General features: G+C 63.1%; 105 protein-coding genes, 1 pseudogene and 1 riboswitch (2 of these 107 cut by a window edge). Of the genes and pseudogenes, 56 read left to right on the top strand and 50 right to left on the bottom strand.

Features of this window, described 5'->3' with window-relative positions; genetic code table 11:
* Positions 1 to 510: the 3' portion of a DUF2797 domain-containing protein gene (locus ABX74_RS15325; RefSeq protein WP_053062035.1), read on the top strand. It extends 414 nt beyond the left edge of the window; 510 of the gene's 924 nt are visible here — the last part of the coding sequence; its start codon lies beyond the left edge, outside the window; it ends in the stop codon at positions 508 to 510.
* Between the two features lie 7 nt (positions 511 to 517).
* On the opposite strand, the gene ABX74_RS15320 is transcribed toward ABX74_RS15325, so the two are convergent.
* Positions 518 to 988 carry a hypothetical protein gene (locus ABX74_RS15320; RefSeq protein WP_019747175.1) on the bottom strand — a complete coding sequence of 157 codons (471 nt, stop codon included), beginning with the start codon at positions 986 to 988 and terminating at the stop codon, positions 518 to 520.
* A gap of 704 nt (positions 989 to 1,692) precedes the next feature.
* On the opposite strand from ABX74_RS15320, the gene ABX74_RS30630 reads away from it, so the two are divergent.
* The 3 genes from ABX74_RS30630 to ABX74_RS15305 all read left to right on the top strand — a co-directional run bounded on the left by ABX74_RS30630 (position 1,693) and on the right by ABX74_RS15305 (position 3,364).
* Entirely contained in the window at positions 1,693 to 2,061 is a 369-nt protein-coding gene (locus ABX74_RS30630; RefSeq protein WP_020906454.1) for a hypothetical protein, read from the top strand.
* 22 nt (positions 2,062 to 2,083) lie between these two features.
* Entirely contained in the window at positions 2,084 to 2,539 is a 456-nt protein-coding gene (locus tag ABX74_RS15310; protein ID WP_019747173.1) for a pyridoxamine 5'-phosphate oxidase family protein, read from the top strand.
* 78 nt (positions 2,540 to 2,617) lie between these two features.
* A complete protein-coding gene (locus tag ABX74_RS15305) occupies positions 2,618 to 3,364 on the top strand; it encodes an HNH endonuclease family protein (RefSeq protein ID WP_047889149.1) in 747 nt (248 codons plus the stop codon).
* 13 nt (positions 3,365 to 3,377) lie between these two features.
* On the opposite strand, the gene ABX74_RS30405 is transcribed toward ABX74_RS15305, so the two are convergent.
* The 4 genes from ABX74_RS30405 to ABX74_RS15290 all read right to left on the bottom strand — a co-directional run bounded on the left by ABX74_RS30405 (position 3,378) and on the right by ABX74_RS15290 (position 6,948).
* Entirely contained in the window at positions 3,378 to 3,548 is a 171-nt protein-coding gene (locus ABX74_RS30405) for a hypothetical protein (protein ID WP_020906453.1), read from the bottom strand.
* A gap of 354 nt (positions 3,549 to 3,902) precedes the next feature.
* Positions 3,903 to 4,271, bottom strand: coding sequence for a hypothetical protein (locus ABX74_RS15300; protein ID WP_029537646.1), 369 nt, complete (start codon positions 4,269 to 4,271; stop codon positions 3,903 to 3,905).
* A gap of 288 nt (positions 4,272 to 4,559) precedes the next feature.
* On the bottom strand, positions 4,560 to 5,678 hold the full coding sequence (locus tag ABX74_RS15295; RefSeq protein WP_047889148.1) for an Ig-like domain-containing protein: 1,119 nt from the start codon (positions 5,676 to 5,678) through the stop codon (positions 4,560 to 4,562).
* A 55-nt stretch (positions 5,679 to 5,733) separates the two neighbouring features.
* Entirely contained in the window at positions 5,734 to 6,948 is a 1,215-nt protein-coding gene (locus tag ABX74_RS15290) for an Ig-like domain-containing protein (RefSeq protein WP_020968624.1), read from the bottom strand.
* 297 nt (positions 6,949 to 7,245) lie between these two features.
* Between ABX74_RS15290 and ABX74_RS15285 the strand changes: the two genes are divergently transcribed.
* From ABX74_RS15285 to ABX74_RS15275, 3 genes are read left to right on the top strand one after another with little or no spacing between them, the layout of a single operon-like run.
* Entirely contained in the window at positions 7,246 to 8,745 is a 1,500-nt protein-coding gene (locus ABX74_RS15285; RefSeq protein WP_189637338.1) for a SulP family inorganic anion transporter, read from the top strand.
* Between the two features lie 35 nt (positions 8,746 to 8,780).
* Positions 8,781 to 9,206, top strand: coding sequence for a MerR family transcriptional regulator (locus ABX74_RS15280; RefSeq protein WP_019747166.1), 426 nt, complete (start codon positions 8,781 to 8,783; stop codon positions 9,204 to 9,206).
* Positions 9,207 to 9,232: 26 nt separating this feature from the next.
* Positions 9,233 to 9,853: an L-threonylcarbamoyladenylate synthase gene (locus ABX74_RS15275; protein WP_019747165.1), complete on the top strand. Its 621-nt coding sequence runs from the start codon at positions 9,233 to 9,235 to the stop codon at positions 9,851 to 9,853.
* Positions 9,854 to 9,889: 36 nt separating this feature from the next.
* Here ABX74_RS15275 and ABX74_RS15270 read toward each other — a convergent pair whose 3' ends face one another.
* From ABX74_RS15270 to ABX74_RS15260, 3 genes are all read right to left on the bottom strand, one after another.
* A complete protein-coding gene (locus ABX74_RS15270) occupies positions 9,890 to 11,803 on the bottom strand; it encodes an alkyl/aryl-sulfatase (protein WP_029254603.1) in 1,914 nt (637 codons plus the stop codon).
* 99 nt (positions 11,804 to 11,902) lie between these two features.
* On the bottom strand, positions 11,903 to 12,466 hold the full coding sequence (locus ABX74_RS15265) for a TetR/AcrR family transcriptional regulator (RefSeq protein WP_019747163.1): 564 nt from the start codon (positions 12,464 to 12,466) through the stop codon (positions 11,903 to 11,905).
* Positions 12,463 to 13,698: a cytochrome P450 gene (locus ABX74_RS15260; RefSeq protein ID WP_047889146.1), complete on the bottom strand. Its 1,236-nt coding sequence runs from the start codon at positions 13,696 to 13,698 to the stop codon at positions 12,463 to 12,465. The genes ABX74_RS15265 and ABX74_RS15260 overlap by 4 nt, the downstream gene beginning before the upstream one ends.
* Positions 13,699 to 13,805: 107 nt before the next feature.
* On the opposite strand from ABX74_RS15260, the gene ABX74_RS15255 reads away from it, so the two are divergent.
* On the top strand, positions 13,806 to 14,651 hold the full coding sequence (locus tag ABX74_RS15255; protein WP_030534626.1) for a glycosyltransferase family 92 protein: 846 nt from the start codon (positions 13,806 to 13,808) through the stop codon (positions 14,649 to 14,651).
* A 105-nt stretch (positions 14,652 to 14,756) separates the two neighbouring features.
* Here the strand turns inward: ABX74_RS15255 and ABX74_RS30760 are convergent, their stop codons facing one another.
* The gene (locus ABX74_RS30760) at positions 14,757 to 14,885 is read right to left on the bottom strand and encodes a hypothetical protein (protein WP_007734598.1); all 129 of its coding nucleotides are present in this window, start codon (positions 14,883 to 14,885) and stop codon (positions 14,757 to 14,759) included.
* Between the two features lie 207 nt (positions 14,886 to 15,092).
* Here ABX74_RS30760 and ABX74_RS15245 point away from each other — a divergent pair, with 207 nt between their 5' ends.
* The gene (locus ABX74_RS15245; RefSeq protein WP_020723638.1) at positions 15,093 to 15,854 is read left to right on the top strand and encodes an SDR family NAD(P)-dependent oxidoreductase; all 762 of its coding nucleotides are present in this window, start codon (positions 15,093 to 15,095) and stop codon (positions 15,852 to 15,854) included.
* On the opposite strand, the gene ABX74_RS15240 is transcribed toward ABX74_RS15245, so the two are convergent.
* Entirely contained in the window at positions 15,836 to 16,048 is a 213-nt protein-coding gene (locus ABX74_RS15240) for a hypothetical protein (RefSeq protein ID WP_223257931.1), read from the bottom strand. The two genes, ABX74_RS15245 and ABX74_RS15240, sit on opposite strands and share 19 nt — an antisense overlap.
* Before the next feature lie 144 nt (positions 16,049 to 16,192).
* Between ABX74_RS15240 and ABX74_RS15235 the strand changes: the two genes are divergently transcribed.
* The 3 genes from ABX74_RS15235 (at position 16,193) to ABX74_RS15225 (ending at position 19,462) form a co-directional block, all read left to right on the top strand.
* Positions 16,193 to 17,137, top strand: a complete 945-nt coding sequence (locus tag ABX74_RS15235; protein WP_047889145.1) for an alpha/beta fold hydrolase — start codon at positions 16,193 to 16,195, stop codon at positions 17,135 to 17,137.
* Between the two features lie 261 nt (positions 17,138 to 17,398).
* Positions 17,399 to 18,172 (top strand): VOC family protein, encoded by a 774-nt coding sequence (locus ABX74_RS15230; RefSeq protein ID WP_019747156.1) that lies wholly within the window; start codon positions 17,399 to 17,401, stop codon positions 18,170 to 18,172.
* 135 nt (positions 18,173 to 18,307) lie between these two features.
* Complete coding sequence (locus ABX74_RS15225; RefSeq protein WP_019747155.1) at positions 18,308 to 19,462, top strand: alkaline phosphatase family protein; 1,155 nt, start codon at positions 18,308 to 18,310, stop codon at positions 19,460 to 19,462.
* Here the strand turns inward: ABX74_RS15225 and murJ are convergent.
* The 4 genes from murJ to ABX74_RS15205 form a co-directional block, all read right to left on the bottom strand.
* Positions 19,448 to 21,064: a murein biosynthesis integral membrane protein MurJ gene (gene murJ, locus ABX74_RS15220; protein ID WP_223257930.1), complete on the bottom strand. Its 1,617-nt coding sequence runs from the start codon at positions 21,062 to 21,064 to the stop codon at positions 19,448 to 19,450. The two genes, ABX74_RS15225 and murJ, sit on opposite strands and share 15 nt — an antisense overlap.
* A gap of 96 nt (positions 21,065 to 21,160) precedes the next feature.
* Positions 21,161 to 22,189: a beta-ketoacyl-ACP synthase III gene (locus tag ABX74_RS15215; RefSeq protein WP_003945837.1), complete on the bottom strand. Its 1,029-nt coding sequence runs from the start codon at positions 22,187 to 22,189 to the stop codon at positions 21,161 to 21,163.
* 161 nt (positions 22,190 to 22,350) lie between these two features.
* Positions 22,351 to 22,992 (bottom strand): response regulator transcription factor, encoded by a 642-nt coding sequence (locus tag ABX74_RS15210; RefSeq protein ID WP_047889143.1) that lies wholly within the window; start codon positions 22,990 to 22,992, stop codon positions 22,351 to 22,353.
* The gene (locus tag ABX74_RS15205) at positions 22,980 to 24,218 is read right to left on the bottom strand and encodes a sensor histidine kinase (protein WP_223257929.1); all 1,239 of its coding nucleotides are present in this window, start codon (positions 24,216 to 24,218) and stop codon (positions 22,980 to 22,982) included. The genes ABX74_RS15210 and ABX74_RS15205 overlap by 13 nt, the downstream gene beginning before the upstream one ends.
* A 109-nt stretch (positions 24,219 to 24,327) precedes the next feature.
* On the opposite strand from ABX74_RS15205, the gene ABX74_RS15200 reads away from it, so the two are divergent.
* The 4 genes from ABX74_RS15200 to ABX74_RS15185 all read left to right on the top strand — a co-directional run bounded on the left by ABX74_RS15200 (position 24,328) and on the right by ABX74_RS15185 (position 30,163).
* On the top strand, positions 24,328 to 25,110 hold the full coding sequence (locus tag ABX74_RS15200) for an ABC transporter ATP-binding protein (RefSeq protein WP_019747152.1): 783 nt from the start codon (positions 24,328 to 24,330) through the stop codon (positions 25,108 to 25,110).
* Positions 25,110 to 27,584, top strand: a complete 2,475-nt coding sequence (locus ABX74_RS15195) for an FtsX-like permease family protein (RefSeq protein ID WP_047889142.1) — start codon at positions 25,110 to 25,112, stop codon at positions 27,582 to 27,584. The genes ABX74_RS15200 and ABX74_RS15195 overlap by 1 nt, the downstream gene beginning before the upstream one ends.
* A 21-nt stretch (positions 27,585 to 27,605) precedes the next feature.
* On the top strand, positions 27,606 to 28,238 hold the full coding sequence (locus tag ABX74_RS15190; RefSeq protein ID WP_020906439.1) for a class I SAM-dependent methyltransferase: 633 nt from the start codon (positions 27,606 to 27,608) through the stop codon (positions 28,236 to 28,238).
* Between the two features lie 89 nt (positions 28,239 to 28,327).
* Positions 28,328 to 30,163 (top strand): acyl-CoA dehydrogenase, encoded by a 1,836-nt coding sequence (locus ABX74_RS15185; protein ID WP_020906438.1) that lies wholly within the window; start codon positions 28,328 to 28,330, stop codon positions 30,161 to 30,163.
* Positions 30,164 to 30,248: 85 nt separating this feature from the next.
* Here ABX74_RS15185 and ABX74_RS15180 read toward each other — a convergent pair whose 3' ends face one another.
* Positions 30,249 to 30,878 (bottom strand): hypothetical protein, encoded by a 630-nt coding sequence (locus tag ABX74_RS15180; RefSeq protein ID WP_223257928.1) that lies wholly within the window; start codon positions 30,876 to 30,878, stop codon positions 30,249 to 30,251.
* A gap of 179 nt (positions 30,879 to 31,057) precedes the next feature.
* On the opposite strand from ABX74_RS15180, the gene ABX74_RS15175 reads away from it, so the two are divergent.
* On the top strand, positions 31,058 to 31,780 hold the full coding sequence (locus tag ABX74_RS15175) for an ATP-binding cassette domain-containing protein (RefSeq protein ID WP_019747147.1): 723 nt from the start codon (positions 31,058 to 31,060) through the stop codon (positions 31,778 to 31,780).
* Between the two features lie 5 nt (positions 31,781 to 31,785).
* Positions 31,786 to 33,798, top strand: coding sequence for a YhgE/Pip domain-containing protein (locus ABX74_RS15170; RefSeq protein ID WP_020906436.1), 2,013 nt, complete (start codon positions 31,786 to 31,788; stop codon positions 33,796 to 33,798).
* Here the strand turns inward: ABX74_RS15170 and ABX74_RS15165 are convergent.
* The gene (locus ABX74_RS15165; protein WP_020906435.1) at positions 33,795 to 34,373 is read right to left on the bottom strand and encodes a nucleotidyltransferase family protein; all 579 of its coding nucleotides are present in this window, start codon (positions 34,371 to 34,373) and stop codon (positions 33,795 to 33,797) included. The two genes, ABX74_RS15170 and ABX74_RS15165, sit on opposite strands and share 4 nt — an antisense overlap.
* A 65-nt stretch (positions 34,374 to 34,438) precedes the next feature.
* Here ABX74_RS15165 and ABX74_RS15160 point away from each other — a divergent pair, with 65 nt between their 5' ends.
* From ABX74_RS15160 to ABX74_RS15150, 3 genes are all read left to right on the top strand, one after another.
* Positions 34,439 to 34,684 (top strand): helix-turn-helix transcriptional regulator, encoded by a 246-nt coding sequence (locus ABX74_RS15160; protein ID WP_019747144.1) that lies wholly within the window; start codon positions 34,439 to 34,441, stop codon positions 34,682 to 34,684.
* A complete protein-coding gene (locus ABX74_RS15155; RefSeq protein WP_019747143.1) occupies positions 34,681 to 35,169 on the top strand; it encodes a hypothetical protein in 489 nt (162 codons plus the stop codon). The genes ABX74_RS15160 and ABX74_RS15155 overlap by 4 nt, the downstream gene beginning before the upstream one ends.
* An 85-nt stretch (positions 35,170 to 35,254) precedes the next feature.
* A complete protein-coding gene (locus tag ABX74_RS15150; RefSeq protein ID WP_189637337.1) occupies positions 35,255 to 36,238 on the top strand; it encodes an LLM class F420-dependent oxidoreductase in 984 nt (327 codons plus the stop codon).
* 4 nt (positions 36,239 to 36,242) lie between these two features.
* On the opposite strand, the gene ABX74_RS15145 is transcribed toward ABX74_RS15150, so the two are convergent.
* Positions 36,243 to 38,507: a VanW family protein gene (locus tag ABX74_RS15145; RefSeq protein WP_047889141.1), complete on the bottom strand. Its 2,265-nt coding sequence runs from the start codon at positions 38,505 to 38,507 to the stop codon at positions 36,243 to 36,245.
* A gap of 294 nt (positions 38,508 to 38,801) precedes the next feature.
* Complete coding sequence (locus ABX74_RS15140; RefSeq protein WP_019747140.1) at positions 38,802 to 40,157, bottom strand: acetyl-CoA C-acetyltransferase; 1,356 nt, start codon at positions 40,155 to 40,157, stop codon at positions 38,802 to 38,804.
* 130 nt (positions 40,158 to 40,287) lie between these two features.
* Here ABX74_RS15140 and ABX74_RS15135 point away from each other — a divergent pair, with 130 nt between their 5' ends.
* Both ABX74_RS15135 and ABX74_RS15130 read left to right on the top strand, forming a co-directional pair.
* Complete coding sequence (locus ABX74_RS15135; protein WP_003945596.1) at positions 40,288 to 41,634, top strand: 3-oxoacyl-ACP reductase; 1,347 nt, start codon at positions 40,288 to 40,290, stop codon at positions 41,632 to 41,634.
* The gene (locus tag ABX74_RS15130; protein ID WP_042950937.1) at positions 41,634 to 42,497 is read left to right on the top strand and encodes a MaoC/PaaZ C-terminal domain-containing protein; all 864 of its coding nucleotides are present in this window, start codon (positions 41,634 to 41,636) and stop codon (positions 42,495 to 42,497) included. The genes ABX74_RS15135 and ABX74_RS15130 overlap by 1 nt, the downstream gene beginning before the upstream one ends.
* Positions 42,498 to 42,597: 100 nt before the next feature.
* Here the strand turns inward: ABX74_RS15130 and ABX74_RS15125 are convergent, their stop codons facing one another.
* Positions 42,598 to 43,197 (bottom strand): TetR/AcrR family transcriptional regulator, encoded by a 600-nt coding sequence (locus tag ABX74_RS15125; protein WP_003945885.1) that lies wholly within the window; start codon positions 43,195 to 43,197, stop codon positions 42,598 to 42,600.
* Between the two features lie 72 nt (positions 43,198 to 43,269).
* A complete protein-coding gene (locus tag ABX74_RS15120) occupies positions 43,270 to 44,448 on the bottom strand; it encodes a glycoside hydrolase family 3 N-terminal domain-containing protein (protein WP_019747138.1) in 1,179 nt (392 codons plus the stop codon).
* Positions 44,449 to 44,549: 101 nt separating this feature from the next.
* Here ABX74_RS15120 and ABX74_RS15115 point away from each other — a divergent pair, with 101 nt between their 5' ends.
* The 4 genes from ABX74_RS15115 (at position 44,550) to ABX74_RS30840 (ending at position 50,832) form a co-directional block, all read left to right on the top strand.
* Positions 44,550 to 45,017 (top strand): universal stress protein, encoded by a 468-nt coding sequence (locus tag ABX74_RS15115; protein WP_003945900.1) that lies wholly within the window; start codon positions 44,550 to 44,552, stop codon positions 45,015 to 45,017.
* Positions 45,018 to 45,062: 45 nt separating this feature from the next.
* Positions 45,063 to 46,151, top strand: a complete 1,089-nt coding sequence (locus ABX74_RS15110) for an isochorismate synthase MenF (RefSeq protein ID WP_047889140.1) — start codon at positions 45,063 to 45,065, stop codon at positions 46,149 to 46,151.
* A 129-nt stretch (positions 46,152 to 46,280) separates the two neighbouring features.
* On the top strand, positions 46,281 to 46,454 hold the full coding sequence (locus ABX74_RS29925) for a DUF2613 domain-containing protein (RefSeq protein ID WP_003945488.1): 174 nt from the start codon (positions 46,281 to 46,283) through the stop codon (positions 46,452 to 46,454).
* A gap of 43 nt (positions 46,455 to 46,497) precedes the next feature.
* Positions 46,498 to 50,832 carry an alpha-(1->3)-arabinofuranosyltransferase gene (locus ABX74_RS30840; protein WP_047889139.1) on the top strand — a complete coding sequence of 1,445 codons (4,335 nt, stop codon included), beginning with the start codon at positions 46,498 to 46,500 and terminating at the stop codon, positions 50,830 to 50,832.
* A gap of 23 nt (positions 50,833 to 50,855) precedes the next feature.
* Here ABX74_RS30840 and ABX74_RS29920 read toward each other — a convergent pair.
* Positions 50,856 to 51,905 (bottom strand): annotated as a pseudogene (locus tag ABX74_RS29920) (acyltransferase family protein); the annotation flags it as partial.
* A 216-nt stretch (positions 51,906 to 52,121) separates the two neighbouring features.
* On the opposite strand from ABX74_RS29920, the gene ABX74_RS15100 reads away from it, so the two are divergent.
* Positions 52,122 to 53,255, top strand: a complete 1,134-nt coding sequence (locus ABX74_RS15100; RefSeq protein ID WP_019747133.1) for a DUF3068 domain-containing protein — start codon at positions 52,122 to 52,124, stop codon at positions 53,253 to 53,255.
* Positions 53,256 to 53,424: 169 nt separating this feature from the next.
* Positions 53,425 to 54,381: an ABC transporter substrate-binding protein gene (locus ABX74_RS15095; RefSeq protein ID WP_047889138.1), complete on the top strand. Its 957-nt coding sequence runs from the start codon at positions 53,425 to 53,427 to the stop codon at positions 54,379 to 54,381.
* Here the strand turns inward: ABX74_RS15095 and ABX74_RS15090 are convergent.
* Positions 54,362 to 55,588 (bottom strand): lipopolysaccharide biosynthesis protein, encoded by a 1,227-nt coding sequence (locus tag ABX74_RS15090; RefSeq protein WP_031331334.1) that lies wholly within the window; start codon positions 55,586 to 55,588, stop codon positions 54,362 to 54,364. The two genes, ABX74_RS15095 and ABX74_RS15090, sit on opposite strands and share 20 nt — an antisense overlap.
* 33 nt (positions 55,589 to 55,621) lie before the next feature.
* On the opposite strand from ABX74_RS15090, the gene ABX74_RS15085 reads away from it, so the two are divergent.
* The gene (locus ABX74_RS15085; RefSeq protein ID WP_047889137.1) at positions 55,622 to 57,361 is read left to right on the top strand and encodes a hypothetical protein; all 1,740 of its coding nucleotides are present in this window, start codon (positions 55,622 to 55,624) and stop codon (positions 57,359 to 57,361) included.
* Here the strand turns inward: ABX74_RS15085 and ABX74_RS15080 are convergent.
* The gene (locus ABX74_RS15080) at positions 57,308 to 58,522 is read right to left on the bottom strand and encodes a glycosyltransferase family 4 protein (RefSeq protein WP_019747129.1); all 1,215 of its coding nucleotides are present in this window, start codon (positions 58,520 to 58,522) and stop codon (positions 57,308 to 57,310) included. The genes ABX74_RS15085 and ABX74_RS15080 overlap by 54 nt on opposite strands.
* Positions 58,523 to 58,695: 173 nt before the next feature.
* On the opposite strand from ABX74_RS15080, the gene ABX74_RS15075 reads away from it, so the two are divergent.
* The 5 genes from ABX74_RS15075 to ABX74_RS15055 all read left to right on the top strand — a co-directional run bounded on the left by ABX74_RS15075 (position 58,696) and on the right by ABX74_RS15055 (position 64,306).
* Positions 58,696 to 59,466: a class I SAM-dependent methyltransferase gene (locus ABX74_RS15075; protein ID WP_003945692.1), complete on the top strand. Its 771-nt coding sequence runs from the start codon at positions 58,696 to 58,698 to the stop codon at positions 59,464 to 59,466.
* Between the two features lie 4 nt (positions 59,467 to 59,470).
* Positions 59,471 to 60,358 carry an ROK family protein gene (locus tag ABX74_RS15070; protein WP_021343053.1) on the top strand — a complete coding sequence of 296 codons (888 nt, stop codon included), beginning with the start codon at positions 59,471 to 59,473 and terminating at the stop codon, positions 60,356 to 60,358.
* 139 nt (positions 60,359 to 60,497) lie between these two features.
* On the top strand, positions 60,498 to 61,685 hold the full coding sequence (locus ABX74_RS15065) for a phosphotransferase family protein (protein ID WP_029537623.1): 1,188 nt from the start codon (positions 60,498 to 60,500) through the stop codon (positions 61,683 to 61,685).
* A gap of 1 nt (position 61,686) precedes the next feature.
* Positions 61,687 to 62,856, top strand: coding sequence for a hypothetical protein (locus tag ABX74_RS15060; protein ID WP_047889136.1), 1,170 nt, complete (start codon positions 61,687 to 61,689; stop codon positions 62,854 to 62,856).
* Between the two features lie 4 nt (positions 62,857 to 62,860).
* A complete protein-coding gene (locus ABX74_RS15055) occupies positions 62,861 to 64,306 on the top strand; it encodes an aldehyde dehydrogenase (protein WP_003945530.1) in 1,446 nt (481 codons plus the stop codon).
* 1,144 nt (positions 64,307 to 65,450) lie between these two features.
* Here ABX74_RS15055 and ABX74_RS15050 read toward each other — a convergent pair.
* The 5 genes from ABX74_RS15050 to ABX74_RS15030 all read right to left on the bottom strand — a co-directional run bounded on the left by ABX74_RS15050 (position 65,451) and on the right by ABX74_RS15030 (position 69,907).
* The gene (locus ABX74_RS15050; protein ID WP_019747124.1) at positions 65,451 to 66,152 is read right to left on the bottom strand and encodes a (2Fe-2S) ferredoxin domain-containing protein; all 702 of its coding nucleotides are present in this window, start codon (positions 66,150 to 66,152) and stop codon (positions 65,451 to 65,453) included.
* A complete protein-coding gene (locus tag ABX74_RS15045; protein ID WP_223257926.1) occupies positions 66,149 to 67,120 on the bottom strand; it encodes an ABC transporter substrate-binding protein in 972 nt (323 codons plus the stop codon). The genes ABX74_RS15050 and ABX74_RS15045 overlap by 4 nt, the downstream gene beginning before the upstream one ends.
* Before the next feature lie 86 nt (positions 67,121 to 67,206).
* The gene (locus ABX74_RS15040) at positions 67,207 to 68,025 is read right to left on the bottom strand and encodes an ABC transporter ATP-binding protein (RefSeq protein ID WP_047889134.1); all 819 of its coding nucleotides are present in this window, start codon (positions 68,023 to 68,025) and stop codon (positions 67,207 to 67,209) included.
* On the bottom strand, positions 68,022 to 69,029 hold the full coding sequence (locus tag ABX74_RS15035) for a FecCD family ABC transporter permease (protein ID WP_003945625.1): 1,008 nt from the start codon (positions 69,027 to 69,029) through the stop codon (positions 68,022 to 68,024). Before ABX74_RS15035 ends, ABX74_RS15040 begins: the two co-directional genes overlap by 4 nt.
* A gap of 115 nt (positions 69,030 to 69,144) precedes the next feature.
* Positions 69,145 to 69,282, bottom strand: a riboswitch (cobalamin riboswitch).
* Positions 69,283 to 69,298: 16 nt separating this feature from the next.
* Positions 69,299 to 69,907, bottom strand: coding sequence for a TetR/AcrR family transcriptional regulator (locus ABX74_RS15030; protein WP_082148506.1), 609 nt, complete (start codon positions 69,905 to 69,907; stop codon positions 69,299 to 69,301).
* 52 nt (positions 69,908 to 69,959) lie between these two features.
* Here ABX74_RS15030 and ABX74_RS15025 point away from each other — a divergent pair, with 52 nt between their 5' ends.
* From ABX74_RS15025 to ABX74_RS15015, 3 genes are read left to right on the top strand one after another with little or no spacing between them, the layout of a single operon-like run.
* Positions 69,960 to 70,898 carry an alpha/beta hydrolase gene (locus tag ABX74_RS15025; protein ID WP_082148505.1) on the top strand — a complete coding sequence of 313 codons (939 nt, stop codon included), beginning with the start codon at positions 69,960 to 69,962 and terminating at the stop codon, positions 70,896 to 70,898.
* A gap of 10 nt (positions 70,899 to 70,908) precedes the next feature.
* The gene (locus tag ABX74_RS15020) at positions 70,909 to 71,868 is read left to right on the top strand and encodes a cation diffusion facilitator family transporter (protein ID WP_019747118.1); all 960 of its coding nucleotides are present in this window, start codon (positions 70,909 to 70,911) and stop codon (positions 71,866 to 71,868) included.
* A 28-nt stretch (positions 71,869 to 71,896) separates the two neighbouring features.
* Positions 71,897 to 72,202, top strand: a complete 306-nt coding sequence (locus ABX74_RS15015; protein WP_047889131.1) for a hypothetical protein — start codon at positions 71,897 to 71,899, stop codon at positions 72,200 to 72,202.
* A gap of 58 nt (positions 72,203 to 72,260) precedes the next feature.
* Here ABX74_RS15015 and epsC read toward each other — a convergent pair whose 3' ends face one another.
* The 6 genes from epsC to ABX74_RS14985 form a co-directional block, all read right to left on the bottom strand.
* Entirely contained in the window at positions 72,261 to 72,839 is a 579-nt protein-coding gene (gene epsC, locus ABX74_RS15010; protein ID WP_019747116.1) for a serine O-acetyltransferase EpsC, read from the bottom strand.
* Between the two features lie 5 nt (positions 72,840 to 72,844).
* Positions 72,845 to 73,780: a cysteine synthase A gene (cysK, locus tag ABX74_RS15005; protein ID WP_003945916.1), complete on the bottom strand. Its 936-nt coding sequence runs from the start codon at positions 73,778 to 73,780 to the stop codon at positions 72,845 to 72,847.
* Positions 73,781 to 73,950: 170 nt separating this feature from the next.
* Positions 73,951 to 75,780, bottom strand: a complete 1,830-nt coding sequence (locus tag ABX74_RS15000; RefSeq protein ID WP_029254577.1) for a phosphoenolpyruvate carboxykinase (GTP) — start codon at positions 75,778 to 75,780, stop codon at positions 73,951 to 73,953.
* A 277-nt stretch (positions 75,781 to 76,057) separates the two neighbouring features.
* Entirely contained in the window at positions 76,058 to 76,396 is a 339-nt protein-coding gene (locus ABX74_RS14995) for a DUF6802 family protein (protein ID WP_021333139.1), read from the bottom strand.
* 133 nt (positions 76,397 to 76,529) lie between these two features.
* Entirely contained in the window at positions 76,530 to 77,681 is a 1,152-nt protein-coding gene (locus ABX74_RS14990; protein WP_223257925.1) for a hypothetical protein, read from the bottom strand.
* Between the two features lie 181 nt (positions 77,682 to 77,862).
* Positions 77,863 to 78,759: a GTPase domain-containing protein gene (locus ABX74_RS14985; protein ID WP_047889129.1), complete on the bottom strand. Its 897-nt coding sequence runs from the start codon at positions 78,757 to 78,759 to the stop codon at positions 77,863 to 77,865.
* Between the two features lie 199 nt (positions 78,760 to 78,958).
* Between ABX74_RS14985 and trmB the strand changes: the two genes are divergently transcribed.
* From trmB to ABX74_RS14970, 3 genes are read left to right on the top strand one after another with little or no spacing between them, the layout of a single operon-like run.
* Complete coding sequence (gene trmB / locus ABX74_RS14980) at positions 78,959 to 79,717, top strand: tRNA (guanosine(46)-N7)-methyltransferase TrmB (RefSeq protein ID WP_019747110.1); 759 nt, start codon at positions 78,959 to 78,961, stop codon at positions 79,715 to 79,717.
* Positions 79,714 to 80,421, top strand: coding sequence for an NYN domain-containing protein (locus ABX74_RS14975; RefSeq protein ID WP_003945733.1), 708 nt, complete (start codon positions 79,714 to 79,716; stop codon positions 80,419 to 80,421). The genes trmB and ABX74_RS14975 overlap by 4 nt, the downstream gene beginning before the upstream one ends.
* Positions 80,422 to 80,431: 10 nt before the next feature.
* A complete protein-coding gene (locus ABX74_RS14970; RefSeq protein ID WP_047889128.1) occupies positions 80,432 to 83,338 on the top strand; it encodes an MMPL family transporter in 2,907 nt (968 codons plus the stop codon).
* Here the strand turns inward: ABX74_RS14970 and ABX74_RS14965 are convergent.
* A complete protein-coding gene (locus ABX74_RS14965; protein WP_047889127.1) occupies positions 83,313 to 85,160 on the bottom strand; it encodes a DUF2339 domain-containing protein in 1,848 nt (615 codons plus the stop codon). The two genes, ABX74_RS14970 and ABX74_RS14965, sit on opposite strands and share 26 nt — an antisense overlap.
* A gap of 121 nt (positions 85,161 to 85,281) precedes the next feature.
* The gene (locus ABX74_RS14960) at positions 85,282 to 85,854 is read right to left on the bottom strand and encodes a TetR/AcrR family transcriptional regulator (protein WP_047889126.1); all 573 of its coding nucleotides are present in this window, start codon (positions 85,852 to 85,854) and stop codon (positions 85,282 to 85,284) included.
* Between the two features lie 150 nt (positions 85,855 to 86,004).
* Between ABX74_RS14960 and ABX74_RS14955 the strand changes: the two genes are divergently transcribed.
* Together ABX74_RS14955 and ABX74_RS14950 are read left to right on the top strand one after the other, a co-directional pair.
* Positions 86,005 to 86,532 (top strand): cupin domain-containing protein, encoded by a 528-nt coding sequence (locus ABX74_RS14955; RefSeq protein WP_047889125.1) that lies wholly within the window; start codon positions 86,005 to 86,007, stop codon positions 86,530 to 86,532.
* Between the two features lie 35 nt (positions 86,533 to 86,567).
* Positions 86,568 to 87,020 carry a MaoC family dehydratase gene (locus ABX74_RS14950; protein ID WP_019747104.1) on the top strand — a complete coding sequence of 151 codons (453 nt, stop codon included), beginning with the start codon at positions 86,568 to 86,570 and terminating at the stop codon, positions 87,018 to 87,020.
* Between the two features lie 4 nt (positions 87,021 to 87,024).
* On the opposite strand, the gene ABX74_RS14945 is transcribed toward ABX74_RS14950, so the two are convergent.
* Genes ABX74_RS14945 through ABX74_RS14930 form a run of 4 tightly spaced genes read right to left on the bottom strand, consistent with a single transcriptional unit; the run spans position 87,025 to position 90,817 of the window.
* Complete coding sequence (locus ABX74_RS14945; protein WP_047889124.1) at positions 87,025 to 87,744, bottom strand: DUF1707 domain-containing protein; 720 nt, start codon at positions 87,742 to 87,744, stop codon at positions 87,025 to 87,027.
* A gap of 17 nt (positions 87,745 to 87,761) precedes the next feature.
* Positions 87,762 to 88,394: a response regulator gene (locus ABX74_RS14940; RefSeq protein ID WP_047269712.1), complete on the bottom strand. Its 633-nt coding sequence runs from the start codon at positions 88,392 to 88,394 to the stop codon at positions 87,762 to 87,764.
* Positions 88,395 to 88,422: 28 nt separating this feature from the next.
* Complete coding sequence (macS, locus tag ABX74_RS14935) at positions 88,423 to 89,646, bottom strand: MacS family sensor histidine kinase (RefSeq protein ID WP_020906401.1); 1,224 nt, start codon at positions 89,644 to 89,646, stop codon at positions 88,423 to 88,425.
* Entirely contained in the window at positions 89,639 to 90,817 is a 1,179-nt protein-coding gene (locus tag ABX74_RS14930; RefSeq protein ID WP_019747101.1) for an AI-2E family transporter, read from the bottom strand. The genes macS and ABX74_RS14930 overlap by 8 nt, the downstream gene beginning before the upstream one ends.
* Positions 90,818 to 91,009: 192 nt before the next feature.
* On the opposite strand from ABX74_RS14930, the gene ABX74_RS14925 reads away from it, so the two are divergent.
* Together ABX74_RS14925 and ABX74_RS14920 are read left to right on the top strand one after the other, a co-directional pair.
* Positions 91,010 to 92,488, top strand: a complete 1,479-nt coding sequence (locus ABX74_RS14925) for an adenylate/guanylate cyclase domain-containing protein (protein ID WP_021343017.1) — start codon at positions 91,010 to 91,012, stop codon at positions 92,486 to 92,488.
* Between the two features lie 9 nt (positions 92,489 to 92,497).
* Positions 92,498 to 93,604, top strand: a complete 1,107-nt coding sequence (locus tag ABX74_RS14920; RefSeq protein ID WP_020906399.1) for a YbhN family protein — start codon at positions 92,498 to 92,500, stop codon at positions 93,602 to 93,604.
* Here the strand turns inward: ABX74_RS14920 and ABX74_RS14915 are convergent.
* Positions 93,601 to 94,281, bottom strand: coding sequence for a FadR/GntR family transcriptional regulator (locus ABX74_RS14915; RefSeq protein ID WP_007734477.1), 681 nt, complete (start codon positions 94,279 to 94,281; stop codon positions 93,601 to 93,603). The two genes, ABX74_RS14920 and ABX74_RS14915, sit on opposite strands and share 4 nt — an antisense overlap.
* A 163-nt stretch (positions 94,282 to 94,444) precedes the next feature.
* Here ABX74_RS14915 and ABX74_RS14910 point away from each other — a divergent pair, with 163 nt between their 5' ends.
* From ABX74_RS14910 to ABX74_RS14895, 4 genes are all read left to right on the top strand, one after another.
* Positions 94,445 to 96,181, top strand: a complete 1,737-nt coding sequence (locus tag ABX74_RS14910; RefSeq protein ID WP_030534654.1) for a 2-isopropylmalate synthase — start codon at positions 94,445 to 94,447, stop codon at positions 96,179 to 96,181.
* A gap of 78 nt (positions 96,182 to 96,259) precedes the next feature.
* Entirely contained in the window at positions 96,260 to 96,808 is a 549-nt protein-coding gene (locus ABX74_RS14905; protein ID WP_019747097.1) for a YceI family protein, read from the top strand.
* A gap of 64 nt (positions 96,809 to 96,872) precedes the next feature.
* Positions 96,873 to 97,250 (top strand): DUF3054 domain-containing protein, encoded by a 378-nt coding sequence (locus ABX74_RS14900; RefSeq protein WP_047889123.1) that lies wholly within the window; start codon positions 96,873 to 96,875, stop codon positions 97,248 to 97,250.
* A gap of 57 nt (positions 97,251 to 97,307) precedes the next feature.
* Positions 97,308 to 98,780 (top strand): peptide MFS transporter, encoded by a 1,473-nt coding sequence (locus tag ABX74_RS14895; RefSeq protein ID WP_047889122.1) that lies wholly within the window; start codon positions 97,308 to 97,310, stop codon positions 98,778 to 98,780.
* 6 nt (positions 98,781 to 98,786) lie between these two features.
* On the opposite strand, the gene ABX74_RS14890 is transcribed toward ABX74_RS14895, so the two are convergent.
* From ABX74_RS14890 to ABX74_RS14880, 3 genes are all read right to left on the bottom strand, one after another.
* A complete protein-coding gene (locus ABX74_RS14890; RefSeq protein WP_047889121.1) occupies positions 98,787 to 99,524 on the bottom strand; it encodes a sulfite exporter TauE/SafE family protein in 738 nt (245 codons plus the stop codon).
* Positions 99,525 to 99,554: 30 nt separating this feature from the next.
* Positions 99,555 to 101,234, bottom strand: a complete 1,680-nt coding sequence (locus ABX74_RS14885) for an NTF2-like N-terminal transpeptidase domain-containing protein (RefSeq protein ID WP_047889120.1) — start codon at positions 101,232 to 101,234, stop codon at positions 99,555 to 99,557.
* 107 nt (positions 101,235 to 101,341) lie between these two features.
* Entirely contained in the window at positions 101,342 to 103,159 is a 1,818-nt protein-coding gene (locus ABX74_RS14880) for a penicillin-binding transpeptidase domain-containing protein (protein ID WP_047889119.1), read from the bottom strand.
* A gap of 96 nt (positions 103,160 to 103,255) precedes the next feature.
* On the opposite strand from ABX74_RS14880, the gene ABX74_RS14875 reads away from it, so the two are divergent.
* Positions 103,256 to 103,810, top strand: a complete 555-nt coding sequence (locus tag ABX74_RS14875; protein ID WP_047889173.1) for a hypothetical protein — start codon at positions 103,256 to 103,258, stop codon at positions 103,808 to 103,810.
* A gap of 14 nt (positions 103,811 to 103,824) precedes the next feature.
* Here the strand turns inward: ABX74_RS14875 and ABX74_RS14870 are convergent, their stop codons facing one another.
* The gene (locus ABX74_RS14870; protein WP_020906392.1) at positions 103,825 to 104,625 is read right to left on the bottom strand and encodes an HpcH/HpaI aldolase family protein; all 801 of its coding nucleotides are present in this window, start codon (positions 104,623 to 104,625) and stop codon (positions 103,825 to 103,827) included.
* Positions 104,622 to 105,446 carry a 2-oxo-hept-4-ene-1,7-dioate hydratase gene (gene hpaH, locus ABX74_RS14865; RefSeq protein WP_047889118.1) on the bottom strand — a complete coding sequence of 275 codons (825 nt, stop codon included), beginning with the start codon at positions 105,444 to 105,446 and terminating at the stop codon, positions 104,622 to 104,624. Before hpaH ends, ABX74_RS14870 begins: the two co-directional genes overlap by 4 nt.
* Positions 105,447 to 105,553: 107 nt before the next feature.
* Between hpaH and ABX74_RS14860 the strand changes: the two genes are divergently transcribed.
* Positions 105,554 to 106,150: a MarR family winged helix-turn-helix transcriptional regulator gene (locus ABX74_RS14860; RefSeq protein WP_019747090.1), complete on the top strand. Its 597-nt coding sequence runs from the start codon at positions 105,554 to 105,556 to the stop codon at positions 106,148 to 106,150.
* Here the strand turns inward: ABX74_RS14860 and ABX74_RS14855 are convergent.
* Together ABX74_RS14855 and ABX74_RS14850 are read right to left on the bottom strand one after the other, a co-directional pair.
* Positions 106,117 to 106,752: a flavin reductase family protein gene (locus tag ABX74_RS14855; RefSeq protein ID WP_047889117.1), complete on the bottom strand. Its 636-nt coding sequence runs from the start codon at positions 106,750 to 106,752 to the stop codon at positions 106,117 to 106,119. The two genes, ABX74_RS14860 and ABX74_RS14855, sit on opposite strands and share 34 nt — an antisense overlap.
* Positions 106,749 to 107,204 carry a VOC family protein gene (locus ABX74_RS14850; RefSeq protein WP_019747088.1) on the bottom strand — a complete coding sequence of 152 codons (456 nt, stop codon included), beginning with the start codon at positions 107,202 to 107,204 and terminating at the stop codon, positions 106,749 to 106,751. The genes ABX74_RS14855 and ABX74_RS14850 overlap by 4 nt, the downstream gene beginning before the upstream one ends.
* A gap of 281 nt (positions 107,205 to 107,485) precedes the next feature.
* On the opposite strand from ABX74_RS14850, the gene ABX74_RS14845 reads away from it, so the two are divergent.
* From ABX74_RS14845 to ABX74_RS14835, 3 genes are all read left to right on the top strand, one after another.
* Positions 107,486 to 109,087 carry an ABC-F family ATP-binding cassette domain-containing protein gene (locus ABX74_RS14845; RefSeq protein ID WP_047889116.1) on the top strand — a complete coding sequence of 534 codons (1,602 nt, stop codon included), beginning with the start codon at positions 107,486 to 107,488 and terminating at the stop codon, positions 109,085 to 109,087.
* Positions 109,088 to 109,138: 51 nt separating this feature from the next.
* The gene (locus ABX74_RS14840; RefSeq protein WP_021343034.1) at positions 109,139 to 109,678 is read left to right on the top strand and encodes a hypothetical protein; all 540 of its coding nucleotides are present in this window, start codon (positions 109,139 to 109,141) and stop codon (positions 109,676 to 109,678) included.
* Between the two features lie 143 nt (positions 109,679 to 109,821).
* Positions 109,822 to 110,592 carry an alpha/beta fold hydrolase gene (locus tag ABX74_RS14835; protein WP_047889172.1) on the top strand — a complete coding sequence of 257 codons (771 nt, stop codon included), beginning with the start codon at positions 109,822 to 109,824 and terminating at the stop codon, positions 110,590 to 110,592.
* Positions 110,593 to 110,610: 18 nt separating this feature from the next.
* Here ABX74_RS14835 and ABX74_RS14830 read toward each other — a convergent pair whose 3' ends face one another.
* Positions 110,611 to 112,689 carry a heavy metal translocating P-type ATPase gene (locus tag ABX74_RS14830; RefSeq protein WP_047889115.1) on the bottom strand — a complete coding sequence of 693 codons (2,079 nt, stop codon included), beginning with the start codon at positions 112,687 to 112,689 and terminating at the stop codon, positions 110,611 to 110,613.
* Between the two features lie 112 nt (positions 112,690 to 112,801).
* Positions 112,802 to 113,452: a DUF305 domain-containing protein gene (locus ABX74_RS14825; RefSeq protein WP_047889114.1), complete on the bottom strand. Its 651-nt coding sequence runs from the start codon at positions 113,450 to 113,452 to the stop codon at positions 112,802 to 112,804.
* Between the two features lie 215 nt (positions 113,453 to 113,667).
* Between ABX74_RS14825 and ABX74_RS14820 the strand changes: the two genes are divergently transcribed.
* A complete protein-coding gene (locus ABX74_RS14820; protein WP_047889113.1) occupies positions 113,668 to 114,381 on the top strand; it encodes a response regulator transcription factor in 714 nt (237 codons plus the stop codon).
* A protein-coding gene (locus ABX74_RS14815; RefSeq protein WP_223257923.1) for a sensor histidine kinase crosses the window boundary here: on the top strand, positions 114,378 to 115,343 show its 5' portion. It continues 171 nt past the right edge of the window; 966 of the gene's 1,137 nt are visible here — the first part of the coding sequence; its start codon is at positions 114,378 to 114,380; its stop codon lies beyond the right edge, outside the window. The genes ABX74_RS14820 and ABX74_RS14815 overlap by 4 nt, the downstream gene beginning before the upstream one ends.

Below are 115,343 nucleotides of genomic sequence, written 5' to 3'. Positions count from 1 at the left end.
GAACAGGGAGCGGTCTGCGCATTGTTCGTAGCGCGGTCGACGGACGGTTACAGCATTCGTTCCCTCGAAGCCCGAGTTTCGGAGCACTTCCACTTGAGCCAGGCCATACGTACGTCTCGGAAGATCGAAGCGCTGACAGGACCCTTGGATCGCGAGAAACTGCGAAAGTCGTTGCACCACTTCGTATCGTCGATCAAAGACGAGCTGAATGACCTCGGATCGGACATCGACGGAATCGAGATCCTGGAGGCTCCCGAAGAATGGATGGCGCCGGCGTGCGCCGACGTTGTCTTCGATGCGGCACCGTTGATCGCGTATCCGCACAGTTTCGAGTCCGGGGAACATTCCTTGTACTTGGAGGGCCTTGCCGGTTCGATCGCCTCGCTGCGGATCGACCCCGATCCTGAATCGCCACGCTTCGTCGCGGATGTGTCCGGACTGGTCGGTCGAACCATCACCGTCGGCGAGTTCGAGTCCCCTGGCGTGGCGATTCAGGAATCGTTGTTCTGAAAGTAGGTCAGCAACTTCCCGCGGTCGCTGCGGCGAATCCGCGAGTGACCTCAGCCTGCTCGTCGGCAGACAAGCTCGACCATTCGGGATAAGCCTGGATGGAGGTCAGCATGTCGTTTGCCAATGATTCACGCGTCATGCCCATTTCCTCGCCCGACTCGTCAATTGCCGGCTGGTATGCGTCGAGGTACCGGAGAACGTCGGAGCACGCCTGCGCGTAGGTCCGTGGCAGTGCCGAACTCACATTCGGGTCCGACGGGACCTCAGCCGGGACGCTCGCGTCGACCGACGGTGCCTCGGTAGTCGATTCCGACGATGTCGCCGGAGCCTCGGATGACGTCGTCGGTGACGCAGTGGTGGTCGCCGAAACGGAGGAAGTGAGTGTTCCGACCTCGGTCGGCTTGTCTCCGTCAGAACCGCAGGCAACCAGCGCCACCAGCGAGCAGGCACCGATGAACCCGGTGATCGTTTTCTTCATCCTTCAAGGATGCCAGAGGGCGTCTGGCGCTCGAACGGACCGGCATCGTCGACCGGCGAGAATCGTCCGGGCAGCCTGTCGATTCCGAGTGCCTCGTCGGCCCGCCTACAGGATTGGACCATATGCCCCGTCTGCGAACCCATGCTACGGTGACTTAACTGCAAAGTAACTATGGGTGGGATTGTCCGGTCTGCCGCGTTCATCCGGAACGCTCTGATCGGAAATAGTTCGTCTTTAAGGGGCTGGAACGAGTGGGACTTTTTCGTCGACGAGGCTCCCGGGAGGAAGACGACGATCGCGGGCAAAACCTCGATCGCAGCGACCCCGGGTATGCCGCCTGGTTCGCGAACGTCTCCGACGCGGGCGGTCAGCCGGTTCCGTACAAGCGGCCGCTTACCGCGCCGGTGTATCCGCAACTTCAGACGCCGGTGCCGGACTTCGAGACGGAGACGAGATGGCCGCTCAGCGCACCCGCCGGGGACGGCTGGCTGCCCGCAGACCGCATCGACGAATTCGAGTCGTCGAATGGCCGCTCATCTGCACCGAACGGAACGAGCCCACAAATCTCACAAGCTGAACAGTTGCCGCCCAGCCCACTCCCGACACCGCAACCAACGATTCCACCTCGAAATGTACCGATGACTTCATCACCGAAGCATCACCTGGAGTCGCCCCGCGCGACTCTGCCCTACCAAGGAGAAGCAATGAGCAACATCGACAAGATCCTCGGCGAATTGATGCGCATCGACGGTGCCAGCGGTGCAGCCGTAGTCGACGCCGACAGCGGGATGGTTCTCGGTATGAGCGGCAACCCGTCATTCAGCCTCGAGTACGCCGGCGCCGGCAACTCCGAGGTTGTGCGAGCAAAGCTCCGCACGATGAGTAACTTGGGGATTACCGACACCCTCGAAGACATTCTGATCACCCTGAGTAACCAGTACCACCTCATTCGCGTCCTCGAGACGCCCGGACTGTCAACGCTGTTCGTGTACCTGGTTTTGGACCGCGCACGTGCGAACCTGGCACTGGCCCGCCACAAGCTGGGCGAACAGACACCCAAGATCGAAATCTGACGCTTCCACTCCCTTCCCGACAATGCCCGGTCCTCGCCAACGGCGAGGACCGGGCATTGTTCGTTCCGCACCGTCGATTGGTGAACGTCGCGCCGGCACCGATACTGAGACAGTGACTATCGCGGATACTCCTTGCGTGTGGTTGACCACCCTTCGAAGCGACGGCTCGCCGCACACGACTCCGGTTTGGTTCTTACTGCGTCAGAACACATTCTGGATACCGAGCGCCGAGCAGAATCGGAAGGTTCGGAACCTGCTGGACGATCCTCGGGTCTCGTTGGCAGTCGACGGATCCTCTCGCGACCCATGGGTCGCACAGGGGTTCGGGACAATTCATCACGATGTCGGCGAGTTCGGCGATCTCCTGAGACTTTTCGGCGAGAAGTACGACGGCTGGGATGCCGCAGACGAAACTCGTGAAGGTCCGCGAGTTCTCGTGTCGGTTCCGGTGACGCGATGGCTACTTCGACCGGACTGACAGACAGTGCCGGTTCAGCCCGAAATGTCGTGAATGACATACTTGTAGTTCATCTCTCGCAGAAATGGACTCTCACACATGGCACGCACGGCACATCACAGGCGCGGCATCACCGGCGTCACCATCGGCATTGCTGCCGTGATCGTGCTGGGAGGTTGCGCCAGTTCCAACGCCGACGCACCCGAAACATCTTCTCTCGGTTCGGGAATCGGATCCGGCGTCACGACGACGGTATCGGCCGGAACTTCGGCTCCCTCGTCCGCCGCAATTGAACTGCTGGCACAGATCCCCATCAAGGGACGCGCACCCAAGACCGGATACGACCGCGCACTGTTCGGTACCGCCTGGACCGACGACGTCACCGTCGAGTTCGGCCACAACGGCTGCGATACCCGAAACGACATCCTGCGGCGCGACCTCACCGACCTGACATTCAAAGACGGCTCCAAAAGCTGCTCGGTCCAAACCGGTACGCTCCGTGACCCGTACACGAACAAGACCATCGCCTTCACCCGCGGCCAGGACACGTCTTCTGCAGTCCAGATCGACCATGTTGTCGCACTCTCGGACGCCTGGCAGAAGGGCGCACAGCAACTCGACACGCAAACGCGAACCAATCTGGCCAACGACCCTCGAAACCTGCGCGCTGTCGACGGGCCCACCAACCAGAAGAAGTCGGATTCCGACGCGGCGTCGTGGCTGCCACCCAACAAGGCATACCGCTGCCAGTACGTGACTGCTCAAGTGGAAGTAAAAGCGGCATACGGTTTGTGGGTTACCCAAGCCGAACACGACACCATCGCAGACATTCTCGCGACCTGCTGAACTCTTGCGGTGATCAGCGACCTTTGATCAGATACCGCACAATCGCCATCCCGAGCGCGAGGCCCAACACGGTGGCCAGCGCTGCAACCAGACCGTGGCCGGTCAGTGCGACGAACACACCGGTTATGACTGCGACGACGGCAATGATCCCCGCGTCCACTCTGCTTTGACCACGTTCAGGCATGGCACTCTCTCGTGCTGTCAGGTCCGTCCGCTCCCCTCGTAGCGGACGGACCCAGCGGCAATCTGTCGAAATGCGCGAACTCTGGTGGCCTCACCGGGCTGACTTTGCGGGCGGTCCTGCGAGGCCGGCACGTCCCCCGGAGCCAACTCACATCGGTTCACGAAGTCCGTACCTTCGCAGAATATACCGATTGGTAGGTAATTACTGAGGGCTAAAGTCCCTGGTCATGGACTCATGCGACGAGTGGTCGAAAACTCGAGACGAACGAGCGCATCCGCGAGCCGAGCGTTCAATCGAGATGGCAGAGGGCCGTGGTCACGTCCAGAGGTCCATCTCGACATAGAGCGGAGACGTCTAGGACCCGAAAAGCGATCCGAGATCCAACGATCCGACTGACGACACTCTCTTCCAATCAGCGCAATACGCGGTGGTGAAGCGAGAATCCGTCAAGAGAATGGTGACTGTCGCCGGTTCGAGGGTGCTTTCGAACTCGAGGACATTCAATTCACCGTCGCCGTCGACTTTTGCCCGACCGTATATGCACGGCATATCAGCTGATACGGGCCCAGACGTCGTGTAGGTTCCCGGCAACACCTCCCACGGCACGTCGAACAGCCCATGACCGGGAATCGTTCCCGGCGCTGCTGAGGCCGCAGACGTCCCGATCATTGCCACACCGACAGCTACTGCTGCAGCGGACGCGAGCAAACTAACCTTGCGCATTTTCCCTACCTTGTTCATACCTGAACCGCAGCGGCGAGTTCGAAGGCTTGTTGATGTAAGAACCCGCGGTTCGCGCAGTTCTTCAACTAACGGTAGTAAAAGGGCACGAGTTTTGGTGAGCTACCTTTTGTAGTTCTGGCCCGATTTCCGTGACGGAGACTCCCATTGAGAAAAATAGGGAACGCCGGCGTTGCGGCTCTCGGCATGATTCGAACCTGTCATTCCAGTATTCGATCACACAACCGTATTCGAGCCGAAACGTCGACGCTCCCCTGCCGTTTGGGTGACTCAGCCTCCAAGTGAGCCCGTCGGCAGCTTCGAGAAGATGTCCCCGAGGCTTCCGGTTCCACCAGGAGTTTCCGGTTCCGTCGGATCCACCGGCTCGACGACGATGACGCCGGGCACGGTGACGGTCACGGTCTTGTCCGCAGATTCCGAAGAACTGAACTTCTTGGTACCCAAGAACTTTGCGGTGATGCGATGCTCGCCCTGGTCGCGGAACGGCCAGACCAGTTCTGCATGGCCATTGGAATCGACTGTGGCGCTACCGATCTTCGTATCGCCGTCGAAGAACTCGACCGTGCCCTCACCCGGGTTCGGGTCGATACTCGCCGCAATCTTGACGTCTTCGCCCGTCAGTGCCTCCAGTGCGACAGCGACCGTCGTCTCGGTCTGGTTGGTCGCGAATACCTCGGTAGTCGAGAGGGCGCTGCGTCCCTCGCCCGAAGCAACACAATACCCAGCGGCATTGACCCACCGGGACTCACCGAAACTCATGCTCGTGTCTTTGATCTTGATACTCGGGCTCGTCGCCCCGGCGCGCAGGTGCGTCGTCGCATTTCCCTCGTCGGACCGAGCTTCGAGTTTCAATTCGACTGCCGGTAAACGAAAGTCCGTGTTGGCCTTGACTTGCAGCCCTTCCTTGGGCTTGTTGTCGTTCGCGCTCGGACCGTCGTTGACTGTCTTGTTGCCGGTACCGGTAATTCGCAGGTACTCACCCGCCGGGTTCGCGTTTCCGTCTGCGCCCACCCGGAGCAGCACCGCAGTCTCGCCGGTCAAGTTGGACGACGAATCACCGACGAGGGAGTACGAAACCAGGGTTGCCCCTTGCGGTAGTGCGATGTCGTACTTGATACGACCGGTGTCCGAATCCGAACTACGCATGGTGCCCGGATGCAGTTTCACTGTGAACTGTTCGCCGGGACGCACGGACGTGGGCGCCGTGACCTCCAGGTTGTCGGAGAACGACGAATCCCAATCGGTGGCGCCGTCGACCCGGCACTTGTGTTCGAAGGAAACTGTTCGCGTCACGGTATCGGAAGCCGCTGCTGCCGGAGCGGACACAGCGAGGAGTCCGGCCGCAACAGCTGGTACGACTGCGCAAACAGCCAGAGAACGGGAGTTCATATGTTGCCTTTCAAAAAGACTCGGTCATCGAGTGTTCGGTGAATTAGGACCGTGATCACTTGCCACCGAGCGAACCTGTGGGCAGCTGCGGCAGAACGGACTCGAGGCTGCCGAGACCACCCGGAGTGCCCGGATCGGTCGGGTCGGGATCGACCGGGCCTGTTGAATCCCCGGTCACCGTGAGCATGTGTGCCGCCGACGTGTACTTCGCCTCGTCGCCGGTAGCTGTGAAGACTGCGGTCACGGACTTGGTACCCGCCTTACCGAAGGTCAGATCCAGGCGGGCAATACCGCGAACCACCGGCCGCGGGTCACCGACGGGCTTGCCGTCGACCATGAACTGTACTGTTCCCGTTGCGTTTTCCGGATCGACGTGAGAAGCAAAAGACACTTTGGTGCCGGTAGCGGCTGTCGTCGGCCCTTCGAGCGTCGTCACGATGTCTGCTCCAGGCTCGGGATCAACAGGTCCGAGGTCTCCGTCGATTTTCGTGGAGGCCAATGCGCCGGCACCGGCGTTGAGGGGACCCGTCTCACCGTCGCGAGGAGAACAGGATGTGGGCGCCCAGATGGTTCCCGCGAGCCAGTGACTTACCTGAGGGAGGAAGGTCAAAAATGACTCCGGCCCGCCGAAAGTACCTGCAGCACCCGAAGTCCGGACATTGGTCTCGACTGCGCCGGACGGCCCGGCCTTTACGGTGATTCTGATCTTCGGAAAGACGATGTTGGTCTCGGCTCCGGACTGGGCGTTGATCGCAAGCCCGCCGTGCGCACCCGACGACGATGACGGACTGTTGCCGATCGCTTCGTTTGCGCCGGACAACCGGAGTATCGGACCGTCCGCTGCGGGAGTGCCGTCTTCGTTGACACGAATCACCGAAGCAGGTTTCCCGGCAACAACATTGCCCGGATCGGTGACCGTCGCCGAAACGAACTCCGCGTTGGTCGGAATCGGCAGATCGATCTTCAGACGCGAAATCTTCTTGACACTTGCGCCGCTCACATCGTTCGGGATCTGGACGCTACCCGGATCCACCTCGATGTCGAAGACTTGACCTGGCGCCACGACCGAAGGAGCCGAAACTCGCACCGTAGCAGGCTTTCCGTCTGACGAAGGACCGGAGAACGCACTCGGAACTGCGCGGCACGTGACCTGAAACGTTGTCGACGTGGTTTCTGCAACGGGCGCCGCGGTCGCCGGAATCACGGCCACAGCGGTTCCACCGGCAAGGAGACCGGTAAGGAGCGCAGCATTCAGTAGGCGTTTTGACATGATGTCCTCTCGGAACAACCTGATTGACGTTTGCCGCCGAACTGTAACGGAGCCAACGCCCGAGTTGACCCGTTTTCAATAAACAAAAACCACACAGTAGGTAAATAATTGGTAAGGGTTACTGGTCGTCACATCTGACCGCCACCGCGAGCCTTGCCTCTCTCGATCAATCTCGCGGTTCGAGATTCACTGCGGGGAAACATAATTCGACAGGAATTCGCGCCGTAGTGAGAACTCCGTTCATACTCTACCCTTACGGGAGGGTAGAGTATGAGAACCTCGTCAGGACGGAATCTCATGGCAGTAACCATCGCTTCATCCACCAACGACAATTCGGTTCGGGCCGCGCTCCGGTCACCTCGCCGTCTCAAAACGGAAGTTTTGGCCGGACTGGTCGTGGCGTTGGCACTGATTCCCGAGGCGATCTCGTTCTCGATCATCGCCGGCGTCGATCCGCGGGTAGGACTGTTCGCGTCGTTCACGATGGCAGTGACCATCGCCGTCGTCGGCGGACGACCCGCAATGATCTCCGCAGCTACCGGCGCCGTCGCACTGGTCGTCGCTCCACTGACGCGCGAGTACGGAATCGACTACCTGATTGCGACAGTCCTTCTGGCCGGCCTGCTCCAGATCGTGTTGAGCCTCCTCGGCGTCGCCAAGCTGATGCGCTTCATCCCGCGCAGCGTCATGGTGGGATTCGTCAATGCACTGGCCATCTTGATCTTCATTGCCCAACTCCCCCACCTGATCGATGTTCCGTGGCTCGTCTACCCACTTCTGGCCGTCGCCCTCCTGATACTCGTATTCCTGCCGAAACTGACCAGCGCGGTCCCGGCTCCACTGGTGGCGATCGTGCTACTGACCACCGCCACAGTCGTTTTCGCGTTCAACGTCCCCAATGTCGGCGACGAGGGCGAGCTTCCGTCGAGCCTGCCGACGCTACTGTTCCCCGACGTCCCTCTGGACATGCACACACTGTCGATCATTGCTCCGTATGCATTGGCCATGGCGCTCGTCGGCCTCCTCGAATCGTTGATGACGGCCAAGCTCGTCGACGACGTCACGGATACTCACTCGAACAAGACCCGAGAGGGGTGGGGCCAAGGCGTCGCGAACATCGTCACCGGCTTCTTCGGAGGCATGGGAGGGTGCGCGATGATCGGCCAGACCATGATCAACGTCAAGGTCTCCGGCGCTCGCACTCGAATCTCGACTTTCCTGGCGGGCGTGTTCTTGCTGATACTCGTGGTCGGCCTCGGCGATGTCGTGGCGTTGATTCCCATGGCCGCATTGGTAGCCGTCATGATCATGGTCTCGGTCGGCACTTTCGACTGGCACAGCGTCAATCCGAAGACCCTGCGCCGCATGCCGATCGGCGAGACAGTGGTCATGCTGGTCACCGTGGCGGTCACCGGCGCGACCCACAATCTTGCCTACGGCGTGATCGTCGGAGTGATCACCGCGATGGTCATCTTCGCCCGCCGCGTCGCGCATCTCACCGAAGTAATCGACGTCGCGCATCCGGACGAGGACACCCGTGTCTATGCGGTTCGAGGCGAGCTGTTCTTCGCATCCAGCAACGATCTGATCTACCAGTTCGACTATGTCGACGACCCGAAGAACATTGTCATCGATCTGTCCGAGTCTCATGTCTGGGATGCGTCGACCGTGGCGACACTGGACGCGATCACCACCAAGTACGCGGCCAGAGGCAAGAATGTCGAGATCGTGGGGCTCGACGACGCATCGGCCGAGCGCCATCTGCGCCTGTCCGGACGCCTGGGTGACGGTCACTGAGAGTATGGAAGCCCAGCGCGACGAAAGTAGGAGTGATGTCTGAGCCGGAACATGCGGTCCAGGGACAGAACATGCAGATCGGGCAGGTTGCCGAACGCACCGAACTGTCGATCAAGACGATCCGTCATTACGACGAGGTCGGTCTGGTCACTCCATCGGAGCGGACCGCCGGAGGATTCCGCTTGTACACCGAGGCGGACGTCCAACGGCTACTGGTAATCCGACGAATGAAGCCGCTCGGATTCAGTCTCGAAGAAATGAAACAACTCCTCAATTCCCTGGCAGTGCTCGGCGACGAAGCTTCGGACGCATCAACACGAACCGCCGCAACCGAATTCGTCACCGCCTGCCATACCCGGGCGGAAGAAAGCTGCACACACTTACGTAAGCAACTCGCCTACGCCGAAGAGCTGACGGGATTGCTCGCCGACCACAGTCTGAACGGTGAACGGCATTCGTGATCTGCAAGCTGAACTAAGCTGGGTTGATGGCCCGATATTTCGACGTTCACCCGGAAAACCCGCAGCCGCGCGCGATCAGCCAGATCGTCGAAATGCTGCGCAACGACGCGGTCATCGCCTACCCCACCGACTCCTGCTACGCCCTGGGTGCCCGAATGGACAATCACTCGGGCACCGATCGGATCCGCGAGATCCGTCACCTGCGGTCGGATCACCACTTCACGCTGGTCTGTGCCGACTTCGCGCAGCTCGGGCACTTCGTCCACGTCACCAACTCGGCGTTCCGGGCGGTCAAAGCGGCTACGCCTGGGCAGTACACGTTCATCCTTCCCGCCACGAAGGAAGTTCCGCGTCGACTGGCACACGCCAAGAAGAAGACCGTCGGAGTGCGTATCCCCAGCCACCCGGTAGTGCGGGCGCTCTTGCAAGAGTTGGGTGAACCGATCCTCTCCAGCACCCTTCTCCTGCCCGGCGCCGAGGAGCCGATGACGGACGGCTGGCAGATCAAGGAAGAACTCGACCACCAACTCGACGCCGTCATCGACTCGGGTGACTGCGGCACCGAGCCCACCACGGTGGTCGACTATTCGTCCGGTGCCCCCGAGATCGTGCGCGTCGGCGCGGGAGATCCTTCCCGTTTCGAATGATCCCCCCGCCCGTGCCACATCACGGATGGCAACGTGTCACGGCGTCACGATGTCGAACCACAGATCGAAGTCCTCCAGCAGCGAGATGAACGTCTCCAGTTCAGACTGATCTCCCACAGCTTTTGCCGTTCCGGCCTTGATGGATTCGGTGAGCGAGGTCGTTCCCAGATACACCTCGTTGAACACGGCACGGGTCAAGGTCAGAGTCAGGGCAGCCGAAGCATCTGCCTTGTCCGTGTCGTAATTCAGCACGCCGTTGCGCACTGTGACCAGGACGTTGTCCGCAGTGTCCGACAACACGAATCGCAACGACAGGTCGACGTCGGCAGCTTTGGGACCGTCGAGGCGAACTGCCCAGAAGTCCAGCATCTGCTCGAGAGGCATCACGGCGACAACCGCCGGGCCGGTGGGGTTGTTGGACGGCATCGGTGCCAGCGGATGCCGCAATTCCATCGCTCCGACCAGGTAGAAGTTGCGCCACGTACCGTTCTCGGCTTGGTAGCCGAGTTGTTCGTACGTGTCCGCCAACAACTCTCGCGCTTTCTGGTTACTCGGATCGGCGAACACCAGATGGTTCACCAGCTCGGCCGCCCAGCGGTAGTCGCCGTCGTCGAACGCCTGCTTGCCCTTGGTCAGAAGCGCGTCCGGTCCGCCGACGGCTTCGACGTAGCGCTTGCCGTTCTCCACCGGCGGATGAGGATTGAGGTGAGCGGGAACGCCGTCGAACCAACCGAGATAGAAGGTGTAGATCGCTTTGACGTTGTGACTGAGCGAGCCGTAGTACCCGCGGTTGTACCACTGCTTTCCGATGGCGTCGGGTACCTCGATCTGGTCGGCAATCTCTACCGGTGTCAGTCCCTTGTTGGCAAGACGCAACGTCTGATCGTGCAGATACTTGTACAGGTCTGCCTGATCCGACATCAGCTTCAAGATCTTGTCGTTGCCCCACGTGGGCCAATGATGCTGCGCGAAAATGATTTCGACGTCGGGGAAAAGTTCCATCGCCAGACGAACGTAGTGCGACCAGGCCTTGGCGTCGCGAGTTTTGGCGCCGCGCAACGTGTACAGGTTGTGCATTGTGTGCGTGACGTCCTCCGCTGACCCGAGCGCCTTGAAATCGGGTAGATAGAACAACATTTCGGACGGCGCTTCGGTGCCCGGCGCGAGCATGAACGTCACTCGCACGCCGTCGATGACTTCTTCGTGTACCGGTTCGGTGATGACGTCGGTCGGCACCGCGAACGTCGACGTGCCGTGCGACGTGGACAGTCCGAGACCACCGGAAACCTGCCCCTGCGGGCCTGGACGCAGGAATGATCCGTACATGTACATTCCGCGACGCGTCATCGCCGTTCCGGCGAGCACGTTCTCGGAGATCGCCTCCTCCGTGAAACTGTCTGGTGCATAGACTTTTACGGCACCGGACTCGATCTCTTCGTCGGTGACAAATCCTTTGACTCCGCCGAAGTGATCGCCGTGGGAGTGTGTGAAGATGATCGCCTTGACCGGGACCTTGGGGCGGTGCTGGTAGTACAACTCCAGCGCAAGAGCGGCTGTTTCCGCGGACATCAGAGTGTCACCGATGATCAACCCGGTATCGCCCTCGATGATCGTCGTGTTCGACAAGTCCTGGCCGATCACCTGGTAGAGGCGATCGGCAAGCTTGAAGAGCCCGCCGCCCTTTCCCATCAAAGTGGCTTGGCGCCAGAGACTCGGGTTGACGGTGTCCGGCGCTTCGCCGTCGGCGAACCCGTAGGCGTCGTAGGAGAAGATGAACTGTCCTTTGTCACCCTTGACCAACCCTCCGTCGATGAGCGGCGCTACCAGACCTCGAGAAATCAGTTCGAAGTCGAATGTGTCATCGAACGGAAGATCACGGAGGACCTGGGCATTCGCAAGGCGAGTCGCTTCGGTAGCGGGCTTGGGGTCGAGTTCGGATGGTGTAGTCATCTTCTCTTACGCTCCTCGGGAACTCGCGGTGTCCTGTGTCTGGATACCGGTTCATCCTCGATCCCCACGCAGTCCTCGCACATCACCCGGAAGGGATGATCACGTGGTTCGTCCAGCGTTCAACAGCGCAGCAACGAACTCACGCACCAACGTCCGCTCGTCGTTCTCGTCCGCACCCGGCACCATGAGCAGCGAGAGGATCACTCGCACGATCCAGCGGGCTCGTGACGCTGTGCCTGCTCCGATTTCACCGAGCATCGCGACGCCCAGTCCGTTGATGACGTCGGATGAATTGGCAAGTTCACCTGCAAGACTCGCATCACCCGGAGTGAACCATGCAGCCAACGTCGGAGTGCTGCGCACCGCGGACACTGCGGTGAGCATCGCCGTTTCTAGACGCTCGCTCGGATCATCGATGGTCGCTACCGATTCCGCGATCGCAGTTCCCAGTCTGCGCGCTTCGCGGTGAACGAATGCAATGTGAAGGGCCTGCCGATTCTCGAAGTACCGATACAGGGTGGCCCGGGAACATCCTGCAGCAGAGGCTATCTCCGCCATACCGACGGCGTTGACACCTTTCTCGACGAACAGTTGCGCCGCACTGTCGAGGATCTTCTCGGCTGCCGCCAAGGCGCGCCCCTCACCGAGCCAGTCGTTGCTCACGGCCGGGCCACCGACATGGGCGCTGTGAGTGGACGGCGCACGTAGTTGCCCGGCGCGTATTGCATCGCTTCGATGTCGATATGGAAATCTGGAATCCGGGAGAGTAACTCTTCCAACGCAACTCGAGCCTGCATCCGAGCTGCCGACGCCCCCAGACAGTGGTGGGCGCCATGACTGAAGGTGAGAATCTTCTGCGGTCGACGCAAGACGTCCAACTCCGCCGCGTCGGGTCCGTACTTTTCGGGATCACGATTGGCCGCACCGTACATCAGCAGAACCTTACGTCCTGCCGGAATCACTTTGCCACCCAAGGTCACATCTCGCGTCGTGGTGCGTGCCAGTCCTTGGACCGGTGAGGTGAGTCGAAGCAACTCGTCGACCGCGTCGGTGATCAATGCGGGATCGTCCAGCAGGATCTGACGCTGGTCGAGGCGTTCGGTCAGCATCGCCACCGAACCACCCAGCATTCCTGTCGTGGTGTCGTTTCCACCGGCCACCATGGTGAAGGCGAAGCCCAGAATCGACAGCAGGCCGGACATGTCGCCGTCTTCACCGAGTCCAGCGGCGAGTAGGTGCGAAATCGTGTCGTCACCCGGTTCGACCTTGCGGCGTTCGATCAGCGAAGCGAAGTACATCATCAACTCACCGGTGGCGGCCTGCGCCGTCGTCGCTGCCGCGGCCACGCCACCTGCCGAATTGGCAGCGACAATGGCCTCGGTCCAGCCGTCGAACTGGTCACGGTCCGATTCCGGCACACCCAGATAGTGTGCGACAACCATCGACGGCAACGGTTTGAAGAGCTCGACGACGATATCGCCACTGCCACGCGCTTTCAACGCTTCGATACGCTCGACGACGAATTCGCGGACCATCGGCTCGACCGCCGATACCTGACGCGGAGTGAATCCCTTCGACACCATGCGCCGGAACTCCGACTGCACGGGCGGGTCCTGCATCACGAACGGCGGATTGTCCTGCATCCCGATCTGCTCGAGCTCACCATAGACGGTGGTCAATCCCTTTGCCGACGAGTACGTCTCGTAATCACGAGCGGCGTTGTAGACGTCTTCGTGACGGGTGAGCACCCAGTAGTCGTCCTGCGGCGAGGCTTCCGGCACCACGTTGTGCACCGGGTCGTTCTCTCGCAATGCGTCGTACATGGCCCAGGGCGAACGCCAGGACTCCCCGGTGGAAGGAACAAACCGTGGCGAATGTGACACAGATGTTGTCATGACTCGACTATGAGACAAATTGATAGATGTGTCAACGTTTGACGACTGAAATTTCTGCGATCAATATCGAGTAACCCGCTTCCACGCAGAGCACTATCGTGTGTCGGGTGATCACGGATCCGAAGAACCACCCGAACAGCTCTGACACCGGACGCCGCGCCGTGGTTGCGGTCCTGCTCCCCCGCGAACATCTCCCCTTCATCAGAGACTGGTGCCTGCACCACATCGAGCAGGGCTGGGAGGTTGTTCTCTACGACAACACCGGTTCCGTCGGGTCCACCCGCAAGACAAGCGCATTCAGCCTCAACCGTTGGCACGGCCGCAGCGAGGACAAGAGAGGCAACTCTTACGGCGCCTTCACCCGATCGATGTCGGACAGTGAAGTTCAGGTCGCATTCCGCAAAGAACTGCACGACCTTCCGGTGACGATCGTCGACTGGCAACCGCGCGACGCGGACGGTCGGATCGTGCACGGACAGGTAGAGGCCTACGTCGATTACGTGAGCCGGTACCGCGACACCGTCGCGTGGGCAGCATTCGTCGACGCCGACGAATACCTCGAGCACGCACCAGGATTGGACTGGGAGGTTCTACTTGCCGGAGTTACTCAAGCGGGTTCGCACCGCGTCGTTCTCGATGCTCTGGTCTACGAATCCAGGTGGACGCGCGACGGGCAACTGCGAGACGTCGAGGAATTGAAATGCCTTGGACTGCAAAGCCACGGCTGCAAGAACATCGTGAGGCTGTCGGAGATTCTGCGAGCGGACGTCCACTGGGGATGGAAGACAAGCGAACCGGACAGCCTGGTGCGGCCCGACCGATCCCTCTTCTACTTCCGCCATTACCGCGGTTCGGAGGCGGCACTCGACTTCACTCCGCTGCCGAACTTCGGACCCCAAGTCCACGAAGAAGGTGTGGATGTTCCGGCGACAATCGACTTATCACAAAAATGAATGTGCCTGCAAGCCACAGGTATTCAGATGCAGATAAACCTCCGGCCCGCGTCCACGAAGGCAATGCCTTCAGGCCACGGGCCGGAGGATCAGCTCAGCGAAAAATCAGCTGAAGGACTGCAGGGCAACGCCCAGTCCGACGATTGCGCCGATGCCCGAGATCAGGCCAGCAACACCCGTGATAACCGGCTGGATCTGCTTGATCAATGCCAGGTCTGCGTCCGAAGAACCCATGTCTAACTCCTCATCATGGAATGTGTGTACGCGTTCCGCGCGTCCGGTGTGTAACGGCGCTCACAATATACGTAAGACGGCCGAAATTTGAAGCGGCACCACCGAGTGGGACGTAACTCACATCTCATCCAGCGGGAACCCACGAGTAACAATGCGCGATTCGGACAACGCTTCGGGAACCGTTGAATGACGAGCAGGAGAACAGCAGTGGGCAAGTTGGATGGAAAAGTGGCCCTGATCACTGGCGCAGGGCAAGGCGTCGGCCAGGGTGTTGCGTTTGCGCTTGCCAAGGAAGGTGCTTCCGTCGCGGTGGCGGGCCGCACTGAGTCGAAACTCGTCGTCACATGTAACGAGATCACCGAACGCGGAGGCCGTGCCGAACCGGTGCTCGTGGATATCGCCGACGCGGGTTCCATCACCGCTGCCGTGGCGCGAACCGTGGAACTGTTCGGCGGCGTCGACATCCTGATCAACAACGCCAGCCTCAACCCGCTCGGCAACGTCCTCGACCTCACTCCGGAGCGCCTTGCCGACGGATTGACTTCCGGTCCCGTCGCGACGCTGCGAACAATGCAAGCCTGCTACCCGTTCATGAAGGAACGCGGCGGCGGGGCGATCATCAACATGGTCAGTTCCGTGGCCGTCCGTTGGGACGCCGCCGGCTACGGCGGATACGCGGCTGTGAAGGAATCCGTCCGAGCCCTCAGTCGCGCAGCAGCGTGCGAATGGGGCGTCGACGGGATCCGAGTCAACGCGGTTGCTCCTCACGCATCCTCGCCCGGGCTACAGCGTTGGGCAGATGCACGCCCGGAAGAGGCTGCCGCTTTTGTTGCCGGGATTCCGCTACGGAGGATCGGGGACTGCGAAACGGACATCGGCACCGCGGTGGCTTTCCTGGTCGGCCCGGATGCCGCGTATCTGACTGGAGCAACAATTCCGCTCGACGGTGGTCAGTCGCGCTGGGGCTGAGAGCTGGCGTCGTCGAAGGCAAGCACCGCCGACTTGGCTTCGGCGATCGGGCGGCGGAAAACGAAACCGACCAGAACGGATGCCAAAACCAGCGCGGCCAGAACAATGAGCCCGACCATCCACCACATGGTTTTCAGTATGCCCGAACCGACCTCCGCCGGACGCGCGCCACGGCCGTCGGAAAGCGATGACAACCGCGAAAAGTGCTTGACACCAGTCAAATTCCGTTTTGCCCGTTTCCCGAGCTTCCCGATAGTCCGTGATCGAGGACACAGTTTCGGATCCCGAGCCGGGACGAGAGCGTGACTGGAACCGCGCCTCGGTGCATCCTGTCAGGTATGGAATCCGCTGTTTCGGCCGAACTCGCCGACGGAAGCACCCTCACACACCCGTGGGGCGGGACAAGCAACATCACCGATCTCGGCGGTGATGTTCACTGGATCGACTTCGGCGGTCCCAGCGGAGCGCCGCCCATCGTGCTCGTTCACGGACTGGGCGGCTCGCACCTGAACTGGGTGCGGGTGGCACCGACGCTGGCGGCGCGCACGCGTGTGTACGCACTGGACCTCGCCGGATTCGGACTCACCTCTGCCCGTGGGCGGCACACCGGCGTCGACGCCAACGCAGCACTCCTGAATCGCTTTCTCGAGACAGTAGTAGGTGAACCTGCCGTCCTGTTCGGCAATTCGATGGGGGGAATGGTCTCGGCAATCTCGACCCATGCCAATCCCGAATCAGTTGCCGGCCTGGTGCTGGTGGATCCGGCGCTCCCACTGCCCGTCCAACTTCCCGATCTGACCGTCGCCGCCCAATTCGCGCTCTACTCGATGCCGTACGTCGGTGAGCAGGTTCTCGGCTTCGGACGCCGGAAGATGTCCGACCGGCAGTTGGCCGCTCAGATGACCAGATTGTGTTTTGCCGATCCGACGCGAGCCGATCCCGCAGTCCTCGACGCTGGCGCCGCCTTGACGGCGATTCGCCGCAACGAACCCACCCAGGATGCAGAATTCCTCCAGGCAGCACGGTCATTGCTGATGACTCTCGCCCGTCCGGCTTCGTATCGAAAGACCCTGCGAGAGATCACGACTCCGACACTCCTGATGCACGGCGATCGCGATCGTCTTGTCCCGGTCGAGGCTGCACGGGCAGCTGCTACCGCACATCCACACTGGACCACCATCATTCTCGGCGACACCGGCCACACCCCACAGTTGGAGATTCCGGACGAGTTCACCCGTCATGCGCTCGCGTGGCTCGATCGCACGGGGCTGATCACGAGCTGACACGTACCGGCACCACACCCGTTGAACGGCCTTGTCGATCGAGCAAGTGCCCCATCAACTTCGGCGTATCAAGGACGATTCGGCGATCGACTACGTCGGCAGGTCGGGCCCACCGGTAAGCGCGAACGGTCAAATACTCCAAAGCTCTCGAGCCCTGGGAATGTGTCGGGGTACGCGCGTAGCGTGAGATTCGCGCCTTCCTCGGCCAAGCATTTGCGCGACCCGTACTTGTGTATCCGTTTCGGTAAAGGAGAGTTTCAGATGCCCGCACGCACAGCGCTCGACGGAACACCCTGTTGGATCGACCTCACCAGCTCCGATACCGAGGTCGCCAAATCCTTCTACACCAACGTGTTCGGTTGGCAGACTGACACAAACGACGACCCGCAGTACGGCGGCTACGCGATCTTCAGCAAAGACGGGCAGCCCATCGCCGGGCTCGGACCTCAGCAGGAGGGAAACCCGTACGGCAACGTCTGGACCACCTACATCTCCTCGACTGATGCGGCAACGTCGGCGTCCAAGGCCGAAGCCGCGGGCGGAATGATCATGATGCCGTCGATGCAGGTCGGTCCCCAGGGCAGCATGGCGATCGTGGGCGATCCTGCCGGTGCAGTCGTCGGTATCTGGCAGGCAGATCAGCACCACGGCTTCGGTCTGGTCGGCGAGGCCGGAGCGCCGGTGTGGCACGAGACTTTGTCCAAGAACTACGCCGCGGTCCTGCCGTTCTACACCGACGTGTTCGGCTGGACTTACGAGTCCATCGGCGACAGCGACGAGTTCCGGTACTCACAGGCCAAGCAGGGCGACACCGTCGTCGCCGGTTTGATGGATGCCAGCTCGTTCCTCCCGGCAGAGGTGCCGTCGTTCTGGCAGGTGTACTTCGGGGCGGACGACACCGATGCGGCCGTCGCCAAGGTCGTCGAATTCGGCGGCAGCGTCTTGCGCGATCCCGAGGACACGCCCTTCGGCCGTCTCGCATCGGTGGCCGATCCACTCGGTGCCAAGTTCCAGATCTCCACGATCATGGAGTGAATCTCCGCGCAGAGGCCGCACCGGCCCGCGGTCTCTGCGCGCTGATCATCTGGAAAGTCCCGATTTGACCGCACGGATTTGAACACTCGCCCAGAAGGTATGCAGTTTTCTGCGTCCAACGCCTAATCTCATGGGATGCCCGCCCCCGCCCCTCTCCTCGATGTGTACTCGCAGCCGACTCTGTCGACGCTTGCGCCGTCGGTACTCGCTTCTCTCGGAGTGAGCGGCGAAGCGAACCGTCTCGATCTACAGCCCAGCAAGAAGACTGTAATTCTGCTGGTAGACGGGATGGGCGCGAACTTGCTCGCCCGCAACGCCGAACACGCACCATTCCTGAACTCACTCATCGGAACGCCCATACGGGCAGGATTCCCCACGACGACGGCCACCAGCATCGTCTCGTTGGGGACCGGGCTGCCCTCGGGGGCGCACGGAATCACCGGTTACCAGTCTTACGTCGAAGAAGCCGATTCGGTGTTCAATTGGCTGGGTTGGCACAGCGCGGGCAAGAAGGAATCTCAGACCGACTCCATCGTCCCGGAGACCCTGCAGCCGCAGGCCACGACCTTCGATCGTGCCGCGGCCGCCGGCATCACCGTCACTACCGTCGTTCCGTCCAAATTCGACGGCAGCGGCCTCACCCGGGCGGGAATGCGCGGCGCCCAGTTCGCCGGAATCCAGGCATACGGAGACCTCCTCGCTCGCACCGTGGCCGCGTCGAAATCTGCCGACCGTACGTTCACGTACTGCTACATCAGTGAGATCGATGCGCTGGGCCACGTCTACGGACCCGAGTCGGAGCCGTGGATTTTCCAACTGATGCTTGTCGATCGACTGGTCGAGCAACTCGCCGCCGCTCTCGGTCCGGACGTGAGATTGCTGGTGACGGCTGATCACGGAATGGTCGATGTGTTGGACGAGAACAAGATCGACTTCGACAACACTCCGATTCTGTCCAAAGATGTACTCGCTCTTGCCGGTGAACCTAGATGTCGTCACATCCACACCCGAGAAGGCGCTGCGCAAGATGTTGCGGACCGCTGGCGCGCCGAACTGGGTGACCGCATGTGGATCGGGACGAGATCCGAGGGCATAGTCGCAGGATTGTTCGGGCCTGCAGTGCATTCCGAGTATCACGGCCGGATCGGTGATGTCATCGCCATTGCGTCCGGGGACGTGGCCGTCGTACGTCGATCTGTCGAATCGGGACTGTCCGGCCTCCGTGGACAGCACGGCGCCCTCACTCCGGACGAACTGCTGGTACCGCTCTTGTCCTCAGGACAGCAGTAGGGCCCGAGCCCGGCGAATCTCGGGAACACCGACGACCTTGCATGCGCCCAACAGGACGACTGCCCCGACGGCCGCACCCGCCGACAATGAAATAACAGCAGCAAGCCTGGGCTCGGGAACTCGGTTCTGAACCGCCACCACCAAAGCGAGCGCACAACCACCTGCCAGAATTGCCGCCGCCGAAATCCTTCCGACGGTGGCCTGCACGCGACGGAATCCCAACAGCCCGTATCGCTTTCGAAGCAGGATGTGGCCGAGCGCCGCTCCGCACACGTAGGAGAACGAGCCCGCCGCACAGACGGCCAGGACCAGCGTTTCGTCACTCGCCGACAGAGACGCAAGTAGAACGAGCGCCGTCTTGGCTACCACCATCACCAGCGCGATCACCGCGGGAGTTCGGGTGTTGTTGTCGGCGTAGAACACTCGAAGCTGAAGCATGACCATCGCAAAGGGCACCAGCCCGAATGCACTGACCGCAACGGCCGTCCCGATCAACCGGGCACTGCTGCCGTCGACCCGGCCGAAGAAGATCAGGGTGGTCAACGAGGGGCCGAAGACCATGAGCGCCACCGTGACCGGAATCAGCGCCACCACCGAATACCGGGCTCCCCGGCCGAGATCGGATACGACGCCGACGTCGTCACCCGCAGCAACCGACCTGGCGATCCGCGGCATCAGCACCGTCAACAACGACACACCGAGAATGCCGTACGCCACTTGAAACAGCAGATCCGCGTGCGTGTACATCGAGTAGACGTGACGGGAGAGAGTGACCTTCATCGTCACCCACACACCGATCTGACCGGCAACGACGTACACAAGTACCCAACCGAGCAACGGCGCCCCGACGCGCACCGGGCGCCAGGTGTGCGGTACGACCCGCACGCGAAGGCGCCACCGAAACCCGTTGCGGTGCAGCGCTCGAGCAACGACGGCGGTTTGCGCCACGATCCCGAGCAGAGTGCCGATACCGATCACCAGAACCTGCGCGGTGGTCATCGACTCGGGAGTCAGAGTCACCGGCCCCGGGATGCACAGGAAGACCGCGACCGTCACCAGAAGGACGACGTTGTTGATCACCGGCGCCCAGGCCGGCGCGCCGAACACTGATCGAACACTGAGTACTGCCGTCATCATCGCCGTGACGCCGTAGAAGAAGATCTCCGGCAGAAGCAAGTACGCGAAGAGCGTCGTCAACTCTCGTTGAGCCGGATCATCGATCACGGCCGAGACCAGAGGCGGCGCGCACACCACCGCCACTACCGTCACGAGCGCAAGAGCAAGCGCTCCGACGGTGAGAACGCGCTGCGTCTGCTCTCGTTCGAGCGTCCGCCCACGACTTCGCTGCCGTGTCAGATACGGAAGCAGAACGCTGGCGAGAATCCCGCCGAGGAGGAGCTGATAGACCATGTTCGGGAAGCTGTTGGCCGCGTTGTACGCATCACTGACCAGGGCGATGCCGAGGACCGCGGCAAGGGCAAGGGTGCGGACGAAGCCGGTGATCCGGCTGACCGTGCTGGCGAGCGCCACTTGCCCGCCCATCTTCGCCAAGCTGCCGCCCGTCACACCAGTACGTTCGGACTCCCCCGCACTTTCGACCATCTGGCCAGGGTGCCACATCGCGAGGTTCGACGAGCCAGACAGAAACGGAAGAGCGCCCCGAACCGTGGGGTTCGAGGCGCTCGTCACGAGAGAAGATCAGGCTGATTCCGCTCCAGCCAACGGCGGCATGACGACAACCTGGCCGGCGAAGGACAGACCCGCACCGAAGGCGAGAAGCAATGCCTTGTCGCCCGGCTTGCACTGGCCGTCGCGCAGCATCTGCTCCATGGCGAGCGGGATCGAGGCCGCGGACGTGTTGCCCGTCTCGGCGATGTCGTTGGAGACGGGGAAGCCCTCGGGCAGCTTCATGCTGCGAGCGATGACCTCGTTGATGCGCTGGTTTGCCTGGTGCGGCACAAAAGCGTCGATGTCCTCGATACCCAGCCCCGACTTCTCCAGGGTGCGAGTGGCGACCTTGCCCATCTCGAAGGCAGCCCAGCGGAACACCGCGGTACCGGCCATCTTGATCCACGGCCGAGGTCCGGTCGGGTTCTTGGTGTAGTCGAGCCAGCTCGGCTCCTGAACGATGGCGTCGGACTGGCTGCCGTCCGAACCCCACTCGACCGGGCCGATTCCGACGGTATCGCTCGGGCCGACGACAACTGCGCCTGCGCCGTCACCGAAGATGAAGCGAACGCTGCGATCGGTGGGCTCGGTGGCCTCGCTCATCAACTCGACGCCGACGACGAGTACGTGATCAACCGTGCCGCCGCGAACGAGGTCGCTGGCCACGGCAAGGGCGGTACAGAAACCGGCGCAGCCTGCCGCGACGTCGAATGCAGCCGGACCCTTGATGCCGAGCTCGTGGGCGACGATGGACGCAGCCTGAGGAGTCTGCAGGTCCCACGTCGACGTCGCGATGATCACGGCGCCGATCTGCTCGGGAGCAATGCCGCTGACGTCCAGTGCTTTACGGGCCGCGCTGATCGACATCGCGAGGATGCCTTCACCTTCGCCGGAGAACCGGCGCGACTTGATACCCGATCGCGTCTGGATCCACTCGTCGGTGGAATCGATCAGCTCGCAGATCTCGTCGTTGGTCACGACTCGCTCCGGGCGGTGAACGCCGAGCCCGAGAAGGACGGACTGCCGACCTCCGGCCACACTGGCAATCGGCTTACCCATTGATCGATCTCCTCGTTGGTTTCTGGTGATGACGCGCATTCGACATCACACGTTACGTACAGGACATAAGCCCCTGCCTCTCAGGTCACCGTTCGATCACGGCAACAACATGAGGCTGGCTCACATTACGCTTCGGTCAGGTATGTAGTCCAGATCCACGATCAGGCGCGTAAATGAGCTAGAACTGCCAAAACACGACGATGCCCGCTTTCGGAAGCCGACAGGCCGAGTTTTGCGAAGATATTTCCTATGTGCTTGCTCACAGCAGTGTCGCTGACGACCAGTTTCCTGGCGATTCCCTGATTTCCCAGCCCCTCCGCCATCAGTCCGAGAACCTCGGACTCGCGTGGGGTCAGTGATCTGATCGGATCGTCGGCGCGTCGACGGCTCATCAGTTGGGATACGACCTCGGGATCCATCACGGTTCCGCCGTCGACGACCCGGTTCAATGCGTCGACGAACTCGGCTACCTTGCCGACCCGTTCCTTGAGCAGGTACCCGACCCCGCCGGCGCCTCCTGCCAACAATTCACCGGCGTAGCGATCCTCGACGTACGCGGAAAGGACCAGGACGGGAAAGCCCGGGCGAAGCTTGCGCACCTCGATCGCCGCTCGAAGCCCCTCGTTGGTGAAAGTAGGAGGCATCCGGACGTCGAGCACCGCGGCGTCGGGGGCGGTCTCCTCGAACACCGTGAGGAACTGTGCGGCGTCGGAGACGGCAGACACCTCGAAGCCCTCTCCGCGGAGCAGCAGTGCCAGCCCCTCTCGCAGGAGAGCGTCGTCCTCGGCAATCAGAATCCGCACGGTAGTTCCACCCTCATCGTTGTCGGTCCACCCTCCGGGCTCTCCAATACTGCGGTTCCTTCGAAAGCCTCGACCCGGCGTCGGATACCCGCCACGCCGCCGCCCGGGCGTTCGTTCGCGCCGCCCTGACCATCGTCGATCACGTCGATGAGCATCGTCTCACCCAACGAGTCGTCCGACGCCTCCGTCCGTGCCGTGACGGTGACACTGCGCGCTCCGCTGTGTTTTGCGACGTTGGTCAAGGCCTCGGCGACGACGAAGTACGCAGCAGCCTCGACGGCAGCCGGGGCACGGCGGAGTTCGTCGATCTCGAGTACGCAGGGCACGGCGGAGCGCCCGGCGAGCGCGGAGATCGCGCCCTCCAGACCCAACTCGTCGAGGATCGGCGGGTAGATGTCGTGCACCAACGTCCGGAGTTCGCTCAACGCCTCGGTGGCCGCATCCTGGGCCCGATGCAGTTGTGGCAGAGCCTGGTCCGGATTGTTCTGCAACGACCGCTCGGCCATCCCCAACATCATCACCACCGCGACCAGACGGTTCTGCGCGCCGTCGTGCAGATCCCGCTCGATGCGCTTGAGTTCGGCCGAATGTGCGTCGAGCGCCGCAGCGCGGCTGGCCGTCAGGGCGGTGACGCGCTTCGAGAGGTCCGAACGCGTGTCCGGCGCAAGCAAAGTCGTGGTCGACCAGCTGATCCACTTCGCCATCGCGGGGACCAACCACCACGCGATCAGGAGGTACAGGATGCCGATCAACGGCATTCCGGCAGCGCCCAACCACGACGTCACGGGGTACGGATTGTTGACGGGTTCACCGGCGGGCATCTGCTGCCAGTACAGCGGGACGGCAATCGAATTGAGTGCACCGAGTGGCAGAGCAATGGTCAGCATCGCCGCGACGAAAGCCCCCAGACCATGAATCGACAGCCAGGCCGCGTCGCGCCTGGTCGACTGATCGGTGAGGAACCGGCGCCAATCCCCGAAGGTCGGATTGCTTGGCATCGGTGGGTATCGCTGCAGAACAGGGCGTCCGGTGTACGCAGCCGTTCTCTTGCGGGCCAGACCCGCCCACCACCGGAGCACCCGCACGTACGACGGCAACAGCAACCAGCCGACGATCAGAATCGAGAGCGACAGCAGAATGAGACCGACCATCAGCAAGAACAGGGAGACCACGGCTGCCGCACCCTCGACGAGCACGTACACCGCAGCCCTGGTTCTCTTCTTCACTGCCCCAGCATGCCGCACCTGATGCCGCGATCCACTACAGCTGGCTACACCATTGATTCGGGACCCTGCTGGATGTCGACGAATGCCGAATCTCCATAGCGTTCATCCCATGAAGAATCGACACTCGGTCCTCGCCCCGCCGGCCCCTGGTGCCACGGCCGCCCGAACATCCGCCGTGCGACTCGAAGGCGTCAGCAAGATCTACGGCAACGGCCGCGGCGCCGTGACCGCCCTCGACAACATCAGCCTCACCTTGCCGCGCAGCACCTTCACCGCCGTGATGGGCCCGTCCGGATCGGGCAAGAGCACTTTCCTGCACTGCGCCGCAGGGCTCGATCGACCGAGCAGCGGATCGGTGTGGCTGGGCGACACCGAGATCTCACAGCTGAAGCCGAAGGCCCGCAGCATCTTCCGTCGCGATCACATCGGTTTCGTCTTCCAGGCCTACAACCTGCTCGGCGCTCTCGACGTCGAGCAGAACGTCACGCTCCCCCTACTCCTCGCCGGACGACGAGCCGACAAGCAGTACCTGACCTTCGTCCTCGAATCCGTCGGACTCGGATCGCACCGCAAGCGCAAACCCTCCGAACTGTCCGGCGGTCAGCAGCAACGCGTCGCCATCGCGCGCGCCCTCGTCACTCACCCCGACGCACTCTTTGCCGACGAGCCGACCGGCGCCCTCGACTCCCGCAGCGCCAAGCAGGTTCTGGAGTTGTTGCGCCGGACAGCCGCCGAGTTCGATCAGACCATCGTCATGGTCACGCACGACCCGGTGGCCGCGTCGTACGCCGATCGTGTGCTGTTCCTCGCCGACGGAAAACTTGTCGGGCACATCGACCGCCCGACGCCGCAGCAGATCGCCGAGCGCATGACACACCTCGGGGACTGGTGATGATGAAAGCGCACACCTTTGCGCACCTGAAAGCGCATCGCTCCGGTTTCGTCGCCGTGTTCGTCTCCGTATTCTGCGCAGCGCTCCTCACCTGCGGTCTGGGTGTGCTGCTGGAATCGGGAGTGCGAGGCGGCGTCTCACCACATCTCTACGCCGGTGCCGACGCCGTCGTGAGTGCACCACAGGCGCTCGAGGTCAAGGAAGACGCCGATCAGCCTTTTGCCGAGCGAGTTCTCCTCGACGGCGATACCGTCCGCAAGCTCGATGCCCTCGATGTCACGGTGATTCCCGACATCTCCGTCCCCGTCAGCACCGCCGAGGGCGTCGTACTCGACGCACATCCTTGGAACACAGCACAATTGGCGCCGTATTCGCTCACCGAAGGTCGCGCTCCGCAGAGCCGAGACGAGGTGGTCTCGACCACGGGCGCCGCTCTCGGCGAGCAAATCACGCTGGCTCACGGCGCGATAGACGACGAGTACACCGTCGTCGGCACAGCTGATTCGGCTTCGGTGCCGTCACCCGACCGTCCGGCACTCGTCTTCCTCGACGACGCAGAGGCCGAACGGTTGTGGCCGCACCAGAACGCTGTCACCGCAGTCGGATTGATCGCTCCCGCAGGCGTGGATGCTGCCGCTCTCGCCCGCGATGCACTCGCCGGAACCGGCGCGGAGGTCTCGACCGGCACTGCGCGCGGAGGCATCGAATTCCTCGACGCCGGTGCTGCGCGGACCCAGTTGATCGTGCTCTGCGCGTCGTTTGCCGGTCTCGCGTTGATGGTCAGTATGTTCGTCGTTTCCAGCACGCTGTCGCTCTCGATCAACGCAAGACGCCGAGAGTTCGCTCTGTTGCGGGCAATCGGGGCCACCACGCGACAAGTCCACGTCATGATCGGACGTGAAGTGCTGCTCGTCGCGGCGGCTGCGGCGGCTCTCGGCGCGGTGCCCGGATACCTGCTCGCCCGATTCCTGGGTGCACAGTTTGCCGACGCCGGGGTCATGCCCACCGATTTCGCGTTGGCGTACAGCCCGCTTCCGGCGATCGCGGCATTCCTGATCTGCGTACTCACTGCCCGCGCGGCAGCGGCGATCGCGGCACGACGACCGGCGAAGCTCGACCCCGTCGAAGCGCTTCGCGAATCCGAAAGCGGCCCGGCGAAACTGAGCCGCGGACGCATCGTCACCGGGCTGATCTTCGGCGCCGCCGGCCTCAGCGCGTGCGTGCTCCCCGCTTTCCTGCCCGGCAGCGTGGCAGCCGCTGGAGCCGGTTCGAGCGCACTGTTGTTGATCTTCTCGGTCGCGCTGCTCGGCCCCTTGTTGGTGCGCGGCATCATCAAGGTGATCGGCGGTCCACTGCGCCGTAGTGGGTCGGCGTCCAAAGTTCTCGCTGCCGCCAACGCCGAATCCAATTCGAGACGGCTCTCGTCGGCGGTTGTTCCCTTGGCTCTCGCAATCGCACTGGGCTCGGTGCAGTTCTTCAGCCAGAGCACCGTCGCCGCCGAGGCGAGCAACCAGTCGATCAAGGGCGTCACCGCCGACCTGATCGTCGGCGCGCCGGCCGGCATCGCTCCCTCGCTCCTCGACTCGATCGCATCGGTGCCCGGAGTGAGTGCGGCAAACCCGGTGGTCCGCAGTCAAGTCCTGCCGGTACCCAGCGGTGAGGAAGGCGGCTCAGCCGACAGCGCGATCGCTGCCCAGGGCATCGACGCCGCCAGCGCCGACGCGACCCTCGATCTCGCGGTGACCGAGGGCGACCTGAGCGCTCTGACCGGCGATACCGTTGCCGTGAGCGAAGACGGCGCCTTCACACTCGGAGCCAAGGTAGGTCAGCGCGTCGACCTCTATCTAGGGGACGGCACACTGGTGCATCCGATGGTCGTCGCAAAATATGGTCGCGGCCTCGGATTCGGGGACGTGACCATGCCGATCGAGACTTTGCGTCAGCACTCCACCGACGCTCTGATCGACACCGTTCTGGTTGCTGCCGAACCCGGACGGTCGGCCGAAGTCCAGCAGTCGTTGCGCTCGTTCCCCTCGATGAACCAGGACCAGTTCGGGGCCGCGGGCGAAGATCAGCGTCGTATGCAGTCGTGGGTCAGCATCCTCGCCGTACTCGTCCTGCTCGGCTATCTCGCAGTCGCCGTCGTGAACACCCTGGTCGCCGCCACTGCCGAGCGTTCCCGCGAGTTCGCGCTCCTTCAACTGGTGGGCTCGCGGACGAGGCAGGTCCGAGCGATGATGCGCATCGAGTCGTTGATGGTGGTGGGAATCGCCGTCGTGGTCGGATCACTGATCGCCCTGCCGCCTCTGATGGGTATCGCCGTAGCGGTGTCCGGGCAGCCGATCCCGGCGATTTCACCGGCGATCTACGGTTCCATCGTCGCGGTGACCGCTGTTCTGGGATTTGTCTCCATCGCGATCCCGACGCGCGCCGCCCTACGCAAGAACCCGATGGACGGAGTGCGTAACCACTGAGTGGCACTACCGTCGTCATCTATGGATGCGGCGGCCTGGGACAAGAAGTACGAAGAAGCCGAGCTCGTCTGGGGCGCTCCTCCCAACGAACTGCTGGTGGAATACGCGACGGCCCTCCCCCACGGCCAGGCACTGGACCTGGCGTGTGGCGAGGGCCGTAACGCGTTGTGGCTCGCGACCCGCGGTTGGGAGGTCACCGGCATCGACTACTCGGCCGTCGCGATCGAGAAAGCCTGCACGATCGCGGCCCGCTCGCCCCGATCGGTTCTCGACCGGCTCGACTACCGATGCGGCGACGTCACCGTCGCGGATTACGCCTCCAGGAACGGGCAGGGATACGACTTGGCCCTGCTTCTTTACCTTCATCTGCCCGCACCACAACGCACCCTGGTTGTGAACCGTGCCATAAATTCTCTGAAACCTGATGGAATCCTCATGATTTTGGGTCACGACCGAAGCAACATCGACTACGGCGTCGGCGGACCGAAAGATCCCGAAATCCTTTACACACCAGAAGAATTGATGCAGGAGTTCCAAGGAAGGCTCGAGTTCGAGATCGCCGGAAATCCGCACAGACACACCGAAACGGGAATCGCGGTCGACGCACTTGTCATCGGACGCAAATCCGGTGTTGGCAATGCAAAGAACGGCTAGTAACATGTATTAAGTTACCGACGAGTAATAAACTTCGGGCGGTACTAGGAGTGCTGGACCGCACCACCTCACTGGGAGAAGCAGAAGACATGGGCCATTACAAGAGCAACGTTCGGGACCTGGAGTTCAACCTCTTCGAGGTTCTCGGACTGGAGAAGCCACTGAGCGAAGGCGCTTGGGGCGACCTGGATGCCGACACTGTCCGCAACATGCTGGCAGAGGTCGCACGCCTGGCCGAGGGACCGCTTGGCGAATCTTTCGCCGACGCGGACCGCAACCCCCCTGTCTTCGATCCCGAGACGCACACCGTTGCACTTCCGGAATCCTTCAAGAAGTCGTTCAAGGCTCTGTGGGATGCCGAGTGGTACCGCATGGGACTGAGCGAAGAGGTCGGCGGCGTGCCGGTTCCCCGCTCCGTCGTGTGGGCCATCGGTGAGCTGATCCTGGGCGCACAGCCTGCAGCGCACATGTACCAGGCCGGACCCGCTTTCGCGGACGTGCTGTTCAACAACGGCACCGAAGAGCAGAAGAAGTGGGCAGCCACCATCGTCGAACGCGGATGGGGCGCCACCATGGTCCTCACCGAGCCCGACGCCGGCTCCGACGTCGGTGCCGGACGCACCAAGGCGATCAAGCAGGACGACGGCTCCTGGCACATCGAGGGCGTCAAGCGCTTCATCACCTCGGCCGACTCGGACGACCTGTTCGAGAACATCTTCCACCTCGTTCTCGCTCGCCCCGAAGGTGCCGGACCCGGCACCAAGGGCCTGAGCCTGTTCTTCGTCCCGAAGACGCACTTCAACTTCGAGACCGAAGAGTTCGGCGAGCGCAACGGCGTCTTCGTCACCAACGTCGAACACAAGATGGGCCTGAAGGTCTCCGCCACATGTGAGGTCACCTTCGGTGGCCACGGCATCCCCGCACAGGGCTGGCTGGTCGGCGAGGTCCACAACGGCATCGCCCAGATGTTCGACGTCATCGAGCACGCTCGAATGATGGTCGGCACCAAGGCAATCGCCACCCTCTCCACCGGTTACCTCAACGCTCTCGATTACGCCAAGCAGCGTGTTCAGGGCGCTGACCTGACCCAGATGACCAACAAGGCAGCGCCGCGCGTGACCATCACGCACCACCCCGACGTGCGTCGCAGCCTGGCAATGCAGAAGGCATACGCCGAAGGCCTGCGCGCGGTGTACCTCTACACCGCAGCACACCAGGACGAGGTTGTCGCCCAGCTCGTCTCGGGCGCAGACAAGGACACCGCGTTCCGCGTCAACGACCTGCTGCTCCCGATCGTCAAGGGCGTCGGCTCCGAGCGTGCGTACCAGTACCTGACGGACAGCCTGCAGACCCTCGGTGGCTCCGGCTTCCTGCAGGACTACCCGATCGAGCAGTACATCCGCGACTCCAAGATCGACTCGCTGTACGAAGGCACCACGGCCATCCAGGCTCAGGACTTCTTCTTCCGCAAGATCGCTCGTGACCGCGGCGTCGCGCTCGCTCACGTTGCCGGACAGATCAAGACCTTCATCGACAGCGAAGCCGGCAACGGTCGTCTGAAGGCGGAGCGCGCACTGCTCGCCACCGCACTCGAAGACGTCCAGGCCATGGCTGCCACGCTCACCGGCTTCCTCATGGGAGCTCAGGAGCAGCCCACCGAGCTCTACAAGGTCGGCCTCGGTTCCGTCCGCTTCCTGATGTCCGTCGGCGACCTGCTCATCGGCTGGCAGCTCCTCCGCCAGTCCGAGATCGCTCTCGCGGCACTCGACAACGGCGCTTCCGACAAGGACAAGGGCTTCTACGAGGGCAAGGTCGCCATCGCGTCCTTCTTCACCAAGAACGTCCTGCCCGAGCTCACCGCTTCACGCGAGATCATCGCGAACACCGAGAACGACATCATGGAGATCGACGAAGCAGCATTCTGATTCGTTCCTGATTCATGAAAAGTGCCGGTCCCGAGAATATTTCGGGACCGGCATTTTCATGCTCGGCAGTCAATGGAATCTGTGGTCATCTGCGCTCGACGGTCGGGCAACTGATCTGTGCGGACAGTACGGACGTCGTCGGTTGTTCGCCGGGCCGTGCCGCCGTTCCTACCAGGGAAAGCGCCACGCGCCTGCGGTCCGGAGAACTGACTATTTCGATGGAATTGTCGACGCCGCCGCCGAAGGACACGAACTGTCCGCTCTGATCCGAGAACATCATCGTCGCCCCGGACTGACCTGGTTCCGGGTTTTCGTTCACGTAGACCTGCAACTGGAAATCACGCCCCGGATATTCACCGCCGCCGTCGTACTCGTAGAAGGAACTGGTGTGCACCTCGTAGGCCCACTGGCGGTGACCGGCAGGCAGCGAATCCGCCCAGTTGTGCTCGAAACACGTGACGGATCCGGGCAGCGAGACATTGGCTGCGCCGCTCCACCCACCGGACAGGGTGATGGCTCCGTATGGCGCTGCTTCGGACTCGTGCCGATCGGAAGGCAAGGGCGGAACGGTCACGGGTCCGACATTGCGACCGGTGAACTCGAAAAGCCTCTCGCTCGACACGAACGGGGGCGACTCGCGCTCACCGGCACAGGAGACAACTGACAGGGCGGCCATGACCAGTAACGCGCACATACCGCGTCTACGAACCGGCACCTCGACACCCCCTGTCCGTTTCCAACAGAATACATACCGTTCGGTCTCCAAGTTACCGATCGTGTCCGACACATCCCATTCGTGGGACCGCTCACCCGCTACCGATGTGATTGGGTGAGCACGAACGTCCACTGAACCAGCACTCGGTTCTTTCGAAGGCCGAGTAGATCAACAGACAGGTGATCATCGTGGTCGCACCAGAGCACGCACAACTCGATTACGCCCCTGAACTGGCATTGACCGCCACGGACTTGGCGCTCGACGGCCCATGGGGGCCGGTGTTCGGACCCGTCAATCTCGAGATTCGTGCAGGCGGTGTGACCATCCTCGAAGGCTCCGCCGGTTCAGGACGTACGTCCTTACTTCTGACACTCAGCGGACGAATGAAAGCCAGTTCCGGATCACTGTCCGTCTTCGGTCGAACGCGTCCCCGAGAGATCTTCGAGATCGCCGGGGTCGCCGGGTTCGAGGACATCGACGAGCTTGCCGAGTCCGTCACCGTCCGAGATCTGATCACCGAACAAATTCGCTGGGATGCGCCCTGGTACAAGCTCATCGGACGTGCCGGAGACCGCGAACTCGAAGCGGTGTGCGCTCCCGTCTTCGGCGATCATCCCTTACCTGCGCTCGGCCGGTACGTCAGCGATCTCGGGGAACTCGAGGCGACCCTGCTGCGTATCGCCGTCGCGAACACGAAGAAGCCGGCCCTGCTCGTCGTCGACGATCTCGAACAGGTGCGGCGCGACTCCGAACGCGCGTACCTCGTCGAGCGACTCGTCGAGATGGGGAGCTACCAGACCATCATCGCGTCGACCGTCAACCCGCTGCCCGACGGATCACCCATCGATGCCGTCGCCCTGCTCCAAGAAGTCACCAATCCCGACCAAGAAGGGGCGAGGTAACCGCGATGCTCGCTGGAATGTCTCTCGGAACCGAACTCAAGCGGTTCTCCCGCGGCGCGATGCCCAGGATCGCACTCGTCACCATCATCTTGATGCCACTGCTGTACGGCGCAATGTACCTGTGGGCCTTCTGGAATCCGTTCGGTGAGGTCAACAAGGTCCCCGTCGCACTGGTCAACACCGACCGCGGTGCGATGGTGCAGGGTCAAGAGCTCAAGGCGGGCGACGAAGTCAGCAAAGCACTTCTCGATTCCGGTGAGCTCGATCTCCACCTGGTCTCGCAGCAGGAAGCCGAACAGGGAGTCTCGGACGGCACGTACTACTTCTCTCTCACTCTCCCCGAGAATTTCAGCGAGGCCGTTGCCTCCCCGACGTCCAAGGACCCCCACAAAGCTCAGTTGCAGTTCACCTTCAACGACGTCAACAACTACCTCGGCACCATCATCGGCCAAAACGCCGCCCAGCAGGTCCTCAGTCAAGTCAGCGACAAGATCGGCGCGCAGTCCGTCGAGACGGTCCTGGTCGGATTGACCGACGCGGGTGCAGGTTTGAAGCAGGCCGCCGACGGAGCACTCCAGCTCTCGGCCGGAGTGAACACTGCCAATGCCGGAGCCGGCGAATTGGCGTCGGGCTCGAAAACTCTGGCAGACAACATGGTTACCGCACGTGACGGTGCAGCCACTCTTGCCGGCGGTACAGCGCAACTCTCGACCGGAATCAACACCGCCACGGACGGTGTCCTCGCACTGACCGACGGTTTGGGGCAACTCGATCTCGGAGCCGTCCAACTGGGCGACGGCGCAAGCCAACTCAGTGGTGGCGTCACCCAGGTCGTCGACCAACTGAGCGTCCTCGGGAACACACAGGCAGACGTTGCACAACTGGTCGGGCAGGCGGTGGCCAGCCTTCGGCTGAACCCGGATCCTGTCAGCCAACAGATCGCCAATGCCCTCGCGCCTGCCCAGGACATGCTGCGCACTCAGGGTTTCGGTGAAGCGACCATGGGCCAACTGGGCGAACTCAAGAGCGGTGCACAACAACTCGCTTACCAACTCGACGATCCGTCGAGCACCTTCCGAGCCGGGCTGAATGCCGCGGCCAACGGCGGCGGTGAACTCCGCAACGGCCTGGTGCAGCTGCGTGACGGCGGTCAGCAAGTCAACGACGGCGCGCAAACCCTCAGCAGTGGACTGGTTCAACTCACCGACGGCAGCGTCCAACTCTCCGATGGTGCAGCCAAACTCGCCGACGGCACCGAGCAACTCCGTGCCGGGTCTGCCGAACTCGCGACCAAACTCACCGAGGGCGCCGGTCAGATTCCCAGTTGGACCGATCAGCAGCGAACCGCAACCGCTCAAACCCTCTCCAGCCCGGTCGAACTACAGGAGACCTACGAGAACCGGGCAAGCACCTTCGGTACCGGTTTTGCTCCGTTCTTCCTGCCCCTCGCGCTGTTCGTGGGCGGCATCATCACCTGGATGCTGCTCAAGCCGCTCCAGAACCGGCCCATCGCAAACGGACTCGGCGCGCTGCGAGTGGTCCTCGCCTCGTACTGGCCGGCATTGCTCATCGGCATCTGCCAGGTGATCGTGATGTACCTGGTCGTGCACTTCGCCGTCGGCCTGCACCCCACACACGCCCTCGGCACCGTCGGATTCCTGATGCTCATCACTGCCACGTATATGGCGTTGATCCAGGCATTCAACGCCATCTTCGGAGTATCCGTCGGACGCGTCATCACCCTGGCGTTCCTGATGCTGCAACTGGTTTCGGCCGGCGGCATCTATCCCGTCGAAACCACCGCGAAACCGTTCCAGATCATCCACCCCTTCGACCCGATGACCTACGCGGTGAACGGGCTACGACAACTCACCGTCGGCGGTATCGACTCGAGACTGTGGGTCTCGATCGCCGTCCTCGGCGGCCTTCTCGTCGCCTCACTCGGCGCCAGTTCACTTGCTGCACGCCGAAATCGGCAATGGACCATGGACAGGCTGCATCCGCCGATCGAAGTCTAGGTCAGGGTCTCCGGCCAAGGCTCCACGGTCAGCGCAGGCCATTCCCTGCGCCACCGTGCCGCCTTGGCCTCGTAAACCTCTCTCGGTGCAAGCACCGGGTTGGGGCGGACGATCATGTCGAAAAGATCGTCGTATCCATGCGGGGCATACACGTCCACAGTGCCGCCCGCAGACTTGGTGATCCCGAAACAGCAAGTTGTGGAAGCGAAGTGGTCGATAGCGTCGCGGCAACTGGTGAACGGAACGCCGGGAATCCCGAAATGCTGCTCGTACCACAGGTGCACGCGGGCTTCGTTGCGTACTTCGACATCGGCATCCACATCGGCGAACAGTTCTGCCGCCGAACGAATCACACGGTCCTCCGCGTCGTAGCTCAGATGGCCGGCGTCGAAATAGAAGAGGTCGTAGTCCTTGATTCCGGCGCCGAGGTCACGGCCGTCGATGTGATTCCAGACGGTTTGGAAGAGCCCACCCGCCGTCAAGTACCACTCCGGCAATCCCAGCTTCGGCGCCCGATCCACGATCGTTGCGACCACTGGATTGGCCAGGGCGATCTCGAGAAATCGTTCACGCATGCTCTTCAGCCTCTCATATGACAAGTAAACTTGACATCATGTGACAAGTATTCTTTACTTTTCCTATGACTGGAAAGGCCGGCGACAACAACGTGCGGGAGCACCGACGCCTCGCCGGCCTCACCCAGGCGCAACTGGCCACGGCAGGTCAGGTGAGCAGACAGAGCATCGTCTCCGTCGAACGCGGCGACTACGCACCGAGTGTCTACCTGGCACTTCGCCTGGCACTGGCACTGGGGACCACCGTCGAAGCGCTCTTCCCCTTACCCGAATCGGCACTCACCGCAGAAATTCCAGAGGAGACGGCATGAGCACCATGATGAAGGCAATGCGGTTCGTCGGAGATCTGGACGACGACTTCTACAAGGACGAGCGTCAGCGCGACGTCTGGAACGAAGCCTCGGCGGTGGGATTGCAGAGTGTCTTCTGGGCAGTCTTCGTCAGCTCGGCGATTCTGCCCTGGGTCGCCGGCCGAACAGGGGCGTGGATCTCGCTCGCGCTGCTGATCGTCGCGCTGTTCGGCTCGGTGGTCACGATTGTCTATGCACTTCGGCGCGACGTCGATGTCTACGTGTTGTCCAACTACAACCGTCCCCGGGTCGTGATCAGCATCGCGCTGTACCTCGTCGCCGCAGTCGGCATCATGGCGCGCCTCAAATTCGATTCGTACGAAGAATCGTCCACGTGGGTCGGCGCTCTCGTCGGCGGAATCGTCGGTGGCGGCGTCGCAATCGCGGCAGTCAAGCTTCACCAGCAGCGCGCCAAGCGACGCGAAGCGGCCGAAGAACTTCTCTGAATTCCGGAAGTCTGCCCGGCACAACGGAATCCATAGAGTTGGTAAAATCGTGCCAGGTCAACCGATCGCGAGTAACGTCGAAACGGTGAGCACTCGCCTCGGATACCAGATGCCCAACTTCAGCTACGGCGGTCCGGTCAAGGACCTCTTCCCCACCGTCATAGCGCAGGCCCGCGAAGCCGAAGCCGCAGGCTTCGACACTGCATTCGTGATGGATCACTTCTACCAACTCCCCGGAATCGGAGCGCCGGACGCCCCGATGCTCGAGGCCTACTCCGCGCTCTCCGCGCTGGCGACGGCCACCGAGACCATCCAGTTGTCTGCACTGGTCACGGGAAACACCTACCGCAATCCGCCCATGCTCGCCAAGACCGTCACCACCCTCGACGTGGTGAGCGGCGGTCGGGCCATCCTGGGAATCGGCGCCGGTTGGTTCGAGCTCGAACACAATTCGTTCGGATACGAGTTCGGAACGTTCACCGAGCGCTTCCAGAAGCTCGACGAAGCACTGCAGATCATCGCGCCGATGCTCCGCGGTGAGCGCCCCACCTTCGACGGCAAGTGGTACCACGTCAAGGACGCCATCAACGAGCCTCGCGTCCGCGACGACCTGCCGATTCTGCTCGGCGGCGGCGGTGAGAAGAAGACGTTCGGCCTCGCCGCTCGCTTCGCGGATCACCTCAACATCATCTGCGACCCCTCGGAACTGCCGCGCAAGATGGAAGCACTTGCGGCACGCTGCGACGAAGCCGGTCGCGATCCCGCAACCCTCGAGACCAGCTTCCTCACGTTCATGATGATCGACGAGGACGGCGACAAGGCTCGCGCGCATCAGCGAACGTTTCTCGCGGAGCGTGGCCTCGACATCGCCACGGCGCCGGAAGACGTGGTCGCCAAGGCCACCGAACGCCATTTCGTCGGCAGCCCGGACGACGTCGCCGAGCAGGTTCAGACGCGCATCCTCGACCACGGCATCGACGGCGTCGTGATCAACCTGATCACCAACGGCGAAGAGCCAGGCATCGTCGACCTCGCGGGCCGCACCCTCGGCCCACTCGTCGGCAAGTAGGTCCCTACTCGCACTTCACGATCGGCACCGGGTCGTACTTGACGGTCCGGGTGTTCGAGGAAATCTCGGCGCCACTCGCGTGGTCGGTGATCACGCGGGTGTCGCTGACCGTGAATCCGGGCGCACCGCTCGAAGCCACACAACCAGGCCCCTCCGGCAACGTCACGGTGTTCGGCGATGTCGGCGACGTACGCGGGCCGGTCGTCGAAGCGACATCGACGGTTTTGGTTCCCCAGATCCGAACGGTGATGTTCGACGACGTCGCAATCGTCTCGATCATCACGCCGGTCTTCGCCGGATTACGGAACTGCAAGTCGATCGCTCCATCGAAGATGGTCGCCTCACGCGCTTCGGGGTACCGCGAGATGTAGTAACTGTGCTCGGTGTGCGCGACGTCGTCCATGCCTGCGAAATACGTCGCGTTGTAGAGCGTCGTCGCGAGCTGGCTGATACCGCCGCCGACAGCCTTGTCCGGGCGACCATTGTTGATGATCCCCGACTCGACGTATCCCTGAGCCGCACCGCGCGGGCCCGTGTACTCGTTGAGCGAGAACGTATCCCCTGGCTTGATCACGGCCCCGTCGATCTCCGACGCGGCCAGGCCGATATTCACTCCAGACGCGTATTCGAAACCACCGGTGGTGAATTCGCCGATCACCTCGTTGATGCCGAGGGCATCCGCGGCTTCGGTGGTCAACGCCGGCGGGACCGGTCCGTACACGGCGGGTGTTGCCCGAGACGCCGTGCTGCCCAGCAGAACCGGAAGTTCCTTGACCGTGTCCGGCCAGTTGATCAGATCACCGACAACACCCGGCACAACCGACGGCTTACCACCGGCGAAGGTGAACGACGCGTCCTTGGGTTGTACTTCAGTCGATACCAACTGCGGAGTCAGAATCTTGATCGCAGCATCCGTGTTGTACTGCGGAGTCAGCCCACCCGAGCCGTCAGGGGTGAAGGTCAGAACCTCACCGATCTGGTCGACGCCGAGCGTCGCAACCTTGCCGTCACGGCCGTTGACCACGACATCACCCGAGGCAGCCGGAATGGCAATCTCCTGCAGTGCGCGATCGACACCGGCCTGAGTGACCGTCACCGGCACCTCGTCGACCGGAAGATCGACGACGCCACCGTCAGACCACTCCGCGGCGAACGTTGCGCCCGCCTGCTGCGTTTCGAGAGCCTGGCCGGCGGCAGGTGAAACACCCGTCGCCTTCCCACTCTCGAACACGACTGCGCCTTCGACGGGCGCACGATCGCTGTTCGCCGCAAGTTGCGACATCGAGGCATCCAACGCACCCTGGTCGACCGTCGACACCACGGGCACCTCGCGGGAGCCGAAGAACGACGTGATGCGGGTGATCGGGTTGATCGGCTGAGCGTTCACGCCCGAGAGCGTCGCCGACCAGTCGACGTCCACACCCGCAGATGCTGGAACGATCTCGGAATCGACGCCGCCGGCATGTACCGCTACCGGTTCGACGAGCCTTGGGCCGAGTTCGGCGCGCAGCGTGGCCTCTGCGTCGGCAGGCGTGAGATCACCGATGTCCACCCCGGCGACCTGGGTGCCGCGTGGTGTCTTCCCCGACGACGTGAAGATGTCCACTCCGTAGGCAATCACTGCGACCGCAAAGATGGCGCCGACTGCTATCGCCGGTTTGACCCACTTACGGGAAGACTCCGGAGCGGGCGCTTCTGGCTGTTGTTGCGGTGCTGGTGGTGCAACTGCCTCTGGTTCGCGGACAACAGGCTCGTACTGCTGCTGGATGGGTTCGAATTGCTGGGTGTCGTACTGCTGCACGAACTCGGGACGCGGCGGCTTCGGGGGAACCACCACTGCCGGGGGCTCGAACTGCTCTGTCTGCTCGTCGATGGTTTCTGTCGCCGGAGCCGAGTCGACTACTTCCGTCGGCGGTGCGTCCTCCGCTGGGACGACGGGGATGACGGTGGTGACCTCGTTTGCCGATTCGTCGATGGCCGGTTCGACGATTGTGGGCTCGACGATTGTCGGCTCGTCTACTGCTTCGTCGACTGTCGCTTCTGTGGAATCGATTGCTTCTTCGTCGACAGGCCTTGGTGCTTCGGCTGGTTCAGGTTCTACTGATTCAGCCTCGACAACCGCCTCGGTGTCCTCAGGGGTCTTGGGGTCCTCGACCGACTCGGTCTCGTCGACCGCCTGAGGTTCCTCGACCGACTCGAGTTCCTGTTCCGGGAGGGACGAGTCCTCGCTGTTCGTCTTCTCGACGGACGGACCCTCTTCGTCACTCACCTGTTGGCTCCTCGCTGCATCAACCGTCGCTGCGGCGCTCACCGACAACTCAATACAGGATATCCGGACATACGAGAGCCCCGCGCTGCTGCCAGGTCGGGGGTCAGGCAGCAACACGGGGCTGTCATGAATATCGGTAGCTATTCTGCAGCGTTACACGCCTGCGCGAAAAAGTTTGCAAAGAGTTCGGGGATCCGGCCACCCCTCGTGGCCGGATCCCCGATTACGCATCCCCTCGCGACGATCACTGCAGGTGAGCGCAGTTTTCAGTCGCGTGGGGAGATTGTGGAGCGGTTACCGCTCGATGATCGCCGTGACACCCTGGCCACCGGCCGCACAGATCGAGATCAGACCGCGGCCCGAACCCTTCTCCGCGAGCATCTTTGCGAGGGAAGCCACAATACGTCCGCCGGTTGCCGCGAACGGGTGACCTGCAGCCAAGGACGATCCGTTGACATTGAGCTTGCTTCGGTCGATCGATCCCAACGCGCCGTCGAGGCCGAGGCGTTCCTTGCAGTACTCGTCGGACTCGAAGGCCTGCAGGGTTGCCAGAACCACCGAAGCGAAGGCTTCGTGGATCTCGTAGTAATCGAAGTCCTGCAAGGTCAGACCGTTGCGGGCCAGCAAACGCGGAATCGCGTACGTGGGAGCCATGAGCAAACCGTCTTTGCCGTGGACGTAGTCGACGGCAGCGGTTTCGGAATCGACGAGGTGCGCCAGAACCGGAAGATTGCGCTCGGCTGCCCACTCGTCGGTGGAGAGGAGGACTGCAGAAGCGCCGTCGGTGAGCGGCGTCGAGTTGCCTGCCGTCATCGTCGCGTCGCCGAGCTTGGTACCGAAGACAGGCTTGAGCGTCGACAGCTTCTCGACGGTCGAACCGGGACGGAGGTTGTCGTCGCGGGTCAGGCCGAGGAACGGGGTGACGAGGTCGTCGAAGAAACCGCGGTCGTAGGCAGCCGCCATGTTCTTGTGGCTGGCAGCGGCAAGTTCGTCCTGGTCCTCGCGCTTGATGCCGAATTCCTTGGCGGTGATCGCAGCGTGGTCACCCATCGACTTGCCGGTGCGAGGCTCGCCGTTGCGTGGAATTTCGAGGCCGAGCATGCCCGCACGCACGTTGCCGAGCAGCTTGATGCGGTCGCCCGTGGACTTCGCACGGTTTAGGGAAAGCAGGAACTCGCGCGCCTGATCGTTGACGCCGATCGGGGCGTCGGACGTGGTGTCCGTGCCGCCGCCGATGCCCGAATCGATGCGGCCGGCCGAAATGGCGTCGCCGACGGCGATGATCGACTGCAGTCCCGTGCCACACGCCTGCTGAAGGTCGTACGCCGACGTGTACGGGCTCAGCGCGCTGCCGAGAACGGACTCGCGAATGAGATTGAAATCACGGCTGTGCTTGAGCACCGCACCGCCGACGACCATGCCGAGCTTCTCGCCCTGCAGATTGAATCGGCTCACCAGACCGTCGAGCGTCGCAGTGAACATGTCCTGGTTGGACGCCTGTGCGTACGCCTTGTCCGAGCGTGCGAACGGAATGCGATTTCCGCCGACGATCGCAACCGGACGGCGCTGACCTGCGGACTTCGCAGCGGCTGCGGCCGGTGCGGTGCGCGGTGCGGCGGGCTTTGCGTTTGAACGGGCTTTGCTTGTCACTTGCGTCTCCAAGGATGGTGCGATTACCTGTTGAAGACTATTCTTACTCAGTAGTAAGTTACTTGTCTATCGCCGCATTCTTCCGATTGCCCGGTGAGAGACAACCCGAAACACAACAGAAGGTAGGACCGTGGCAGCCAGCAAGGGAGCTCCCGACCTCTATTCACAGTTCCTCTCGTCCGCCCCCGGCGCATTCATCGCGTCGAAGGCCGGCCTGCCCAGGCCCGAGAACCTGCGTCGCTACAAAGCAGGGGAACCCGCACTCGCCGGACCTGTCCTCATCGGCGGCAAGGGTCGGCTCGCAGAACCACTTCGCGTACTGCTCTCCGACTACCCGGCCGCTCAGGCACACGACAGCAGCTTCGGCGGACTCGTGTTCGACGCCACCGGAATCACTCAGGTCAGCGAGCTCGAGCAGCTGTTCGAGTTCTTCCAGCCCGTGATCCGCAACCTCGCACCGTCGGCTCGCGTCGTCGTTCTCGGCACGACGCCGGAAGAAACGTCGAGCGTCGACGAGCATGTCGCGCAGCGCGCGCTCGAAGGCTTCACCCGCAGCGTCGGCAAGGAGATCAAGCGCGGCTCCACCGCTCAGCTGGTCTACGTCTCCCCCAAGGCGTCCACCGGACTGTCCGGCGTGGAATCGACTCTGCGCTTTCTCCTTTCGGCAAAGTCCGCCTTCGTCGACGGCCAGGTCATCGTCGTCGGCGCTGAAGATTCCGTCGCGCCCGCAAGCTGGGACAAGCCGCTCGAAGGCAAGGTTGCCGTCGTCACCGGCGCAGCCCGCGGTATCGGCGCCACCATCGCCGAGGTCCTGGCACGCGACGGCGCACACGTGGTCTGCGCTGACATCCCGGCCGCCGGCGAAGCACTGTCCGAGACCGCAAACAAGGTCGGCGGCACGTCCCTCGCCCTCGACGTCACGGCGGCCGACGCAGCCGAGGTCCTCGCAGCTCACCTCCTCGAGCGTCACGGCGGAGCCGACATCATCGTCCACAACGCCGGCATCACCCGCGACAAGACCCTCGCCAACATGGACGAGGGCCGCTGGAACATGGTCATGAACGTCAATCTTCTTGCACCGCAGAAGATCACCGAGCACCTCGTCGAGAAGGGCGCCCTCAAGGAAGGCGGCCGCGTCGTCGACGTCTCCTCCATCGCCGGCATCGCGGGCAACCGCGGCCAGACCAACTACGGCACCTCCAAGGCCGGCGTCATCGGCCTCGTACACGCCGAAGCTCCCGTCCTGGCGAAGAAGAACATCACCATCAACGCCGTCGCACCGGGCTTCATCGAGACCGCCATGACCGCAGCCATCCCCTTCGCCACCCGAGAAGCCGGCCGCCGCATGAGCTCGCTCCTGCAGGGCGGCGAGACCGTCGACGTCGCCGAGACCGTCGCATACTTCGCGAGCCCGGCCTCCAATGCCGTTACGGGACAGGTCGTTCGCGTCTGCGGCCAGAGCCTCCTGGGCGCATGATGGCAACAAAGACCGTCGCGCTCACCGAGCAGCCGAAGACCATCGACATCTACTCCCGGGCGGTACTGGGATTGTTGCCGTGGAACAAGTCCAACTCGCGCTCGGTGCCACAGCAGACCTTCACCCTCACCGGACTGAAGGTCGACACCGACAATCTGGCGGCGTACTGCCGCGTGACCGGACTGCGATTCGGCGACACTCTGCCGATCACGTATCCCTTCACCTTGGCCTTCCCGACCGTGATGAAGCTGATGGTGTCGAAGGACTTCCCCTTCGCCGCCGTCGGCTCCGTTCACGCCGAGAACGTCATCGAATCGCTGCGGCCCATCTCCGTCAGCGAACCGCTTGACCTCTCGGTGCATGCCGAGAACCTGCGTGAGCACCGCAAGGGCCTGCTGATCGACGTGATCACCGAAATTCGGGTGGGACGGGAACTGGTCTGGCGACAGACCTCGAGCTTCCTGAACCAGCAGAAGACCTCCCTGTCCGGCCAGCCAGGTCCGGAGCCCAAGGCCGACGAGGTCCCGCCGATGCCGATGAGCACCATCCGCGTCGACCAGACCACGATCAGCAAGTACGCCGCCGTCTCCGGCGACCGCAATCCGATTCACGTCTCGTCTCTGGGCGCCAAGGCTTTCGGTTTCCCGAAGACCATTGCTCACGGAATGTGGAGTGCCGCGGCAGTTCTGCGGACCGTCGAGGGGTCCGTCGCGGACAAGGTCACCTACAGCGTGCGTTTCGGCAAGCCGATTCTGCTACCGGCGACGCTGAATGCCTACGCTGATCGCACCGACGACGGCTGGGATCTGTCGCTGCGTCACCCGAAGAAGGGTTACCCGCACGTCACGGCGACGCTGCGCTGACCTGAGTTTTGTCGGGTTTCGACCCACCCCAATTGAGCGAACGTACCTTTCGGCGCCTTGGATGCGCTGAAAGGTACGTTCGCTCAGATTGGTTTGGGGGCTATTCGGACTTCTTCTTGCCCGACAGACCGCGCCACGCGAGGGATTCGAGTAGATCCGCTGCGGCATCCACTTCGATTTCCCCACCCGCGACCCGGTCGGCTACCGCCTCACCGGCGCCGACGAGCGCGATGGCGATGATCCCGTAATCGTGCGCGGCATCAGGATCCTTGGTGCTGGACTCGAGCAGATGCGCAGTCAACTCGATCAACCGATCGCGGCTGGACTGCACGGTGCCCGCAAAAGCCTGCTGCCCGACGGCCTGACGGTAGAGCACCATCCACGACTTGCGGTTTGCACCCACGAACCCGAGGAAGCCCTCGAGAGCGGCTCGCAATTGTTCACGCGGAGTCAGGTTCGGCGCGCCGGCCGGGGCGAGCGCTTCGAGGAAGCGGAGCCCTTCACGATGAATGCACGCCGCGAACAGCTCTTCCTTCGAGCCGTAGTACAGGTACAGCATCGGCTTCGAGATCTCGGCTTTGGCTGCGATGGTGTCCATCGAAGTTTCGTGAAACCCCCTGTCGGAGAACACGTCCACAGCCGCGTCGAGCATCTGCTGCTCACGCACTGCGCGTGGCAGTCGCTTGGTACCGCCGGCCATGCTTCCTCCAACCACAGGGTAAATGTCGATCTTACTCTACGGTAAGATTGTGCGTCGAATCCTGACTTCGACTCAGCAGGTCACGGCACCTTTGGCAGTGGCAACTGTGACCACGGCCTGATCGACCCGCGCCTGCGGAAGCTCACCGGACGCGACGGCCTGCTCGAGATGGTCGAGCACCCGCGGAACGTCGTCGGTTGTCAGCCACAATGCCTGATCGACTCCAGCCACCAGCGCAGCCTGAACCGCGTCGGCAATATCGTATCGGTCGGTGATCGCCTGCATTCCGCTGAGGTCGTCGGTGAATACCGGGCCGGTGAACGGCGCTGCGCCGTAACCCACTCCGTCGCGAAGCAACGCGACGGCGGCGGGGCTGATGCTGGCAGGGGTACCGGGCTCGGTCAGACCGGGAACCTCGAGGTGACCCATCATGACGCCGACTCCGGTTCCCGACAGCTCCCGGAAGGGAATCAGGTCCGACGCGATCAGATCCTGCAAGGGCGGCGTTGTCACCTCACCCCGGTGCGAGTCACCCGACGCGCTGCCATGCCCGGGAAAGTGCTTGATCACCGGGAAGATTCCGGCATCGCGCATACCCTGCGCGTACGCACCGGCGTAGGCAACCACGGTCTGGGGGTCGTCGGAGTACGAGCGGTCCCCGATCACGGAGTCGTCGGGTTGGCTGCTGACGTCGACGTCGGGGGCGTAGTTGACGGTGATCCCGAGATCCTTCAACCCACGTCCACGCTCGAGTGCCATCTGGTACGTCTGTTCCACTGTCATGGTCTGCGCCGTTTCCCTGGCCGACGGATCGGGCCCGAGGATGTCCGCGACGCGGGAAACTCGTCCACCTTCTTCGTCGATCGTCACCATCAACGGCAACTTCGACGCCGAAGCAACCTGCGGCACTTCGCGATTGGTGAGCATCGACTGATCGGTCCAACTTCCGACGAAGATGCCGCCGATCTCCTCGTTCTGCACTATCGACAACGCGTCGTCGGTCCCGGTGACGCCGACGTTGAGCAGCTGGGCAAGTTTCTGACGCAGAGACAGTGAAGCCAGAAGGTCACTACCGCACGACGCGGCGACGGGCGCGGAGCTGGATGCCGCAGGCGTCGACGTGATCTCGGAGGTGGTGCTGGTCGGGGCGCTCGAAACCGGATCGGCGGTCCCGTTCTCGCCCGAGCATCCCGCAACCAACCCTCCGCATAAAGCAATGGTCGTCGCAGCCTTCAGAAACTTGATCCGCATACCTCGACCGTAACGGACCCGGTACCCATACACTCCCTCACGGGCACATCGGGACGGTAGCCTGGAAGAGAACCGATTCCCCCGCTGACGAGGAGGTCGTGATGCCACAAGGTCTGATGCTCATCGCGTACGACGGTTCCGACAACGCCAAGCGTGCAGTCGACTATGCGGGGCGTTTCCTCTCCGCCAATCGTGCTGTTCTCGTCACTGCCTGGGAGCCGATGGTTCGCCAGGCCGCTCGCATGTCCGGCCTGTCCGGGGTGATGCAACCGGAGTGGGTTCCCGACGACGACGTCGAGGACATCGCGTACACCGACGCCAAAGTCACCCTCGCCGAGGGCGTCGCACTGGCCGAGGCCGCAGGCCTGACCGTCGAAGGCAGAAGCGCCGAGTGCCGATCCGCGATCTGGTCTGCAATCTGCGAAACCGCAGACGAATTGGACGTCGACATCATCGTGACCGGCACCCGTGGCACTACGGGTTTGCGGTCGCTACTGCAGAGCAGCGTCGCGGATCATGTTCTGCGTCACAGTCATCGGCCGGTGTTGATCGTCCCTCCGGGGAAGTGACCTTCGCGCATTCCTGATCCGTGGCCGACTAGTGTCGAAGCCACCATGGACGGTTTTGTTCTCTCGCGCCCCGATCACAGCGTGGTCACCCGCGGCGTACGACGCAGCTTCGACAGCTCCGACGCGGCCACCCACGCTCTGTCGGCAGGTACGACAAAGCTGATCGTCGGAGCGCTCCCCTTCGACCCGGCTGCCGCAACGGCGTTGTACGAACCTGCCGAGGCGACGATCACGTCGCGGCCGTGGCAACCGCGCGATCCCCAGGCCCTGCCCACGACCCGGGTTGACCGGGAGATCCCGTCGTCGTCGGAGCATCTTCGTCGGGTGGAAAAGTTGATCGGACGCCTCCGCAGCGGCGAGATCGACAAGGTTGTCGCGGCTCGCACTGTGGAACTTCGGACGCAGACCCCGATCTCCCCGACCGCGCTCGCCGCACGCATGGCGGCGCTCAATCCCGTCGCCAACACCTTTGCCGTCGACCTCTCTGCTGCGGGAGCCGAATTCGAGGGCCACAGCCTGGTCGGCGCGACGCCCGAAGTATTGGTCAGTCGACGCGGGCGCGTCGTGACATGTCGCCCGTTGGCCGGCACCACCAAGCGATCCGCCCACGCCGATCAAGACCGCAAGGCAGGCGAAAGCCTTCTGCATTCGACGAAGAATCTGGCCGAGCACGCCTTCGTGACGGCGTGGATCCGCGAGGTCCTGCAACCGATGTGCAGCGATCTGTCGGTGCCGGCAACTCCCGAACTGACCAATACTCACGAGGTCTGGCACTTGGCCAGCCCGATCCGCGGCACGCTGCGAAACGACACCACTGCGCTCGACCTCGCCATCGCTCTGCATCCGACGCCCGCGCTGTGCGGAACACCCACCGACGCGGCGCTGAAAGTCATCCGCGAGACCGAGGAGCCTCGCCGTTTCTACGGCGGCGCCGTGGGATGGTGCGACGAGGCCGGTGACGGCGATTGGGTGGTTGCCATCCGCTGCGCCGAGATCAGTGCAGACGGCCGCAACGCCTGGGCCAGCGCGGGTGGTGGAATTGTCGCCGAATCGGATCCGCAGGACGAACTCGACGAGACATCTACGAAACTGCGCACTCTGTTGACCGCGCTCGGTGCCGAAACCCTCGACTGACCAGCACGTCACGAGGGTAATCGTCCGGATTCTCGAGTGCAGGTGATACCTTGACCCGAGCAGTTCGTACGGGCCGGTAAGTCCGTCCGACCGCGAACGACCGACTAACGACCAATTGGGAGATCCGCGATGACGAAGTTCCTTGTCCCCGGTGTGGCCAGCGCTGTCATCGGTGCCGTTCTGGGTGCCGGCGTCATCTTCGGTGTCACGGCCGCCGCGTCGGACAACACTCGTCCCGAGATCGACCGCAGCGGAAACGCAGATTCTTCCGTGCTGAACCAGGTTGAGTACGGCAGCCGCTGAGAGCGCAGGCCTCGCGAGTTCCCGTTCTTCCGCCGACGCAGCGGTGTCTTCGGTAGACACCGCCCCGTCGGCAGAGCCCCTGTCGAAGCGGTGGCTGTTCGGCGCCTCCGTCGTAGCGTTTCTTCTCACTTTTCTGCAATCGCCGGGTCTGATCACCGCTGACACCAAGTACGACCTGACGCAGAATCCGTTCGGTTTTCTCGAACGCGCGTCGCATCAGTGGAGTAGTCAGGCCCCGCTCGGCCAGGTTCAGAACCAGGCCTACGGATATTTCTTTCCGCACGGGCCGTTCTTCGCGCTCGGAGAGTTGGCGAACGTTCCGCCGTGGATCACCCAGCGCATCTGGTGGGCGCTGCTCCTGATCGCGGGTTTCTGGGGCATCATCCGAGTTGCCGAGGCTCTCGGTATCGGCAGCCGTAGTTCGCGCGTCATCGCAGCGGTTGCCTTTGTTCTTTCTCCCCGCGTGCTGACCACGCTCGGTTCGATTTCCTCGGAAACCCTGCCGATGATGTTGGCGCCGTGGGTGTTGTTGCCGGTGATTTTGGCCTTCGGCCCTGTGCGTGGAAAAGGAGTCCCTGGACTCCCTAACCACTCACGGGGGTTGAGGCGGTTAGCCGCACAATCCGCGCTTGCCGTCGCGCTCATGGGTTCGATCAATGCCGTCGCCACTGCCGCGGCCTGCCTGGTCGCGATCATCTGGTGGCTCTCGCACAAACCCAACCGAACATGGCTGACGTTCACCGCGTGGTGGGCGCTGTTCGTCGCTCTCGGCACACTCTGGTGGATCGTGCCGCTGCTTCTGCTCGGCAAGATCAGCCCACCGTTCCTCGACTACATCGAGTCCGCCGGTGTCACCACGCAGTGGGCGTCGCTGGCCGAGATACTTCGCGGCACGGACAGTTGGACCCCGTTCGTCTCCCCCGAACGCATTGCCGGCGCCGTCCTGGTCACCCAGCCCGCAGCAGTTGTCGCCACAGGTCTGGTTGCCGCCGCCGGCCTCGCCGGGCTCTGCATGCGGTCCATGCCTGCTCGCGGCCGGCTGACGCTCATCCTGTTCGTCGGGATCACCGGCCTGGCCGCGGGATACGTTGGTGAACTCAGCTCACCGGTGTCGGAGTCGGTACGCCTGTTCCTCGACTCGGCGGGCGCGCCGCTGCGCAACGTCCACAAGCTCGAGCCGTTGGTCCGTCTGCCGCTGGTGCTCGGACTCGCACACCTGCTGGCCAAAGTGCCACTACCGGGATCGGTTCCACTCGCCCGATGGCGCCGCGCGTTCGCCCATCCCGAGCGCGAACCGATGGTCGCACTGACCAGCCTGATCCTCGTTGCCCTCACCCTCTCCACCGCCTTGGCCTGGACGGGAAAGCTCGCTCCTCGCGGTGCGTATCCGGACGTTCCCTCGTACTGGAACGAAGCAGCGCAGTGGCTCGAGGACAACACCTCCCCCGGGTCGGAAGCCGAACGTGCCCTCGTCGTCCCGGGAGCGCCCTTCGGCAGCCAAGTCTGGGGTCTGACGCGTGACGAACCGCTTCAGGCTTTGGCGAGTACGCCGTGGGCGGTGCGTGACTCGGTCCCGCTGACCCCTCCCGGCGCAATCCGAGCGCTCGATTCCGTGCAACGTCTCATCGCCGACGGACGTCCGTCGGACGGCCTCGCACAGACCTTGCTTGGGCAGGGCATCCACTACCTGGTGATGCGCAACGACCTCGACGGCGAAACGTCGCGATCGGCCAGGCCGATACTCGTGCACCAGGCGGTCGAAGGCTCGCCGGGGATCGAGCGAGTCGCCCACTTCGGTGAAGACGACAGCCCCGAACAGATCGAAGGGCTGGTCGCGGACAACGATCTGCGTCCCGGTTACCCGGCCATCGAAATCTTCGAGGTCACCCCGCCCGACGGCACCCCGGCGGTCAGTGGCCCGTACTCCGTCGACCTGAACCAGGTTCCGCGTGTACAAGGTGGGCCGGAATCGTCTGTACGACTTCACGAAAGCGGGCTGGTTCCGGGGACCGGGCCGATGATTCTCGCCGCCGACGCCGAAGCTGCGGGACTGCCCGTCGATTCTGTCACCGTCACCGACACACCGCGCGATCGAGAAACCGATTTCGGTCAGGTCGACAACCACAGTTCCGCCCTGCGCACCCCCGACGACGCTCGTCGTACCTACAATCTGGTGCCCGACTACCCGGTTGCGAACACGCCTCTCGTGGAAGGCCGTTGGAGCGGAGCTTCGATCACCGTTTCCAGCGCCGCCTCCGACGCCACCCAGCTGGGCGGCACTTCACCGTCGAGCAGTCCCGCGTCGACGGTCGACGGCGATCCGGCCACCGGCTGGTTCAGCAACGGCATCGAGCGCGCACTGGGCCAGTGGTTGCAGATCGACTTCGACACACCGATTTCCAGTGGGTTGCTTCATCTGACCACCAGTGCCGCGGCAATCGGAGCTCCCGTCAAATGGCTCGAGGTCTCGACACCGAACGGCAGCACGGCGGTGAAGGTGGAGCGTCCCGGTGAGCCCATCACCGTCTCGATCCCGGGCGGCAACACGCCGTGGGTACGCGTCACAGCGACTCACACCGAAAACGGATCTCCTGGAACACAGTTCGGCATCAGCGAACTCTCCGTCGAAGACTTCTCCGATCGCAGCGCGCCGAAGACCGTACCGATCCGTTTCGACACAGTCCTGCCGAGCACGCCGACGGGCGCATCTGTGAACGCGTGGAACCTGAGCCAGGAGTTCCCCGGCCGCAACGCCTGCGCCGACTCGACGGACCGCGTGCGGTGCAGCAATGCATTCATGGCGATACCCGAAGAGCCGAGCCGCTTCCAGCGCACGCTCACGGTGCCCGAAAACACAGTCGTTGCACCGACACTGACTGTCCGAGCGCGTCAGGGCAACGCCCTCGAAGATCTGCTTTCCGTCCCCGGCCGAATCACGGCTTCGGGTTCGAGCGACATCGGCGACACACGCGGATCTGCCTTCGCTGCCACCGACGGCGACGCACGCACCACGTGGTCGGCGCCGCAGAGCACCACAGAACCGGGCGGCCCGAAACCGACGCTGACTCTCAATCTTCCCGAGCCCACCCTGGTCACCGGCCTGGACATCACCCGGGGACTTGGCACTCTGCCGTCGCTGCCGACCAGTGTCGCGGTGAATCTCGGCAACGGGCCGCAGGTGCGAGAGCTGCCCGAACCCTCGGACGACACGCCTCGAACCAGTCGAGTTACCCTCGCCCCCTTCGTCACCGACAAGATCGTCCTGAGCATCACCGCTTGGGAACCGGTCCTCGATCGGACGGCGCTCGGCTTCGCCCAGGCGCAGCCCACCGGCCTCGCCGAGGTCGGCGTCGTCGGTGCCGACGGAACCCCGATCGCCGGTTCCGGAGTGCAGGGCGCAGAATCATTCGACAACCGCACCGTCACCGTCACCTGTGGCGACGGCCCGACCATTTCGGTTGCCGGACAGCAATTCCCCACCTCGATCACGGCGACGGCGACGCAACTTCGGACCGGCGCACCCGTCGAGGCACGTGTGTGCGGTCTGGACGCTTCGGCGACTTTGCCGGCGGGACAGCCTGAAGTGGTCGTCGAACCAGGCCCCGCATTCTCGGTCGACAATCTCGATCTGACGGCGGTCGGTCCTTCAGCCGCGCAACGGAATACACCGCTCGAATCGACCGCGTGGACGGCGAATCACCGCGAACTCACCGTCACGAGCTCGTCCGCCGATCAGCTGATCGTCAATCCCGAGAGCACCAGCATCGGTTGGATCGCCACGGCGCCGGACGGTTCCGAGCTGACGCCGGTGGTCGTGAACGGTTGGCAGCAGGGCTGGATCGTGCCGGCAGGCACCGCGGGAACCGTCACCATCGACTTCCCCAGCGACCGTTGGTACCGCCTCGGCATCTTCGGCGGGCTCGTGTTGCTGATCCCGCTGTTGTTCGCGGCTCTTGTCCCCACTCGCCGAGAGTCCAAGCCCCTCACACCACCCCGACCGTGGCGCAGCGTCGCGGCAGGATGGGTGGGCGTGCTCGCGGCGGCCACCGTCATCGGCGGCGGAGTGGGAGCGGCGATCGCAGTTGTGTGCTCGATCCTCGGACTTGCCGCGCTGCGAATCTTCGGCCCGGCTCGGACCGCACGCATTCTCGTCGGCACCGCCGGCGTGGCCGCGATGATCGGCATCACGCTGCTCTCGACCGGACCGTGGCGGGCGCCGGGCGGCTATGTGGGCGACTCGTTCGCGATTCAGTTCTCGATGTTGGTGGCCTTGGTCGTGACCGGGTTGGCCGCGTTGCCCTTTGCCGGTTCACCGATGTGGCGGCGCTTCTCCCACCGCGTGACCGCGACGCGCGCCGGTTCCTCTACCAAGGCGTAACTGGCCGAGGCCACAGCGACGCTCAGGACGACCGTGAGGGCCAGGACGTAGAAGAAGCTGCCCGAGAACGGAACTATGCCGAATACGGGGAACACAGCGTTCAGTACAGCCAGGTGCCAGATGAACAGGCCGTAGGACCAGCGTCCTATTGCCAGCGCCAAAGGACTGGCCAGGAAAAGATGCTGCGATTGATCGCGCAGAACCAGTGGCGCGATCAACGAGAAGCTGATGATCGCACCGAGTGCAATCTTGATCGCGTACTGCCACGGCTCAGGCCGCACCAGACCTTCGGGCCCGGCCAGATCGGTGCACGAAAGAACGAAGGCGATAAAGGCAATCAGGGTCAGGAGTACCCGACGGTGCGCGAGGCGGTGCACCCATGTCGACGGGCCCACTGCCAGCTCGGCCAGCACCATGCCGGCGCCGAACCACGGCAGGTAGCCCGGCAACCAGTTGTCGTGGTGGATAGCGTCTGGTGTCGGAATCGGAATGAATGCCCACGTCAAGGCCAAGACCGACACCCCGAGCAGAAGCGGCAGCCGGAACCGGACCGAGTTTCCTCGTAGTCGGACCATCAGATACGCGAAAAGCGGCAGCAGAACATAGAACGCCACCTCGACCGACAGGCTCCACATCTGCGTGAGGCCCTCGGTGAGTGTCAACGGCACGAAGACCTGCGCCAACCCGAGATTCGCCAACCACACTTGGTAGCCCCCGCCGGCACCGGGCAGGAACAGCAGGATCAGGACCACTGCCACCCAGTACGCCGGCAGAATGCGCGTCGCGCGGGAGATCCAGTACCGGACGGTCGACTGCGGCTGCCCGATTCCGCGAGCCTTTGCCGCGTGGGGGCGCCACAGCAGAAATCCGGACAAGGCAAAGAACACCGCTACGGCGAGATCGAGTCGACCGAACGCGCGCCCGATCGCACCGGACTGCGCTTCACCGGTCTGGAACGCGACATGGGTGACGAGGACGCCGAGCGCGGCCAATCCACGCATACCGTCCAAAGCCGGAACGAAGCCCCGAGCCTGTGGCGGGACCGTCTGAGAGGAATTCGTGGAACTGATCATCACGGATAAGTGTGCACCCCAGGCCGATTGAGGGAAACCACCAGGGACTCACAACAAAATGCCTGGCCAATTCATGCCCTCATGCGACAAACCGGGCCGGTGGACTGTTAGTGTTCTGCCACACATGGTGTCCATCGGGGGCCCCATGCGATCTGCGCAGCTCATATTGTGCCGGTTGGGGAACCTCGAAAGACTTAACGGGTTAGGAGTCACAGCATGGCGGAACGCTCAGGGCCGAGCCGGATACTTCCTTGCATTCTGGTGGGCCTCGGTGCCTTCCTTTTGGCCATCGCCATCCTCATTCCTACCTACACGGTAGGCAAGCTGGAGAAGACGCCACTCGACCTCGAGGTGACCACCGTCGCCACAGGCACCGGTAGCGTCCTCAACTCGGCGGCCCTCCTCGGCGGAAAGGCACAGGTCGACACCAACGTGCCGATCGTCGCTCAGCGCTACGTCACCACGCAGGACCCGTCCGATGCCGACATCATCACCGTCGAAGCCGGCCAGACGGTCCGTCGTACCGACAAGCAGGGCGATACCGGACTGCTGACCGCAACCCTGGACCGCGTCACGCTCGATCGCGTCAGCTCGATGCCGACCAACGATCCGGTCGGAACCGTCCAGACGTCCAGCGACCAGCCCGCCGAAGAAGTTTCCCGCGACGGTCTGCAGTACAAGTTCCCGTTCAACACGGAACAGAAGAGCTACCCCTACTTCGACTTGAACGCTCGCGCCACGAAGGACATCGACTTCGTCGAAGAGACCGAGATCAACGGTCTGAAGGTGTACCACTTCCAGCAGACGATCGATCCCGTCGACCTGTCGAAGGTCGTCAACTCCCCCACCAACAAGCTGAGCCTTCCCGCTGACACCTGGGGCGTTCCCGGCGGCGCAACCCCGATCACGATGACGCGTTGGTACACCAACGTCCGTGATCTGTGGGTCGAGCCCAAGACCGGTGTCGTCGTCAAGGGCCAGGAGCAGTTGCACCAGTACTACGGCCGCAACAAGGATGCCGTCGACGTCGAGGTTCTCAAGGTCACGCTGCCCTTCGACGAGGCGACCATCGAGTACCAGGTCCAGCAGGCGCGTGACGGCATGGACAAGCTCTCGCTGTTCGGCCGCACCGTCCCGATCGTGGCAGGTGTCCTCGGAGTCATCGCGCTGATCGCCGGTATCTTCCTCGGCCTTCGCGGCGGCAAGGGCGGAACTCCGGCCCGCGCTGCACACGGCGGAACGAACCAGAATCCCAGCGGCCAGGGTTCGCCCGAGCCGGCTCCGGGTGAGCACGACTGGACCTCGGACGACACTCAGGTGATCCCGCGTCCGGATCTGCGCAAGGACTGATTCAGGCAGTAAGCAGAGCGCCCCTTCCACACGGAAGGGGCGCTCTGCTGCATTTCGGGACTTTGTTGCCGGATCGGCGTACGGATTGGCGCAACGGGTCGTTCCCTCCGCGTGGTCGCGGGCTTAGCGTTTTCTGGAAGTCCAGACCACCCCGAACACGAGGAGCCACATGCCCGCATCAACAGTTCTGGGTTCGCACATCTGTGTCAGCGATCTGACACGTCGGAGATTTGTTGTCGGCAGTGCTGCATTCTCCGGGCTGTTCGCCGCCGGTTGCGCAAGGTCCGCCGGTACCGAGGGCGATGCGTCCGGGATGCGCACGGTCACGACCTCGCTCGGAACCTACGACATTCCGGTGACACCGAAGCGCGTCGTCGCCATCGACTCCCGACTCGACCTCGAACCAGCCGTTGCGATGGGCCTGCCGGTCATCGCGTACAGCTTCGACGCCGCCGAGCCGTGGGTTCCAGCCGATCCCACGGCGCAGGTGTTCGAGGCACCGGTCAACGTCGAGGCAATTCTCGCGCTGGAACCGGACCTGATCATCTGCACCGACATCGGTGAGGCCTCCGACATGTGGCCGCTGCAGCAGTTGAGCCAGACAGCGCCTGTGCTTCCGATGGACTTCACCCGTCCGTGGCGCGAGAACATCGATCAGTTGGCGAGTTGGCTGAATCGCACCGAGAACCCCGGAGTCCGTCAGGTCATCGGAGCGTACGAGGACAAGGCAGCCGGATTGAAGGAACGCCACGCCCGGAGTTTGGCGAGCAAGCAGATCGTGCTGCTGAACTACGTGAATCAGAAGGTCAACGGCGTCAACCGCAAGGGCATCTCCACGCAGGTGGCCGAAGACCTCGGCGTCCAACTCCAGTGGCCCGTCGAGGGACAGAAGGAGATCTCCACCGAAAACCTGGTGACTTCCCTCGACTCGGCCGACGGAATGATCGTCACCACCGCGCCCGGCGTGGATCCCGTCACCGACGACCGCGCGATGTGGAACCGTATCCGCGCAGTACAAGGCGACAACGTCGTCTACACGGGTGGGAACATCAACTACGGATCCGTCTACACCGCGATGCGTACGCTCGACTACTTCGACGATTTGTTCACGCGTCTGGAGAACTGACGTCGCTGTGAGGTGCCGGCCGGGCGCGGTCGGCACTTCGCACTGCGGCGACGGACACCGCCAAGGCCGTCGTCGACGCCACCACCACGGCGACGCCGATCAACTCTCCCGGCGTCTTCGCCCACACCAGCATGACCGTCGCCTCCACAACCAGTCCTGCCCACGCCAGAAGGGCCACTCGCGTGCGTTCTGACGCGATTGCGGACAGCAAAGCACCCTGGAGTACCGCCAGCGCTGCACCGTGCAGGGCGAAGGCCCACAGCATCGGAGCCACGGCGGCGTACGCGTCGCCCACGAGCATCGGCACCAGCGGGCCGGCAACCGCCGCCCCCAGAACCAACACGGCGCCGATACCGACGAGCACCGCCAACGCCGAGCGAACCGCTTGCGCCGAGTGCGCCGGATTCGCCATCTTCGGGTACAGCACGACGCCCACTGCCTGTGGCAGCCAGAACGCCACCTTCGTCGCGACGGCGCCGAGTGCGTAGACACCGGCGTCGTACTCGCTGAGGACGACGCGGACGATCAGCAGGTCCAGCGAAGACAACGCGATCAGCGCGAGCTGGACCTGTGACGCCGCGAGCACGGAGACGACGCCGATCCGCACCGCACGGTCCTCGCTCACCGAGACGGTTCGGTCGACCACTCGGACTATCGCCACCAGCAACGCAGTTCCGGCCGCGCCCGCGACCAATGCCGCGCCTGCCCCGCCGCCGAAAGCCAGAACGATTACTGCCGGAAGGACTTTCATCACCCCGGCTCCGGCCAGCACGGCGCTGAGAGTGCCGAATCGACCGTGACCCTGCAACAACCCCTGCTCCGTTGCCAGTAGAACCAACATGGGCGCGGTCACCAATGCCGAGAACGACGCCACGATTCCGGTGTCGAGCAGCCACGCCATCGCCGGAGCGAGCGCAACCGCGAGGACGGCGACGATCGCGGTGCATCGATACCCCAACGACCGCAACGCATCTGTGCTCTTGCCACGCACCGCCTCGCGGGCGACCACCGTCTGCAACGCCAAAGCCGGAACCGCAAGTACCAACTGGGCGGCAAGCAGACTCGCGAACTCGCCGTAGCCGACCGGACCCAACCATCGGCTGGCCAACCATGCCAACAGGTACGACGCGACATTGGCCGTCATCGATCCCACCAAAACCATGCCGACCCCGGCCGCGGCGGCGCGATCGAGTGGTTGGCGAGGCATGGCAGTAATGATGCACCACGTATCGTGCGCGTCATGACAGTGCAAGCCGGATACCGCCGTTACCTGCCTGCGGCGTACAGCCTGGCGCTGGCACTGTTGATCCTCGGACCGCTGCTCGGCCCCGGCTACCTCCTGCTGCGCGACGCCGTCAGCACGCCGCGCTCGTACTTGACCGACTCCGCCCTCGGACTCACCGACGCCGCAGCCCGCGCCGTTCCCCAGGACGCGCTGATCGCAGCGTTGAGCACCGTGATCGACGGCGGACTGGTGGTCAAGTTCATCCTGCTCGTGGCGCTCTGGCTCGCCGGTTGGGGTGCGGCGCGCATGGTCGCCGTCCTGCTGCCGACGGCCGGTCTCGGTCCACAACTGGTCGCGTCGACGGTGATGCTCTGGAACCCCTACGTGGCCGAGCGCCTGTTGCAAGGACATTGGAGCCTGCTGACCGGTTATGCCGCACTGCCGTGGATCGTGTGTGCCGGAATCGGAGTTCGCCGAGCCACGCCCGGGTCCTGGTGGGCGTTGGCCGCGTCACTGGCATTCGCGGGCCTGACACCTACCGGCGCTCTGCTCGCTCTGACGGCCGCGCTGGTGGTGGTTGCCACCCCCGGAGGCCGAACCTCGGACATGCGGCGTGTCTGCGGCGCTATCGGGCTGTTCCTCGTCGCCGCCTCGCCGTGGTTGGTCGCCACCTTCGTATCCGGAGCAGCAGGCGACGGTTCCGATCCAGCGGGAGTCGCCGCCTTTGCCGCCCGAGCAGAACCGGGACTCGCGACGCTCGGCAGCCTCGCCGGGCTCGGCGGTATCTGGAACTCGGCAGCGGTACCTTCCACGCGCACAACACTCTTCGCGTTGGTCGGAACAGTTCTTCTGCTTGTCGTGGTGTTTGCCGGTGTGCCCGCTCTATGGCGCCGACGCCGGAACCCCGTTGTCAGTGGACTCGGCGCGCTGGCCCTGTTCGCGGTGCTCGCTCCGACCCTGGGCGCTACTCCGTGGGGGCTCGAGGTCGGCCGATGGTCGGTCGAGGTGTTCACCGGCGCCGGTCTACTGCGTGACGCCCAGAAGTGGGTCGCGCTGGCCGTACCGTTCTACGCACTCGCTGCCGCCGCCGCGGTGATGTGGGCGGGCAATCGGTTCTCCCTTCCCCGCCCGACATTCTCGATCGCCGCCGTCGTGGTGACGATCGTGGCGCTACCGGATCTGGTGTGGGGTGTCGGCGGCGCGTTGAAGCCCGTGCACTATCCCGGGTCCTGGACCGTGGTGGCCGAGCAACTACGAGACGAAACCGGTGACGTTGCAGTGCTTCCCGCTGGTATGTTCCGTGCCTTCCCCTACAGCGGTGATGCGCCGGTACTCGATCCAGCACCACGCTTCCTACCCCTCGACGTGCTGCAGACCGGCCAACTGGTGGTTGCCGGTGGTGCTGTCGGCGGTGAAGGAACCCGGGCCACCCAGGTCGAGGATCTGCTGCTTGCCGGCGGGAGTCCTACGCAGTTGGCCGATCTCGGAGTCGGATGGGTACTGATCGAGCGTGAGACACCAGGCCAGCTCGGCAAGGCGGCAGCGACACTCGACGGGTTGGAACAGGTCTTTGCCGACAACGATCTCGAGCTCTACCGGGTACCGGGAGATGTTGCCGCGCACGAAGCCTCGACCGGCGCCCGAACTGCCGTCATCGCTGCGCATCTCGCCTGGATACTGATGGGCGTGATCGCGCTGATCTCAGTCGGACTGAACCAGAACCGAATTCGACTCGCGAGGCGCGGCCAGTCCTGAGACCCACCGACCGTCCTTGTGCGCGGTCAGCACCTCGAGCACTCCGGTGCCGGTCTGCTCCCAGGAGAACTCGCCCGACCACACCCGAGCTTTCTCACCGAGCACCGTGCGGAGTTCGTGGTCGCGGAGCAGGGTGCCTGCCGCCTGCGTCAGATCAGCGATGTCGCCGTCGCCTGCGTGCTCACCGCCGACCAACAGCCCGGTCACTCCGTCGACGATCGAATCGGTCAAGCCCTTGGAACTGCGGTAACCGATCGTCGGAACACCGTGCTGCGCAGCCTCGATGACCGCCAGGCCCCACCCTTCCTTCCGCGAAGGCATGAGGTGAATCCACGACTGCGCAAGGAGTTCATGTTTACGAGCCTCGTCGACGTGACCGTAGAACGAGACGGCGTCACCGATTCCCAACTCGGCGGCGCGATCTCGCAGGTTCTGCTCCCACCAACCACCACCGATGACGTCGAGATGGATGTCCGGAAGCGTCGGACGCAGGGCTGCGACGGCCTCGAGTGCGTCCTCGATCTGCTTGTGCGGCACCAGTCGTGAGAGAACCGAGATGGTGGGACGCTCGGCCCTGGTGATCGATCCACCCGCGTCGACGCCGACGGGGAGCCGATCGGCACCGTTGCGCACCACGGCAATTCGTTCGCGCTCGACACCGAGGTCCACCAATTCTTCGGCCGAAGGAAGCGACACCGTCAGATACTGACTACGTCGATGGGTGCGCGGTGACAATCGCGATTCGACCCACCAGCCGATCCGGCCGACGAGCTTGCCTGCCACCGGCCATTGTTCACGATGGCAGTGATGGACCAGAAGCGTGACCGGCGCACCCGCCACGGTCTTCGAGAAGAAGGGGATGCCGTTCTGGGTGTCGATCACCGCGTCGGGGCGAATGCCCTTGAGCGATCCGAAACCCAGACGTCCGGCGGCAATGGCGGCCAGAGCGCGGGGGTACACGCTGAAACGTCCACCGGCCCGGCTGATCGTGATGCCGTCTCGAACCTCCGACGCGGGCGCCCCGGGATACGACGCCGTCCGCAGCGTCACCTTGATACCGCGCTCGGCCAACTGGGATCCGACCTGCTCGAGGTAACGCTCGCTTCCACCGCCCTGGGGATGCCCGGTATCGCGCCAGCAGAGCAACAGAACCTCGCGCACGTGCGTTACTCCCTGAGTTGGTCGGTGGCCACCCCGGTTCGGGCGATCCTGCGGGATGCCCCGCCTGACCGGCCGGTAACCCTGCCGAACACCCTAACTGTTCGAGCGTCCGTATTGCCGCGCTCCTGACGGTGTTCGTGGACCGTGCGACCCAGTGGCTAAAGTTGCTACCCGTGACCAAGCCCGCAGTGACCCGCATTTTCGGCCGACGGGCAACCCTGAAACGCTCGTTCGGCCTGCTCAGCGACTTCCGCCACGAGCAGTCCGCGCCCGACATCTTCTACGGCGCGCTCGCGCGCGACTCCGTCGAATTGATCTCGGACCTGCACGAAGGTCACACCGGACGATCCCTCGACGGTCTCACTGTCCTCGACGTCGGCGGTGGTCCGGGCTATTTCGCGGAGGTCTTTCAAGCCGCAGGTGCCCGCTACATTCCCGTCGAACCCGATCCGTCGGAGATGCACGCCGCGGGTCTGACCGTGGGCGGCGCGGTGCGTGGATCCGGTTTGGCACTGCCGTTCCTGGACTCGTCCGTGGACATCTGCTTCTCCTCCAACGTGGCCGAACACGTCAGCGAGCCGTGGCTGATGGCCGAGGAAATGCTGCGCGTGACCAAGCCCGGCGGCTTGATGGTTCTCTCGTACACCCTGTGGTGGGGTCCGTTCGGCGGCCACGAAACCGGACCGTGGCACGCGCTGGGGGGCGAGTACGCAGCCAAGCGGTACCTCCGCAAGACCGGACGCGAACCGAAGAACAGATTCGGGGTGTCGTTGTTCAAAGTCGGCGCCACCGACGGCCTACGCTGGGCCCGTGGAACCAGCCAGGGCACGTTGCTCGCCGCGATCCCGCGCTACCACCCGTCGTGGGCGTGGTGGATGGTCCGAGTCCCCGGTCTTCGGGAGTTCCTGGTGAGCAACCTCGTCGTGGTTCTCGAAAAGCGATAGCGACATGCGCCTCGCACTCGATATCGGTGGCACCAAGATGGCGGCCGGCGTCGTGTCCGAGGACGGCCGCGTTCCCGTGTTCGACAGTGTGCCGACGCCGCAGACCGACCCGTGGGGAGCGTGTGCGGCGCTGCTCGAACGAGTCGCAGACGGCCGCGACGTCGACGGTGTGGGCATCGCTTGCGCCGGGCCGGTGGACACCGTCGCCGGCGTCGTGGCCCCCATCAACATCACCGAGTGGGCACAGGGATTCGAGCTCGTAGCGGGCGTCCGCAGCGTCTTTCCCGATGCCGGAACTGCCCTCGCCATGGACGGAGCCGCAGCGGCATTGGCGGAGTTCCACCACGGCGCCGGACGCGGAACCCCGAACCTCCTGAGCCTGGTCGTCTCGACGGGAATCGGCGGAGGAATCGTCCTCGGCGGTGAGATTGCTCGGGGTCGCACGGGGAACGCCGGTCACATCGGCCACCTCGTCGCTCCAGGATCTTCCGAACCGTGCAGCTGCGGGGGCGTCGGCTGCCTCGAGACGGTGGCCAGTGGACCGTCCGCGGTGCGATGGGCTCGTAGCCAGGGCTGGTCGGGAAACACCGGCCGTGAACTAGCCGAGGGTGCACGCAGCGGCGACGCGATCGCCGTGGACGCGCTTCACCGCGCAGGGACGGCGCTCGGTGGTGCCATCGCCTCGGCGGCTGCCCTCCTGGACGTGGACCTCGCGGTGATCGGCGGCGGTTTCGCCCAGTCGGGTGCACCGCTGTGGGAACCGATGCTCGACGCGGCTGCCCGACATGCCCGTTTGTCGTTCATCGCCGGGCTCCGGATCGTTCCCGCCGAGCTGGGTGGCGCCGGAACTCTGACCGGTGCGGGCTTGCTCGCGCTCACCGCCGTTATCTGACACGCGTTCTTCCCCGATAAATCCGCAGGGAGTCCCCCTAAACGGGTACCACCTGTTCCCAATTTCTGTAACGTGTTTTAGTGTTCTGACTCACACCGTTACGGGCATTGCACGTGACGCCTACGGGAAGGAGGTGACCGTGAGCCCAGACGCTTCCTCATCTGACGTTGCCTCGACTGCTTCTTCGACCGATGAAACCGAGCATCACGCCCAGGTCGCCCGACCGAGCGATTCCCTCCGCGACACCGAAGACCTCCGTGAGCGCCTGGAACGGTGGATGGCCGGCAAGGTGCCGAGCGGATCCACTGTGACCGTCGCCGACGTCACCTTGCCCGCAGCCAACGGCATGTCCAGCGAAACCATCCTCTTCGACGCCACCTGGGACGGCGATCATCATCCCTTGGTCGCTCGGGTGGCACCGACGGAATCGACCATGCCGGTGTTTCCGACCTACGACCTCGAATCCCAGTTCCGCACCATGGCTCAGGTGCGCGAGCACTCGGCGGTGCCCGTACCCGCGGTGTACTGGTCAGAATCCGACCCGGACGCGTTGGGTGCGCCGTTCTTCGTGATGGAACGAATCTCCGGCGACGTGCCGCCAGACGTCATGCCGTACAACTTCGGATCGTGGGTCACCGAAGCGTCCCCCGAGCAGCGAAAAACCCTCCAACAGAACTCGGTCGACGTCCTGGCTCAATTGCACGCCATCGACAAGCCGTGCGAGCGTTTCGACTTCCTCCGACTCCCGAATTCGGGAACGACTGCACGAGACGCATTCACGGCGCACATCGCCGAGCAGCGCGCGTACTACGAGTGGGTGGTCTCCGACGGCATCAGATCACCGCTCATCGAACGTGCCCTCGACTGGATCGAGGAGAACAATCCCGCGGACGATTCTCCGGCGGTGCTCTGTTGGGGCGACTCGCGCATCGGCAACGTCATGTACCAGGACTTCGCGCCGGTAGCCGTACTCGACTGGGAAATGGCAACTCTCGGCCCGCGAGAGATGGATCTGGGCTGGATGGCATTCCTGCACAGGTTCTTCGAGGACATAGCCGGACTGGCGAACCTACCCGGTCTTCCCGACTTCCTTCGACTGCCGGATCTCGCGCAGACCTACGCCGAGATCACCGGCCACACCCCACACGATCTGGAGTTCTACGTTACCTACGCCGCACTGCGTCAGGCGGTCATCATGTGGCGAATCCAGGCCCGCGCCATAGCTTTCGGCCAGTCGCAGCGACCCGAAGACCCCGACGACATGATCATGCACCGCGCTTCGCTCGCCGCGATGCTCGACGGTACCTACTGGGAGAGGTTGGCCTGACATGCTCTCACCGATGGACGACTATCCCGTTCACCAGATCGCCGAACCGATCCGTCACGTAGCCACCTCGGATCGAAACTTCTACGACCGCTACTACTTCAATTGCTACCCCACCGAATCCCCCGACGTGTTCCTCATCGTCGGACTCGGCCAGTATCCCAACCTCGGCGTCATGGACGCATTCGCTGTCCTTCGCCGCGGTGACGACCACATCGTTGCTCGCATGTCGAAGGCGCTGGGTGCCGACCGTACCGACACCACCGTCGGACCTCTGCGCATCGAAGTGCTCGAAGGGCTGCAGAAGCTCCGCGTCGTACTCGAACCGGGCAGCGAATACGATCTCTCCTTCGACATCACCTTCGATGCCACCATCCCCGCGGCGCTCGAGCCCAAGCACTTTCGCCGTCAACTCGAACGAGTCACGTTCGACACCTCACGCTTCCTGCAGACCGGCACGTGGACCGGATCGCTCACCGTCGACGGGGAGGACTTCGCGATCGACCCGAAGACGTGGCGAGGTAATCGCGACCGCTCGTGGGGTGTGCGTCCGGTCGGTGAAGCCGAACCGCAAGGCAGACGCGCCGTCGACGGAATCCAGAACTTCTTCTGGATCTACGCGGTCATGCAGTTCGACGAGTTCACGATCTCGGTGATCATGCAGGAAGACGAGCAGGGCAGGCGCATCGTCGAAGAAGCCATGCGAGTGTGGCCGGACGAAGCCAGGGACAACGAATGGCTCGGCCGACCCGAACACGAGCTGACGTTCTGCCCCGACACCCGCGACGTCACCGGAGCGACCATCACCTTCCACCGGCCAGGCGGTGAAGTCCTCACCGTCACCTGCGAACTGTTGCTGGCCAACTACATCGGAATCGGCACCGGCTACGGGCTCGAACAGGACTGGCGTCACGGAATGTGGCAGGGCGAACTCGTCGTACAAGGGCTCCGCCACAAGGTCCACGAGATCGAACCGTTCCAACGCATGTTCTCCCCCGTCGACAACCTCGCGTCCTTCACGCTCACCGAAGGCACGAACACCAACACCGGCACCGGTCTTTTCGAGGTAGCCGCCATCGGACCGCACGAGAAATACGGATTCACCAGTTTCACCGACACCGCACAGGCAGACGACGCGTATGCCCTCGCGGCGACCGACAACACCGAGGAATGAATTGATGACTGACTACGACAAGCTCTACATCGGTGGAGCATGGGTGGCCCCGGCCACCGACCAGGTACTCGAAGTGTTCTCTCCCGCAACGGAGGAGCGCGTCGGCAGCTGTCCCATCGCAGCACCGGCAGACATCGACGCGGCCGTGTCCGCAGCCCGCGCGGCGTTCGAGGGACCGTGGTCACGCACCACCCCCGCCGAGCGCGGCGCGATCCTCGCCAAGGCCGCCAAGCTGATCGAAGAGCGCAGCGCGGAAATCAACCAGCTCATCTCCAACGAGATGGGCCAGCCGCCCGCCATGGTCGGCATGATGCAGCAGACCCCGTCAATGGCGACGCTGGGCTACTACGCCGAGCTGGCCGACAAGTTCGCGTGGGAAGAGAAGCGCACCGGCGCATTCGGGCAGACCAAGGTGACCCGTGAGCCCGTCGGCGTCGTCGCCGCCGTGCTGGCCTGGAACGTCCCGCTGTTCCTGGCGATCAACAAGCTGGCCCCCGCACTGCTCGCCGGCTGCACCGTACTGCTCAAGCCCGCACCCGAATCCCCTCTCTCCGTCCACGTGATCGCCGAGATCTTCACCGAGGCAGGTGTTCCCGAAGGCGTCATCTCCGTGCTCCCCGGCGGAGCCGAGACCGGCGAATACCTGGTCTCTCATGCGGGCATCGACAAGATCACGTTCACCGGATCCAGCGCCGTCGGCCGCAAGATCGGTGCCATCGCCGCGCAGAACCTCAAGCGCTGCTCCCTCGAACTGGGTGGCAAGTCCGCCGCGATCATCCTCGAGGACGCCGACATCGCCGCCGGAATGCCGATGCTCGTCATGTCCGGCCTGATGAACACCGGCCAGGCCTGTGTCGCTCAGACCCGAATCCTCGCTCCCCGTTCGCGTTACGACGAGGTCATCGAGGGAATGAAGACCGCGGCAGGCTTCATGACCGTCGGCGATCCGTCCGATCCCGCAGCACAACTCGGCCCGCTGATCTCCGAGAAGCAGCGCGAGCGCGTCGAGGGCTACATCGCCAAGGGCAAGGAAGAGGGCGCGCGCGTCGTACTCGGTGGTGGACGTCCCGCCGGCCTGGACAAGGGCTGGTACGTCGAGCCGACGATCTTCGCCGACGTGGACAACTCGATGACCATCGCACGCGAGGAGATCTTCGGACCCGTCCTCTCGGTGATCCCGTACGACTCCGAGGACGAGGCAATCAAGATCGCCAACGATTCGGATTACGGCCTCGCCGGATCAGTCTGGACCACCGACATCGATCACGGACTCGAAGTTGCCGCGCAGATCCGCACGGGTACCTACGCGATCAACTGGTACGCCTTCGATCCCGGATCACCGTTCGGTGGTTACAAGAACTCCGGTATCGGGCGCGAGAACGGACCTGAGGGCCTCGAAGCCTTCTGCGAGACCAAGTCCGTACTCATGCCGCCCGGCTACGTGGGCTGACCCACCCGGGAGTTGGCACCCTTTGCTGACAGTTGGCACCCGTTCCGACCTGCCGGAACGGGTGCCAGCCCCATGAAATGGGTGCCAACTCCCAGCGAATCCACAGATCCACCCGGTACCGTCGAAAACGAATCAGTCATCTCACAAAGGACATTCATATGCTCACCAACGCCATCAACGCTTTCCTCGCACTCTGGGGCAGCGCCTCCGTCGGCAGCAGTGGATACCAGATCCCGCCGGGAACCCTTCCCTTCGGTTCCTGAGACATGAATGTTTGAAGCCCGCCGATTGGTCAATCGGCGGGCTTCAAACGTAATCGAGGCACCATTCAGGCCAGTCCACGCTCCCGACGAAGCGCATCCTCCATCTGCTCATACTCGCGACGCGCAGAATCCCGTTCCAGGATATGACTGCCGTGCGTGCAAAGCTCGGGCGCTCGAACTGCAGGGATGAATATGGAAACGGGCCACGTGAGACCAACTGCTAGAAATCCGAACATTCCTGTAAATATCGCCTCTGTCGAGAAAAAGGAGCGATACACTCCGTGTTTCCTTCTCCAGTAAGACGTCCCTATTGCCCGACCGATTACAGCATAGGAGATGAATGCAATGAATCCGACTACTACCATGTCCATTGAATATCCTCTCGACCGATTGATAACGAATATTTTTCGCCGGATTCAGGCACTCGGCGGCCAACTCTCATAGCGTTGACATCGACGTTCACCGAACCTAATGCGCTAGCCTGAGCAGCATTGACTCATCGGTGCTGCGCGCATGGGCTACCGCCTTGCCCGTGGCACCTCGTGCAATTTCCAAAGGTTCCCCACACCTTCCCCTCCCCGTTGCAGACCGAACATTTGCCGTGCTGGCAATCCCGGCACCTATTGTCGTATCCCATGGTTCACTCCTCGAATTCGCATTGGTCTGAATATTTCTACCCAATCTCGATACTCATGGCAGTCGTCTGATTGACGGACAATCGCCACAGGGTCCTGGTTGCATTCAAGAGAAATCAATTCAGGCTGACCGGGTCCGCAAGAAATATTCGACCACTTGAATCGAATTGACCGTCTCACTGATGGACAGAACCCGCTGAGCGCACTTCGCGCCCAGCGGGTTCTTTGCTTTCACCGACCCGGTATCTACCGGTCCAGAACGTTATCCGCCAATCGATCCTCGCGACCGGACACCAAGGCCTCGGCATCACCGGCGTCCACGTGCCCGAACCAGGTACCGCCGGGGTTCGCGATCACCAACGGGCCCAGGTTGCACGGGCTCAGACAACCGGTTCCCGTCACCTTTGCCGAAGTGCCTTTGGCCGCCGCACTCATGGCCCGGTGGAGAGGCCCTGCTCCGTACGCCATGCAGCGGGGCCCCTTGCACACCAACAGATGTGTATCGTGCTGCTCGATCACGGACCAAGCCGGACTGCGATACGACGCCGGACTGGCAGTGATCGGCTTTCCTGCCGCGCCGAGTTCATCGATCACCTGCGCGGCCACGGCAGCTTCGAGCGTTTCCGATTCGTGGAGCGAGACTTCCAGTTCGGCACCGATCCGGGTTTCGCGCCAGTTCGCAACCGCCTTGCTGGTCCACGTGAGCAGGTACCGATCCCTCGGCACCGCAACTGGAATCAACACGACCTTGCCCACGTCATCGGTATGCGCTCGATCGAGTTCCTCGTGAAGGCTCGGCGACGCGACATCGAGGTACGCAATACGAACGTCGGCGTCGGTGCCGGCCCGAACAGCGTCGAACATCCGTCGCGCGGCCGACTCGTCGAGGCCGCTGACGGTCGGCCGCAGTACGACGATCACCCGATTCGAACCACTGTCGACACTCATGCCGACGGCGCGGTTGTCCAGTCGATCCCGCTCGACGGAGCGAGTCCGAACTCTTCGATCTTCGCGCGCAGCTCTTCCGCGCCGTAGACGTTGGGGAATCCGCTGGTGAACATGGCGAGCGGGAGTACGACGAAGCGGTTCTGCTTGACGGCATCGAGATCGCGTAGGCCTTCTCGGCTCTTGATCGCGTCGATCTTGCCCTGTACTTCGTCAGCGCTCTTCTTGTAGTCCATGATCACGATGACGTCGGGTTCTGACTTCGCGACGGTCTCCCAGCTCGCTTTGAACCAGGTGTTGTCGACGTCGGCGAACACGTTGGTTCCCCCGGCGACGTCGACGATTCCGTTGGGGGCTCCGTTGCCTCCGCTGGTGTACAGATCTTCTTCACCGCTGTCGTAGATCAAGACCTTCGGCTTGTCGGCGGCATCTGGCGCGGACTCCAGACGTGCCAAACGTGAATCCAATTCGTTCAGTGCCTCGGCGGCAGTGTCCTCGGTTCCGAACAGCTTTCCGTAATTGGTCACGTCCGCACGAAGGGCATCCCACGGACCCATCGTGCCGAGCGCGGAATCCGCTGCGGCACTCTGCCTACAACTATCGGAAATCACATATGCATCGATGTTGTTGCTCTGCAGCGATTCCGGCGTCACACCGGAGGCTCCCTTGAACAAGCCACTGTAGGAGCCGACCACCAGGTCCGCCTGCTTACCCAGAATCGTCTCCAGCGTGATCGTTCCGTCCAGGTGTGGGACGTCCGCAATTCCAGGGCCGAACATCGACTCCATGACCGCGTCGTTGTTCGTGTTCAACACGACGGCCGCGAGACGATCCAAACCGCCGACTCGGAGAATGGTGCCGATATTGGCCGCATTGCTTGTCGCAACGACGTTCTCGATCGGAAGCTGGAAAGTGCTTTCGGTCCCGCAGTTCTCCAATGTCACCGACGTCTTGTCTGCAGCTTCGTCCACCGGTGCAGTTGCCGAGCAGCCGGCAACTGTCAACAACGCTGTCGCGGCTACAACCGCACCGAACGACGCTCGAGTCTTGACATGTATCAAAGTGCACTCTCCGAAAATGATTGTTGTAGTTGAGAATTTCGTGATTCGAATACGAGGTGTGAACGGCCTGTCGCGGGGTTCACGAGCTCGAAAGTCTCGACGCCGAAGACAGTTGCCACCACCGAGGTGGTGAGTACGTCGGATGGATGTCCGAACGCCCTGGCAACTCCATCCGCGAGCACGAGCACCCGATCGCACACTGCCGCAGCCAAATCGAGGTCGTGCAGTGCCATGATCACCGTCCGGTCCAACGACCGGACCAGATCGAGCAGTTCGAGTTGATGCCGGATGTCGAGATGATTGGTCGGCTCGTCGAGAATGAGCACGCCGGCGTCCTGCGCGAGACCTCGGGCGAGAAATACCCGCCGACGCTCGCCGCCGGAAAGCGTGTCCATCGAAGAGAACCGGTGCTCGATCATTCCGACCTCGCCCAGAGCACGATCAACGACGGCATTCTCGTGCTTTCCGCCGACACTCCAGGGCTTTGCATGTGGCGTGCGCCCCAGAGTCACGTACTCGTGAACCAACAAATCGGCGGGACTCTGCTCTTCCTGCGCCACAAAAGAAATGGCTTTGGCCCGCGAACGCGCGGACATCGCGTGCACGGACTCGCCGCCGACGCGGACGTCACCGTCAGCGATCGGTCCGAGACCGGCAAGCGCACGCAACAAAGTCGACTTGCCCGATCCGTTCGGACCGACGACGCCGACTACTGCACCGGCGTCCGCCGCGATGTCGACGCCCTTGACGACGGTTCGGCGGTCGATGCGGACAACGACTCCGGACGCGGTCACCGCCAGGGCGCGGGCGCTCACGAACTGCCACCGAATCGGTAGCGCCGACGGCCGAGAAGCAGGAGAAACAGCGGGGCACCGATCACCCCGGTCACCACGCTCAGCGGGATCTCGGTCGGCCGCAACGAGGTCCGCGCCACGACGTCGACCCACACCAGGAACGACGCGCCGATCAGCGCTGCCGCCGGCAACACCACTCGATGTCTGGCTCCGACGAGCATGCGTGTGACGTGCGGTATGACCAAGCCTACGAAGGCAATCGCGCCGGACACTGCAACCATCGTGCCGACCAACGCTGCCAGCACGCCGAACAGCACGTTTCGCAGGGTTCGGATGGGAATACCGAGCGAAGCCGCGACGTCCGGTCCGGCCGCCAGCGCATCCAGCCAACCGTGCAGGGCGAACACCGCTGCCGTCAGCAGGAACACTACGATGACCGGCGCCCACAACTTGTCCCAGGATGCCCCGGCCAAACTTCCCAGGAGCCAGAACAATACGGACTGCGCGGCCTGGGAATCATTGGTACGCAGCACCAGAAAACTCGCGATCGCCGACAGGGCGGATGCGGTGACGGTGCCGGTCAGAACCAATCGCAGTGGAGTGATACCGCCTTGCAGCGTCGCGATGGTGAAGACGAGAATCGCAGCTCCCAACGCCCCGATCATCGCGCCGAAACTGAGCGCCCACACTCCCGCGCCGGCGAACAGTCCGGTGGTGATGACGGCGGTGGCACCGACACTCGCGCCGGACGACACTCCCAGCAGGTGGGGATCGGCGAGAGCGTTGCGGACGAGGGTTTGCACCACCGCGCCGGCGACGGCAAGACCAGCGCCGACGGCCAGACCGAGCAGTACCCGAGGTGCTCTGATCCCCCACACGATCGCAAGTTCGGAACGCGTGACGGGTGGGCCTCCGAAGCGCGAGTGCACCACGTCCACCACAGTGGACACGGGGAGCATCTCGGATCCGAATGCCAACGCGCACACAGCAGAGAGCACGGTGACGACCAGCAGAGCGGGCAGCACGATACCCGGACTGAGCCGTCCTCGAGGCGCACCAGCCTTCGGCGAAGGCAGGTGGGTAGGTGGAGACAGAGCTCCGCCAACAGCATTCATGGTGTGACCGATCCATCCTCGTGGCATGACACAACGTCAACGAGGGTGGTATCTGGCTACGGTCGACGCAGGGACGACCTCACAGTGGCGGGACCGCGCCGGAATTGCACCGACTTCCCATTACCTCGATGATGACGTCAGAACCATAACGGACTGTGGTCACCATTCCGCACACCGGATCAGGATTCCGACGCGATCATCGATCTCGCCTGCCGCACGACGGCTTCCGTTCGCACTCGAAGTTCTTCGGGTGAATCCGATTCCAGCACAACCCGATGCACCTGGCTGTCCACGGCAGTCACAGTCAGCCGCGACGTCAACAACGCATCGTCCGCACTGAAACCGCGGCTCTGCAAGTACTCCGAAAAACCCAGTACCAGTTGCCGATTCATTCCTTCGACCTGCGCGATGAGCTCACGCGTACGCGGAACCTGATCGTAGAGCAGGTGAAAGAACTCTCGCGGCTTACTGTTCACTTCGACCGCGCACTCCACCAACATCCGGACGGCCTCGTCCGGGGTGAGCTCACGCTCGACGATGTCGGCAAGGCAGAGCGCAAAACTCTCCCGCGCAGCACTCACGTGACGGTTCGCCAACTCCGCAAGGATCTCGTACTTGTCGCCGAAATACTGGTAGAGCGAGCCCACCGACACCCCTGCTTCGTCAGCGATCCGGTTGGTGGTCGCCGCCATGCCCTCCGACGCGAAAACGCGAGTAGCTGCCTCCAGGATCGCGTCGTAGGTAGCCCTCGAGCGCTGCTGGGAGGGCCTTTTCCGCCGAGTCGACACGGTCCTCCGATGCGAGTTGTCAGCCGCGACGCCGATACCGAGAATTGTGTAGGTGACCAGCGCCGATTACTCGAAGTTTATGCCCGACCGGTACACCGACCACATGCCGGCGCCGACCCCGACGTGGTGGGAGTGGAACGGCAACACCGTCCACGTCGCACGGGCAGTGGCTCCAGACGCACCGGTTCGTGTTCTCGGCATCCACGGCGCCGGCGGCTACTCGGGCGCGTTGTGGCCGTTCGCCGGGATCGGCGTGAAACTCGGAGCCGAAGTCCTCTTCCCCGATCTTCCGCTGTACGGCGACACCGTCGTAGCCGATCCGGCCGGCGTCCGGTACGAGCAGTGGGTCGATCTCCTCTGCGATCTCGTCCGAGCCGAGAAGGCAGCCGACGATCGGCCGCTAGTGTTGTTGGGCGCCAGCATCGGCGGTCTGCTGGCCTACGAGGTAGCCGCGCGGACCGGTCTGGCCGACGCCGTCGTCGCCACCTGTCTGCTCGATCCATCGAATCCGTCGGCCAGAGCTGCCGCGGCGCGGTTCGGCCCGATGGGTGTCTACGGCGCTCCCCTGATGCGCCGCACCGAACGACTGGTGGGCCGTATCCGCGTGCCCATCCGTTGGGTCGCCGACGTCGCGAACATGAGCAGCAACCGTGAACTCGCGACGCTGTGCGCAACCGATCCGCGCGGTGGCGGTGTTCGGGTGCCACTCGGATTCCTCAGCAGCTACTTCTCGTTCGAGCACACCGCACCCGAAGCATTTCGGACGACGCCCGTTCTGCTCACCCACCCGGCCGCCGACCGATGGACGCCACCCGAACTGAGCTTGCAGTTCCTCCGCCGCATCAACGCACCCACCGAATTCGTGATGCTGGACGGGTGCGGGCACTTTCCCGTCGAAGAGCCGGGCCTGACGCAGTTCCACGACGCCGTCGACACACTGCTGCGCTCCGTCGCCGAGCGTCACCGCACGAAACCGTCGCCACCCGCCTAGCCTGAAGTTCGTGAGCATCGAACCCAAGGCCGAGCCGACGGGAAACGGCGACGAGAGCACCACGACAGTCGTACTGGCGTTTGCGGCTAACGCGCTGATCGCCGGGGCCAAGACGGCGGCCGCCATCGTCACCGGATCTGCATCGATGGTCGCCGAGGCCACCCACTCCTGGGCCGATACCGGCAACGAAGTGCTGCTGCTGATCGCGAACCGCCGCTCGAAAAGGGTTCCCGACCGAGACCAGCCACTCGGGTACGGCCGGGAGGCCTACATCTGGTCGATGTTCGCCGCCCTCGGACTCTTCGCGCTCGGCGCAGGTGTGTCGATCACCCACGGCATCCAGGAACTGTTCCATTCCGAACCGGCCACCGACTTCGGTGTCGCCTACGCAGTCCTCGGCGTCTCGTTCATCCTCGAAGGCATCTCGTTCCGGCAGGCGTACAAGCAACTCCGAACCGAAGCATCCGCCGTGAACCGCGACGTCATGGCCCAGGCGCTCAACACGTCCGACCCGACGACCCGGGCCGTGTTCGCCGAAGATGCTGCGGCACTGATCGGTTTGGTCATCGCATTCGTCGGCGTCCTACTGCACCAGATCACCGGTTCACCGATCCCCGACGCCCTCGGCTCCATCTTCGTCGGCATACTTCTCGGAGTCATCGCGATCATCCTGATCGATCGCAACCGCCGATTCCTGGTCGGCGAAGAGGCCTCACCGACGCTGCGGGCAGCAGCCGTCGAAGCTCTCACCCAACTGCCCGAGATCAACCGAATCACGTTCCTGCGCATGGAATACCTCGGTCCGCGGCAGGTGTACCTGGTGGCCAGCGTCGACCTGGTCGGCGACTACGCGGAATCCCGAGTGGCCCACACGTTGCGCGAACTCGAACGCTCACTCGAGCAGAGTCCACGCGTCGTGCGAGCGATCCTGACCCTCTCGACGCCCGAAGAACCGTCGATCGCAGTCTGAACTTCCGGCCGGGCGATAGGCTCGTTCGATGCGCGCACTGATCGTGATTCTTGCGGTTCTGGGATTTGTCGTCGGGGGAATTCCTGTGGTGGGCAGTCTGATCGATGTGATGACCAGTCAAGACAAGACCATCGTCTATCAGGGTGCCTACGAACCGATCCGGGGTGTGCAGATGAGTCGCGACTACGAGTCGTCGTTGAACATCGCTTTCGACGCCCGATCGGACAATCCACGCTGGCTCGTCCTGGCCTGCTATCCCCTGATCGGAGCAGCACTGGGCGCTGCGACGGCCGTCGTACTGGGACGTCGCGGGTGGCACCTGACGCGAGCCTGAACAGACGCCGATGGCCACCCGCCGTCTACACGAGGGTGGCCATCGAAGAAGGAGTGCTTCAGATGTACATCGCAGGATCGATGTAACTGTTCGGGTCCACCAGTTTTTCCTTGGTGGTCCGTGGCCGCGCCACCGCCGGGATACCCGTCGCGATGGATTCGGCCGGAACATCTCTGGTGACAACGGCATTGGCGCCGATAGCGCTACCTTCACCGATGACGACAGGTCCGAGGATCTTGGCACCAGCGCCGACGGTGACCCGGTCTCCCAGCGTCGGGTGACGCTTGACCTGCTCGAGCGAGCGACCACCCAGGGTGACGCCGTGATAGAGCATCACGTCGTTACCGACCTCGGCCGTCTCCCCGATCACGACGCCCATGCCGTGGTCGATGAAGAACCGTCGACCGATGGTGGCACCGGGGTGAATCTCGATGCCGGTAACGAAGCGTGTCAGCTGCGAGAGCACTCGCGCCGGGCCGCGTAGTGCAGGGACGACCCACATACGATGCGCAACCCGATGCGCCCAAATGGCATGCAGCCCTGAATAAACGAGCGCGTTCTCCACATTGCTGCGCGCGGCAGGATCCTGACCGCGCGCAGCCTGCAGGTCCTCGCGAATTGTCCCGAGGATACTCACAAGTCTCAGTCCCGAATGTGTTCGAACAGCGGGGTGGAGATGTAACGCTCGCCGAAGTCGCACACGACAGCCACGATCAGCTTGCCGGCGTTTTCCGGACGCTTCGCCAACTCGAGTGCGGCCCAGACGATGGCGCCGGACGAGATGCCGCCCAGGATGCCTTCCTTGGTGCCGAGTGCGCGAGCGACCTCGATGGAATCGGGGAACGAGACGTCGATGATCTCGTCGTAGATCTCGCGATCGAGGACGTCGGGCACGAAGTTCGCGCCGATTCCCTGGATCTTGTGGGGACCGGGCTGGCCACCGTTGAGGATCGGCGAGTCGATGGGCTCGACGCCCACGATCTTGACCTCGGGCTTGTACTTGCGAAGGGTGCGTCCGACACCGGTGATGGTGCCGCCGGTGCCGATGCCGGACACGAAGATGTCGACGGCGCCGTCGGTGTCGGCCCAGACCTCTTCGCCCGTCGTTGCCTCGTGGATGGCCGGGTTGGCCGGGTTGGCGAACTGGCTGGCCGAGACAGCGTTCTCGGTCTGCTCGACGATTTCCTTGGCCTTGGCGACTGCACCGGCCATGCCCTCGGAGCCCGGGGTCAGCACGATCTCGGCGCCGTAAGCACGCAGCATCACGCGACGCTCGGTGGACATGGTCTCCGGCATGGTCAGGATGACCTTGTAGCCGCGAGCAGCACCGACCATGGCGAGTGCGATACCGGTGTTACCACTGGTGCCCTCGACGATGGTTCCGCCGGGCTTGAGTGCACCGGACTTCTCGGCGGCGTCGATGATTGCCACGCCGATCCGGTCCTTGACGCTGTTGGCCGGGTTGTAGAACTCGAGCTTGACGGCGACCTGTGCGTCCAGGCCCTCGGTCAGACGGTTGAGCCGCACGATCGGGGTGCGCCCGACCAATTCGGTCACGTTGTTGTAGATCCCGCTCATATCTGGTCCTCCTGAGGATCGAGTGTGTCGACCCGCTCGATTCGCTGATCACTGCTTTACGGCTGAACTGCATAACGGCTACAGGCAAGGGCATACAGACGACCGATGCCGCATCGGTTCATCAAATTGAACCAATGCGGCATCAGGCCACTACATACGGGGGCGGTTTATCAGGCCAACCGCTGCTTCAGAGCTTCGAACTCGTCACGAATGCCGGTCGGCAGCTTCTCGCCGACGAAGTCGAACCACTCTTCGATGAGCGGGATCTCGGCCTTCCACTCGTCGATGTTGACCGCGAGGGCCTCGGTGATGTCGGCGTCCGACACGTCCAGGCCTTCGATGTCGAGTGCCGATCCGGTGGGAACGACGCCGATCGGGGTGTCGATGCCGGCAGCCTTGTGCTCGATGCGCTCGACGATCCACTTCAGGACGCGAGAGTTCTCGCCGAAGCCTGGCCACAGGAAGCGTCCGTCATCGCCACGGCGGAACCAGTTGACGTAGAAGACCTTGGGGAGCTTGGACGCGTCCGCGGACTTGCCGAGGTCGATCCAGTGCTGGAAGTAGTCACCGACGTTGTAGCCGAGGAACGGCAGCATTGCCATCGGATCGCGGCGAACCGTACCGACCTGGCCTTCGGCTGCTGCGGTCTGCTCGGAGCCGACCGTTGCACCCATGAAGACGCCGTGCTGCCAGTCGCGAGCCTCGGTGACCAGCGGAACCGTCGTCTTGCGGCGTCCACCGAACAGGATTGCCGAGATCGGCACGCCCTTCGGGTCGTCCCACTCGGGAGCCATGATCGGGCACTGCGACATCGGGGTGCAGTAACGCGAGTTGGGATGAGCCGCATGGGTGCCCGACTCGGGCGTCCACTCGTTGCCCTTCCAGTCGATCAGGTGCTGCGGGTCGCCTTCGAGGCCTTCCCACCAGACGTCACCGTCGTCGGTCAGAGCGACGTTGGTGAAGACCGTGTTGCCCTGGTCGATGGTGCGCATGGCGTTGGGGTTCGACGACCAGTTGGTGCCGGGAGCCACGCCGAAGAAACCGAATTCCGGGTTGACGGCGTAGAGCTGTCCGTCCTCACCGAAACGCATCCAGGCGATGTCGTCACCGAGGGTCTCGGCGCGCCATCCGGGGATGGTCGGCTGGATCATCGCGAGGTTGGTCTTGCCACAAGCGGAGGGGAATGCCGCCGCGATGTAGTAGGCCTTGTCCTCGGGCGAGATGAGCTTGAGGATGAGCATGTGCTCGGCCAGCCAGCCCTCGTCGTGCGCCATTGCCGAAGCGATACGCAGCGAGTAGCACTTCTTGCCCAGGAGAGCGTTTCCGCCGTAGCCGGAACCGAAGCTCCAGATCTCACGATCCTCGGGGAAGTGAGTGATGTACTTGGTGTCGTTGCACGGCCACGCGACATCTTCCTGGCCATCGGCCAGCGGAGCGCCCAGCGAGTGAAGCGCCTTGACGAAGAATCCGTCGGTGCCGAGCTTGTCGAGAACCTTGCTGCCCATGCGGGTCATGACGCGCATGGAGACGACGACGTACTCGGAATCGGTGAGCTCGACGCCCAGCTTCGGATCCTCGGCGTCGAGGGGGCCCATGCAGAACGGCACGACGTACATGGTGCGTCCACGCATGCAACCGCGGTACAGGTCACCCATGAGGGTGCGCATCTCCGCCGGGTCCATCCAGTTGTTGGTGGGACCTGCGTCGATTTCTTCCTTCGAGCAGATGTACGTACGCGATTCGACTCGCGCGACATCGGACGGATCGGAGTTGCCGAGGAAAGAGTTCGGCTTCTTCTCGTCGTTGAGGCGGGTGAAGGTTCCTGCCTCGACCAACTTCGTTGTCAGTCGGTCCCATTCTTCGTCCGAGCCGTCTGCGAAGACGACGCGATCAGGCTGGGTGAGTTCGGCAACCTCTTGCACCCATGCAAGCAGTTCCTTGTGCTGCGTGGGGGGCGTGCCGTCAGTTCCATTGAGACCGGGAATGGTCGCTGAGGTCATCAAACTCTCCTGGGGTGAGCCGGAACCGGGTTCTCGTGACACCGGATGCAAACTGCAGCGCCCCGATACCAGTCGATCCCGGTGTCCCCCTCTCGACGGGGTCCAGCCGCGTCATCCACTCACGTGGATTTCACGGACGCCGGGTGTCCTATGTATTGAGGTTAACGCTGGCTGTTCACCTGCAGGTAATCGGGTGCGGTCAGAAATGTCACAGAAACGATTCAGTTGGTGTGTTCAGGTGCCTACCCGGCGCTCAGAGCACATAAACGGAACCTTTTCAGAGCGCTCCGGCATCGATTTTCTGCCACACGAGGGCGCCTTCGTCGTCTCGACTGCATTCCCAGGCCGAGTAGTCGCCGTCCGACTCGATCATCGTGAGGCGATCGGCGCTACCGTCGCGATCGAAATCGGACACGATCACGACGTCGTCGTCGGAGTGGACGACACGGCTGTCGACCGTTCCGTCACCGTCCAAGTCGAAGGCGTCGAAGTTCAGGTCGCCGGCATCGACCGGTCCCGACGAGGGCCCGAAGGTCTCGGGCTCGATACGCCCAGGATCGAGCGCTTCGGCTTCGTGCCCGTCGATGTGTCCGGCCGTGATCAGAAATGCGTCCATTACTCCCCCTACTGGATGGTGACCTACTGCTTCGGCAACCCCTACCGAAACCGTCCGCTCAGTATTACCAGACCCCGACGATCAGTCGTGGCCGAAATTGCGGCGCTGTGGAGAACTCTGCACTCGCGGAATGTCAGTAGGCGGCGTTCAAAACGGCGAGGTCGCGCTCGCACGACGCCAGTTGCCCTGATCTGGCCGCGGCAAGCTCACGAAGTTCACCGTCGATCTCCACGATTCGGGCCTGCGCCGACGCCACCTGCTCGCGGCTCTCCGCCATGATCGCCGCTCCCAGATCCGCCTCGGCCTCGAGCAGAACACTCTGGACTCGCTGCTCCCACTGTGCGCGAACCGTCGACATCGATTCGACGATCCACGACCTCGAGTAGGCACGATCCGCCGTCAGCCCGCGAGTTCGCGCCAACCACCACGCCGCGGCGCCACCCAGAACCAACGTCACGGGGATACTCGCGAACTCCAGGGCCGGAATCATCTCCAGCGGAGTCACCGCGATACGGCCGAGGCCGAGACCCGCGGACGCGCCGACAAGAATTGTCACCCGGTCCTCGTTTCCGCGCTGACGGCGCGGCGGGCCCTCCGGAATCCGTGGGGAAGGCATGTATCCGGTCGTGCCCGCCACTTCCACCGCTGCCGCCATCGCGGCATCGAACACCCGGGTGTGATGGTCGACCTCGTGCTGCAGTCGCGTCGGCACGCTGCCCAATTCGGCTCGCGAGGCCGCATCGACCCAGGCACGTGCCCCGGCGACCGTCGCCCGGGTTGCCTCGGCGATTTGTTGTGACAGATCCCCGCGCGCTCGTTGCAGTCGGCTTCGCACCTGCACCAGGCGTTCGCCTCGCCGGCCGTCACGGTCTGCGAGCAACTGTGATCGCTCGGCCCGCAGTTCGGCACCAGAAACGCTGTCACGCAGATTCCGGATCTCTATCTCGATCATCCGGCGCGTCTGCGCGATGACACCGGAATCCGAACCGCCTGCTTCCCTCTCCCGTGCCGCCCGGCTCACGACGGCAACGAGCGACTGCTCTTGACCAGGCGCAATCGGAACCACCGGGACCTGAGCAAAAGCGGTGCAGTGCGAAGCAAGAATCTCGGCATCACGCCGGCGCACCGCCTGCCAGTCTCGGTAGACGTCGATGCGGGTCAGCGCGACCACCACCGGAATCCCGCTCTCTGCAGCGTCGTCGAGAAGTAGAAGATCCTCGCGTCCGATCACACTGGCGGCGTCGACGACCAGAAGTACGACGTCGGCGTCCACCTCGCGTGTCACTGTCGAACAGTCATCAGAAGCATTGAACATCCGGGCGACGTCTTCCCGTCCACACCTCGGTGGGCCGACAACGTAAATTCCAGTGCCACTGGATGTTTCGGCGGCGACCTGGCGACCCGGATCGGATGCCGGATTCCATCGCTGCACCACGCGCAGCACCGAATCCGGAAGTACCGAAACGCTATCCATCGGTCACCGCCGGAGCGGAGCGATCGCCCCCGAGCTGCGCCCACCGACGCACATACCCGCGGCGAATCAGTGAGACCCTTTGTTGCGGAGCCTGTTCCGACTCGTCCACGAGCTCGCCCCACCACCGGCTGCATGTGCCCGCGTCGTCGGCGGTACGAGGATCGGGAGGCTCGCCTTGACGCAGGGCTCGAATTTCGGGGCTCATCATCGCCGCCGCGGCGCAGAACAGCACCGCGGAGTCCGAACTCAGATACAACTCGATCTCGTCCCTGCCCGCAGCGCTGCGCGAGGCAGACCGCCTCAGCGCCGGGCCGATCTGCTCGACCCGGCCCCACCACTGCGCCTCCAGAACAGGTCCGAGAGCCTCGAACAATTCTTCGACGCCGCGCCCGGTCAGTGTCTCCACCGGAACCGTGGGCACGCCGACGGTCTCCGAGATCTCCGCGGCCCGTCCCAGCGCCTCGTCCCAGCGCGGCCCGAACAAGTCAGCCTTGTTCGCAGCGACGACCACACGATCGGAAACTCGGGCAATGGCTCGGCCGTCGACGTCGCGGACCGCGTCGACCACCACGTAGACAACGCAACGACGACCCAGATCGGGGTTCGACGTTCCAGGGACGTCGAACGCGCGCGACTCGGTCACCACAACCGGTGCGCCGACGACTCTGCGCGAGAACCGGTCGTCGCGCCCCAGGATCCGCGCCAACGACGACCGCCCCACCCCGGCTCGCCCGGCGACCACCAATTCGAGCGGCGCGCTCAGCGATCCGAGCACCGAGTGAACCGCCTCTGCGGCTCCCGAATCGATCGACGTCAGCCGATATGCCAGAGCGCGCAAGTGGTCGATCGGCTCCGCGCAGGCGTCGTCGATCGATTCTGCGGGCAACATTCGTGACCAATTACTGCATGCAAATCCTGTGTTCATCCCCACCCCACGTCCCCATCGTGTCGGTGAGATTCTGTCAGGTTCTCGGCAAGGACGGCAGGTGACACCACTCTTTCGCTGGCTGTCCGAAGTCGGCTGTTTCAGGACTTTCCGCAGAAAGTCTCAACTCAAACTTCAGACCCGTCTGCGCTAAACGGGGGTCATGCGTGACAATGGGTTCGTGAACGAAGCCGATCAGCATGCACCGCAGACCCCTGACACGGGGCAGACGGACCACGCCAAGGGGTCCCGTCTCCATCCGAGAGTGACCAGCTTTCGCTCTCGCCGGGGTGCGCTGACCGACGCGCAGCAGCAGGCTTGGGACCGTCAGTGGCCGCTCATCGGCGCCGACGTCTCGGACACACCGCTCGACGCGAACGCCTGGTTCGGACGCGAGGCACCCCTGATCATCGAGATCGGTTCGGGTACCGGCACCGCGACGGCCGCTATGGCCAAGGCGGAACCGCACGTGAACCTGATCGCGATCGAGGTGTACCGCCCGGGGCTCGCGCAGCTTCTCCAGCAGGTCGAGCGTGAAGAGATTCCCAACGTCCGCGTACTACGCGGTGACGCGATGGACGTACTCGAGAACATGGTCGCCCCCGAGTCCCTGACGGGCGTCCGGGTGTTCTTCCCGGACCCGTGGCCCAAGGCCCGCCATCACAAGCGTCGCCTCCTGCAGGGGCCGACGTTCGCGCTGATCGCCAACCGCCTCAAGCCCGGCGGAGTCCTGCACGTGGCAACCGATCACGCCGAGTACGCCGAATGGATCGAAGAAGCCGGCAATGCCGAGCCACTGCTGACCGCACTCGACTGGGAGTCTCCGATGACCCACGAGCGTCCGGTCACCAAGTTCGAGGACAAAGCCCATAAGGTCGGTAGTGCAATCACCGAGCTTATATGGGGGAAGATCAGAGCATGAGCGTCAGCGAACAGCTATCCGACGACGTGACGTCGTCGGAATCTCCTCTCGACTTCGGTCGTGACTCCCGCCACCCCAAGCGGGTGCTTCTGGTCTGGGACGCCCCCAACCTCGACATGGGCCTCGGCGCCATCCTCGGTGGCCGGCCTACCGCCGCCTACCGGCCACGATTCGACGCTTTGGGTCGTTGGCTGCTCTCTCGCACCGCCGAACTGTCCGCACAGAACAGCGGCACGCTCGAGCCTGAAGCGACCGTCTTCACCAACATCGCGTCCGGCAGCGCCGACGTCGTTCGTCCTTGGGTCGAAGCCTTGCGTAACGTGGGTTTCGCGGTGTTCGCCAAGCCGAAGGTCGATGAAGACAGCGATGTCGATTCGGACATGCTCGAGCACATCGCGCTCCGGTACGGCGAGGGCCTCGCCGGAATCATGGTCGCGTCCGCCGACGGCCAAGCGTTCCGCGAACCTCTCGAGGACATCGCAGCAACCGGTATCCCGGTCCAGGTTCTCGGGTTCCGTGAACACGCCAGCTGGGCTGTGTCGTCCGATATCTTGGACTTCGTCGATCTCGAGGACATCCCAGGTGTCTTCCGTGAGCCTCTGCCACGGGTAAGCCTGGACACCCTGCCCGACGAGGGCGCCTGGTTGCAGCCGTTCCGACCGCTTTCTGCCCTGCTCATCGGGCGAAAAAGTGTTGCCGAGTAGGAGTTGATCAGTGTTCGCCAGCTGGGGAAGCATCGTCTATCGAGCCCGCTTCACCGTCATCGCTGTCATGGTGGCGGGGCTCCTCGGGCTCGCTGCGTACGGCCTGAGCCTGCAGGATCATCTCAGCCAGAGCGGCTGGGACGATCCGGGGTCGGAATCGGTAGAGGCTGCAAAACTCGCTGACGGCACGTTCGGACGCAGCACGACGGGTGACGTTCTGGCGCTGTACACGGCGCCGGAGGGCAAGACCGTCGACGACCCCGAGTTCCAAGCGAAGGTCATCGACAATCTGCAGCGGCTCGTCGCCGACAACCCCGACCAGATCATGAAGATCAACGGCTCGTACTTCAAGGTCGACAACGGTCTCTCGGTGGCGGCCCTGGCGGACAAGACCAAGCAACACGCGGTCACCAGCATCGCGATCGCCGGCGACAACGACACCGCGGTGTCCAACAACTTCCGCGACGTCGAGTCGCAGTTCTACATCGACGGCGTCGACGTGCAACTCGCCGGCCTGCAACCTGTCGCGAATTCGCTCAACGACACGATGGCCAACGACATCAAGCGCATGGAAATACTCGCGATTCCCGCCGTCGGTGTCCTGCTGTTCTTCGTCTTCGGTGGCGTCGTCGCTGCAGCCCTCCCGTTGATCGTCGGCGGTCTGACCGTCATCGGCGCCAACGGCATCATTCGACTGATCACCAACTTCACCGAGGTCAACGCGTTTGTTGCGCCCGTGGTCTCTCTGGTCGGCCTGGGTCTCGCGATCGACTACGGACTGTTCATCGTCAGCCGTTTCCGAGAAGAGATAGCCGAGGGGTACGACACCCCGACCGCAGTACGCCGAACGGTCATGACGGCGGGTAGAACGGTCATGTTCTCGGCGACCATGGTTGCCGTCAGCCTCGGCGGTCTGCTGTTGTTCCCGCAGGGCTTCCTCAAATCGGTGGCCTACGGCGCCATTGCGGCCGTCATGCTTGCCGCGATCTCGTCCATCACGATTCTTCCCGCGATTCTCGGCATTCTCGGCAAACGGATCGACGCGCTGACCTTCAAGAAGCTGCGCCAGACCAAGACCAACGAGGAAATCGAGAACGGTTTCTGGGGCAAGCTCACCCGCTGGGTCATGCAGCATCCGCTCAAGGTCGCGGTCCCGATCGTCGCGGCTCTACTGCTGATGATCATTCCGCTGACGGGCATCAAGTTCGGCGGTATCAACGAGACGTACCTGCCCCCGGACAGCCCCACGCGTGTCGCGCAGGCGCAGTTCGACGAACTCTTCCCCGGCAATCGCACCGAGCCCGTTCGACTCGTCATCGAGGGAGCGGACAACACCACTCTCGGTCAGATTTCCAAGACCGCAAACGCTGCGCCGGGTCTGGTCGAGAAGTTCACCCCGGAGGTTGCGACCAAGGACGGTGTCAACGTCCTCAAAGCCGGTCTGACCGAGCGCAACGAGGCACGTCCCACCATCGACTATCTGCGATCCGCGGATTGGCCCGAGGGCACAACTGTGCTCGTCGGCGGTACTCCGGCCATCGAGCAGGACAGCGTCGACGCGTTGCTCGACCGTCTGCCGCTGATGGTCGTATCGGTCATCCTGCTGACGACGCTGCTGATGTTCTTGACGTTCGGTTCGCTCGTCCTGCCCATCAAGGCTGCGTTGATGAGCGCGCTCGGCCTGGGTTCGACGCTCGGAATCTTGACCTGGATCTTCATCGACGGGCACGGTTCCGGTCTGTTGAACTTCACGCCGGGACCGATCATGTCTCCCGTCCTGGTGTTGATCATCGCGATCGTCTACGGCCTGTCGACCGACTACGAAGTGTTCCTGCTCTCCCGCATGGTCGAAGCGCGAGCGCAGGGCGCGAGTACTACCGAATCCATCCGAATCGGCACGGCACATACCGGCCGGATCATCACCGCTGCCGCACTGATTCTGATCGTGGTCACCGGTGCATTCGGCCTGTCCGATCTGGTGATGATGAAGTACATCTCGTACGGCATGATCTCCGCGCTGATCATCGACGCCACACTGATCCGAATGTTCCTGGTCCCCGCGACCATGAAACTGCTCGGCGACGACTGCTGGTGGGCCCCGGCCTGGATGAAGCGGATCCAGCAGAAGATCGGGCTGGGTGAGCCGATCCTCGACAACGAACTTGTGCTCGCAAACGTCCCGCAGATCGCGCCCGTCGGTGCGATCGCCGGACCGGGTCAGCCGCGCAAGATCGAAGCGGCCTCGCGGGTCATGCCGCCGCCTGCCCCGGCTGCACAGCCGGAAAGCGGACCTCGTGTTCCCGATCCTCTCACCGAGCCCATTCCGCTCAGCGAAATGACGATCAAGGCACCGAACACGGATACACCTGCCGCGGAGAAGCCGGCACCGCGACGTCGTCTCGATATCGGGAGTGCAGCCAGCGCGCCCCAGAACTTGATCGAGGCACCGGTCCCCAATCCTTCGTACCGACCGCAACCGAACACCACCGACAAGCGGAGAAACCCGACGCCCGCTGCGCCGGCCGAGCGTCCCATCGAGAGTTGGTTGTCGGACCTGCGGGCTCGGGAACAGACTCCCCCGGCCTCACGGCCGCTGCCGGTGGTCCGGACGCCTTCGCGTACTAACGGTTCGGCAAGCAGCGGTTCAGGTACCAACGGCTCGAGCCGGAATGGCTCTGCAAACGGTGCTACCAACGGTTCTGCAACAAATGGCGCTGCAACAAACGGCTCGGCCCCGACCTCGGTGGAGGCGACCCCCCAGTCGCCGCCTCCACCGATCGCTCCGGAGCGTCGTCCCACCGAGCCCCGAGTCTCGGATGCCTCTGACGGCGACGACAACGCCACCGGCAGGCACCGACCTGACGACGCAGGCGCCATCAGTGTCAGCGAGCTCATCGCTCGCCAGAAGCGGAGCTGACCTGCTCCTGCTTGGCGAAGGCTCGTGCATAACGAGTCCCGACCAGCAGGAGCAGCAAGCCGACCACCAGGAAGGCAACGCTGCGCACCAGCCCACTGAGCGTGGCCAGGTCGAAGAGGAACAGCTTGGCCACTGCCGCGCTGGTGAGAGCAAGACCAGCTCCGAGCAAAACGCGAGCGTGCTGACGGTTGTTCAGGCCGAGCACCAGCGCTGACGTGGCGGCAAGCATCCAGACGATGGTTGCAACGCTGTGCCCGGCAACAAATCCGGTTGCACTGTCGAAGATTTCGACGCCGGATGAGACGAGCGCACACGTCACCGCGTAGAGGACAGCGAACCCTGCGGCCGCCCATAGAACCGCCGCATTCGAATCGGCGATCAACTTCAGTCGGTGAATCGCCCACACCAGCGTCACCAGTGCACCTATCGCCGTCAGGCTCGAGAGTGCCGTGATCGCACCGAGTTGCATGGATGCGGCACGGGCAGTCGTCAACGCTTCCGGCGGAACCGTCGTGAGGTATCCGATCGATCCGATTGCCGCAAAGGCGGTTCCGAGGGCGAAGACGAAGCGCGAACCCGCATACAGCGAGACTCCGAGGAAGATCATGCCGACGGTGAGGACCAGCGGTACGGCCAGAGATTCCGTCGCCCCGGACAAGCAGCACAGCAACAATGCGAGAGCGCCGGTTGCGCCCAGTCCGAATCGTAGTTGCGTCGGCAAAGGCTTGGCCGCCGCTGCAGCGGAAAGTAGTAGTAGCGCTGCAATTCCGTACAGCACTGCGGATTCGGTGCGCCCGAGCACGGCTCCGACGCTCATCAGCGGAAGAGACGAGACAACAAAGGTAGCGGTGGACCACGCCCCTGCAATGCCGTCACGCGAGGGCGAACCCCTCCACTGCACGGCCATCGCGCAGCCGGCCCCCACGATTGCAACCACGCCGGCACTGATCACCAATTGCACTGCACTGTTACCGGATTCGCTGAAGATTGCATTCGACGCTACCGCTACGAGCAGCGCGAGAACCACGGGTACGGTGCGCGCCATACCCAGGTACTTCCAGTCACGACCGAGCTGGGCGGAGAATGTCGCCGACTGGATCGCGAAGAGGAAACCGATGAGGGTCAACGATATTCCCGACGTCAACACGGGAGCCAGCACCGCTGCGCCCAGAACGATCATGAGTGCCAGTGATTCGGAATCCCATTTCACCGCCAAAGCAACCCCGGCCGCGGCAATCCCGAAGGCAATCACCACCGCGAGCGGCGTCGTCACCCAACCGTAGAGAACAGAGGCAGCGACGACGTCGAGGTACATTCCCGCAAAACCGGTGGCAGCCAGAGCAATCGCTCCCACTTTGCCACCTGGTCGTCCGTGGACCCGCACTCCGGCAAACACCAAGGCGCCGGAAAGGAGTGCGCCACCGAGCACCCGCAGCGGCGGTCCGAAGAATCCGGCCTGCGCTGCAAGTACCAGCAGCATCACGACGCCGATCAGTGTGACGGCTACACCGGCGGCGGCCAGGAGTCGACTGATGACACCGTCGCGTTGCCACCAGGGCTGGCGAGGTGCGGCAACCGGATACGTCGGCGGCTGCCAGGTGGGCACGTTCTGCTGAGGACGCATTGGCGGCATCTGTGGCGCCGGAGCTGCGGGTGCCGGAACTACCGGCATGGGCGGGGGAACAGTAGCCGAGGCCAGCTGAGTCTGCAGGATCGACAGGTTCTGACCCATGTGGCGCAACTGCCGGCCGATGCTGTCGCACTCGGCCGAGAGGGCGGTCACCAGTCGCGGATCGACGGCGGAAGAACTCGGTGTGGTCATGGCTACGAGCTTGCTGCGTGGCCGAACCGATCAGATGAGTAGTACTACTCGATCAGCCTGGGGACTTCTCGTATTCAACTGAGGACACCTTCGACTGACAGCACCATCGACCGACAGGGAACTATCGCCGAGGCGCTGCATTCCGCAATCGTTCGGAGAGCAACCGACCCGAAGTGTGAAGCGGAGCGGGATCCTGACGCGCCCGAGCGAGGACAAGCGCGCCCTCGAGTGCGGACAGAGCGAGAATTGCCTCGGACTCTGCGTCTTCGCGGGACCAACCGTCGGATTCGAGGCGCTGAGCCAGCAGCCCCAGCCACGAGTTGTACCCGTCCGCACAAGCACCACGGATGACCTCTGATTCGGTTGCGGCATCCAGTGTTGCCGTAGCCAGGGCGCATCCACGTTCGTAGTCCGAATCCGACAAACGCGCAGCCAGTGCGGCAGCAAATGCCGAGATCGCGGTGGCGGCATCGGGTGAGCTCTCCAGGAGATGCCGGATGAAATCGGCCATTGCCTCACCGCGTCGCCTCAGAGCCTCGCCTGCGAGTTCTTCCTTGCCGCCGGGAAAGTGAAAGTACAAGGACCCCTTGGTGGTCGCGCTCGCCGAGAGCACTTCCGACACACCCGTTCCCGCGTACCCCTTCCGCTGCAACAAGTCGGCAGCGGCATCGACCAACAAATCCCTTGTAGACATAAGTTCAACATACCGATCAGTACACATATCGACAACACTTGAAGTGCATAAATAGCCAAAGCCTTGCATCACTAGACCGATTGGTACATGATTCGAGAATCGAAACCGGAGCGCAGCCAACGACGCTCACGACGGCAAAGGACCAAATCGATGTCACCGAATTCCGCAAACCACACCACGACGACCGTCCTCGGACCGGACGTAGATCTCACCGGGACTCTCGCGGCCACCGGCGTCCGGATGATGGTTCGAAGCAAACAAACCGAGGGAGGATTCTCTCTTGTACAACACCGCATCGCTCCGCATTCGATGACCTCACCGGTCCATCGCCACAGCCGCGAAGACGAGTACACGGTGGTTCAAAGTGGCCGCGTCGCAGCGATGGTCGGAGACGAGGTCGTCTACGCGGAGACTGGCGCCATGATCTTCAAACCGCGTGGCCAGTGGCACGCCGTGTGGAATCCCGACGACGCTCCAGCACGGATTATCGAAATCATCACGCCCGGAGGGATGGAAGACCTGTTCGAACTGATGCCGAAACTACTGGCCGAAGCAGGTTCCGCCGCGGAATCGGTTGCAGCGCGGGTAGAAGCAGATTTCGGGATCGAATTCGATCTCGTTGCCACCGCCGAGATCGCACAGACGCACGGTGTGGGATTCGGCATCGAAAGTCACTGACCGACTGCCAGCACCTACCGATCAAAGGAAGATTCATGCTTGTACTCACCGGAGCAGAAGACCTCAGCGCCAACCTGAACCAAGAGTTGGGCGTCAGCGACTGGCACGATGTCACGCAGGAGTCCATCGACGAGTTCGCCCGGGTCACCGGCGACGATCAGTGGATTCACGTCGATGTGGATCGCGCGAAGGAGTCACCGTTCGGTGGAACGATCGCGCACGGCAACTACACGCTCTCACTCGGCCCCATGTTCTCGTATGCGATGTTCTCGCTCGAGGGTTTTGCGTTTGCTCTCAATTGCGGATTCGACAAGGTCAGGTTGCCTGCTCCGCTTCCGGTTGGCTCTCGCGTTCGCATGCGTGCGACGTTGAGCAAAGTCGAACCGATCAATGGCGGCGTCCAGATCACGGTGACGCAGACATTCGAACGAGAACACGGTGACAAACCCGTGTGCGTCGCCGAGATGTTGACCCGCGCGTATCACTGAAAGGTCAGGAGCCGAACATCTTTCGGATCGTGGTACCGAAGGGATGCTTCGCGGTGACACTGCCGAATCGCACCTTGCCGTGCACCACCAGATGCAGCGGGCCCATCTGCGGGCCGGAACGAACCTTGTTCGACGCACTTCCTCCGACTGCCTCGACACCGTTCATGTCCACCGTCGCCTCTTCGGGAACGATCAGTGAAATCGAACTGGCGTAGTCGTCGATCGAGATGTTCACGACCTGCGTCTGCATCACAGCGCGCGTGAAATCGATAGTCACACTGGACATTCTGGTATCGACCACGACAGCGGGAGGAACGATCCATGCGCCGTTCCGCGTCACCGTCGCCATTCGTCCACGGATCACGGCAGCATTTGCCGCTCCGTAGTTACCGACTACCGGAGCCCCGACGGAAGCGCGGTAAGGCGGGCTCGGGTGAACCGGCGGCGGCTGGGGTTGGTATGTCGGCGCAGGATACGGCTGGCCTTGGTACATCGGCTGACCTGCATTGGGATACGCGGGTGGGTCGTAGTCGGAGATCAGCGTGATGCCCGGAAGATCGGCGAGAACCGAGTTGAGCTCACCTCGCGTCTTTGCAGCCAAGGCAGTGTCCATGCGCTCGGTGAACTCACCGAGCGAGAGCATCCCTTGACCGACAGCTTTCTGCAGCAGCTCGCCGACGTGCTCTCGTTCGGCATCGGATACGCGTAGATTCCTGGCCTCCATGATTTCCAGGATAAACGTTATTCGAGTCCTTGTTCTATTGCGTATCGCGTGAGCTCGACGCGATTGGCCAACTGAAGTTTCCGCAGCGTCGCCTGGACGTGGTTTTCGACGGTCCGGTGGCTGAGCGAGAGCCTCGTGGCGATCTGTTTTGCGCTCAGCCCCTTGGCGACAAGACGGAGCACTTCGGTCTCACGGTCGGTGAGCCGAGGCAGCTCGGGTGCGCGATCGTCGGCCGGTGCCGTCGACATCCGGCGGTACTCGCCGAGCACCAATCCGGCGAGGCCGGGTGTGAAGACGGCTTGTCCGTCGAAAGTCGCTCGCACGGCCTCGAGAAGTTCCGCCACCGAAGCACTCTTGACCAGGTAACCCGACGCTCCGGCCTTGACCGCGTCGAGGACGTCGTCACGCTCGGCGGAGGCGGAAAGCACGAGTACCTTGCTCTTCGGCGAAACCTCGAGCACTGCGGTGGTGGCGTCGGCACCGTTTCCGTCCGGCAGGTTCATGTCCATCAGAACCACGGCCGGTTGCACGGCGGCGGCTCGGCGGCGCGCACTCTCGACACCCTCCGCCGTGGCGCTCACGGTGAAGCCCGCGGCTTCGAGGTCCCGGGAGACACCGTCGCGCCACATCGGGTGATCGTCGACGACCATCACCGTCACCGGATTCTCGCCCTTTTCGTCAGCCACGCTCACTCTTCCCCTTCGGAACGTTGATCTCCCATTCGGTGCCCTCCCCCGGCCCCGTTTGCAGGACTGCAGTTCCGCCGAGCACCTGTACTCGACCGAGAATGGACTTCGATACTCCCATGCGGCCTTCGGCCTCGGCCTGCGCCAAGCGACCTTCGGGGATTCCGACGCCGTCGTCGCGGACACTGACGATCACCTCGTCCGGCAGATCTTCGAGCAATACGTACGCCTTCGCCGCAGGACCGGCGTGAAGCCCGACATTGGACAGGGCATTGTCGACGATGGCTGCCAGTTCGATTGCTCGATCGCGCTCGATCACGACCGGATGCGCGGGCGTCGACACCGACACCGACGTGCTGGCCTGCGTAGTCAGCAGCGGACACAGATCCACTGTCTGTCCGCCGACATCTGCCGCGGCACCCGAAACCTGCTCGGAAATCAGCATTCTCAACGCGACCTCCTGCTCGCCGGCCAGAGCGGCCAGCTCAGCTGCCTCGCCGCCGAGTGCGGCTCCTCGCCGGCGCACCATCGCCAGCACCTGCAGAACGCCGTCGTGTACTTCGCGTGCCAAGCGTTCGCGCTCTTCCGTTGCCGCGGCCAGACGTACGGCTTGTTCGAGTTGCCGATGCGAGCGCCGAGCGGTGGTGGTGGCCAAGCCCAACGCCAGACCAACCGATACGAGAACGGGAGCCGTCGCATCGCGCCAGAGATCCAGGTTGACCTGATCGCGGATGATCGCGCTGGCCGCCGAAATGACAACTCCGGACGCCATACCGAGCCACGGCCCGCCGAGAATTGCCGCGGAGATGACCGCGTTGGTGGCCCACAGCGTGGTGGGGAGCGTCTGGTGATTCTGATACCACTCGTGGTCGGAGACCAGCCTCGTCGACGCCATCAGCAAGATGACGACCACCTGATCGGCGATCACCACCTGGTACCTCGGCAGCGTCTTACCGAACAGAGCACCGGAAGTTCCGAGCAACAGCGCCGACACCCCGGTCCACACGGCCATCAGAGCGACGAAGAACCAGCTGAGCCGGGAGTTGGTGTAGTCGGAGGCCGAAGCGAACTGGTAGCTGATCGCGTACACCAGCGTGACGAGGCGAAATGCCTGCGCCGCCCGCCACAGCGGGGCATCAGGGTCGGTGTCGACGCCCGACGCCTCGCGAACGGTCGGCTGATAGTGCAGCCGACGACGGCGGGTGGGCTCAGTCATCGGGAGGAGTGGGGTTCACGATGCGAGGCTCGGCGCGCGGCTCGTCGGGTTCGGCGGGGAACAGTGGGGTCTCCGGATCTTCGACGTGCAGTTCGGCGTACGCGATATCCGGGTCGTCGGCGAGGAGGGAACGAATGGCGGTATTCAGGACCGCGACGATCGGAACAGCCAAGAGCCCGCCGACGATTCCGGCGAGGACGATGCCCGTTGTAATGGCGAGAACGACTGCCAGCGGATGCAGGCGAACAGCGCGACCCAACAACAGCGGTTGCATCACGTGCGCTTCGAGCTGCATGACGCCGATGATGATGCCGAGGACGATCAGTGCCGTCAGGAAACCCTTCGTGACCAGAGCGACAAGCACCGCGAGAAAACCGGTCAGAAATGCACCGACGATCGGGATGAACGCGCCGATGAACACCAACGACGCCAGCGGCAGGGCGAGCGGCACCCCGAGAATCGCCAGGCCGGCACCGATACCGATCGCGTCGGCGGCTGCAACCGCGACCGTGGCCCGCACGTAACCGATCAGCGACCCGAAACCTGCAGAACCGGCGATCCGCACGCGACGACGAGCGTCGGTGGGAACGATCCGGGTGACGAACTGCCAGATCTGGTCGCCGCCGTAGAGGAAGAAGATGAGAGTGAACAGCGTCAGCAATGCCCCGGTGAAGATCTCGCCGATGACTGTCGCCGTGGTCAAGGCGCCGCTGGTCAGGGACTCACGATTGGATTGCACCGACTTGACGACCGAATCACCAGCCTGGCGGATCTGATCCTCGCTGAAGTGCAGCGGTCCGCTGGTGAGCCAGTTCTGAATCTGCGTGACGCTGGCCGTGAACTGGTCGGTGAGCTGGGGCAACCCGTCGATGAACTGCTCGACGACAAACGTCATGATTCCCGCGACCAGTCCGATCGAGGCAAGCAGAACGACGATCACAGCTGCCGAGCGAGGAACTCCCCACACCTGTAGCCGATCGACAACCGGAATCAACAGAGCCGATGCCAGTAGAGCCAGCCCCACCGGGATGAGCACGGTCTCGAGGCGCAGAACCACGTATCCGAGAACCAGTAGCCCGGCAAAGATCACGATGAGGCGCCACGACCATTCTGCCGCGATACGCACGCCCGGATGCACCGCCCGAGCGTCGGCGGAGATGGGTTTGTTCATCCTCGAAGCTCGCTCCGCACGCCCCCTGTTTGCGTTCACCTCGCGAGCCTAACCGGACCGGCCGACACAGGTGAGCGGACCAATAATCGGACGCGCGTACCAACACTTCGAGCTCTGCCAGCTAAATTGAACCCTGTGCGGGCCTCATACAGAGCAATAGCGGTGACCATCCGCAGCCGGTGGCCCCTCTATATGCTCTCCATGCTCGCGGCCAATCTGATCGGCGCGGTACTGGTCTTCGCTTTCGTGCGGTACGGCGTGCCGATCCAGGAGTCCGACGCGATAGTTGCCGACCGTGTCCGCAACTTCGCGATCTTCGGCGTTTACCTGGCATTCGCGGGTGCCGTCAGCCTCACCGCGGCGGCCATGATGTTGAAGTCGGTCATTCGTTGGCGGCTGCGCGGTGGTCCACCGACGAGGTCCGAGCAGATGGCGGCACTTCACGCGCCGCTTCGCCAGGCCATCGTTCACCTGGTGCTGTGGATTCTGGGCGGCATCATCTTCGTGTTCCTGACCATCACCGAGATGCCCGGACTCGCGATCGCCGTGATCGTGACGGTCTGCATGGCCGCGACCACGACCTTCGGGTTCACCTACATGCTCGGCGAGCGCATCTTGCGTCCGGTCGCCGCCCAGGCGTTGAGCGAGGGCGAATTCGATCGGACCATGGCGCCGGGCGTCGGAACCCGGCTGGCGATGACCTGGGGACTCGGCACGCTGATGCCCGTCGCAGGCATCATCTTGCTGTGCTCGACGCAGCTCACGACGAATCTCGAGTTCTCCCCCGACTCACTCGCGTGGGCGATCCTGCTCATCTCGATCATGGCGATCGTGCAGGCCTTTGCACTGTCGATGCTGACGGCTACTCAGATCTCCGATCCGATCCGACAACTGCGACGCGCCATCGAGCGAGTGCAGCGCGGCGCCACCGACGTACGCGTCGAGGTGTTCGACGGCAGTGAGATCGGCCGGCTCCAAGTCGGCTTCAACCGCATGATGAAAGAGTCCGACGAGCGTCGCCTGCTGCGTGAGCTCTTCGGCCAGCACGTCGGCGAGGACGTGGCCCGCCGCGCGCTGAAGTTCGGTACCGAACTGGGCGGCGAAACTCGATTCGTGGCAGTTCTGTTCGTCGACATGGTCGGATCAACCGGTGCCGCGGCCGAGCGCCCGCCGGGCGAAGTGGTCGAGCTGCTCAACGAGTTCTTCCGTGTGGTCGTCGACGTCATCGATCGCCACCACGGTTTTGTCAACAAGTTCATGGGTGATGCGGCGCTCGCCATCTTCGGTGCACCACTCGATCGACCCGACGCTCCGACGGCAGCCCTCGCGGCGGCGCGCGAGCTGCGGTTCAAGCTCAACGACATCACCGGTCTGGACGTCGGTATCGGCGTGAGCGCGGGGCTCGCGGTCGCCGGCAACATCGGTGCTGCCGAACGTTTCGAGTACACCGTGATCGGTGATCCGGTCAATGAGGCGTCACGGCTCACCGAGCTCGCGAAGCTTCGGCCCAGCCGAGTGCTGGCGTCGACGAGCGCGCTGTATTTCGCCGACGAAGAGGAACAGGCCGAGTGGGAACTCGGCGAGCAAGTCCAACTGCGTGGGCGCCGACGACTGACGCATCTGGCGTGGCCCGAAAAGTATCCAGAGGTCGATCCGGATCAAATTGGTTAGGGTGAGTCGATGGCTCAGCCTGGAAACACCCCACGGCGACTGAGACGACCACGCTCGCCCGTGGCCGAGACCAGTCGGGCCAGAGGGCGCTTCTGGTGGTTGAAGTGGCTGCTCGGGGTGGCTCTGATCGCCCTTCTGATCGTCGAGGGAATCATCCTGTGGCCTCGTCTCAACGAGTACTGGCAAGCTCTCACCGAAATCCATTGGGGTTGGGTGGCTGCCTGTGTAGCCGCCCAGGCGGTGTCCCTCAGTGGTTACGCGTCCGTTCAGCAGCGCCTTCTCAACGCGGCAGGTGTTGTCGCCGGTCACCTCAAGAACCTCTCGGTCATCTACGCCAGCACGGCGATGGCGTTGACGTTGCCTGCCGGCCAGGTCTTCTCGACAGCGTTCACGTACAAGCAGACTCGAAAGTGGGGGGCTACGCCGGTTGTCGCGTCCTGGCAGTTGGCAATGTGCGGTGTCATCGCCGCCGCGACTCTGGCACTACTCGGTGCCACTGGCGCAGTGGCGTTCGGCACCAAGGTCAGCCCGGTGACGCTGACGATTTCGCTCGTCGGCATGGCAGCACTGTTTCTGGCGTTGCGATACGTAGCCCAGAATCCCGGCAGCATCGAACGCATCGGGCACCGAGTTCTGGCGCTGTACAACCGTTCCCGCAAAAACCCGACCGGGCGCGGTATGCACCGTTGGTCCGAAATCCTCAAGCAACTGGACTCGGTTGAACTCAGTCGGACCGACACTGCGGTTGCCTTCGGATGGTCGGCAGTTCACCGAGTTGCCGACGTCCTCTGTCTCGGTTTCGCTTGTTGGGCAGTAGGAGCCGATCCGTCCTTCGCCGGCCTGCTGATCGCGTTCACAGCGGCGAAAGCGGTGGGCAGTATTCCCCTCATGCCGGGCGGTCTCGGCTATGTCGAGCCCGTGCTCATCACAGCACTGACCATGGCGGGCTCTACCTGGGCGCAAGCCGCAGCAGCGGTATTCGTTTATCGGATAATCAGTTTCGTACTTGTCGCTCTGGTGGGATGGCTCGTCTTCCTCGTGTCATTCCGTGCAACCCACCACGAAGACCTCGAGATGGATCTCGAGTTCGAACGTCGAGAACAACCCGGCGTCTAGCGTCGCAGCGCTGCTGCCATGTCGTCGAGGTGGGCTCGGCTGATCCGTACCGCTGCCTCCGCGTCGCCGGCTTCGATGGCGTCCACCAACATTCGATGCTCGTCCGCATCCGGCTGACTGTGTGGATGCAGGTCCAGAACCGCGATCAACTCGATCAACGCGGCCCGCAGACGCGGCACAAAAGTCTCGAAGAGTTCCGACAGCACGGGATTGTGTGCCGCATCCACCACTGCCCGGTGGACGGCGATATCGGCGTCGACGAAGGCTGCGTCCCCGGAATGGGCGGCAGCAGTTCTACCGTCGAGCGCCTGCCGCAGAGCCGCGACGTCAACGGCATCGCGGCGCTGCGCTGCGAGGCGAGCCGCTTCGATCTCGACCGCGTTTCGCACCTCGACGACATGAAGAATCGCCTCGGCTTCGAGCACGCGCGGCCACTGATCCGGAGGCGTCGTACTCCGTAGGAAGACGCCGGCACCCTGTCTCGATTCGAGCATGCCGAGGCCCGCGAGGGTCCGCACCGCTTCCCTGATGGTGGACCGACCGATACCCAACTGCGCAGCCAAAGTGGTTTCACCTGGAAGTTTGGCGCCGACTTCCCATTCACCGCTCACGATCCGCGCTCGCAGCAACTCCGCAGCCTGGTCGGTGAGCAGCCGACGCTCGACGATCGGTGACACGTGAACTCCTCAGGTTGTCTGATAAGTGATTTCGTTCTAGTGTAGCCCGCATGGCTACAGGAGCACTCCTTCTCGACTGCCGCGGCGGGGCCTGACAGACCGGCACCCCTCCGCGGGGTTTCGCCATGCCGGTCTCTCGACTCGACCGCAGGAGAAACCGAAGATGAGTACTACCCGCGCCAACCGCTGGAACAACCAGAAGCCGTCACCCATGCCGTCCGAGCGCTATCGCGCCGCGTGGGATCGCGTCGACATTCCGATTTTCGACCGAACGTGGCCGTCCAATCGCACCACCGCGGCGCCCCTGTGGGTGCCCGTCGATCTGCGTGACGGCAATCAAGCCCTCGCAGAACCGATGGACCCCGAACGCAAGCGCCGAATGTTCGAACTGATGGTGGCGATCGGCTACAAGGAAATCGAGGTCGGCTATCCCTCTGCGAGCCAGACCGATTTCGATTTCGTTCGCGACCTGGTGCGGTTCGATCTCGTTCCCGACGACGTCACCATCGTCGTATTCACCGCCGCGCGTACGGATTTGATCGAACGGACGTACCAGTCGATCGAGGGACTGCCGAACGCGGTCGTCCACATGTACACCGCGACTGCGCCGACGTGGCGAAACGTGGTTCTCGGCAAAGAGCGAGAAGAGTTGCACGACATGATTTTCCGCGCGGCGCAGGACGTGGCCCGTGGCGGCGAAGGCCACGACGGGTGGCGATTCGAGTTCTCCCCCGAGGTCTTCAACCTCACCGAACCCGATTACATCCTGCAGGTCTGCAACAGCCTCACCGAACTCTGGGACGCCAGTCCCGACCGCCCGGTCATCCACAACCTGCCTGCCACAGTCGAAATCGCCACCCCCAACATCTATGCCGACCAGATCGAATACATGCACCAGAACCTGGCCCGACGCGATTCGGTGATTCTCTCGGTCCACCCGCACAACGACCGCGGCACCGGGGTTGCATGTGCCGAACTGGCAGTACTGGCCGGCGCGCAGCGCGTCGAGGGATGCCTGTTCGGCAACGGCGAGCGCACGGGCAACGTCGACCTGGTCACGCTGGGGCTGAATCTGCATGCACAGGGCGTCGATCCGGAAATCGACTTCTCCGACATCGACAAGATCCGTCGAACGGTGGAGTACTGCAACCGAATTCCCGTCCACGAGCGCCACCCGTACGGCGGAGATCTCGTGTACACGGCATTTTCCGGAACCCACCAGGATGCGATCAAGAAGGGCTTCGCCCATCACTACGAGAGCGCGGAGGCTGCCGGCGTCGATCCGGGATCGGCGCCGTGGGCAGTCCCCTATCTGCCGATCGACCCCGCCGACGTCGGCCGCGATTACCAGGCGGTGATTCGTGTGAACAGCCAGTCGGGCAAAGGCGGAATCGCTTATCTGTTGCAGACCGAGTACGGGGTCGAACTCCCCCGGCGCCTGCAAATCGACTTCGCCTCGCGGGTGCAGCTCGAAACCGACGACTCGGGCACCGAAATGACCGCCGACCAGCTGTGGAAACTGCTGCTGCGCGAGTACGGGTACAACGGAGGAGTGCGTCGGTACTCACTGGAACACACCGCCGACGGTGATCAGTTGTTCGTCGCCATTGATCGCGACGGACGCGAGGTCACCGCCGCCGCGAGTGCGTCCGGGCCGGTCGAGGCATTGAGCAAGATCCTGACGGAACAGGGCTCGGCCGTCGAGGTCGTCTCGCTCACCCAGCATTCACTGCCCCGCAACCCGGAGTCTTCCGGTAGTGCGAATTCGGCAGTCACCATCGCAGAATGCGTGGTGAACAGCGAAGGGCGCTGGGGCATTGCGGTGCATCAGTCGGTGACAGCGTCGGCGCTTCACGCCGTCTATGCCGCAAGCACAAACACTGTGATGCAGCTCACATGATCTTGCGGAAGGATTTCCTGGGGTCCATAGTTGAAGCTACAAGAACTTGAACATTCAACTACTTATTCAGGAGCTTCCATGACCACCGCAACCTTGCCCACATTGACCGCCGGAACCTGGGTCATCGACACCGTCCACTCCACTGTCGGATTCTCGGTTCGCCACCTCATGGTTTCCAAGGTTCGTGGAACATTCGACGAGTTCTCGGGAACGATCACCGTTGCCGAAGACGGAACCCCCGCCGTCGAGGCCGAGATCTCCGTGGACTCCATCAACACCAAGAACGAGCAGCGCGACGGCCACATCAAGTCCGCTGACTTCTTCGACGTCGAGAAGTTCCCGAAGGCCACCTTCAAGTCCACCGCAGTGCGCTCCAAGGGCAGCGACTTCGTCCTCGCCGGCGACTTCACGCTCCACGGCGTCACCCGCGAGGTCGAGCTGAACCTCGAGTTCAACGGCGTCAACCCGGGCATGGGCCAGGGCCCCGTCGCCGGATTCGAAGCCACCACCGTCATCAACCGCAAGGACTTCGACATCTCCATCGAGATGCCCCTCGAAGGCGGCGGAGCAGTTGTCGGCGACAAGATCACGATCACCCTCGAGATCGAAGCCGGCCTCCAGGCTTAACAGCACTGTGCGCCTTTATTAACCGCCCGCGGTTAATAAAGGCGCACAGTCGTATGGTGTGAGCGTGAAGAAGTACGCACCATTCCTGCTGATCGACGCCATTCTTGTCATAATCTTCTGCGCGATAGGGCGCCGTACCCACGAAGAAGCCAACGCGCTCGCCGGTCTGGCGAAGACATCCTGGCCCTTCCTGACCGGCCTGGTGATCGGATGGGCTGCCACGTTCGCGCTGTACCGCGACAAGTTCAACGCCGTTCTCCTTCTTCCCACCGGCATTGTCGTTTGGCTCGGCGCCGTCGTCATCGGCATGATCCTGCGAGTGTTGAGTGGCCAGGGCACCCAGTTCAGCTTCATCGTCGTCGCGACGCTGGTCCTCGGCGCGTTCCTTCTCGGTTGGCGCGCACTCGCTCCGCTGGTATCGAAAATCCGCACCAAGTCGTAACCAAACTCCACGGCTCGGAACTACCCGAAATGCTCGAGCACGTAGGACACTTTTCGGATGAGCAACACTACGGAGCCCGTCGAACGTAGCGAGAAAGAAGACCGGGGGTTCTTCGGCCAACCCTTTGCGCTGGCGAACCTGTTCGGCGTCGAGATGTGGGAGAGATTCTCCTTCTACGGGATGCAAGGCATCCTCATCTACTACCTGTACTACAGCGTCAGCGACGGCGGCCTCGGCATCAGTCAGGCGGCAGCGACCAGCATCGTCGGCGCGTACGGCGGCACCGTCTATCTGTCGACGATTCTCGGCGCGTGGGTGGCCGACCGACTTCTCGGCTCCGAGCGCACGCTCTTCTACAGTGCTTCGCTGGTGATGGCCGGCCACATCGCCTTGTCGGTTCTTCCCGGCATGTGGGGTGTCGGCGTCGGCCTGGTCATGGTCGCCTTCGGCAGTGGCGGCCTGAAGGCCAATGCGACCTCTCTGGTCGGAGATCTCTATTCCGAACAGGATGTTCGCCGCGACGCCGGATTCTCCATCTTCTACATGGGAATCAACATCGGCGGTCTTGTCGGCCCACTGCTCACCGGAGCCGTCCAGGACGCCTGGGGATTCCACGCCGGTTTTGCTCTCGCCGCGGTCGGCATGGCTCTCGGCCTGATCCAGTACACGCTGGGCCGCAAGCATCTTCACGGAATCGGTGCCGAGCCCGGCAACCCGTTGCCCGCAGACAAGCGCGCGCTCTACATCGGGATCGGCATTGCCGCGATCGTCGTCGTCGCGGTCGCCTCGATCACCGGTTTGATCACGGCCGACAACATGTCCGACGTCGTTGTCGGACTCACGATCGTCGCGTCCGTCGGTTACTTCCTCCTCATGCTCACCAGCAAGAAGGTGACCAAGGTCGAACGCAGTCGAGTCTTTGCGTTCATCCCGATGTTCATCGCGAGCGCGGCCTTCTGGTCGCTGTTTCAGCAGCAGTTCACTACCGTGCCGGTGATCTCCGACAAACTCCTGGACCGCAATCTCTTCGGTTGGGACTTCCCGCCGACGTGGGTGCAGTCGATCAACCCGGTGTTCATCATCATCTTTGCCGGCGTGTTTGCAGCGATGTGGACAAAACTCGGTGACCGTCAGCCGTCGTCGCCGATCAAGTTCGCGCTCGGTACCGGCACCATGGGTCTGGCGTTCCTGGCGTTCATCCCGATCACCGGTGGCGGACCGAACAGTGCACCGCTCCTCGGCCTGGCCGGCGTGCTTCTGCTCTTCACCTTCGCGGAACTCTTCCTGTCCCCCGTCGGCCTTTCCCTTGCAACCAAACTCGCGCCCGAGCATTTCCACACTCAGATGGTGGCGTTGTTCTTCTTGTCCGTTGCGTTGGGTTCTTCGATGGCGGGAACCTTGGCCGGTTACTTCGACATCGACGACAGTCGCCCGTTCTTCCTGATCATCGGTTTCTCGTCGATCGGAATCGGAGTGATTCTTGCTCTTGCCTCGCCGTGGATCAAGAAGCTGATGCAGGGCGTGAAGTAGACGGTCTCACTTCACCCACAACCACAGAGCCAACACGAATCCCGCTGTCGCCACTGCCACACGCAGTACCGATGGCGGGATTTTCTTGACGACGGGCGGGCCACACCACCCTCCGGCCAAAGCGCCGAGTGCCATCGCCAACGCGGCCACCCAATGCACCTGTCCGGAGAAGGCGAAGATGAGTGCAGCCACAAGATTGGCAATGCCGAGAAAGAAGCTCTTCAGGATCGTTGCACGCCACACCGTTTCGGAAGTGAGGATGAGCGTCGCGGCCAGGAAGATGACGCCGGCACCGGCACCGAAATAGCCGCCGTAGACCGCGACGGCAAACAGTGCTGCCGAGTAGATTCCGGGACGGTCACCGCCGCCGGACAACTCACGAATCTTCGGTTGCAGTAACAGCGCGAGCGAGGCGAACACGACCATCGCCGGCACAACGGATTCGAACGAACCTTCCGGTGCCAACCACAGAATCAGGGCACCGACGATGCCACCGGCAGCCGAATAGAGAGACCAGCGAACAAGTTTCGGACCGGTATCGGCAACTTCACGGGACGAGTTCGCCAATGCGCCGACGCCGACGGCCACCAACGCGACGGTATTGGTCATGTTCGCGCTGACCGGCGAGAGCCCGACGCTCAGCAGCGCCGGGTACGAGACGATCGATGCAAGACCGGTGACAAAACCGACTAGACCGCTGAAGAATCCCGCTACGACGAGGAAAAGGAAATCGAGCAGGTTCACGAACCAGGAATCTACTCGCGGTGCTTGGTACTACTTGTCGGCAGGCTTGCCGAGTTCCTGGAAGAGCTTGTCCGTCATCTGCATTGCTCGATCACCGCCGTCAGCGTCTGCGACGAACACTGCAAACGCGAAGTCTCCGCGTGATCCGTAGAACCAGCGATCGTCACCGCTCGCTGCGCCGGCCGCCATCATGTCCGGGTACCCAGCCAGTCCGCCGGCGCCTCGCATGGCGTCACGCAGACGATTGTTGACGTCGCCGGGCAATGCCGTCGGCGCGACGTCGGCGGTTGCCGGTTGTCCGAAGACCATCATCGGCAGCGGGGCACTGCCGCGGGCGATCGATGCCGCGAGCATCGCCATTCCGAACGGAGTCACGGTCGGCGCGCTCGCGTCGTTGGACGTCTTGTTGGCCATGACGTTGTTCATCGCCTGGTCCACGCCGGGACGGTTCGCGGCAAGCACTGCTGTCTGCTGTTCGAGTCCCTGAATGTGGAAGCCGTTGCCGAGTCCGAGTTGCTGCCCGGTGTCGGCCAACTGCTCGGCTGACACGCTGCCGGGGTCGACGCCGTTCTGCATCGACGATGCGAGACGGACCAGATCGAGTGCGCCGCCGGCCGGGCGCAACCCGGTGAAGGCGATCGGGCCCTGTTCGATGGCCTGATTGTTCTGTGCTGCAGCCAGAATGGCACCGTCCGACGGGCGGATCGCCACGATGGCCGCGGGAGTACCTGCACTGACGACAGCTTCGATCGCGGCGAGTTGAGCGTGCGAGTCGAGAGTCGCGGCGACATCGGGGCCGGGAGGTCCCTGGAAGCCGGCTTGCTTGATCGGGAATCCGTTGGGCTCGACCAGGTTGACCGCCCAGCCGGCGGTGGCGTCGCGATTGGCCTGCCACACGGTCCGCAGCGGGTCCAGCAACGGCGAGTTGATACGACGGTCGGAGGCGATCAGTTTGGGTGTCTTGACCACGACGACGCCGGGGATCGCAAAATCGCTTTCCAGGTAGGCGTAGTCGGGATCGCGGAGCAGTACGGCGGTGACGGGCTTGCCGGGGTTGGCGGCGAGGTCGGCCAACATCGACTCCGAAGTGACCAACGGTGCGACAGGTTCAAGCACCGTGGCGAGGCGACGAGTGGTGTCCACGGGGTCCGGCATGGTGGCCGGGTCGAGAGTGATCGCGTTGATGGTCTGCTCGTTCATGAGCAGGGTGCCGGTGCTGTCGACTACCTTCGGCGGCGCTGCGTCCGTGCGGGTGTACGAGACGGTGCGACCGTTGCCGAGGTCGGGAACGAGGACCGACGGGTCCCAGGACACCCGCCAGCCGACCGACAGATCGCGAACCTCACCCTGCGACTGGTAGCTCCAGTCCTTGCCTTCACCGAAGTTCCAGGACGCGTCGAGAGTGAAGAGTCCGGAGTCGCTACCCAGGTCCATGACCTGAGCGACGTCGAAGTCGGTGGACTTGGCGGCCAGTCCGTCGAACATCTGCTGGATCGACGGCCGCGCGGCGTTGGGGTACGACGTGAGCGCCGCGGCAGCTTCGGCGTCGTGGTTGTTGAGGGCGGTGACGAAGTCCTCCACCACCGAGGCGGCGTCGGATTTCTTCTCCCCACCGATGACACACGACGCGAGCGCCACTGTCAGAACGACAGCAGTTATCGACGCAACGACATATTTTCCACGACGGTTGTGCTGTCCTCCGGGCCCCATGCATGTAACTCTTTACTTCTGTCACACGAGTAACAAGCACGGGATGCCTACGAACGTGTCACGGTTGAGCTACGACGGTGTGATCCAACTGCAACGGAAAACAGGTTTCAGCGCAGAAAAGTACCCGCTACCTGCACTGCAGGTGAAGAGCTGTCCGCACCCGCGATGAATACCGCAAATGCGAGATCTCCCTTGATTCCGACAAACCACCCGTGTGCTGGACCACCTTCGGTTTCGGCCGTACCGGTCTTGCCCAGAAGCCCCGGAATGTCCTGCAACGACGTTGCCGTACCTCCTGTGACGGTCTCGCGCATCATCACCCGCAACTGTTCGGTCACCTCCGCGGGAGCAGGGGACACCGTCTGATCCGCGACACCGGCCTGTCCCTTGACCAACATCGGCGCGGGTGTCGTCCCGTTGGCGATCGAGGCCGCCACGAGAGCCATCCCGAAAGGCGTGGCGGTCACCGTGCCCTGTCCGATCGCGGACTCGACGCGTTCGGCGGGTGTGTTCGCGTCGGGGACGTTGCCCGTCACCGTCGTGAGGCCCGGAGTGACGTAGTCGACGCCAAGCCCGAACTGCAGAGCCGCGTTGTGTAGAGCATCGGCAGGCAGACCGACGGCCATCCTGGCCATGGTGGTGTTGCACGACTTCGCGAACGCGGTGTGCAGCGGAACCGATCCGAGGTCGAACTCGTCGTCGTTGGGGATCTGACGGCCCTCGATGTTCTCGGTACCCAGGCACGCCAGAACGGTGTCCGGTGTAGCGACGCCGGCTTGCAGCGCCGCGGAGGTCGTCACGGTCTTGAACGTGGACCCCGGCGGGTACAGGCCGGTCAACGCAATGGGGCCCTGTGCGTCGGCGGGGGCATTCTGGGCCACCGCCAACACCGCTCCGGTCGACGGCTGTAGCGCTACGATCGCCGCCTGTTGCGTCACCCCGGCGAGCGCGTTCTCGGCGGCGAGCTGCAGTGGTCGGTCGATGGTGGTCGCGATGTTCGGAGCAACCGGCCCGTCTTGGCCGGCGACGGTGGTGACGGTTCCGTTCTGCTTCACCTGCTGCACCGCCCAGCCTGCGGATTTGTCCTGCCCCTCCTGCCACAGATCGGACAGCCCACTGAACGTCGGCGACGCCAAAGTTTTGTCCACCGAGAGCAACCGCGCTTGCGGCGCCAAGCTCACTCCGGGAATCGCCGCCAACCGCTCTTCGATCGGTGCAAGATCCTCGGCACGCAAAGTGATTGCGGTGACCGGCTTCCCGTTCGCCGACGCAAGGTCGCCGCTGAGCGATGCCGCCGTGATCGTCGGTGCGACGGGCGAGAGCAGGGCGGCCACGGCTGCCGTGTCCACCGGAGGAACCGCAGCGGAATCCAGATTGACCAGCGTCACCACCTGTTGCTCCATGATCGGCTGACCCGCCGCGTCCAGCACGGACGGCGGCGCACCGGTCGTGGGCGTGTAGCGCAGAGTGGTCGAGGAGGTCAGGTCCGGGGCCAGCAGCGCCGGGTCCCACTGGATCAGCCAGTTGTCCCCGCTTTTCGACGCGCTTCCCTGCGTCGAGTAGTTCCAGTCCTGACCTTCACCGAACTTCCACGCCGCATCGAGTGTGAACGTCCCCGCAGAATCACCGGACTCGGTGGCGTCGGAGACGGTGAATGTTCCCTCGTCCTTGCCCAGCCCGTCGATCAGAGCCGAAATCGCAGTCGAGGCCGCCGCCGGATCGGTGGTCAGGGCTGCCGCCGCTTGTACGTCATCCGACGTGAGCGCGGAGGCGAACTCCTCTGCCACTGATTTCGGCTGATCAGGGCCAGAACTGCAGGCAACTACCGATCCTGCGGCCAATACCCCCAGAGCCACGGCAGCCACGGGACGACGGAAAGTTCGGAAGCTCTGACGAGCGTGTGAAAGGCGCACGACTCCGATCATGCCCGAATTTGTGGCGCCGGTTCGACTATCGGTGTAATCATGTAATCAGTGCAATAAACGCACGTCATGCTCCACCAGCTTTCCGAGGAGAACGCCATGAAGAACTCACAAACCTCCGGCGACCGCAGGTTCGGCCGTCCCGGAGGTTGGCAACAAGCATCGGTTCCCGACGCGAGTGATGCGTCCGACTGGTTTGCCGGTCGACTTCCAGATGACTGGTTCACCGGGACCGCCGACGTCCAGGTCGACCGCGAAGAAATCGTCGTGATCGGTGAACTCCCGTCAGTCGACGGTGGCGAGGCCGCCGCGGACGGAAGGATCTCGCGCTTTCGTGAAACCACGCGCGCCGACCGGATGCGCATCGCCGACGAAGCCGAGGCTCGCTACGGACGCAAGGTCGCCTGGGGTGTACGCCTGGACGAAAAGACCGTCCTGTTCACACATCTCGCAGTTCCGGTGATGACACGACTACGTCAGCCCGAACGCAAGGTTCTCGACACCTTGGTGGACGCGGGAGTTGCTCGCTCGCGAGCGGACGCTCTCATGTGGACAGTCCGGTTGGCGGGCAAGCACAGCGAACAATGGCTCACGGAACTCCGCGAAGCAATGTCGAAGGTCGACGATCTTCGGTCCGAAGGCCCGAAAATCTGAGGACCGTGCGATTTTCAGTAGACCGAGACTTCAACTCCACGAGTAGCTTTCGGAGCACGATACCTTTCCAACAAGGTCTCACAGCCTCGAACCAGCACCGCGACGTCGGTCCCGATTGCCACGAATCGACAACCGAGACCGATCGCAAAGTCGGCCACGGCGTCCGACCCCGCCAAAGTTCCCACCGGAACTCCGATTCGTGTGCACTCGTCCACCACGAATCGAAATGCCTCCTGCACCTGCGGATGCAGCGGCTGTCCGAGATGACCCGACGTCGCAGCGAGGTCCGACAAGCCCACAAAGACAGCGTCGATACCGGCTGTGCCCGCAATATCGCCGATGTTCGCCACAGCGCCGGGGGTTTCGATCTGCGCGATGAGAGTTATTCCGTCCGCGGAATTTTCGAGGTAGTCGACATCTCTGTTCCATCGTGAGGCGCGAGCGAGGGCGCTACCGACGCCGCGGTTCCCGAACGGCGGATATCGTGTTGCGGCAACGGCATCCCTCGCCGCTGAACCGGATTCGACCATCGGCAGCAGTAGCGTTCTCACGCCGATGTCCAGAAGTCTCTTGATATCAACGGCGTCGGTGCTCGGCGGGCGCACGATCGGTTCGACCGCATCAGCTGCAACAGCTCGCAACTGATCCGCCACCGACCGGAGGTCGTTCGGACCGTGCTCGGAGTCGATCAACACCCAGTCGAACCCGGCCCCGGCGCATATCTCGGCAGTGACCGCTTCACCGAGCCCGAGCCACAAACCGAGGGCGGGAGCAGTATCGGACCGAAGCGCGACCTTGAACGGCTTGGTTGTCATTGTTCCCCTTGTCCGGTCTCGGCGAACCGACACGAGACGGTGCCGAGCGAGCCGTAGTCGATGTGAAAGGTGTCCCCCGGCTGCGCCTGGATCGGACGGGTGAACGAGCCGGCAAGAATCACGTGGCCGGCTTTCAGTCCGACACCGAGACGTCCGAGTTTGTTCGCGAGCCACGCAACACCGATTGCCGGATGATTCAGGACCGCGGCAGCTACTCCGCTTTCCTCGACAACTGCGTTTCGATAGCAGAGCGCTGACACCCAGCGCAGATCGGTCTCGTTCGGTACCACCGGACGCCCACCGAGAATGATTCCGGCGTTCGCTGCATTGTCCGAGATGGTGTCGAACACTGTTCGTGTTCGACCTGATCCCGGGTCGACCTGCACGATCCGCGCGTCGATGATCTCCACCGCCGGAACGACATACCGCGTCGCGTCGAGTACGTCGTACAGTGTGACGCCGGGGCCACTGAGGTCCCGATCGAGGACAAACGCCAGCTCCACCTCCACCCGCGGAACAATGAAGCGCCCATTGGGTATCTTGGAACCGTCGGCAAAGAGCATGTCGTCGAGCAGTACCCCGTGGTCAGGTTCGGTGATGTTCGACGCACGCTGCATCACCTTCGAAGTCAACCCGATCTTGTGACCGATGATCGTCCTGCCCCTGGCAAGCTTTCTCGCGACCCATGCGGTCTGAATTGCATAGGCGTCGTCGAGGTCCATCTTCGGATATCCGAGGGAGAGCTGTCCGACCTGCACACCGGACAGCTCTGCTTGGTCGAGTTCTTCGGCGGCGGTCCGTATTTGACGTTCAGTCAGCATGACGCTCCTGCTGTCGAGATTTCTGGGGGAGGTGAGTGCAGCGATCCGCGCGCGAGACGCTTCCGCCGCATTGCCGCGGTCGGCCTGCAGACTTGTAAGCTCGATTCGTGGAAGCGACGGGAACAAATGCCGATCGGCGCGGCGCGGCGGGAACAAATGCCGAGCGCAGCAAACGGACTGCTGATGAAGCTATGGAACCCGTCCTGGCAATGTTCGACCAGTACGGATCTGCCGACGACCCTGCCGCTGCTCGACTGGGGCTGCTCGCGCTGTGGCTGGCCGACGACATCATCGGTTCGGTGAACCGAAGCCTCGAACCGTTCGAGATTTCCGAACGAAAGCTCGACGTTCTGCTCATCTTTGCCGCTCAGGCGATCAGCGACACAGACGAGCCGTACATGCGGCAGACACCGAGCGGCATCTCGGATTACTTCGGGATCTCCCGTGCCAGTGCAACCGGCGTCCTCGACTGGCTCGAGAAGCGCGAATTCGTCGAGCGCACTCGGACCGGGACCGACCGCCGGTCCACTCCCATCCAGATCACGGAAATCGGGAAAGGCACTGTCGCGGAGACGGTTCCTGCCTTCGAAGAGGCTTGCCGTGACCTCCTCGCCCCTCTGTCCGATCGAGACCGAAAAGACCTCGGCCGAATCCTCGGCAAGTGGTGGACTCATTTCAAAGATCCGGACACGACTGAAGGCTGATCGACCCGAGCGAGTCTGAACGGGTCGGAAGTGGTTGTGTACCAACCGCCACCGTGCATTCGCCCCACGAGATCGAGCGAAGCACCGTCGATGTGGCCTCGGCTCGGATCCAACACGTGCTCGTCGTCGACATGTGCGGTCGTGATCTCGCCGACCACGATCGATCGCCCGTAGCCGATCGACAACGTCTGTTGTTCCACGCATTCCAACGAAACTGGTGCTCTTGCCAACCGAGGGGGCGCAATGCTCTGTGAAGCAACCAGTTCCAGACCCGCGACAGCCGTTTCGTCGACTGCGGCTGGATAGTCTCCGGCGGTGATATTCATACTCTCGACAGACTCGAGATCTACAAGATTGATCACGAACTCACCTGTGTCGCCGATATTTCGAGCAGTATCCTTCGGAATTCCCTCACGAGCACCGATCCCGATGCACACGAGCGGTGGCGTCCCCGACATCAGATTGAAGAACGAGAACGGGGCGGCGTTCACCGAACCCCTGACGTCCACCGTCGTGATCCAGGCTATCGGTCTCGGAACGATGAGGGAGGCGAGGAGGTTGTAGCGAGACTTCGGTGCCATCTCCCCCACGTCGAAAATCATTCGTTCGCACCGGCCGCAGGCTGGGCGCGCAGGCTCTTACGGCATCTACACAATCCGACCTGGTGGAGTTCGACGAGGTTGCCGGCCGGGTCACGCACGAACAACTGCTTGAGGTCGGGCGAGGCGACGTTGTCCAGAGCAAAGTACTCAACACCGAGCTTGTCCAGTTCACGTTCGGCGGCCCCGATGTCAGCGACCGCGAGCGCTATGTGATTTTCCACCGGATCCTTGCCCGGCCCCTTGCTGTAGGGGGAAGGCCCGTCACTACCGAGAAGATGAATCTGCACGTCACTCGGAATATCGAGGAAGTAACCATGAATACCGGGAATGTGCCAGCGTCCCGCATCCTGGGTCAAATTGAGAACGTCCCGGTAGTAGTCGCGGGTTCGGTCGGCGATGTCATTCCCCATTCCCAACCCGATGTGATGCAACTCGAGTACCTCTACGGCCATGATTTCCTCCCTGATACTTGCTCGAATATTTAGTATGGCAGCCATACCATCTGGCAGGCGTAACAATGCCGATGCGTTTGCCTATTGTCAAGATCACAAGGAGCCGGACTCGAATAACCCATTGCACCGCCAGGTCGACCGCGTTAGCCTGGAACACGAATCATTCCCGATAGAACAGGAAACGGGCCGTTGCTCCTCTAGAGGTTCATCACGCGAAGGCACTCGCACCCATCAGCAATTGCTGAGCCGGGCGCACAGTCCAAGCACCCTCTGGAGTACTCATGACCCAATCCCATTCTTCTCTGTCGCTCTCGGATCTCACCTTCATCTGGCCGGACGGCGAATCAGTCTTTTCCCGCACCAACTTCGTATTCCCCAGTGGCCGTGTCGGTCTCGTGGGACTTAACGGATCAGGAAAGTCGACTCTGCTGCGATTGATCGCGGGAGAGCTCTCACCGGAATCCGGATCAGTAACCGCTTCCGGCGAGGTCGGCTACCTCCGTCAGGACATCACACTCGATCCGAGTGTTCGGGTGGACGGCATCCTCGGTATCCACGAACTACGAAACGCTTTGCACCGCATCGAAACCGGTGACGGATCCGAGTCCGACTTTGCACTCGTGGACAACAACTGGGATATCGAGGAGAGCGCTCTCTCCACCTTGCATCGACTCGGCCTCGCGAAGGTAGTTCCGGATACGGCGGCACTGAGCCGAACCGTCGGCACCCTCTCAGGCGGAGAGACCGTCCTACTCGGCCTGACCGCAACGCTGCTGAAGAATCCGCAGGTTCTGCTCCTCGACGAGCCGACCAACAACCTGGACCGCGACGCTCGATCACGAGTTCATGCTGCAGTCCAACAGTTTCCGGGAACCGTACTGATCGTCAGCCACGACCGGGAACTGCTCGACACCGCGGAGTACACGGTCGAACTACGTCGGGGCGATCTACGCGTGTTCGGCGGCAACTACTCGCACTACCAGGAGGTCGTGACCGCTGAGCAGGAAAACGCACTCGCCACTGTTCGCGACGCCAAGGCCGATCTGGCGAAGCAGAGCCGCGAGCTGATCGACGCTCGAACAAAGCTGGACCGACGTAAGCGCTATGGGCAGAAGATGTTCGAGAACAAGCGGGTGCCACTGATTATCGCGCAGGAACGAAAACGCCAAGCCCAAGTTTCGGCCGGAAAGCTGGCCCTCAACCATATCGGGAAGGTGGACGAGGCCAAGTCCGCCCTGTCGGAGGCAGAGGAACTCCTTCGAGACGATCGCGAGATTCGCCTGGACCTTCCTGCTACAGAGGTTCATCCGGGGCAGCAGGTTGCGCGGCTCGCCGAGGTGACGTTGCGGAGCGGCCAAGTGGTGTCGCTCCAGATCACCGGGCCGGAGCGGATTTCGCTACTGGGGCGCAATGGAATCGGCAAGACAACGTTGCTCGATGCACTCGCTGCGTCGACTCCGTTCGTAGCCTCTCGTGCGCTCCCCCAACGTCTCGACGTGTTCGACGAGGATCTCTCGGTGGCGGACAACGTCGCTTTGGCCGCGCCACATGCAACAGCCGAGGAAATTCGTGGGCAGTTGGCACGGTTCCTTTTCCGGGGAGCGGATTCCGACGTGTTGGCTTCTGCGCTCTCCGGCGGTGAACGATTGCGCGCGGCGTTAGCGACGATCCTTCTGGCCGAACCCGCGCCCCAGCTGCTTCTTCTCGACGAGCCGACCAACAACCTGGACCTACCGAGTCTCACCCACCTCACGCAGGCACTTTCCGATTTCCGCGGTGCCATGGTGGTGGTGAGTCACGATCTGCCGTTCCTGCGCGACATCGGCATAACGCGGTGGATCAGCATGGACGAGAATGGTATTCAGGACATCGATCCCGAGTAGGCCGACGGTTGACGCTATCGGTGCGAGACGGTCTGGCCTTACTGTGGGGCGATGTGCCTTCACCTCGACGCAACCGCCGCGCTGTCGATCGCAGGTTGGGTTCGCGAAGAACCTACTCGATCGGCCTCTGCCCCAGTTCCGCAACCGCTGGTCGGCGTTTGTGATCAACTCATCGTGTGGGCGAGTTCGTTCTCCGTACTTGCCAGTTCCGACGACCAGGTGTGGTTTCTCTCGGCGGAGAACTATGCCGGTGGAGTCGGCGTCAGCGATGAGGCGTTTCCTTGGAATGCGTTCCGGCACGAGAGCCTGGCGGTCGCTTCCGGGCCGGCTGAGCGCGCGGCGATCAACGCCTTCTGGTCCACTCACCTCCCGGTTCTGCTGTCGGTACGCAATGGGTACGAGTACCTGGCGCTCGCACCGGACGGTCAGGTTGTCCGTGGGGGAGAGCCTGAGTTCGAGGAGGTCACCGTAGTTGCCACTGATTTCGAGGCTCTGCTTCGGGGCATAGCCGCAGGCGTCAGCACGGCAGACCCCTTCACCGATGCACTGCTTGGAACGGTGGGTACTGCCCGGCCGGGCAGTGACCGGTAGCTCTGAGGGAGGCCGAGTTGATTGCTCGACTGGTCGTGAAAGTTCACGGCATCCGCCGGAACGGCTCCGGACGACTACTCGAGTTCGTGTGCGCAGTAGCTGGCACCCATACTGGACGGGTGTTGCACGACGTGAGAAATCCGGTGGACGGTGCGCGGATCGCCTATCAGATCGTGGGCGATGGCCCACCCCTGTTGATGGTGCACGGCACAGCGTTGTCGCGCTCCATCTGGCGTGGCTTCGGGTACGTCAAGGCGCTCCAGGAACAGTATCGTCTGATCCTCGTCGACATGCGGGGTCACGGACGCAGTGACAAACCACACGACTCCGATTCGTATGCAATGGATCTGGTGGTCGGCGATCTCCTGGAGATCCTCGACACGGAGTCTCCGTTCGAACCGGCGCACGTCCTCGGATACTCGTTCGGCGGGCGCTCGGTGATGTCGCTGACTGTCGAGCACTCCGAACGGGTGCGATCGCTGACCGTCGGGGGCGGTAGTAGCCGGCCGATGACGGGGGCGTTCGACGCATTGTTCTTCCCAGGCTGCATCGACGCACTCGAAAGCGGCGGTATCGAGGGGTTTCTGAGCGGTTGGGGCGCGAGGCGCGGCAAACCGGTGGATCCACAGACTGCGACTGCCTTTCGAATCAACGATGCCCTCGCACTCGCGGCCTACATGCGCCGGGCCGAGAAGGAGCAGGGCATCGACGACGCCGTGCTTCAACGGATCACCACACCGGCGTTGTTGTTCGTCGGATCGAGAGATCGCGAGCGCCTGCCGGATACCGAGCATCTCGCGTCGCTGATCCCGGACAGTGCCTTGACTGTGATCGAGGGGGCTGACCACGCGAGCGCAGTCGCGGACTCCGAAGCTGTGCTGCGTGCGCTCGTTCCGTTCCTGAGCGGACAGTAGTCCGCCTTCCTCCGCTCACTACTGCGGTGTGAGCACTCTCGACTCGAACGCGGTCACCGGTGGTTGCCGCAAGTCCAAGCGTCGCAGCAACTGGGCATTCGCGGCAACGACCACAGTGGATACCGACATCAGGATTGCTCCGACCTCCATCGGCAGCACAAACCCGACGGGCGCCAGTACTCCCGCAGCGAGGGGAACCGAGATCGCGTTGTATCCCGCTGCCCACCAGAGGTTCTGAACCATCTTGCGGTAGGTGGCGCGGGACAGCTCGATGACCGAGCTCACCGAACGCGGATCATCGCTGGCCAGAACAACTCCCGCCGACGCGATCGCCACGTCGGTTCCGGCACCGATCGCGATACCCACATCCGCCTGGGCGAGTGCCGGCGCATCGTTGACCCCGTCACCGACCATCGCCACGCGGTGGCCCGCAGCCTGAAGCCGAGATACCTGCGCGCCCTTGTCCTGAGGAAGCACCTCGGCGAAGACCTCGTCAATTCCGAGTCTGCGGGCGACCGAATGAGCCACGGCCTCCGCGTCTCCGGTGACCATGGCCACTCGAACACCGCGAGCGTGGAGGGCGTCGACGGCCAATGCTGATTCCGGGCGAATCTCGTCGGCCAATGCCAATGCGCCGATTACCTTCTCGTCACGCACTACATGCAGGACCGTCGACCCGTCACTGAGCCACTCTTCGGTCCCCGGGATCGCTGTGGCCCCGACCGATCTCAACATCCCCGGTCCGCCGACACCGACGCGTGAGCCGCCGACGTCCGCAGCAACCCCGATCCCGTTGTGCGCCTGAAAGTCGGAACCCGAAGTGAATTCGAGCGACAAGTCCCGCGCTGCTGCGACGACGGCGCGCCCGAGTGGATGTTCGCTGTCGAATTCGACGGCAGCTGCTGCGCTGAGAACTTCGTCGTCGGAGTACCCGTCGACGCCGCGCACACCGACCACTGCGGGCTCCCCCTTGGTGAGAGTGCCGGTCTTGTCGAAGAGAACGGTGTCTACGTTGCGCATCGCCTCGAGGGCCATGCGGTCGGTGATCAGAATCCCAGCCCGAGCTGCTCGTTCCGTCGCGATGGAGACGACCAGCGGAATCGCCAACCCGAGCGCGTGCGGGCAGGCGATCACCAGAACGGTGATCGTCCGGGTGACTGCGCTCTCCGGTGTGCCCCAGATACTCCAGGCGATCGCGGTCAGCACTGCCGCGCCCAGTGCGTACCAGAACAGCAGAGCAGCGGCCTTGTCCGCCAACACCTGAGCACGACTCGACGAGTTCTGGGCCTGTTCGACCAGGCGCCGAATACCGGCGAGCGCGGTGTCTTCTCCCACAGCGGTGACTCGAAGCCGAAGTGCCGAGTCGGTGGCTACGGTGCCGGCCACCACCTGATCTCCGACAGTCCGCCGGACGGTCTTCGACTCGCCCGTGATCATGGATTCGTCCATGTCGGCGCTTCCCTCGACGACCGTTCCGTCCGAGGGAACGCGGGCGCCGGGACGAACTATCACCAGGTCGCCGGTGGCCAGAGCTGCGGTGGGCACGGTTTCCACCGACTCCCCCACCACCCGTTCGGCCTCGTCGGGCAGCAAAGCGGCAAGCGAATCCAAGGCGCTCGATGTCTGACTGAGCGAACGCATCTCGATCCAGTGACCCAACAACATGATCACGATCAGAAGCGCGAGCTCCCACCAGAAATCAAGAGTGTGATCCACCCAGTGCAGACTTGCAGCCCAAGAAGCGAAGAAGGCAACGGTGATGGCAAGTGCGATCAGAAGCATCATTCCGGGTTGCCGAGAACGTATTTCGGCGACAGCGCCGGTGAGGAACGGCTTGCCTCCCCAGAGGTACATCACGGTGCCGAGCACCGGTGAGATCCATTCCACCAGAGAGTTTTCCGGCAATGTGTACCCGACCAGATCAGCGAACATCGCATCTGCCGCAACAACCGGAACTGCGATTACCAGCATGACTGCAAACAACGTCCGGAACTGTGCGACATGATCCGCGTGACCACCGTGTGCACCGTGTTCCATCTGGCTATGGCCCATCGCGCTATGATCCGTCTCGCTATGGTCCATCTGACTGTGATCCATGTGGCGGTCATCCCCTCGCGTGTGATTTCGGCACTGCAGCGGTCAAACCATCAGCCTCGAACGTATGCCCGACTCGGCCACCGAGCAAGGTCACGCGGCCGAGGTCAACCGTTCATTTCTCCTTCAACATCGCTTCCATCTGAGTGATTTCCGCCTGCTGACCGGCAATGATCGCTTCTGCCATCTTTTCCGCCGATGGATCGAGCCCGTTGTCGAGTTCGGTCTGGGACATGGTGATGGCACCCTTGTGGTGCTCGATCATCATCGTCAGCCACAACTTGTCGAACTCCGCGCCACTGGCGTCGGTGAGGGCGGTCATGTCGTCGGCCGACATCATGCCCGGCATCTCGGCCATCCCGACGCCGTGTCCCGCATGCGCCGAATCATCCATGCCCTCCATCGAACTCGACGAAGGATCGGGGCGTCCCCACTTCGTCAGCAATTCCGTCATCTGAGCCATTTCCGGGCCTTGCGCTGCTTCTATCTGCGCTGCGAGAGAGAGAAGTTCGGCATTGTCGGTTCGACCGTCGACCATTCTGGCCATGTCCAATGCCTGCGCGTGATGCGGGTACATCCCTTCGAGAAACTCGATGTCGGCAGCATTGACACCCGCAGGAATCTCCGACTGTGCTGCGACGCTGGTTGTTTCGGAAGAATGGTTGACGCTCTCCCCGGAGTTGTCCGAGCATCCGGCAATCAACAGTGCTGCCGCTACCACAACCGGTACGAACCGTGCGGCGCTCTTCCTGACCGTCAAAGACATGTTTCACTCCCGAGAATTGATTCTGTTCGATATGCACTGCACCACAATTGATTTGACAACAATGCTGCACATGCACAGTTGCCACGTTACCGGCGAAAATCCACCTCGAAGCCCGATAACCGGCCCAAACAGGCTTCCTTCATCGAATCTTCACAGTCGAGCGGAAACCACCACACGACAGCAATGCAGACACGCAGTCGACTAACCTCGGTTTGATGAGCGCCGAACTACGACCGGGTGAGGAACCGGGGCGTGTACTTGTCGTCGACGACGAGACTGCCCTCGCGAAGGTTGTCGCCAACTATCTGACACGCGAAGGATTCACCGTTCGCCTCGCCCACGACGGGCCGAGCGCAGTACGCTCGGTGCGCGAATTCGAGCCCGCGCTGATCGTGCTCGATCTGATGCTCCCGGGCTTCGACGGCATGGAAGTCTGCCGACGAATCCGCACCTTCTCGGACGCGTACATCCTGATGCTCTCCGCCCGCGGTGAAGAGTCGGACAAGGTGACGGGTCTGGCGGCCGGCGCGGATGACTACGTGGTCAAACCCTTCGGCCCCCGCGAGTTGGTTGCGCGAGTGAAAGCTCTGCTCAGACGGCCACGCGCGTCGAGTTTGCTGCCGAAAGTGCTGCCAACGCCTCCCGGACTCGACATCGACGTCCTGGCCCGCACGGTCCGTGTCGACAACAACCTGGTCGATCTGACCCCCACCGAGTTCACCCTGTTGTCCGCGCTCGCATCCCGACCCGACGCAGCCTGGAGTCGGGCCGAGATCATCGCCTCGGTGTGGGGGTCGTCCTGGTTCGGGGACCAGCACATCGTCGACGTCCATGTCCGTGCATTACGCCGCAAACTCGGCGACGACGCGACCGATCCGCGGTTCATCAGAACCGTCAGGGGCGTCGGATACTCCCTGAGGTCGTCATGAACACGGTCGTCATGAACGCGGTCGTCATGAACGCGGTCGTCATGAAAAGACTCGGGCTACGCGGAAAACTACTGCTCGCGCAGCTCGCCGTCCTGGTCGTCGCCTGCCTCGTCATCGCCGCCGTTGCCATCGCCGTCGCTGCCCCGCTCTTTCACAACCACCTCATGATGGCCGGCATCGAAGACTCGAATGTCCGTACCCACACCGAAGAAGCATTCGCTCAGACCATGACCATTGCTCTGTTGTGCGGGATCGCGGTCGCGCTGGTGGGCGCAGGCATCGCCGCGGTCTACATCGTCCGACGCGTCACGGCACCGATCACCATGCTGGCAGAGGCGGCGCAAAGCGTCGCCGACGGGAACTTCGACGTGACTATCGGCAGGTCCGACGTAGATGCCGATTTCACGCGTCTCGAAACGGCATTCGCCGACATGGCTGCACGCCTTGATCATTCGGATCGGGTCCGCAAACGACTGCTTGCCGACCTTGCCCACGAATTGCGCACTCCGGTATCGACTTTGGCTGCGTACGTGGACGGTATCGAGGACGGAGTTGTGCCGACAGATCCTTCGTCGTGGTCGGTGATGCGCGATCAACTCGAACGCCTGCGTCGGCTGTCGTGCGATCTGGCGGACGTCTCCGCTGCCGACGAACACGCTCTCGAACTCGATCGCCGGACCGAGAATCTCGACGACATCGTCTGCAGCGCAACGGCAGCAGCGGGGCCACGTTTTGCCGATCGTGGAGTCGAATTGACAACCGCCCTGCCTCCGCAACCGGTCACGGCCGAGGTCGATCGCCAACGAATCGAACAGATCCTCGCCAACCTGCTCGAAAACGCGTTGCGGCACACTCCAACCGGAGGTTCGGTGACGGTGACACTCGCACGGGAAGGTGATCACCTCACGGTGTCCGTCACTGATACCGGTGACGGAATTCCCGCAGACCAACTCGAATCCGTC

Origin of the sequence: Rhodococcus sp. ARP2 (assembly GCF_001029585.1) — a bacterium.
Classification (GTDB): domain Bacteria; phylum Actinomycetota; class Actinomycetes; order Mycobacteriales; family Mycobacteriaceae; genus Rhodococcus_F; species Rhodococcus_F erythropolis.
This window is presented reverse-complemented; position numbering and strand designations above follow the sequence as displayed.

Excerpts from the sequence above, each read along its gene's own strand:
- ABX74_RS15320 (WP_019747175.1), bottom strand. The coding sequence starts at position 988 with ATGAAGAAAACGATCACCGGGTTCATCGGTGCCTGCTCGCTGGTGGCG.
- ABX74_RS30630 (WP_020906454.1), top strand. The coding sequence starts at position 1,693 with ATGAGCAACATCGACAAGATCCTCGGCGAATTGATGCGCATCGACGGT.
- ABX74_RS15310 (WP_019747173.1), top strand. The coding sequence starts at position 2,084 with ATGCCCGGTCCTCGCCAACGGCGAGGACCGGGCATTGTTCGTTCCGCA.
- ABX74_RS15305 (WP_047889149.1), top strand. The coding sequence starts at position 2,618 with ATGGCACGCACGGCACATCACAGGCGCGGCATCACCGGCGTCACCATC.
- ABX74_RS30405 (WP_020906453.1), bottom strand. The coding sequence starts at position 3,548 with ATGCCTGAACGTGGTCAAAGCAGAGTGGACGCGGGGATCATTGCCGTC.
- ABX74_RS15300 (WP_029537646.1), bottom strand. The coding sequence starts at position 4,271 with ATGCGCAAGGTTAGTTTGCTCGCGTCCGCTGCAGCAGTAGCTGTCGGT.
- ABX74_RS15295 (WP_047889148.1), bottom strand. The coding sequence starts at position 5,678 with ATGAACTCCCGTTCTCTGGCTGTTTGCGCAGTCGTACCAGCTGTTGCG.
- ABX74_RS15290 (WP_020968624.1), bottom strand. The coding sequence starts at position 6,948 with ATGTCAAAACGCCTACTGAATGCTGCGCTCCTTACCGGTCTCCTTGCC.
- ABX74_RS15285 (WP_189637338.1), top strand. The coding sequence starts at position 7,246 with ATGGCAGTAACCATCGCTTCATCCACCAACGACAATTCGGTTCGGGCC.
- ABX74_RS15280 (WP_019747166.1), top strand. The coding sequence starts at position 8,781 with ATGTCTGAGCCGGAACATGCGGTCCAGGGACAGAACATGCAGATCGGG.
- ABX74_RS15275 (WP_019747165.1), top strand. The coding sequence starts at position 9,233 with ATGGCCCGATATTTCGACGTTCACCCGGAAAACCCGCAGCCGCGCGCG.
- ABX74_RS15270 (WP_029254603.1), bottom strand. The coding sequence starts at position 11,803 with ATGACTACACCATCCGAACTCGACCCCAAGCCCGCTACCGAAGCGACT.
- ABX74_RS15260 (WP_047889146.1), bottom strand. The coding sequence starts at position 13,698 with ATGACAACATCTGTGTCACATTCGCCACGGTTTGTTCCTTCCACCGGG.
- ABX74_RS30760 (WP_007734598.1), bottom strand. The coding sequence starts at position 14,885 with ATGGGTTCTTCGGACGCAGACCTGGCATTGATCAAGCAGATCCAGCCG.
- ABX74_RS15235 (WP_047889145.1), top strand. The coding sequence starts at position 16,193 with ATGGAATCCGCTGTTTCGGCCGAACTCGCCGACGGAAGCACCCTCACA.
- ABX74_RS15230 (WP_019747156.1), top strand. The coding sequence starts at position 17,399 with ATGCCCGCACGCACAGCGCTCGACGGAACACCCTGTTGGATCGACCTC.
- ABX74_RS15225 (WP_019747155.1), top strand. The coding sequence starts at position 18,308 with ATGCCCGCCCCCGCCCCTCTCCTCGATGTGTACTCGCAGCCGACTCTG.
- murJ (WP_223257930.1), bottom strand. The coding sequence starts at position 21,064 with ATGGTCGAAAGTGCGGGGGAGTCCGAACGTACTGGTGTGACGGGCGGC.
- ABX74_RS15215 (WP_003945837.1), bottom strand. The coding sequence starts at position 22,189 with ATGGGTAAGCCGATTGCCAGTGTGGCCGGAGGTCGGCAGTCCGTCCTT.
- ABX74_RS15200 (WP_019747152.1), top strand. The coding sequence starts at position 24,328 with ATGAAGAATCGACACTCGGTCCTCGCCCCGCCGGCCCCTGGTGCCACG.
- ABX74_RS15195 (WP_047889142.1), top strand. The coding sequence starts at position 25,110 with ATGATGAAAGCGCACACCTTTGCGCACCTGAAAGCGCATCGCTCCGGT.
- ABX74_RS15190 (WP_020906439.1), top strand. The coding sequence starts at position 27,606 with ATGGATGCGGCGGCCTGGGACAAGAAGTACGAAGAAGCCGAGCTCGTC.
- ABX74_RS15185 (WP_020906438.1), top strand. The coding sequence starts at position 28,328 with ATGGGCCATTACAAGAGCAACGTTCGGGACCTGGAGTTCAACCTCTTC.
- ABX74_RS15170 (WP_020906436.1), top strand. The coding sequence starts at position 31,786 with ATGCTCGCTGGAATGTCTCTCGGAACCGAACTCAAGCGGTTCTCCCGC.
- ABX74_RS15165 (WP_020906435.1), bottom strand. The coding sequence starts at position 34,373 with ATGCGTGAACGATTTCTCGAGATCGCCCTGGCCAATCCAGTGGTCGCA.
- ABX74_RS15160 (WP_019747144.1), top strand. The coding sequence starts at position 34,439 with ATGACTGGAAAGGCCGGCGACAACAACGTGCGGGAGCACCGACGCCTC.
- ABX74_RS15155 (WP_019747143.1), top strand. The coding sequence starts at position 34,681 with ATGAGCACCATGATGAAGGCAATGCGGTTCGTCGGAGATCTGGACGAC.
- ABX74_RS15130 (WP_042950937.1), top strand. The coding sequence starts at position 41,634 with ATGGCAACAAAGACCGTCGCGCTCACCGAGCAGCCGAAGACCATCGAC.
- ABX74_RS15125 (WP_003945885.1), bottom strand. The coding sequence starts at position 43,197 with ATGGCCGGCGGTACCAAGCGACTGCCACGCGCAGTGCGTGAGCAGCAG.
- ABX74_RS15120 (WP_019747138.1), bottom strand. The coding sequence starts at position 44,448 with ATGCGGATCAAGTTTCTGAAGGCTGCGACGACCATTGCTTTATGCGGA.
- ABX74_RS15115 (WP_003945900.1), top strand. The coding sequence starts at position 44,550 with ATGCCACAAGGTCTGATGCTCATCGCGTACGACGGTTCCGACAACGCC.
- ABX74_RS15110 (WP_047889140.1), top strand. The coding sequence starts at position 45,063 with ATGGACGGTTTTGTTCTCTCGCGCCCCGATCACAGCGTGGTCACCCGC.
- ABX74_RS29925 (WP_003945488.1), top strand. The coding sequence starts at position 46,281 with ATGACGAAGTTCCTTGTCCCCGGTGTGGCCAGCGCTGTCATCGGTGCC.
- ABX74_RS15100 (WP_019747133.1), top strand. The coding sequence starts at position 52,122 with ATGGCGGAACGCTCAGGGCCGAGCCGGATACTTCCTTGCATTCTGGTG.
- ABX74_RS15095 (WP_047889138.1), top strand. The coding sequence starts at position 53,425 with ATGCCCGCATCAACAGTTCTGGGTTCGCACATCTGTGTCAGCGATCTG.
- ABX74_RS15090 (WP_031331334.1), bottom strand. The coding sequence starts at position 55,588 with ATGCCTCGCCAACCACTCGATCGCGCCGCCGCGGCCGGGGTCGGCATG.
- ABX74_RS15085 (WP_047889137.1), top strand. The coding sequence starts at position 55,622 with ATGACAGTGCAAGCCGGATACCGCCGTTACCTGCCTGCGGCGTACAGC.
- ABX74_RS15070 (WP_021343053.1), top strand. The coding sequence starts at position 59,471 with ATGCGCCTCGCACTCGATATCGGTGGCACCAAGATGGCGGCCGGCGTC.
- ABX74_RS15060 (WP_047889136.1), top strand. The coding sequence starts at position 61,687 with ATGCTCTCACCGATGGACGACTATCCCGTTCACCAGATCGCCGAACCG.
- ABX74_RS15055 (WP_003945530.1), top strand. The coding sequence starts at position 62,861 with ATGACTGACTACGACAAGCTCTACATCGGTGGAGCATGGGTGGCCCCG.
- ABX74_RS15050 (WP_019747124.1), bottom strand. The coding sequence starts at position 66,152 with ATGAGTGTCGACAGTGGTTCGAATCGGGTGATCGTCGTACTGCGGCCG.
- ABX74_RS15015 (WP_047889131.1), top strand. The coding sequence starts at position 71,897 with ATGCGCGCACTGATCGTGATTCTTGCGGTTCTGGGATTTGTCGTCGGG.
- cysK (WP_003945916.1), bottom strand. The coding sequence starts at position 73,780 with ATGAGCGGGATCTACAACAACGTGACCGAATTGGTCGGGCGCACCCCG.
- ABX74_RS15000 (WP_029254577.1), bottom strand. The coding sequence starts at position 75,780 with ATGACCTCAGCGACCATTCCCGGTCTCAATGGAACTGACGGCACGCCC.
- ABX74_RS14995 (WP_021333139.1), bottom strand. The coding sequence starts at position 76,396 with ATGGACGCATTTCTGATCACGGCCGGACACATCGACGGGCACGAAGCC.
- ABX74_RS14985 (WP_047889129.1), bottom strand. The coding sequence starts at position 78,759 with ATGTTGCCCGCAGAATCGATCGACGACGCCTGCGCGGAGCCGATCGAC.
- trmB (WP_019747110.1), top strand. The coding sequence starts at position 78,959 with ATGCGTGACAATGGGTTCGTGAACGAAGCCGATCAGCATGCACCGCAG.
- ABX74_RS14975 (WP_003945733.1), top strand. The coding sequence starts at position 79,714 with ATGAGCGTCAGCGAACAGCTATCCGACGACGTGACGTCGTCGGAATCT.
- ABX74_RS14965 (WP_047889127.1), bottom strand. The coding sequence starts at position 85,160 with ATGACCACACCGAGTTCTTCCGCCGTCGATCCGCGACTGGTGACCGCC.
- ABX74_RS14960 (WP_047889126.1), bottom strand. The coding sequence starts at position 85,854 with ATGTCTACAAGGGATTTGTTGGTCGATGCCGCTGCCGACTTGTTGCAG.
- ABX74_RS14955 (WP_047889125.1), top strand. The coding sequence starts at position 86,005 with ATGTCACCGAATTCCGCAAACCACACCACGACGACCGTCCTCGGACCG.
- ABX74_RS14950 (WP_019747104.1), top strand. The coding sequence starts at position 86,568 with ATGCTTGTACTCACCGGAGCAGAAGACCTCAGCGCCAACCTGAACCAA.
- ABX74_RS14945 (WP_047889124.1), bottom strand. The coding sequence starts at position 87,744 with ATGGAGGCCAGGAATCTACGCGTATCCGATGCCGAACGAGAGCACGTC.
- ABX74_RS14940 (WP_047269712.1), bottom strand. The coding sequence starts at position 88,394 with ATGGTCGTCGACGATCACCCGATGTGGCGCGACGGTGTCTCCCGGGAC.
- macS (WP_020906401.1), bottom strand. The coding sequence starts at position 89,646 with ATGACTGAGCCCACCCGCCGTCGTCGGCTGCACTATCAGCCGACCGTT.
- ABX74_RS14930 (WP_019747101.1), bottom strand. The coding sequence starts at position 90,817 with ATGAACAAACCCATCTCCGCCGACGCTCGGGCGGTGCATCCGGGCGTG.
- ABX74_RS14925 (WP_021343017.1), top strand. The coding sequence starts at position 91,010 with ATGCTCTCCATGCTCGCGGCCAATCTGATCGGCGCGGTACTGGTCTTC.
- ABX74_RS14920 (WP_020906399.1), top strand. The coding sequence starts at position 92,498 with ATGGCTCAGCCTGGAAACACCCCACGGCGACTGAGACGACCACGCTCG.
- ABX74_RS14910 (WP_030534654.1), top strand. The coding sequence starts at position 94,445 with ATGAGTACTACCCGCGCCAACCGCTGGAACAACCAGAAGCCGTCACCC.
- ABX74_RS14905 (WP_019747097.1), top strand. The coding sequence starts at position 96,260 with ATGACCACCGCAACCTTGCCCACATTGACCGCCGGAACCTGGGTCATC.
- ABX74_RS14895 (WP_047889122.1), top strand. The coding sequence starts at position 97,308 with ATGAGCAACACTACGGAGCCCGTCGAACGTAGCGAGAAAGAAGACCGG.
- ABX74_RS14885 (WP_047889120.1), bottom strand. The coding sequence starts at position 101,234 with ATGGGGCCCGGAGGACAGCACAACCGTCGTGGAAAATATGTCGTTGCG.
- ABX74_RS14880 (WP_047889119.1), bottom strand. The coding sequence starts at position 103,159 with ATGATCGGAGTCGTGCGCCTTTCACACGCTCGTCAGAGCTTCCGAACT.
- ABX74_RS14875 (WP_047889173.1), top strand. The coding sequence starts at position 103,256 with ATGAAGAACTCACAAACCTCCGGCGACCGCAGGTTCGGCCGTCCCGGA.
- ABX74_RS14870 (WP_020906392.1), bottom strand. The coding sequence starts at position 104,625 with ATGACAACCAAGCCGTTCAAGGTCGCGCTTCGGTCCGATACTGCTCCC.
- hpaH (WP_047889118.1), bottom strand. The coding sequence starts at position 105,446 with ATGCTGACTGAACGTCAAATACGGACCGCCGCCGAAGAACTCGACCAA.
- ABX74_RS14855 (WP_047889117.1), bottom strand. The coding sequence starts at position 106,752 with ATGATTTTCGACGTGGGGGAGATGGCACCGAAGTCTCGCTACAACCTC.
- ABX74_RS14850 (WP_019747088.1), bottom strand. The coding sequence starts at position 107,204 with ATGGCCGTAGAGGTACTCGAGTTGCATCACATCGGGTTGGGAATGGGG.
- ABX74_RS14845 (WP_047889116.1), top strand. The coding sequence starts at position 107,486 with ATGACCCAATCCCATTCTTCTCTGTCGCTCTCGGATCTCACCTTCATC.
- ABX74_RS14840 (WP_021343034.1), top strand. The coding sequence starts at position 109,139 with ATGTGCCTTCACCTCGACGCAACCGCCGCGCTGTCGATCGCAGGTTGG.
- ABX74_RS14830 (WP_047889115.1), bottom strand. The coding sequence starts at position 112,689 with ATGGATCACAGTCAGATGGACCATAGCGAGACGGATCATAGCGCGATG.
- ABX74_RS14825 (WP_047889114.1), bottom strand. The coding sequence starts at position 113,452 with ATGTCTTTGACGGTCAGGAAGAGCGCCGCACGGTTCGTACCGGTTGTG.
- ABX74_RS14820 (WP_047889113.1), top strand. The coding sequence starts at position 113,668 with ATGAGCGCCGAACTACGACCGGGTGAGGAACCGGGGCGTGTACTTGTC.